Origin of the sequence: Micromonospora sp. NBRC 101691, from assembly GCF_030269285.1 — a bacterium.
Classification (GTDB): domain Bacteria; phylum Actinomycetota; class Actinomycetes; order Mycobacteriales; family Micromonosporaceae; genus Micromonospora; species Micromonospora echinospora.
The window spans coordinates 57,672-173,014 of record NZ_BSTB01000006.1 but is presented as its reverse complement, the minus strand read 5'-3'; the positions used below and the strand labels follow the sequence as shown (position 1 = coordinate 173,014).

The following is a 115,343-nucleotide window of genomic DNA, read 5'->3' as shown; positions in this document are numbered from 1 at the left end:
TAGGTGAACTCGCTCCAGTCGAACAGGATGTTCCGGTTCGGGTCGCCGGCCGCCCAGGGCGCGGGTTGCACCAGGCCGTCCGGGGTGAGGAAGAACTTGAGCTTCTCCCCGAAGGAGAAGTAGACCCGCCCGGAGAAGCCCCGGGGGAACTGGATGGTGGTGCGGCCTCCGTTGCCGGGGCCCGGGATGGAGGCGTCGGGCGCGGGCGACGGCGGGATCTGGCCGCCGGTCCACGGCACGAACGAGCCGCCGGCCGTCACGTAGCCGAGCCGGCCGCTGGAGAGCTGCGTGCCGATGACGTACAGGTGCGTGGCCTCGGCCCGGCCGGTGTTGTTGGTGATCGTGACGGGTAGCAGGGCTGGCCCGACCGCACGCGCGGGCGTCGCGTGGACGGTCGCCGCGATGGTGACGAGGAGGGCGGAGACGATGGCGAACAGGTGTCGTCGAACGCTCATAGGACCACCTCAGGCGTGGGGAAACGGTTGAGAGAGCGCTCTCACAGGCTGCAACTGGAAACAAAGTTTGTCAATACTTAACAGGGGCCGACCAGGTGCCGCAGAACGCCCCGGGTCGGCGATACGCAGTGGTCCGGCCCGATTCCGCGCGGCGCGGTGGGTAGTTCGTCGGCACGCTGTGGAGCTGCCCCGTCCATGCGCCCACCGGTCGTCCTCCGCGCTGAGCATGGCCTCCCCGGAGTCCAGTCCCGGCACGTGCCCGAAGAGTCGCGCAGCGCGACCACGAGGACGGCCCCACGCTCGATGCGAACTGGCGGCGAGCCGGTCGGACAGGCTGCCGTCCGAGGTCATCCGGCCTACTGACGGCCCTTCGGGTCGGGTTCGGTCGGCTCGGTCGTGACACTCCGCTGTGGTACTTCCTCAGCAGCACGGAGGACGTTGCGGGCGGCGGCCGAGACCGGGCAGTCTGCGATCTGGCAGATCGGACAGCGTCCGTCGGGTCCGGGTCGATGGTCGCGGAGGACCGCCCGGGCGGCGAGGATCAGCCGGTTGCGGATCTGCGCCAGGGACAGGAACGGCGCGGTCACCGTTCAGCCCGCCCCGAGCGTCGCGGCGAGGTGGCTGAGCGTCGTCGGGGCGGCAGGATCGCGGGCGACCTGGGCAAGGATTTTTCGGCTGGCTGGTCGGTGGCGAATCTCGGCCGGCGCGATCCGGTCGGCCTCGACCAGGACCCTGCCGGCGCTGACCGGGTCGCCGGCGTGCAGGTAGGCGCGGGCAACGTCGACCAGGTACGCGGCGCGGTGTTCGGCGGCCAGCCACCGCCAGCCGTCCCGCCTGGTCACCCTCTCGTGCCGGGCCATGGCCTCCTCCGCGTCACCCGACTCCACGGCCACGGCGATCCGGGCCAACTCCACCGCCGTCGCCCCGAACCCGGTCCGGTAGAAGTCGTGCCCGTCGCCCACTTGCGCCGCCATCTCGGCGGCTTCGTCGATCAGCTCGACGGCGGTGCCGTCGTCCCCGTCACGGGCGGCGGCCAGGGCCGCCTGCACCAGTAGTGTTCCGCACAGGGACAGCTCCGACGGGTCGCCGAACTCGATCATTGGCGGGGCGATGCGGTACGCCGCCGTCAGCGTCACCGACTTCGCCACTCGCGCCCGCCCTGAAGCGCGCAACACCTGACCGAGCTGCACGGCAGCGGCAGCCACCGACACCCGGTCACCGGTGGCGACGGCCATCGCCCGGTCAACGGCCAACCACGCCACGTCGGGGGCACCGAGCTTCACCAACAGCGCGGCCGTCACGCGGTACGCCTCCACCAGCGGCACCCGGCCCCTGTCGGGATCGTGGGTGTGGGTGCGCTGCGCGCTGGCCACCAACTGCGGCAGCAGATCGACGACCTGCGGGTAGCGGGCGTGCTGGAAGGTCGTCCACACATGTGCGACCTCCCGCGCCAGCCGATCGCCCGGCAGCACCCGGCGGGCCGATGGGCGCTCCAACGCGATCTCGTACGTCGACAGCGCCACCCGGATCCGCTCCACACCCTCGACACGCTCGATCAGCCCGGCCGGCTGAGCGTCCCGACCGAGCAGCACCGCCGTGTCGATCCGCAGCACAGCGGCGATGTTCTGAAGCGTCGACACCTTGTCGAGCGACCGGACACCCCGCTCGACCTTGTCGACCCAGCTCTTGGACTTTCCCAGCCGATCCGCGAGTACCTGCTGCGACAGCTTCCGCCGTCCTCGCCAGTACGCCACCCGACGACCGACCGGCAGCAGGTCAGTGCGGTCCACGACGCCACCGCCGGTCCGGCACCACGCGGGTCGTCTCCTCGACCGGTACCCGATCCGCCTCGGCCTGCGCAAGAATTCGCCGCTTCGCCGCCTCCCGCTCGCCGTCCTCCGCCTGTTCACCCCGGCTTGATCCTGGACCGCGCTGCGTATCGCCCACCTGCACCCCTCCGGAAAGGACGCGGCGGTGAGCTCTTGGAAGGACCGCCACCGCCGCGCCGGCTCAGGGGCGCGGCGGCAGTCCTACCAGCACGGATCCATACAGCCACGCCCGTGATCGGGACGCTACGGAAAGCAAACATGACCCCTGGAACGCTTACGCACCACTATCGGCCGATTACTGTGCCGTCATGCTCATTCGCTCGCAGAGCCCCCGCAGCTCTGGTGAGGTTGCGCCCCGCCGCAGCAACGACCGCACCGTCTCCCGGGCCGACGTCGACGAACGGGCGTGCTGTGGGCCGACTCGTTCCGCGGCGAGCAGCATCCGCACCGCGTCCCGGTCCCGGCCGACAGCCTCAGCGGCCCGCCCCATGTCGAGCCAGAAGTACACCTGCCGTACCGGCGGCAGGCCGGTCAGGTCCATGCCGGCGGCCGTCTGCATCGCCCCCTCCGGACGGCCTGTGTCGAGCTGAAAGGCCATCCGCCACAACGCCACGTTCCGTGGGCCCCAGGCGAGATCCCAGCTCTCGGTCTCCCCGGTATGCGCGGCAATCCGCGCCGCTTCGGCAAGATGATCCTCGGCGCTCGCCTGGTCGCGCAGGCCGGCAAGGTGATGCGCCCGTGCCAGGTGCAGGAAGCCGAGCACGTCCAGAGCACCGACCGCCCCGCTACCCGCGAGGTCGGCACCCGCCGCGTCACACAGCGCCCGTGCCGGCCCGTACGCGCCGGAGTAGGCGGACACCCGCCCCCGGTTGGCCGCCGCCACCCCCGCCGCCACCGGATCATCGAGCAGGCCCGCCGCCTCGGCACAGCGCTCTGCGGCAAGCCACGCGTGAGCCGGATAGCTGACGTTGAGCAGGGAACCCATCGCCACGCCGTACACCGGCACCATCTCGGCCAACGCCGCGCGCCGGTCAGTCAGACCGTGCATCGCCGGCACCAGGTCGACGAGCCGACGCAGGGCACCCGCGTAGTCACACCGGCCGTACAGGACACGCACGAGCCCGGCCTCCCGACGCACCTGCTCGACGGTGGCCGGCACATCACGCCGGACGGCCATGGGCGTGTCCATCATGATCCGCCACACCCGCTCCGCGTCGATTCGAGCAGCGTCAAGCTGCCGATCGGCGGGCGTATACGGCTGCCCAGTCAAGTCAACCACCGAGCACTCAAGGGCAGCGGCCAGATCCACCACCATGTACCGGTCGGTACGCTGCTGGCCGCGCTCGATCCGTAACCAGGACGTGTGGGAGATGCCGGCACGACTGGCGGCATGGCGAATGCTCCAGCCACGCATCTCGCGACGGGCCCGAATGCGATCACCGATCGACGGATCGGCAGGTATGGGGCGACGAGACATCAGCGCGCTCCCCGGTAGAAGACCGACTTGGCGTCCTCGCCGGCCGCTGTCCAGCAAGCCGCCACAACGGAAGGTACACCCGAACCCTACTCACAGCATCTGCCGCCATGCATAAGGTATCTCCACCATGAACGCTGATCCGTAGCGCGTTGTCGCGTGAGATTGGCATGCGATGCTCGACGACAAGGAGCTACGTCTGGTCGTCGCCCAGGACGACAGGCGGTACAGCGTGGTCAGCTATGCCCTTGACGACGGAGACGGGCGCATCCGCCTGTCGGTAGCTGTGGACGACGGCGGCTGGTCAGCTCTCGCGCCGCTGGTGCGAGACGAGATCATGAATCCGGACGGCACGTTCGTCGTGTGACGTCACCCGACGACCGCCCGGGCCGAGACGGTTCATGCCGTCACCCGGGCGACGAACGCGGCGAGGTTCGCCACCGTCCGTTCGATCTTCTCCTCCAGGGTGAGCGACTCGTGGAGCCGGGCACCGGCACCGGCGTCCTTCTTCCCCCGCACGTACAGCGAGCAGGCGAGGTCGGCGCACAGGTAGGTGCCGACCGAGTTGCCCTGCTGCCCGGCCTTGCCTGCCTTCGGCGCAACCATGAGGGAGACGCCGCTGTGGATGGTCAGACAGATCGAGCACATGCCGCGTCGCGTCTGCCCGGCGACGAGGCTGGGACGGCGCAACGCGAGGGCGCTCGGGTGGAAGTCCAGTTCGGCGACGAGGTAGGCACGGTCGGGGGCCTGGGGGTCGTGCCAGCCGAGGAAGTCCAGGTCGTCCCAGGGGCGGTCGGCGAGGTCGCGCGGAACGTACAGCCGCTTCGCCTGGCCCTTGGTGCAGTTCACGAAGGCGGTACGGATCTCGTGTTCGGTCAACGGCTTCACGACAGGCAACGCTAATTTGCCTAAAGGCATTAGGCAAATACATAATCTCGCAAGGCAGACGGGAGGAGTGGCATGGCACGTGTGGGGCTGAACGCGGAACGCCTGACCCGGGCGGGAGCGGAGCTGGCCGACGAGGTCGGCTTCGAGCAGGTGACCGTGTCGGCGCTCGCCCGGCGGTTCGACGTCAAGGTCGCGAGCCTGTACTCACACGTGCGCAGCTCCCAGGACCTCCGGACCAGGATCGCCCTGCTCTCCCTGGCGGAGATGGCCGACCGGGCCGCCGACGCGCTGGCCGGTCGGGCCGGTCGGGACGCGCTCACCGCCCTCGCGAACGTCTACCGCGACTATGCCCGGGAGCACCCCGGCCGCTACGCGGCGGCCCAGCTCCGACTCGACCCCGAGACGGCGGCGGCCAGCGCCGGTGGCAGACACGCCCAGCTGACCCGGGCGATCCTGCGTGGGTACGACCTGACCGAGCCGGCCCAGACGCACGCGGTCCGCTTGTTGGGCAGCGTCTTCCACGGGTACGTCAGCCTGGAGATGGGCGGCGCGTTCAGCCACAGCGCCCCGGACACCCAGGAGACCTGGGCACGCGTCCTGGACGCCCTCGACGCCCTGTTGCGGAACTGGCCCGCGCTCTGACCGGGACACCGCACCGGGTCGGCCGCCCACCGGGACCGCCAGGCTGCCGCTGGGGACCGACCGGCCGGCCAGCGCCCGTGGTCGACGCCGAGGTGACGGGTCACGGTCAGCGGCCGGCGGGGCAAGTGGGTCAGTTTTCGGTGACCGCCACCAGCGCCCCCACAGCATCGACCTCCATGGATTACGCGGTTAGCGTCGTCGGTACCGTCCCGACCGCCATCGTGCGGCCCGCCCGCCGGTGGCGGCCACCGTGAGGAGGACCGCCAGCGATGATCACCCCTGAGCTCCGTCGTCACTGGTCGACCGTGGCCGGCGTGCTCGCCGTATCGGCGCTGGTCGCCGCCACGGCCGGCGGACCGGCGACCGCGGCACCGGCCGTCGGCGGGATCCTGAACGCCGGCGGCGCCACCGCGGTCGCCGGAAGCTACCTCGTCGTCCTCGACGACGCCGCCGTCGGCGGACCGGCCGGCACCCGCCACGCCGCCGTGTCGCGGCGGGCCGACACCCTCGCCGACCGCTACGGCGGGACGGTCGGCCACCGCTACGGCCACGCCCTCAACGGCTTCGAGGTGCGACTGCCCGAGGCGGCGGCCCGCCGGCTCGCCGCCGATCCCGCCGTCGCCTTCGTCGAGCAGAACCACACCATGCGGGCGACCGCCACCCAGCCCAACCCGCCCTGGAACCTGGACCGGATCGACCAGCGGCCGACGCTTCCGAACGGCGGGTACAGCTACACCAATTCGGGCCACGGGATCCCCGTCTACGTCGTCGACAGCGGTATCCGGATCACCCACACGGAGTTCAGCGGCCGGGCCAGCCACGGCTACGACGTGGTCGACATGGATCCGGTCGCCGACGACTGCACCGGCCACGGAACCCACACCGCCGGCACGGTCGCGGGCAGCCTGAACGGCGTGGCCAAGGCGGCCCGGCCGATCGCGGTACGGGTGCTCGACTGCGCCGACACCACCACGTTGTCCACGGTCGTCCACGGCCTGGAGTGGCTGACCGACCACCACGTCACCGGCCAGCCGGCGGTGGCCCTGATGGGCGTCGTCGGCGTTTACAGCGCCGCGTTGAACAGCGCGGTGCAGTTCTCCGTCTCCACCGGGATCAGCTACGTGGTCGCCGCCGGCAACCACAACGCCGATGCGTGCGCCTACTCGCCCGCGGCGGTCACCACCGCGATCCGGGTCGGGGCCACCCAGCCCGACGACACCCGGGCGAGCTTCTCCAACTACGGCACCTGCGTGGACCTGCACGCGCCGGGCGTGAACATCCCCGCGGCCTGGCACACCACCAACAACGCCACCGCGCTCTCCAGTGGCACCTCCACGGCAGCGCCGCACGTCGCCGGGGCCGCCGCCCGCGTGCTCCAGCGGTACCCGACGTGGACGCCGAGCCAGGTGAAGGCGTACCTGACGGCCCAGGCGACCCCGGTCAACAACCTGCGCCTGCTGTACGTGGACCCGCTGCTCTGACCCGGGCGGCACCCGCCGGAACCCGTCGGCGTCGGGAGGCCGCGCCCCGACGCCACGCTCCGCCGGGTTCCTCACGCCGTTCCGCGACGCGCCACCGGTCCGCCGTCCGACACTGAGGGGGCGAACGAGGAGGGCTGGCCGGGGCGGCGGCCGGACGGGGGCGAGGGGCGGCGTGGAAGGTCTCGTGCTGATCGCGGTGCTGGCCACCACCGTGCTGGTCGGGACCACGCTCGGTGGGCGGTACCGGGTCGCGCCGCCGGTCCTGCTCATCGGCATGGGTGCGCTGCTGGCGCTCGCCCCGCCGCTGTCCGACGTGGTGCTGGAGCCGGAGGTGGTGCTGCTGCTGTTCCTTCCGGCGATCCTCTACCGGGAGAGCCTCAGCGTCAGCCTGCGGGAGATCCGCACCAACCTGCCGGTCATCGCGTTGCTCGCCGTCGGGCTGGTGGGGATCACCATGGTCACGGTGTGGTGGGCCGCACAGGCGCTCGGCGTCGACCCGGCGGTGGCCTGGGTGCTCGGCGCCGTGCTCGCCCCCACCGACGCCGCAGCCGTCGCCGGCCTGGCCAAACGGATGCCCCGCCGGTTCCTCACCATCCTGCGCGCGGAGAGTCTGATCAACGACGGCACGGCGCTGGTCCTGTTCGCCGTCGCGCTCGGCCTGCTCGAAGGGGACGGCGCCCCGGGGGCGCCGAGGCTCCTCGGGCAGATCGTCGGGTCGTTCGCCGGCGGGGTCGCGGCCGGCGTGCTGGTCGGCGGTGTGGTGATCCTGATCCGGCGACGCCTCGACGACCCGCTCCGGGAGGGTGCGCTGAGCGTGCTCACCCCGTTCGTCGCGTTCCTGCTCGCGGAGAAGATCCACGCCAGCGGGGTGCTGGCGGTGGTCGTCGCGGGACTCCTGCTCTCGTACGCCGCGCCCCGGATCATCCGGGCCCCCTCCCGGCTGATGGCCTTCGCCTTCTGGGACCTCACCACGTTCCTGATCAACGGTGGGCTCTTCGTCCTGCTCGGCATGCAGATCCCCCGCATCGTGGAGGGTGAGACCAGCACGTCGCTCGGGCGGGCGATGCTCATCGGGCTGGTGGTGGCCGGCACGGTCACCACGACCCGGATGGCGTGGGTGCACCTGTCGACGTACGTCCTCCAGGTGGTCGACCGCCGACGGTCGCAGCGTGAGCTCCGGGTGGGCTGGCGGGTCCGTACGGCGGCCGGGTGGGCCGGTTTCCGGGGCGCGGTGTCGCTGGCCGCGGCGCTCGCGGTGCCGCTGGTCACCGCCAACGGCGAGCCGGTCGGCCAGCGCGACCTGATCATCTTCTGCACGGCGCTCGTGATCGTGCTGATCATGCTGATCCAGGGCACCACGTTGCCGCTGGTCGTCCGCTGGGCGGGTCTCGTCGGCGACGAGCCGCGCGGCGAGGAGACCCGCCAGGCCTGGGTGAGCGCCACCAGGGCCGGCCTGGCGGCGCTACCCGACGTGGCGCGGGACCTGGAGGCGACGGCCGACGTCGTCGACCGGGTACGCGCCGACTACGAGGACCACCTGGAGAGCATCCAGACCCCCGAGGACGAGGAGTCCGGACGGAACCGGGACGTGGAGCGGCAACTACGGCTGGAGGTGCTCGCCCGCAAGCGCCGCGAGATCACCCGCCTGCGCGACACGAACGAGATCGACGACACCGTGCTGCGGGAACTCCAGGCCGTGCTGGACATCGAGGAGATCCGTCTCCTGGGCCCGGAGGCCCCGGACTAGACGCCGGAGCCGGCCGGCACTTCGGCGCCGGCCGGCACGCCGGTCAGGAGAACTGCGCGAAGAACCGCCAGATCTCGCCCTTGGTCCAGGTCGTGACGCCGCTCTCGGCGTACGTCCCGTCGACCGGGCCGGGCATGTGCCCGTTGTCGAACGCCGCCCACTGCACCGGGTATCCGGCGCGGCAGCCGGCGTAGCCGGTGGTGATGTGCGTACGGCTGCCCGCCGCCGGCTCGGGCGGGTTCTGCTGGGCACACCCGTTGTTCCGGACGAACGTGTCGCGCAACGCCCGTCCCTGGGCGATGGTGAGCACGTTGTCCGTGATCCCGTGCAGGCCGAAGTACGCGACGGGCTGCGTGCCGCCGCTGCAACCGCTGATCAGCCCGCCGGCGATGACCGCGACCGCCCGGAAGACGGTCGGTCGGGCGCAGGCGAGCGCGTAGCTCATGCCGCCGCCCCAGCTGAAGCCGGTGGCGAAACGCTGCGCCGGGTTGACGCAGAGGTCAGCCTCGATCCGTCGGAGCATGTCGTCGACGAAGGTGACGTCCTCGCCGCCGGAGTTGGCCCAGCCGTTGCCGAGCCCCTGCGGCGCGACCAGGATCGCGTTGTGGCCCGACTGCTCCCACTGGCCGTAGTAGGACCAGGCCTGCCCGCTCGTCCCGCCGGAGTCGATCTCGTTGGCGGTGCCGCCCCGCCAGTGGAACGCGAAGATCAGCCGGTAGCGGTGGTTGTTGTCGTAGGTGGCGGGCATCCGCAGGATGAACGACCGGCTCTTGCCGTTGCTCTGGATCTGGTGGGTGCCGTTGCGCAGCGTCGGGGCCTTGCCGCAGCCGTCCCCGCCCGGAGGCGGGGTGGTGGGCGGTGGCGTGCCGCCGTCGACGCGGACGAGCTGCCACTGCTGGTTGGCCCCGTTCCAGTCGTCGTACTGCACGATGTTCCCGCCGTCGGCGGTCGAGGCGCCCTGCACCTCCAGCGCCCGGTTGCTGTTCCGGTTGATCATCCGGACATGGCCACCGTCGGAGTCGGCCAACCGCCACTGCTGGTTCGCCCCGTTGTGGTCGGTCCACTGCTGGACCGTCGCCCCGTTGGCCGTCGACCAGTTCGCCACGTCCAGGACCTTGCCGGAGTGCCGGGACGCGAGCCGGTAGTAGCCGCCCCCGGAGTCCACGAACTTCCACTGCTGGTGGTCACCGTCGTTGCGGGACCACTGGGTGATCCGCGCGCCGTCGCCGGTCGCCCGGTCGTAGACGTCCAGCGCCTTGCCGCTGTTGCGGTTGACCAGCACGTACCAGGCTCCGGTGTCCACCGACGCCGCGTCGGCGGGGACGGCGTTCACCGCGACCAGCGTGCCGGTCGCGACGACGGCCGCCGCGACGACGGCCAGTGCGGGCCGCCAGCGGTGGCCCGGAGGGGCGGTGGGACGGCTCTCGTCGGTCGTTCTCATGATCGGCTCCTTCGCATCGCCCGACGGGAGACGGGCGGGTTCGGCCGGGTGCCGGCGTCGGCACGCGGCGAGGTTCTCTGTGCGGACAACCCGGCCGCCGGCGTGCGCGTCGCCGGCCCGGTCGCCGGGGTCGCGGACGGCCGGGTCGGTCCACGGGTCGGTCCAAGGTCGCGAACGGCCAGGGTCAGGCGACCAGGCAGGGCGCGCCGTTGAGGGTGAAGGCGACGGGCGGGGCGGCGTTGCCGGTGTGCGTCGCCTGGAAACCGATGGTGGTCGAGCCGCCGACGCCGATGACGGCGTTGTGGCTCACGTTCCGCGCGGTCACCTGTCCCGAGGTCGGCGTGTAGGACGCGTTCCACCCGGAGGTGATGCGCTGACCTGCGGGCAGGGTGAAGACCAGGGACCAGCCGTCGACGGCGCTGGTACCGGTGTTGGCGATGGTGAGGTTCCCGGTCAGCCCGTTGTTCCAGGCGTTGACGCTGACCGCCACCCGGCAGGCGCCAGCAGCGGGCGGCGGTGTGGTCGGCGCGGGCGTGGTCGGTGCCGGACTGGTCGGTGCGGGCGTGGTCGGGGACGGCGTGGTCAGGCCGAAGAACTGGACGGCGGCCGCCGCCATACCGCCGGAGGGCAGGCTGTGCCCGGCGCCCTGGACCGCGTACGCCTCCACCTGGACCGTGCCGAACGGGTCGGCGTACCGACGGCGGTTCCAGCCGGGCTGGGGGGTGTCGGTGGAGGTGGGGGTCTGGCCGAGACCGAACACGTCGGTCCACTGCTCGATCGTCTCCTGGAGCAACGAGTACGGCACCAGCGTGTCGTTGGTGCCGTGCCAGAGCTGCACCCGGGGGCGCGGCCCGGAATAGCCGGGATACGCCTGCCGGACCGCGTCACCCCACTGCTGCGGGGTCCGGTTCATGGCCCCGCCGGTGCACTGACTGGCGCCCGGCGGATAGTCGGCCGCGTTGGCGAAGCAGTTGAACGGAACCCCCATGAAGGCGGCTCCGGCCCGGAACACCTCGGGGTAGACGGCCAGCATGTGGTTGGTCATCATGCCGCCCGACGAACTGCCGGTGGCGTAGACCCGGCCGAGGTCACCGCCGTACTGACGCCCCACATAGCTGATCATGGACAGGAGCGAACCGGGGTCACTGCCGCCGCCGCGCCGCTTGGCCGCCGCCGACCAGGTGTCGAAGCAGTTGCCGAAACCGGCCTGCTGGGTCGCCGTCGGGTAGACGACGATAAATCCGTGCCGGTCGGCCAGGGCGGCGAACTCGCTGCCGGCGTGGAAGCCGGGGCCCGAACCGCCACAGCCGTGCATGGCCACCACGATCGCCGGGCTGGCCGGGCGCACGTCCGGCACGTACAGGTGCATCCGCATCCCGCCCGGGTTGTCGCCGAAGGCGGTCACCTCGACCAGCGACGCCGCGTGGGCGGGCTGGAGGGCGGGAATCGTCAGGCCGGCCACCGCCAGGGACGCGGCCAGGGCGAAGAGCAGGCTCCGCTTGGTTCTCGTACGCACGTTGTCCCACCTCTACGGGTTGAGATCGGCCGCACGCCCGACGCGGGTCCGCCCGGTTTCCCGCACCGACGCGCCGGCCATCCGACCATCGGGGTTGCCCTGCCCGGCCCACTCACGTCGCGTGACAGATAGTCTCCCCCTCGGTCAAACAAGTGTCAATCGAGTTGGCTCGATGGATCAACGAACCTCTCCCCGCTGGTCGGCGACGCGTCTACAGTCGACGTACCGTCCCCGAGGAGCCCCCGGAGCGTCCCGTGCACAGCCCGTTCGCCATCGAGGAGATCTTTCCGGACGACGGGGACCACCCGGTGCGGCTGCCCCGGCGGCAGGCCGGAAGCTCCCCGCAGGGACTCGCGGTGACGCTGCTGGCCGACTACACGCTGCGGAACCTGGCCTGGATCCCGTCCGCGGCTCTCGTGGCCCTGCTCGCCGAGTCCCGGGTGACCCCGACCGGCGCCCGCGCCGCGATCAGTCGGCTGGTCCGCCGTGGCGTGCTCGAGGGCAGCCGACAGGGACGGCACAGCTCCTACCGGCTCAGCCGGGCCGCCGCCGTCGACCTGGCCACCGGTGGCCGGTGGATCCTCACCGCCACCGCCGAGGCGACGCCGTGGGACGGATGCTGGACCCTCGTCGCCTTCTCCCTGCCGAAGGAGCGGGGCACCCAGCGCCGGGCCCTGCGTGGGCAGCTCCGCTGGCTGGGCTTCGCGCCGCTGTACGACGGCCTGTGGATCTCGCCGCACGCTCTGACCCCGCAGGACCAGGGTCGGCTCGGCCAGCTCACCGGCACCGTCACGGTGTTCCGGGGACGACCGGCCGACCTCGACACCCTCACCAACCGGCAGCCCCTCGACGCCTGGGACGTCCCGGCGATCGCCCGGCACTACGAGACCTTCCTGCGGCGGTGGAATCCACTCCTGCCACAGGTGCGGGCGGGTCAGGTCGACGGCGCGGAGGCGGTACGGGCCCGCACGGAGGTGATGGACACCTTCCGGCGCTTTCCCACACTCGATCCCCGGTTACCGATCGAACTGCTTCCCCCCGGGTGGCTCCGGGAGCCCGCCCGGGAGGTGTTCGTCGCCGTCTACGACGGCCTCGCCGCCACCGCCGAACAGCACGTCCGGACCACCGTCGCGCGCGTCGGCGGCCACGCCCACCCCGGCATCCGGTCCCACCTCACCACCGACATCCTCGCCGGCACGGTCCGACCCACCACTGCCGCGTCGACGCCCCTGCCCGGGTAGGGAACGGCATCCGCGCACGCGGCCCTCCTGCCACGGCGCGGTCGGGGTGGCGCGCCGTGGCCCCGAGGTCGTCGGGCCGCACGGCGGGTGGGGCCCGCGCCGCGCTGTGACAAGATGTCGCGACGGCCGGCCCGCCGTCAGGACGATGCGACGTACGGACGGTGAGAGGTAATGCTCCACTCTGGGCTGCGACTCGGTGACCGGTACCGGCTCGACGCGCGGATCGGCGCCGGTGGCATGGGCGAGGTGTGGCGGGCGGTCGACGTGCTGCTCGGCCGGACGGTCGCGGTGAAGGCCATGCTGCCGGACGTGGCGGACGATCCCGACTTCGCCCGCCGGTTCCTCGTCGAGGCGAAGGCCATGGCCAGCGTGAACCATCCCGCCGTAGCGTCGATCCACGACTACGGGCACAGCGACGGGCTGACCTTCCTGGTGATGGAGTTCGTCGACGGGCAGTCGCTGTCCCAGACCCTGGCCCGACACGGGCGGCTCTCCCCCGCCGACACCATGCACCTGGTCGCCCAGGCGGCGGACGGACTCCAGGCGGTCCACGAGTGCGGCATCGTGCACCGCGACATCAAACCGGCCAACCTCCTGGTCCGGCCGAACGGCACGCTGCTGATCACCGACTTCGGCATCTCCCGCCGGCACGACGCCTCACTGCTCACCGCGTCCGGCGCGGTCCTCGGCACCCCCACCTACCTCTCGCCGGAACAGGTGCTCGGTCGGCCGGCCACCGCGCTCAGTGACGTCTACTCGCTCGGGCTCGCCGCCTACGAGTGTCTGACCGGGCAGCGTCCGTTCACCGGTGACAACCCGTACGCGATCGCCCTGCAACGGGTGCAGGCGGCCCCCCGGGCGCTCGGTGACGACGTACCGCAGCCGGTGCGGGCCGTCGTCGAGCGGGCCCTGGCCACCGAGCCGGCGGACCGCTGGCCGTCCGCCGCCGCACTGGCCGCTGCCGCCCGCTGGTCGTCCGCCACGATCCCCCACCTGGCCGCGCCCGTCCCGGTCGCGGGCCCAGGGGTGCCGGCTCCACCGGTCCCAGGCCCACCGCTGTCGGTCCCGCCGGTCGCGGGCCCGCCGGTCCCCGTTCCACCACCGGGATCGGTGACACCGGTCCGGGGCCGGTCGACGCGGCGGCGGTGGGCGGTACTGACCGGAGCGGTCGTCCTCGTCCTGGTCGCCGGCCTCACGGCCTGGCAGGCGCTCGGCGACGGCACCGGGTCACCGGCCGACGCCGACCCGACCCGGCCGAACGCCACCCCGTCGGCGGGGCCCACGGTGCCGGACGGGTTCGCCGCCTGCGGCGCGGAACTCTGCCCCACCACGCCGCTGTGCTGGGGTGGCCTGGTCGCCATCAGCGGCACCGCCATGCCGCCCCGGAAGGCGAACTGCGCCGGCGAACACTCCTGGGAGACGTTCGTCGCGATCCGGCGGCCCGCCGACGCGGCCGACCTGCCGCAGGACGAACTGCTGGCCCACCCCACCATCGCGGCGGCCTGTTCGTCGTCGGTCCTGGCGGCCCGCAGCGCCGAGCCGGCCGGCACCCGCGCCTGGGTCCGGGACGCCTGGCCTATCGAGCTGCCCGCCGACCAGGGCTGGCTGGTGCACTGCCTGGCCCGCCCGGAGTCCGGCGGCGCGAAGGGTCCGGCCTTCCGTCCCGCCTGAGCGCGCCCACCCAAGCCGGTCAGGACGCGGGGGTCAGGAACGGGCTGGGCTTGCCGCTCCTTCACCCGCCTTCACCCTCACCCTGGCCGAACGCAGCACGGCCAGGAAGTCGCCCAGATCGACGCCGGGATCCTCAAGCCCGGCGACAAGCTGCCCACCACCAAGCAGCTCGCCGAGCACTACGACGCCTCCGGCGTCACCGTCCGCAAGGCGATCGAGGTGCTGATCGAGTCCGGCGTCCTGGAGGGCCGGCAAGACATCGGCGTCTTCGTCACCGACAGCCCACCTTCGAGCCGGTAACGACCAGGCAGTCGCGCCCGAGCTACAGGCTCCCAGCATCTGGCCGGACCCCCCGCAGGGCGACGCAAAGCCCCGCAGCAGCGATCCGGCCTGCTTCTCGACGTGCCCAGGTCCTACTTCTTCGGGACGAAGGTCGTCCCGAGTTGTGCGTCCGCGCGGTGTGCGAGGTAGTCGAGCTGGGAACTCAACTTCGACTTCAGCACGTCCTCGGCCGGAACCTTCTCCCCGAGCGCCTGCACGGTGTCGGAGACGGTCATGTAGATCAACGCGCCGGTGACCGGGTCGAACAGCGTCGCACTGAAGAACGGCGTCCAGCCGTCGCTGTTCGGAAGGTAGACGAGGTTCCGGTGGAAGACCACGAACCCGTTCAGGTCCGGCTTGCTGTCGTAGCTGCGCCATTCCTGGTGGTAGGTGGCGTACTCGTCCGTGAACTTGCCCTCGCACTCCCCGTTGCCCGTCAGGTGGACGAAGTAGTCCTTGACGGCGCTGCGGAACTGCGGCTTGACGTACGTGACGTACGCGGCGGAGTTGGTCTTTTCCTCCGGGTACCACCTACCCGCGAACTGGGACGGGCTGTACAGCCAGGTGTTCCAGTCGTTGCCGGCGATCCTGTCGACACACTGGGTGCCGATCGTCGGGAAGGTCCGTACCGATCCGTGCGGGCTGCTCGGTTTGCCGAACGCCCCACCGGCTGCCGGCATGACCTCGTCGAGCCGGCCGAATGGTGGGTCCTGGTAGGTGACCTGGGCGGTGTACGTGCGGAAGCCGTTCCGCGCCAGTTCGTCGACGACACCGATCATCTGCGGGATGACGTGCGAGTTCTGCCAGATCAGGACGACGGCCTTGATCTGTGCGCCGAGCAGGGCCTTGGCCGCGGCCGAGGCGTACTGCGTGGGGTTCCAACCCTCGACCATCTTCTGAGCCAGGATCATGCCGAAGGTCTGCATGACCTCGGCGCAGTCCAGGAACGCGGCGCCGACGGCGTCCCCGAGCGCCTCGGTGGTCGTCGGCTTGAGCTGGGCGATGCGCTCGGCGTGCTTGTAGACGCAGGAACCCACCCGGGCGGCCTGGTCGGTCGCGGCGACGGCCCTGACGACAGCGTCGGTCGGCTTGGCCGGCATGACCACCTGGAGCGAGGCCGACATCAGGTCGAGGATGGGGCGCGTGAGGTCGAGCGAGCCGCTGATGACCAGAGGTTTGTTCCCGTCGAACTGCGCGGCGTCCACCGTCAGGGTGATCATGCTGCCGCCCGCCATGACGACCGACTGGCTGTTCATCCGTCGACCGAGCAGGTCGATCAGCAGGCTGTACGGGTTGGTCGGTTCGGGGGTGACCGCCTGGTACGTAACCCCTCTGGGCAGGCGCAGCAGGTACGGCTCGGTGTGCCGGTTACTGAGGTGCAGCGTGAACGTCTTCCGGGCCGCATCCTCCCGGACGAACGTGACGCACCCGATCGTCTTCGGCACGAACGCATCCAGCTTGATCGTGAGCGGTAGGGCCTGGTACTTGCAGTCCTTGGCCACCGGCGGATTGCCGGCCGCTCGGCCGATCCCACCGAGCAGGAGGTTGTCGCTGCTGAGCAGGTTCCTGGCCGTGGTCTTGGCCCGCTCGGTCGCCTGCTCGACGTCCCACCAGCCGATGTCCCAGATCGAGAACCGGTCGGTGCGGACCGTCGCGGTGTGCTTCTCCCTGTCGACGGAGTCCGGTGGAAGCGCCACCCACCCGTCATCCGCCAGGCGCAGGATCGCCAGGTTGTCCACCTGTTGCGGCGTCGCGTCCTCGGGGTACGAGATGGTGATGGTGGCGTCGGCGTCGGGCCTGAGCTTGCCGCCCTGGACTTCGACCCTGGTCGCCGAGCCACCGAACAGCCGGTAGCCGCCGGTCTCCACCGTCGGCGGCTCGACCGTCGTGAGTTTGAGGTTCCCGCCGTCGAGCGCGGACTTGCCGACCGTCACCGTCGTGTCGGTGGCGTCGTCCCGGGCGGTTGCCTCGCCGCTGTCCGTACAGGCCGAGGTGATGCCGACCAGGAGCGCGAAGCTCACCAGCGAGGCGACCTGTCGTCGCATGATTCCACCCTTCGCGCTTCTACGGCGGGAGCGACGGTCTCGGGCGGGCGTGACGCCCCCACCGCAGTCCCGTTGACAGGACCCGCACCACCACTCCGACACGAAGGCCCTGCCGTTTCCCGTCCGTGGAGTATGTCCCATCGTCCACAGTGCCGCGTGGGCCGGTCCGGCATGCCTGGTGGACCGATCAGCGCGAACGGCCTCGGGTGACCCGCTACCGTCGGGCGTGTTCCCGGTGGATCGCGTGACCGCCGCCGACGGGCGGTCCGGCCGGGAGTCAGGTCACCACGGTGAAGCCGGCCCGCAGCAGATGCTCGTCCCGGGAGGACGCGCCGACGAGCAGGTCGAACGCGCCCGGCTCGACGACCCGTGCGCCGTGGGCGTCGACGAGCGTGCAGTCCGCCACGTGCAGGGTCAGCTCGACCGTACGGGCCTCGCCGGGGGCCAGCCCGACCTGCCGGTACGCCTTCAGCTCCTTCTCCGCCCAGGTGACCGAGGTGACCGTGTCGCTGACGTACACCTGCACGGTCTCCCGGACCGGGCGGCGACCGGTGTTGCGGACCTCGACCCGGGCGCGCAGGGTGTCCCGTGCGGTGACCGTCGGGGTCAGCACGCGCAGGTCGGTGTACTCGACGGTGGTGTAGCTCAGGCCCTCGCCGAAGGCGAACGCCGGGCTCTGGGTGAGGTCGGCGTACCGGGTGCCGTGCTGGCCCCGGATCTGGTTGTAGTAGGTGGGCTGCTGGCCGGCGTGGCGGGCGAAGGAGATCGGCAGTCGGCCCTCCGGTTCGGTGAGCCCGAGCAGCAGTTCGGCGATCGCCCGGCCCCCGCGCATGCCCGGGTTGGCGGCGAAGACAACGGCGGCGGCGGAGAGCGCGGCGGGCGGCAGCACCAGAGGCTTGGAGGCGATCAGGACGACGATCAGGGGCCGGCCGGTGGCGGCGAGCGCGTCGAGCAGGGCGACCTGGGCGCCGACCAGTTCCAGGGTGGCGGTCGACTTGCCCTCGCCGACCAGTTCGATGCGGTCCCCGACGACCGCGACCACGTAGTCGGCGTTCCGGGCCGCCTCGACGGCCTCGGCGATGAGTCGCTCGTCGGGCGCGGCGGGGACGACCACGGGGGGTCGGGGTTGCCCGTCGGGGAAGAACGCGCCAGCGGGGTCGGGGCCGAGGGTCAGGATGTCGGCCCCGCGGGCGTGGGTGACCGTCCAGTCCGCCGGCACGTGCGCGCGCAGCCCGTCCAGGACCGTCTGGGTCAGGTCGCGGGGGTGCCCGTCGGGCAGCCAGTCGGCCTGTCCGGAGGCGCCGGCCCAGTCGCCGAGCTGGGTGTGCGGGTCGTCGGCGTTCGGGCCGACGACCGCGATCCGGCGGGGCGTCGGGTCGTCCCCGGCGACGGCGCGGCCGGTGTCGTCGGCGGTGAGTCCGCCGGCCAGCGGGAGGGTGCCGTCGTTGCGGAGCAGCACCAGGCTGCGGCGGGCGACCTCCAGGTTGAGCGCGGCGTGCGGGGCGCTGCCGATGACCTGCGCCTGGCGCTGCGGGTCCGGCCGGCGGGGGTCCTCGAAGAGTCCCAGCTCGAACTTGAGGGTGAGGATGCGGGTGACCGCCCGGTCCAGGTCGGTCTCGTCGAGCAGCCCGCGGGCGATCGCGTCCTGGGCTCCCTGGAAGAAGGCCGGTGTGGTCATCACCATGTCGTTGCCGGCCCGCACCGCCGCCGCCGAGGCCTCGGCGTGGTCGGCGTGGATGTGCTGTTCCCAGACCATCCGGCCGACGTTGTCCCAGTCGGTGACCAGGGTGCCGGTGTAGCCCCACTCGCCGCGCAGGACCTCGTCGAGCAGCCAGCCGTTCACCGTGACCGGCACGCCGTCGATGGACTGGTATCCGAGCATGAACGTGCGGCAGCCCTCGCGGGCGACCCGCTCGAACGGCGGCAGGAACCAGGAGCGCAGCTTCCGCCGGGAGATGTCGGCCTCGCTGGCGTCCCGGCCGCCCTGGGTCTCGGAGTACCCGGCGAAGTGCTTCGCGCAGGCCAGCACCGCCGTCGGGTCGGCCAGGCCGGTGCCCTGGTAGCCGCGCACCATCGCCGAGGCGAACTCGCCGATCAGGAAGGGGTCCTCGCCGAACGTCTCGTCGACCCGACCCCAGCGCAGGTCCCGGGCGATGCACAGGACCGGGGAGAAGGTCCAGTGGACCCCGGTGGCGGCGGCCTCGACGGCGGTGGCGCGGGCGACCCGTTCCGCGAGCGACGGGTCCCAGGTGGCGGCCATACCGAGCTGGGTGGGATAGATCGTCGCGCCGGCCCAGAACGAGTGGCCGTGGATGCAGTCCTCGGCGACGAGCAACGGGATGCCCAGCCGGGTCCGGGCGGCCCGGTCGACCGCCTCGACGACATGCTCGGGTGAGGCGTGCAGGATCGATCCCACGTGCATCCGCTCGACCAGGTCGCGCACCCCGTCCTGGGCCGAGAGCTGGAGCATCTGGCCGACCTTCTCCGGCACGGTCATGCGGGCGAGCAGGTCGGTGACACGGTCGGCGACCGGCAGGGCGGGGTCGCGGTACGGCGCTGTGGGCACGCGGATGTTCCTTCCCGGACGCCGGGGGCGTCGCGATCGCGGTGGTCCGGGAGCGACTGGTCGCCGTGACTCCCGTTCGGCACCTCCGACTGTGGACCGGGGACGCCGTCCGGGGCAACCGCCGTCGTCCGTGCTCGTCGGTGACACCGTCCGCCGGCTCACCTGCCCATTCGGCGCTGATCCACTTTGCACAAAGATCGCCGTCAATCACATTTCCCCTGGTCACGTGCGGAACACCCACCACGGCGGATTCGAAAAGGAGACCGACCACCCGGGAAAAGCCGATGACCAGGCACCTTGTCCATTACGGAACTTCCAGTACCAAAAAGCCGCTCGGGAGCGTTAAGGTATCGATGTACGCCGGTGCGTTGTCGCGCGGCATTCGTGATCACGTGGGGTTCGGCACCACCCGTCGAGCCGTGGAGAAGATCACGGAAGTCGGATGACGGCTGGTCATGTGAGGCAGCGCGGCAGACGGCGCGTGACCTCACACGGCGATATCGGACCGTCCGCCACGACGGTCGGCACGGAAGGGTCGAGTTGCTTCGGATCTGGCGAACGGAATAGCAAGGCTAGCCTTCGGCGACCCCACTCGAACGGCGAGGTTCACGTGAAGACAGAGACGTCTCTCCCCCCGGTCACGGGCATGCCTCCCAGCATGCCTTCCCACCCGGAGGGAATCGTGATCGACTGGTCGGCACCGCGCGCCTGCCCGGTCGAGAGCAGGCGAATGACCAGCACAAAGGCTGACGTTCCGGCGGGACAGGTCTTCTGGTTCGGACGCTCGACCCGGACCGTGGCGGTGGAGCCGTACGCCCCGCACGCCATCGGCGCGGTCCGCGCGCTGCCGCACTGCTGGTCGCTGTCTAATCTGACGAGCAACACGACGTTCGTGGTGGAAAACCTCGAGGGTGGGACCGAGTTAATCAAGGTGGCACCCCGACGACTCGACGCGGTGGTGCCGTTCGAGATGTCGAGAGTGCTCGTTCCCTCGGCCGGTGGACTGCTCGAAGTCAGGGTGTTCGCGTCGCCGCCGACATTTCTCGACTCACGGATGTCCGACATCGCTTCGCATATTTCGCTACCCGTACTGGATGAACAGACCAAGTACTTCCTGGTGCTCGTCGCACTCTGCGAACCACGACTGCGCGGCTCCTCCACGGCGGCCGTACCGTCGGTGCAGCAGATCATCGAGCGGCTGCGACCGGCGCCCGGGTTCGCCAATGTGAACCGCAGCAGCATCAACTACCACATCGACTATCTGCGGCAGTACAAGTTGCCCATCGACGAAGAGTCGATGTCGTCCTACGGCGGCCGGATGCACTCCAAGCGCGAGGCACTGGTCGCCTTCGCGCTCCGCTACGACCTCGTCCGGGAGGAACACCTCAACCTCCTGCCCGGCCGACGGGAGTGGTCGGGTCAGCCCGGCGGGCGCTGGGCGCACGTGGGCTGACCCCGCGCTCACCCGTCGACCACCGCCCGGGAGGTCGCCACCGGCGCCCCGTCGAGCAGGGCGGCGATGCCCGCCAGGTCGGGTTGCCGCAGCAGCGCGGAGGCCCGCAGCCGGGCGCCGGTGGCGTTCTCCAGGGCGGCCAGCAGCCGCGCGACCATCAGGGAGTTGCCGCCGATGTCGACGAACCGGTCACCCAGGGTGGCCTCCGGCCGGTCCAGCAGGTCCCGGCACACGCGCAGGACCAGTCGCTGCTGGTCGGTGAGATCCTCGGCGTCCCCGGGCGTCGTGGCCGACGTCGGTACCAGGTCGCGCAGGGCCGCCCGGTCGGTCTTGCCGTTCGCGGTCACCGGCATCGACGGGACGACCCGCAGGACGCCGGGCACCGCCTGCTCGGGCAGCCAGCCCCGGACCCGGGCGAGCACCTCGTCGGCGTCGATCCGGACGCCCGGCCGGGGCTGTACGAAGGCCGTCAGGCGGGTACCGGCCGGGGACGAGGTCGCCACCACGGCGGCCCGGACCACGTCGGGATCACGTTCGAGCGCCGCCTCCACCTCCGCCGGTTCGATCCGGACCCCGCTCACCTTCACCTGGTCGTCGACCCGGCCGAGGAACTCCAACACCCCGTCGGCGCCCATCCGGACCCGGTCGCCGGTCGGGTAGACCCGGTCGAGGCCGGACAGTTCCGGTGGCGGGGACACGAAGGGCGGGCCGCCCCGGTCACCGAAGCAGGCCAGCGCCAGCCCGGTGCCGCCGATGCGCAGCTCGCCGGGTTCTCCCCGGGCGACCGTGCGCCCCGCCGGGTCGGTGACGCAGACCACCGCGCCCGGCACCGGACCGCCGACCGGTGGCGGCCCCTCCCGGTCCGGGCGGCCGGTCAGCCGGTGCACCGTGGTCGTCACGGTGGCCTCGGCCGGGCCGTACATGTTGTGCACGGTCGCGGTCACGTCCGGACCCGGCCAGCGGCGCAGCCGCTCGCCGCCGATCCCCAGGTGCCGCAGGCGCAGGTCCGCCGGCCACGGCCGGGCCAGCACCAGATCGGCGATCGGGGTGGGAACGTTGCTCACCGTCACCCCGTCCCGGGCCCACCACCTGGTCAGCAGGTACGGGTCCTGACCGGCCCCGGCAGGCGGGACGGCTAGGGTCGCCCCGGCGCACAGCGTGGCGAACAGTTCCATCACGTGCGGGTCGAACGCCGGGTTGATCAGGAGGCTGTGCCGCTCCCCCGGTCCCAGGCCCGCGTGGTCGTGGTACCACCGCACGAGCGCCGCCAACGAGTCCTGTCCGACGGCGACGGCCCGTGGGGCGCCGGAGGTGCCCGAGGTGAGGACGACGTAACCGGTGCCGGCGGGCACCGGCGCGGCCTCCGGCGGCACCGGCGGGAACACCGCCACCGTGATCCCCGCCGTCGAACCGGGGATGCCGGGAAGCGGAGTCCCGTCCCCGGGCGTCGCGTCGGCCCGGTCCACCACGCACGGCACCCGGACGGTCCGCCGCACCAGGTCGAGGCGCTGCCGGGCGCACCCCGGCCCGAGGGGCAGGTACACCGCTCCGAGGCGGACGACCGCGAGGGCGGTCGCCACCAGCTCGACCGAGCGGTCCAGCCGTACGCCGACCACGTCCCCCGGTCGCACCCGGTCCCGCAACGCGTCCGCCGTACGGTCGGCGAGCGCGCCCAGCTCCGCGTACGTCAACCGTCGGTCGCCGTCGTCGACGGCCACGCCCGTACCCCGGTCGGTCCGGTGCCGCAGCCAGTCGCGGACCTCCGCCCCCTCGGCGGGTGGCGGCGGCAGCGGACCGCCGTGCGCGATGCTCCACGCCACGTCGTCACCGACCACAGTGTCGTCCCGCACGCCGTACCCCTTCCCTGCCTCAGCCGAGGCCCATCGCCCCGGCGATGATGACCTTCTGGATCTCGGTGGTGCCCTCGATGATGGTCATGGTCCGGACCTGCCGGTACAGGAACTCCAACGGATGTCCCCGGACCCAGCCGGTCGCCCCGTGGACCTGCAACGCCCGGTCCACCACCCGGACCGCCATGGTGGAGGCGGTGAGCTTCGCCAGCGCGGCGTTCTCCGGCGGCTCCACGCCCGCGTCGACGAGCCGGGCGCAGGCGAGGGTGAGCACCTTGGACGCCTCGAGTTCCGCGCGACTGGTCACCAGGTGCTCCTGCACGTGCTGGTAGTCGCCGATCGGCCGGCCGAAGGCCCGGCGGTGCCGGGCGTACTCCACGCCGAGGGAGAGCGCGTACTCGGCGATCCCGTTGCACTGCGCGGCGACCATCAGCCGGCCCCGGGAGAGGCTGCCGATGCTGGCCCCGAGCGCGTCCGGTGCGGTGGGGTCGCCGAGCAGCGCGTCGTCGGGCACCTCGGCGGCGTCCAGCACCAGTTCGTGCAGCACCTCGCCGGACATGCCCTCGTAGCGCTGCCCCAGCCGCATCCCCGGGTGCCCCTGCTCCAGCACGAAGACCGCGGGTCGCCGGTGTCCCGCCGGCGTGTCGACCGCGGCGACGACGAGCACCAGGTCGGCCCGGGCCGCGTTGCTGACGAACGTCTTCCGGCCGGTGATCACCCAACCGCCGTCGACCCGCCGGGCGGTGGTGGTCAGGCGGAAGGCGTCCGATCCGGCGTCCGGCTCGGTCAGCGCCAGGCACCGGGTGCGCTGTCCCCGCACGAGGGGTTCGAGGTACCGCTTGACCTGCGCGTCGGTTCCACCCAACAACAGCGGGCTCGGCCCCTCCGATCCGGCCAGGGCGTAGGGCGCCAGCCGGCAGCCGGTGCGGCCGGCGGCGTGGTTGAGGGCCACCACGGCGCTGAACGGCATTCCGCTGCCGCCCAGCGACTCGGGGTAGTCGCCGGCGTAGAAGCCGAGCTGGGCCGAGCGCTGCCGGACGTAGGAGCAGAGGTCGTACGAGGGGTGGCCCGCCTCGCCGAGTTCGGCGGCCAGCGGCTCCAGTTCCCGGCGGACGAAGGCGCCGAAGGAGTCGAGCAACTCCCGGTGCTCGTCCTCGAACACCGCTGCCGGCTCGGTCACGGTCGCACCACCCCGATCGTCGTGTCCCGGTTCACGGCGTCCTCACCGGTCGGCCAGGACGGTCTGCAGGAGGCGGCGTTCCCGGAACTCCCCCATGCCGACGGGCGGCAGGCCCGGCATGGGTGCCGGCCGCCCGCCGGACGCCATCCACCGCCAGGTGTCCGTCACGGTCTCGCCGACCGGCCGGCAGGTGAGACCGGCAGCGGCCGCCGCCGCGCCGGAGGTGTCCCAGGCGGCCCGGTTCCCCGGGACGTCGGGCAGCCACAGCGGCATCTCCCACCACGGGAGCACCTCCCGGGCGAGCAGCAGCTCCTCGGGAGCCCAGACCAGCTCGGCGTCACTGCCGGTGGCGGTCACCGCGTGGTCCAGCCACGCGCCCATGGTGGTGTTCGGTCCGTCCGGGACGGTGTTGAGGACGCCGCTGGCCCAGCTCTCGACCCGTTCGACGACGAACCGGGCGAGGTCGCGGACGTCCAGCAGCTGGAGTGGGCGGGACGGGTCCCCGGGGGCGAGGACGGGTCCGCCCCGGGCGATCCGGTCGAGCCACCACAGCGCCTGGCCGATGTTGTCGTGCGGTCCGACGATCGTGCCCGGCCGGACGACCAGCGTCCGGTCCGCCGGGTAGACCAGGCGCACGGCCTGCTCGCAGCCGACCTTGCGCGGCCCGTACCGGCGGTGGTCGGCCGGGTCGCCCTCCTCGTCCGGTTCGCCCACGTGGCACGGCGAGTCCTCGCGCACCGGCACCGACTTCCAGTCGGGGTAGACGGAGACGCTGGAGACGAAGGCGTAGAAGCCGGTGCCGGGGGCGAGGACCCGGGCGGTCCGCAGGACGTCCGCCGGGACCAGCCCGGACGGGTCGACGGCCGCGTCGAAGGACCGTCCGTGCAGCGCGCCCAGCCCACCGTCGTGACTCCGGTCGCCCCGTACGGCCTCGACGCCGGGGGTGTCCGGGCCGGTCCGGCCCCGGTTGAGGGTCGTCACCGCGTGGCCCCGGGCGAGGGCGTCGGCGACGATCGCGCGGCCGACGAAGGAGGTGCCGCCCAGGACGAGGATCCGCATGCCCGCCATCAGCCGCCGTCGCCCGTGCGTCCCTCGGCGGCCAGGGCCGCCCGCACCGACCCCGCCAGCTCCGCCACCACGGGGGCGGCGTACACGCTGCGCAACGGCAGGTCCAGCTCGTAGGTCTCGTTGATCCGGGCGGCCAGTTCGATCGCCAGCAGGGAGTCGCCGCCCAGGTCGAAGAAGTTGTCGTCCGGGCCGACCTCCGGCACCCCGAAGAGTTCGACGAAGAGCGCCCGCACGGTGGTGAGGATCGCCCCGTCGGACTCCGCCCCGGCGGCGTCGGTGACCGCCGGGCCGTCCTCGACCGCCACGGCCGCGCTGGCGGCCACCGGGGCGGCGGGACCGTTGTCCGCCGGGGCGGCGGGAGCGTCGTCGCCCGGCGCGGTGCGGACGACGTCGGCAGGGACGACGTCGGTGGGGGCGGGGCCGGTCGGCGCGGACACCGGGGTCGGCGCGGTTCCGGCGTCCGGGGCCGGCGCGGTCGCGGGTTCCGGCAGGTAGGAGCGCCGTTCGAAGGGGTACGTCGGCAGCGGCACCCGGCTGCGCCGCTCCCCCTCGTACAGACACCAGTGCGGCTCCAGACCTGCGGCCCAGAGCCGCCCGAGGGCGGTGAGGAGGGCCGCGTACGTCGACCCGTGCTCCGCCGGCAGGGAGGCCAGGACCGTGTGGCGGCGCAGCGCGTCGGGGCGGGCGGCGAGCGAGTCCGTCAGGGTGGTGCCGCGCCCCACCGCCAGCAGCGTCAGCGCACGCCAGCCGAGCAGCGTGTCGAGCGCGGCGTGGAAGGAGCCGGCGGAACCGGCGTGCGCCACCCAGTGACCGACCGGGTCGACGGCCTGCCGGGTGTCCATCCAGCCGCCGGTCAGGTCCGACACCCACGGCAGCGCGGGCCGGCGGGCGGGCACCCGGCGGGCGAGGTCCGCCAGGTCGGCCCGGGCGGTGCCGGCGTCCCCGTCCCGCCGGACCCGGGCCCGCTGGGCCACCAGCGGCAGGGCCTCATCGGGGCGGAGCACCCCGGCCACGCAGGCGGCGGTGTACGCCCCGGTGCCGTGCCCGGCCACCGCGACCGGCTCCACACCCCAGCGCCGCCAGAGCACGGCCAGCGCGTACTGCACGACGAAGGTCACGCAGGCCTCGACCACCGGGTCGGTCCCGACGGACTCCCGGCGGAGGACCGCCTCGCGCAGGTCCACGCCGAGACCGGCGGGAGCCGCGTGGACGCACTCGTCGACGGCGGTCCGGAACACCGGCTCGTGCGCGTACAGCTCGGCCACCGGCGGGTGCGCCGGTTCCCGGTCGGCGAAGAGGTGCACCACGTCGCCGGCGACCGTGCCGGTCCGGCCGGCGCTCGGGCCCGGAACGGTCAGGGCCGTGGCGTCCGCGCCCGAGGCGCACACCGCGAACCGGCGGTACGGATGCCCGGCGCGGCTGTGCTGGAGGGTCCACGCGACGTCGGCGAGGCCGGCGTCGGTCCGGTCGGCCGCCGCCCGGGCCACCCGCGCGGCGGCCGTGTCGAGCGCCCCGGCGCTGCGGGCCGATACGGTCAGCAGGTGCCACGGACGGTCGGTCGGGGTCACCGCGGGCGTCGGGGCCTCCTCGACCACGACGTGCGCGTTCGTCCCGCCGATGCCCATGCCGCTGATCCCGGCCCGCCGGACCCCGGCGGAAGGCGTCCAGTCGCAGAGCGTGGTGTTGACGACGAACGGGCTCGCGGCAAAGTCGATCTTGCGGTTCGGCTCCCGGAAGTGCAGGCTCGGCGGGATCCGCCGGTGCCGCAGGGCGAGCACGGTCTTGATGAACCCGGCGACGCCGGCCGCCGTGTCGGCGTGCCCGATGTTCGTCTTGACCGAGCCGATCCGGCAGAACCCCCGCGCGTCGGTGGTGCCCCGGAAGGCGTTGGTCAGCGCCTCCACCTCGATCGGGTCCCCGAGCGGGGTGCCGGTGCCGTGTGCCTCGACGTAGCTGACGGTGTTCGCGTCCACCCCGGCCACCGCCTGGGCGGCCCGCACCACTTCGGTCTGCCCGTCCACCCCGGGCGCGGTGAAGCCCACCTTCGCGGCGCCGTCGTTGTTGACCGCCGAACCCCGGATGACGGCGTGGACGTGGTCGCCGTCGCGCAGCGCGTCGTCCAGCCGCCGGAGCACGACCACCCCGACCCCCTCGCCGCTGACGAAGCCGCTGCCCGCCTCGTCGAAGGCGCGCACGTGCCCGTCCCGGGACACCGGACCGCCCTTGCTCCACGGCACGAGGGCGTTCGGCACGACCGCCGAGACCCCACCGGCCAGCGCGGCCTCGCAGTCCCCGGCGAGCAGCGCCTGGGCCGCCAGGTGGATCGCCACCAGCGACGTGGAGCATCCGGTCTGGACGGTCACGGCCGGGCCGGTCAGGCCCAGCTTGTAGGCGACCCGGGCGGTCAGCAGGTCCATCGAGTTGGCCAGCCGCACCGCCCAGTCGTCGACGGTCAGGTGCTCCCGCACGTGACGCTCGTACGACGACTGCGAACTGCCGGCGTACACGCCGACCGGCCAGGGGCAGCGGGCCGGGTCGTAGCCGGCGTCCTCCAGCGCCTCCCAGGCGCACTCCAGGAGCAGCCGGTGCTGGGGATCCAGCATCGTCGCCTCACGCGGGGTGAAGCCGAAGAACGCCGCGTCGAACCGGTCCGCCCCGTCGAGGATCCCCCGACCCGGGGTGTACGTGTGCCCGCCGGACTGACGGGCCGGAAACCGGGTGATGGACTCCACGCCGCCGCTGAGGTTGCGCCAGAACTCGTCGAGGTCCGCGGCCCCCGGGAACCGCCCGGCCATGCCGACCACTGCGATCAGGTTGCTGTCAGGGTTCACGGCTGCGTCCGTTCGTCCAGCGGTACGGCTTCGTGGGGTTGGTCGTCGGCGCCGCCACGGCGGGCCCGGGCGCGCGCGAGACGGTCCCGCCCGGCCAACCGGGCCGGCCCGAGGTCGGGCCGCCTCGACGGCTCCCCCTCCCCGCCGGCCAGGTGGGCGGCGATCGCCTCGACGGTGGGATAGCGGAACAGCGTCACCACCGGCAGGTCCAGCCGCAGTTCGCGGACGAGCCGCGCGTGGACCCGGAGCAGCAGCAGGGAGTGCCCGCCGAGGTCGAAGAAGTTGTCGGTCCGGCCGACCCGGTCGACGCCGAGGACCTCCCGCCAGATCCGGGCGATCTGTTCCTCCCGGTCGGAGGCGAGCGGGACGTCCGACCGGGTCGCGGTGGCCACCACCGGCGGGAGGTCGTCCCGGCGGACCTTGCCGACCGGGGTGCGCGGCAGCTTCGGCACCGGCACGAAGACCGAGGGGACCAGGTGCTCGGGCAGGCGGGCGGCGAGGAAGGACCGCAGCGCTGCGTGCTCCGGCGCGTCGCCGTCCGGCCCGGGTTCGACGTAGGCGACGAGCTGCGCCTCCCCGGTGTCCACCCCGGCGGCGAGCAGCACGTACGCGTCGCGGACCCCCGGGTGCTCGACCAGCACCGACCGGATCTCGCCCGGTTCGATCCGGTACCCCCGGAACTTGACCTGGTCGTCGAGGCGACCGGCGAACCGCAGCCGGCCCGAGGTGTCGCGGTAGCCGCGGTCGCCGGTGCGGTACACCCGCTGCCCGCCGAGGGCGTCCACGTCGCCGAAGGACCGGGCGGTGGCCGCCTCGTCGTGCAGGTAGCCCCGGGCCAGGCCGGCGCCGCCGATGGCGATCTCGCCGACCGCGCCGTCGGGCAGCGGCCGTCCGGACCGGTCCACCACGTACGTGCGGGTGCCCGGCAGGTCGACGCCGAGCGGCACGGTCGCCGTACTGGCCAGGTCGTCCCCGGTCACCTCGTGCACCGTGGAGGTCACCGTCGCCTCGGTGACGCCGTAGGCGTTGAGGACGGTGGTCGGGCCCGCCCCGACCAGCTCCCGCAGCGACTCGCCGGTGACCGCCTCGCCACCCACGACCAGCAGCCGGGGCCGCCAACGCCCGTCCCGCCACGCCGAGGCGAGTTCCGGCGCGACGGTGAGGACGTAGCTCGTCGGCAGGTTCGCCACGGTCACCCGCCGCGCGGCCGACACCGCGACCAGCTCCGGTGCACCCAGGACCTCGCTCTGCGGGACCACCAGGCGGGCGCCGACCGCCAGGGTCGGCAGGATCTCCTCCAGGGCGACGTCGAAGTGCGGCTGGGTGAACGTCAGCACCCGGTCGTCCGGCGTCAGGGCGTAGCGCCCGACGATCGCGTCGACCAGGTGGGACAGCGCGGCCCGGCCCACCGCGACCGGTTTCGGCACGCCGGTGGAGCCGGAGGTGTGGATGACGTAGGCGACGTCGTCGAGGGGGACCGCCGGCCGGGCCGCCGGCCACCGGTCGCCGTCGAGCACGGCGAGGGGGGCGGGGAGGGCGGGCAGCCGGCCGGCGGTGGTCGCGTCGGTGAGCACCAGCGCCGGTCGTAGCCCCTCCAGCAGCAGGTGGAGCCGGTCGGCCGGGTCGGCGGCGGACATCGGGCAGTACACCGCGCCGACCCGCGCGCAGGCCAGCAGCGCGACCACCACGTCCAGGCCCCGGGGCAGCAGCACGGCCACCGGCTGCCCGGGGCCGACACCGGCGGCGGTCAACGCGGTGGCGGTGCGCCGCACCAGGGCGTCGAGGTCCCGGTAGGTGAGGGTGCGGGCTCCGCTCACCACGGCGACCGCCTCGGGGTCGCGGTCCGGGGCGAGCAGCTCGCCGGAGACGACCGGGTGGGCGGGCTGCTCGGCGACGTCGGCGGCGGGCGGGGCGGGGGTCGCCGCGAGCGACGCGACCGGGGCCGTGGGCGGCGCGTCCAGGTACGCCTCGACGAGCGCGGCGAGCCGGTCGGCGAGCAGGCGGACCGTCTCGGCGGAGAACAGGTCGGCGTCGTAGTCCCAGTGCAGGTCCAGCGCGGCCGGGCCGACCCGGGGCCCGACGACGCGCCGGGCGTCCGGGATGAACACCAGGTCGAGGTCGAAGCGGGTGGTCCCGAAGTTGTGACCCTCGGAGAGCACCACGTCCAGGCCGGGCACCCGGACGTCGGGCACGCTGTCGTCGACACCGCTGAAGGCGATGTTGAACAGTGGGTTCTCCACGCCGCTGGTGTGCCGGCCGATCTCCCGGGTGAGCTGCTGGATCGGCACGTCCTGGTGCGGGATGGCCCGGATCAGGGTCTCGGTGACGTCCGAGAGCATGTCGTCCACCGGGGTCTGTCCGGACAGGCGCAGCCGCAGCGGGATGGTGTTGACGAACATCCCGACCGACGTGTCGACGGCGTCGTAGCGGTTGCCGACGGCGGTGCCGACGATCAGGTCGTCCTGGCCGCAGTGCCGGCGGACGAGTTCGGCGAAGAGCCCGAGCATCGTGGTGTAGACGGTGTGTCCGCTGGCGACGCTGCGCGCCCGGATCCGGTTGGCCACCTCCGGGGCGAACCGCTGCCGGTGCTGCGCGCCACGGTTGCGGCGGACCGCGCCGGGCCGGGCGAGGCCGGGCAGGGTCGCCTCGAACGTGGCGTCGGCCAGTTCCCGGTGCCAGAACGCGAGACTCTCCGCGCGGTCGCCGGGCGGGACGGCGGCCACCCGGCGCAGGTGCTCGGTGTAGGAGACGGTCGCCGGCAGCTCGACCGGCGCACCCGCGACGAGGGCCCGGTAGGCGCGGAACAGGTCACCGACCAGGATCAGGAAGGACCGGCCGTCGTGGATCAGGTGGTGCTCGACGTGGATCAGCCGGTGCTCCCGCGCACCGGTCCGCACCAGGCACCAGCGGACCAGCGGGGCCTCGTACGTGTCGAAGCTCGTCGTGGCCTCGGCGCGGACGACCTCGTCGAACGCCGCGTCGACGTCGGGCTCGCCGGAGATGTCCACGCTGCGGAAGCGGGGTCGGCAACGGTCGCGCACCCGCTGCGCGGGCCGGGCGTCCGGGGTGTCGGCCAGCTCCAGTCGCAGCCCGTCGTGGTGGTCGAGCACGTGACCCAGCGCCGCGTGCACCGCGTCCACGTCGAGATCGCCGCGCACGACGACGAACGCGGTGAAGTTGTAGGCACGGCTACCCGGGGAGAGTCTCTCGTGGACCCAGACGATCTCCTGGGACGGTGAGAGGTCGAACAGACCTTCCTGGCCCATGTCACACCTTCGTCTTCTCGGTTCGGCGCAGGCACTGCGGTGCGCAGCGGACACGGCGACCACGGCGGGCGGGACCGCGAACCGACCGTAGCCAGCGGCGTACGGCAGCGGTCCCTGACAGGTGACAGGCTCCTGCCGCCGCCGGGCTCGGTTACGTTTCCGACGCACCAGCGCCGAGGGAGGTCGACCGACGTGACGACGGTCTGGGACGAGCTGGCGGACCGGCTCCACGGCCTCGCGGAGGAGGCCGGCGGGTGGCTGGTGGCCGCGCCCCGGGACGCGGTCTTCGTGCCGCCGGGCGGATCGCTGGACCCGACCTTCGTCGAAACCGCGCTGGCGGTGCCGGAGACCTCCTTCGTGCTGTGGGACGCCGCGAACGTGCGCCGCCACGTGGGGTTCGTCCAACAGGCGCTGGCCGAACACGGCATCGGGCTCGCCGTCGGGCTCAAGGCCTGCGCCAACCGGACCGTCCTGTCGATCCTGGCCGGGATGGGCCTGCTCGCCGACGCGCAGTCCCCGGGTGAGGTGAGGCTCGCCCGGTCGGTGGGCTTCGACACGGTCACCGCGACCGGCCCGGCGTTCCGCCCGCCGGACCTGGACCGACTGCTCCGCGACGGGGTGCTGCTGGACGTCCAGTCGCCCCTCCAGTTCAGCCAGCTGGAGGAACGCGGCACCGTCGAGCCGGTCGGTTTCCGGGCCCGGGTACGCCTGCCCGAACGGCTGCGGCACCCGTCGACGTTCGACGTGGTGAGCAGGTTCGGCATCGAACTCGACCGGAACGGGCTGGAGCGGGTCGCGCGCTCGCCGTTGACGGTGGAACGGATCCGGGTGCACACCGGCGAGGCGCTCTCGGCCGACGTGGCCCGCAGCCTGGAGTACCGGGCCCGGTTGGGCGTGCTGCTGGCCTCCGCGTTCCCCGACGTCCGCGAGATCAACCTGGGCGGCGGTTTCCTGGCGCTGTCCCGGAACCCGTCCGCGCTGCCGGAGGCGTTCAAGCGGGTCGGCGAGGTGTTCGACGCGGCGGCCGGACCGCTCGGCAGACGGTTGCGGTGCTGGACGGAGCCGGGCTCCGCGCTGCTGCTGGACAGCGCGTACCTGGTCACCGAGGTGCTGGACGTCGACCCGGCCCGGCACGCGGTCACCGTCGCCGCGTCCCCGTGGAACGTCGCCCCGTGGACCTTCGCCACCGTGCACGTGCTCGACGGGGGCGAGCCCTGGGAGTTCGTCGGCGACGTCCACGGCCCGGCGCTGTACGAGAACGACCGGCTGCGGCGCACCGAGCGGCACCGCCCGACCGGCCGGCTGCCCCGGGTGGGCGACCGCCTGGCGGTCAGCTCCTTCGGGTCGTACACGCTGGTCCACGGCCGGACGTTCGGGCAGATCCCGCTGCCGCAGCAGTACATCTTCGACGCCAACGGATGGCAGGAGGCGCCATGAGCCACATGAACTGGATCGTCTCGGCCGACGAGGAGGACGGCGGCACCGGTCTGGTCGGTCGGATCGACCTCGATCTCGACGTCGACGAACTCGCCAAGGCCGCCGACGAGCTGCTGACCCACCGTCCGCTGATCTTCGACCAGACCCAGCAGCTCGCCGTCCAGATGCGCGCGGGCTCGTCGGACCCCTGGTACGAGTCCTGCTACCAGGAGAAGGACATCGCCCCGGAGACCGAGTACGACCAGCTGGTCCCCGAGCTGCGGGGCACCTACTTCGAGGAGGTCGTGGCGCGGTTCCCGTTCCCGGTGTTCCGGACCCGGCTGATGGCGTTGACCGCGCGGACCTGCTACTCGGTGCACCGCGACGACACCGCCCGGCTGCACGTGGCGATCCGGAGCAGCGAGCACGCGGCGTTCGTCTTCGTCGAGCGCAACGAGGTCTTCCGGGTGCCCACCGACGGCAACGCCTACCTGCTGAACACCACCGAGGTGCACACCGCGCTCAACGGTGCCCGGGACCTGCGGCTGCACCTGGTGGCCGGCGCGGCGCTGGACACCTCCCGGTGACCGACACGCACCGGCGCGGACCACGGGCATGAGCGGGAACGCGGTCGAGATCTGCGATCTCACCCGGGTGTACCGGGGCGCGCGGGGCGAGCCCCGTACCGCCCTGGACCGGCTCACCCTGAGCATCGGCCGGGGTGAGATCCACGGGCTGCTCGGACCGAACGGCGCGGGCAAGACGACCCTGTGCAAGATCCTGTCGACGGTGCTGCTGCCCACGTCCGGCACGGCCCGGGTGGACGGTCACGACGTGGTGACCGACACCGCCGCCGCCCGGCGGCGCATCGGCATCGCCTTCGGCGGGGAACGCGGCCTGTACGGGCGGCTCACCGCCCGCCAGAACCTGATGTACTGGTCGGCGCTGTACCGCCAGCCCACCGCCTCCGCCAGGGTGCGGGTGGCCGCCCTGCTGGAGCGGGTGGGGCTGGCCGACCGGGCCGGCGAGCGGGTGGAGACGTTCTCGCGCGGGATGAAGCAGCGGCTGCACCTGGCGCGGGGCCTGGTCGGGAACCCGCAGGTGGTCATCCTGGACGAGCCGACCGTCGGCATGGATCCGGTGGCCGCCCGCGAGTTCCGGGTGCTGGTCGGCGAGGTCCGGGCCGAGGGGCGCACCGTCCTGCTCACCACGCACGACATGGCCGAGGCGGAGGCGGTCTGTGACCGGGTGTCGCTCGTCGACGGCGGACGGCTGGTCACCACCGAGGACCCGCGCACCATCGGCGGCTGGCTCTCCACGTACGAGCGGGTCACCGCCGAGGGCGTGCCGGCCCGCACGGTGGAGCTGCTGCGGACCGTGTCCGGGGTGGTGAGCGTCAGCGTGCTGCCCAGCGGGGTGGTGCGGGTGGAGACCGACGCGCCCGGCGCGGCCGGCGAGGTGCTACGGATCCTGGTCGACGCCGGGGTCACCCGGCTCTCCACCGGCCGGCCGTCGCTGGAGGAGGTCTACCTGCACGTGGTCGGGGACCGGGGGCTGGGGATCCGTTGATCGCGTTGTTCTGGGCGGCGGTCCGGTTCCAGGTGAACCACGTGTGGCGGTCCGTCAACGACCTGATGGTGCTGGTGACGTTGCCGCTGTTCACCATCGCCTTCCTGGCGGTGATGGTCGAGTCCGGCCGCCGCGACCTGGCCCCGTACGCGATCGTCGGGTCGGGCGCGATGTCGCTGTGGTCGATGGCGGTGAACATCTCGGGCGGCACCATCGAGGGCGACCGGCGCAACGGCATCCTGGAGGCCGCGGTCGCCACCCCCGCGCCGCTGGTGGTCGTGCTGCTCGGTCGGATCACCGCGGTCACCGTGATCAGCCAGATCGGGTTGGTCGAGTCGGCCATGGTGGGCTGGGCGGTGTTCGGGGTGACCGTCGAGATCCACCATCCGCTGGTCTTCCTGCTCACCGTGGTCTGCACCACCGCCGCCGTGGTGGGCACCGCGACGGCGCTGGCCGGGGTCTTCGTGCTGGGCCGGTGGGCGCTGACCCTGAAGAGTTCGCTGACGTACCCCTTCTACGTGCTCGGCGGTGCGCTCGTCCCGGTCACCTTCCTGCCGGAGTGGTTGCAGCCGCTGACCAGGGTGGTCTTCCTCTCCTGGTCCGCCGAGCTGCTGCGGGACTGTCTCGCCCCGGCGGCCGTGCGGGACGTGCCGGCCCGGCTGGCGGTCCTGCTCGTCCTGGGCGCGGCCGCGTTCGCGGTCGGCTACTGGACGATCGAGTGGATCATGAGACGGCTCCGGAGCACGGGAACGGTGGGGTACGCGTGAGCGGCATCCTCCGTGACCATCTCCGGGTCCTGCGGTACGCGGTGCTCAGCGCCCTGGCCGACCTGCGGGCCATCTACACCTGGCGGTCCTGGACCTTCATCTGGCTGGTCCGCATCCTGTGCCAGGTGAGCCTCTTCGCACTGCTGGGCCGGCTGCTCGACGCCCCGGACAAGGTGGGCTACCTGATCGTCGGCAACTCGGTCTTCATGGTGGCGAACACCGCGATCCAGGTGGTCAACTCGACCTCCTGGGAACGGCTGCTCGGCACGCTGCCGCTGCTGGTGGCGTCCCCGACCGGCCCGTTCACGGTGTTCGCCGGCCGCAGCATGCTGTGGCTGCTGGACGGCATCGGCGTCGGCGCGCTCTCGCTGTTCCTGCTCTCCCCCGCCTTCGGAGTGCCGCTGCCGATGCCGACCGCCCTGCTCGCCGTCCCGCTGATCGTGCTCGTCGGGGTGTCGACGTACTGCTTCGGGCTGCTCCTGGGTGCGTTGGCGCTGCGGACCGTGTCGCTGCGTGCCCTGATCGCGAGCCTGGGCGGGCTCTGCCTGATGGTGCTCACCGGCGTGCAGGTGCCGACCACCTTCTGGCCCGCGCCGGTCTCCTGGCTGGCGGAGGTGCTGCCGCTCACCCACGGCCTGGCGGCCGTACGCGACCTGCTGGCGCAGGGGCCGACCGCCGGGGTGGCCCGGCTCGCGGTGACCGAGTCGGTCATCGCCGCCGGGTGGCTGGTCGTGGCGGCGCTGGCCTTCCGGCACTACGACCGCAGCGGACGCCGGGAGGCGTCCGTCGACTTCACCGACTGACACGGAGAACAAGTGATCATCTGGCTCAACGGACCGTTCGGGGCGGGGAAGACCACGCTCAGCGAGAAGCTGGCCGCGCTGCTGCCGGGCAGCCTGGTGGTGGACCCCGAGGAGGTCGGCTTCGCGTTGCGCCGGCTCGTGCCGGCCCCGCCCACCGGTGACTTCCAGGACCTGCCGATCTGGCGGAGCCTGACCCGGTTCACCCTGACGGAGATCCGCCGGCTCTACGGCAGCACGCTGATCGTGCCGATGACCCTGGTCGTCCCCGCCTACCTGACGGAGATCGTCGGCGGGCTGGTCGACGGCGGCGAGGACGTCCGGCACGTCTGGCTGGACGTCGACGAGCGGATCCTGCGGTCCCGGATCACCGCCCAGGTCATCGACCCGACCGACCCGGTGCACGACGCGGAGGTCCGCCGGTGGCGGCTGGACCAGGTCGACCGGTGCCGGGCGGCTCGGACGCACCTGCCGGACGGCACCCGGTTCCTGGACTCGGGCGTCACCGACCCCGACACCCTGGCGGCGGAGATCACCGACTGGGTGACGGCCGGCAGACACCACTAGCGAAGGAGCGGACCTGATGGTCGACGTTCTCGACGACGGCGGGCCGGAGGCGGTCACCGCGCCCGGTGCCCGGGACACCCTCGTCCCGATCGGTCGGAACTGGGGCCTGTGGCCGGTCGTCCTCCTGCGCTCCGCCGGTCACGCGGCGGAGCAGCTGCGGGACTTCCTCGCCGCGGCCGAGGAGCAGCAGCACACCGGGAGCGGGCTGCGCGAGGTGGTCGAACGGTTCGCCACCGACCCGTGGCTGCTGGAGGCGATGTGCTGGCAGAACCCGACCATCGTCAACTCCTGGCTCGGCCGGTACGCCACCGAGGGGGTCGGCGGCACCAAGCGCCCCACCTACTACCGGGGCAAGCTGCTCACCCTCGGCGTCTACCTCCAGCGCTACGCGACGCGGAACGAGACCATCGGATTCTTCGGCCCGATCGCCTGGGCCCACCTCGATCCCGGCCGGGACCTGCTCGTCGAGGTCGGCGGGAAGGGGGAACGGGTCCGGCACACCACGTACTTCGAACCGTGGGCGCTGACCGCGCTCGCCCGCGCCTGGGAGGCCGACCCGGAGGTGCGGTGGCACCTGCCGGTCGTCGTCAACCAGGCCGGGGCGCTCCGGGACGACACGTTCGTCCGCCCCCGGCGGGGACCGCACCCGCTCACCGGCGACCAGCGCCTGGTGCTGCGCCACCTGGGTGGTTCGGGGTACGCCGACGAGCTGCTCGACGCGGTACGCGCCGCCGACGGGCCGGAGTGGGACCGGGCCCGGCTGACCGGCGTGCTCGACGCGCTCCAGCGCGCCGAGTGTCTGCACTGGGGCTTCGACGTCACGGTGGTGGGCGGGTCCGAGGAGGTCCTCGACGCCCAACTGGCGCGCGTGCCGGAGGGGCCGCGTGGCCGCCTGCGGGACGACCTGCACCGGCTGAGCCGGCTGCGGCGGGACGTCTGCGACGCCGCCGGTGACGCCACCGCGGTCTGGCGGGCCACCAACGCCCTGGCCGAGTCGTTCGAGACGATCTCGGGGGTGGACCGCTCGGTCCAGAAGCGGGTCAACCCCGACTGCCGGGAGCTGCTCTACCACGACGTCACCGTCGACTGGGACGCGACTCTCGGCGCGCGGGCGGTCGCGGGGCTGGCGGGTCCGCTGGAACTGCTCATGGAGACCTGCCGGTACGCCAGCTGGCGGTTCGCCACCGGGATCGAGGAACGGGCCCGGGTGGCGCTGCGCCGGGACCCGTCCCTGGAGGCGGTCTTCGACGAGTTGCTGCCGGAGCTGAACGACCGCCGCCCCGGCCGGGTGGTCCGGGACGTCATGGCCGAGGTACGGCAGATCGTCGCCGACCTGCTGGCGGCGGAGCCGGGCGTCGAGGCGCCGGACGGGTCGCTGGTGTACCGCAGCGCCGCGCTGCGCGAGCGCTGGCGGACGGCCTTCGCGGCGCCCCGGGCGGGCTGGTCGGCGGCCGAGCTGCACAGCACGGACATCATGCTCGCCCAGCGGGGTGACGAGCACCTGTGGGTGCTGGGCGAGCTGCACACCACGATCAACCCGCTGGACTACCGGTTCTGCCTGGAGAACCAGCCCGAGCCGGGCCGGTTGGAGGCGCTGATCGACGCGGCCACCCCGCCGGACCGGTTCATCGCGGCCGTGCCGCCCACCCCGCGCCTCTCCCCCCGGACCGCCCCGCCACCGGCGGCGTACCTGCCGGAGAAGCACCGCTACTGGACGTTGTGGCCACGGACGTCGATGCCGGCGGCGGTGCCGAAACTGTCCTGCGTGGACCTTCGGGTGGCCGAGCGGGACGGCACGGTGGTGGTGCTCGACGCCACCGGGCAGGTGGTGACCCGGCTGACCGAGTTCCTCGGCGAGTTCCTGTCGTTGGCGCTCTACAACACGCTGTCGCTCTTTCCCGACGCCGACCGGTCGCCCCGGGTCCGCATCGACGACCTGGTGGTGCAGCGCGCGTACCGGCGGATCCCGGTGCGGGAGTTCGCGCCGCTGCTCTCCGCGCCGCCCAGCCGGGTGGAGATGGCCGGCTTCCTCCGCGCGCGGGGGCTGCCCCGCTACTCGTTCGTCCGGGTGCCGGGCGAACCGAAACCGGTCTTCTGCGACGCCCGGAGCTGGGTCACCACGCACAACGTGGTCCGTCTGGTCCGTAAGGTCGCCGACCGGCCGGAGGCGATGGTCAAGGTGCAGGAGATGCTGCCCGACTTCGACGACCTCTGGCTCACCGGTCCGGACGACCGGACCCGGACCAGCGAGTTCCGGTTCGTCCTCCAGGACCTCCAGCGGGCGGGAGGCGACGGTGTCCGCTGAGACCGTCCCGGTACGGGAGCAGCCGGGGGCGGGAGCCCGGGGTTCCCTCGTCCCGGTCGGCCGGAACTGGGGCATGTGGCCGATCGTCCAACTGCGTTCCGCCGGCTGCCCCGCCGAGCGGCTCCGGGAGTTCCTCTCCTCGGCCGAACAGGCGCGGCACGACGGGGGCGGGCTGCGCGAGCTGCTCGCCCGGTCCGCCGGTGACCCCTGGCTGCTGGAGGCGTTGTGCTGGCAGAACCCGGACATGGTCAACCGGTGGCTGGGCCGGTACGCCACCGAGGGCGTGCCCGACTCCCGGACGCCCTACTACTACCGGGACAAGCTGCTGATCCTCGGGTCCTACCTCCAGCGCTACACGACGAAGAACGAGACCATCGGATTCTTCGGCCCGATCGGCTGGGCCCACGTCGACCGGGACCGCGACCTGGTCGTGGAGGTCGCCGGGCGGGGCGAGCGGGTCCGGCACACCGCCGACTTCGAACCGTGGGCGCTGACCGCCCTGGCCCGGGCGTGGGAGGCCGACCCGGAGGTCCGGTGGCACCTGCCGGTCACCGTCGACCAGGCCGGGCTGCTCCGGGACGACACGTTCGTCCGCCCCCGACGGGGACCGCACCCGCTCACCGCCGACGAGCACCTGGTGATGACGTGCCTGGGCGAGGTCGGGCACGCCGACGAGCTGCTCGGGACCGTCCGCGCGGCCGGCGGCCCGCACTGGGACCGGCGACGGCTGACCGACGTGCTCGACACGCTCCAGCGCGCCGGGTGCCTGCACTGGGGCTTCGACGTGCCGATGGTCGGCGGCTCCGAGGCGCTGCTCGACGCGCAGCTGGCCCGCCTGCCGGTGGAGCCGGGCCACCGCCTGCGGGAGCAGCTGCGCGATCTGACCCGGCTACGTCGCGACGTCCGCGCCGCCGCCGGTGACGCCACCGGGGTCTGGCGGGCCGGCAACGCGCTGGCCGAGTCCTTCGAGGCGGTGGCCGGCGTCGACCGCTCGATCCGCAAGCGCATCAACCCGAACAGCCGGGAGCTGCTCTACCACGACGTCACCGTGGACTGGGACGCGACCGTCGGCGCGCGGGCCGTGGCGGAGCTGGACGGCCCGCTGGAGATGCTGATGGAGACCTGCCGGTACGCCAGCTGGCGGCTGGCCGCCGGGATCGAGGACCGGGCGCGCGCGCTCCTGCGGCGGGACCCGTCGCTGGAGGCGGTCTTCGACGACCTGCTGCCCGAGCTGGACGACCGTCGGCCGGGTCGAATCCACCGCGGCGTCACGGCCGAGATCCACGGGATGGTCGCCGACCTGCTGGCGGCCGAACCGGGCGCCGAGGCGTCGGACGGCTCCCGGGTCCACCACAGTGCCGCGCTCCGCGAGCGCTGGCGGGCGGCCTTCCGGGCGCCCCGCGCCGGCTGGTCGGCGGCGCGCACGCACAGCGCGGACGTGATGCTCGCCCGTCGGGGCGACGAGCACCTGTGGGTGCTGGGCGAGGTGCACGCGACGGTCAACCCGCTGGACTACCGCTTCTGCCTGGACAACCAACCCGAGCCGGGCCGCTTGGAGGCCCTGGTCGACGCGGCCACCCCGGCGGAACGCTTCGTGCCCGCCCTCCCGCCGACGCCCCGGCGCTCGCCCCGGACCGCGCCGCCGCCGGCGGCGTACCTGCCCGGGAAGCACCGGTACTGGACGTTGTGGTCACGCACGATGCTGCCCGCGTCGGTACCGAAGCTGTCCTGCGTCGACCTGCGCGTCGCCGAGCGGGACGACACGGTGGTGGTGGTCGACCGGACCGGACGGGCGGTGGCCCCGCTGACCGAGTTCCTCGGCGAGTTCCTGTCCCTGGCGTTCTACAACGTCCTGTCGCTCTTCCCCGACGCCGACCACTCGCCCCGCGTCCGCATCGACCGGCTGGTGGTGCGCCGCGAGGGCTGGCGCCTGCCGGTGCGGGAGTTCGCGCCGCTGCTGAAGACGTCGCCCACCAAGATCGACCTGGCCGGCTTCTTCCGTGCGCGGGGGCTGCCCCGCTACTCGTTCGTCCGGGTGCCGGGCGAGCCGAAGCCGGTCTTCTGCGACGCGACGAGCTGGGTCACCGGGTACAACGTCGTCCGGCAGCTGCGCAGGGTCGCCGACCGGCCGGAGGCGATGGTCGGGGTGCAGGAGATGCTGCCCGACTTCGACGGTCTCTGGCTCACCGGGCCGGACGGCCGGACCCGGACCAGCGAGTTCCGATTCGTCCTACAGGACCTGAGCGATACGGAGGACGCCGATGTCCGGTGAGGTCGTGTCCCTTCAGGAGGAGTCGTGGCTGGGCTCCCTGGCCGGGCAGCCGTACGGCTCGCCGACCGTGGTCTCCTCGGCCTGGGAGGTGACCGGGCCGCTCGACCGCCGGGCGCTGGAGGCGGCGCTGCACGGGGCGGCCGAACGCCACGACGTGCTGCGTCGCGGCTATCCGTCGACCGGCGCCCGGACCGTCGACGAGGCCCGCGTGCGGTGGGAGGTCGTACCGGAGGGGCCGGAGGAGGACGTCCGCCGGGAGATGCTGGCGGCGCTGCGGCAGCGCTTCGTGCGGGACGACCCGCCGCTGTGGCGGGTGGTGCTGACCCGGCTCGGACCGGACCGGCACCTGTTGGGGATCGCGCTCGACCACCTGGTCATGGACGGACTCTCCATCGGGCTGGTGCTGCGCACCGTCACCGACCTGTACGCCGCCGCCGTCGCCACCCCGGACCGGCGACTCGCGCCGCAGGCGCCCGCCCGGCCGTACGCCGACTTCGCGGCCGGGCAGCGGGCCGCACTGGCCGGCGCCTGGGGCGAGCGGCGGGCCGCGTACTGGCGGGGTGTCCGGGAGGAGTCGGGGCCGTACCCGCCACGCTGCCCGTTCGGCGACCCGGACGCCGGCAACGGGCCCGCCGTGGAGCTGCGTCGGCACATTCCCCCCGAGGTCGCCGGGCCGATGACGGCCACCTGGGCGGCGCACGGCGTGACCGAGTTCGCCCTGGCCGCCGAGGCGCTGCTCCAGGCGTTCAGCGAGGTGTCCGGGGTGGCGCACACCGGCCTGGTCACCAACTCGCACGGCCGCTGCCTGCCGGGCTACCTGCGCACGCCCGGCCTGTTCTCGCACGGCATCCCGGTGCACCGCGCCCCGGCCGGGGACGGGACGCTGGCGGCGCGGGTCGGTGCGCTCCAGGACCGGCTGTTGGAGACCGTCGACCACGCGTTGCCGCTGCGTCCGGTCGACCGGATCTGGCAGGAGGGTCTGGTCGACAACGGGCCGGTGGCCCAGTGCGTGCTCGGCGTCTACACCGCCCGCCCGGAACGTGACCTGCACCTGGCCGGGCTGGGCATGCGCTGGATCGACCTGTACGCCGCCGTCGGCGAGCCCATCTACCCGACGCTCGGCACGACCTGCTTCGTCGACTGGGTGCGCAACGCGCGCGGGGTGCACCTGACCGCACAGGTCAACCCGGCGGCCTTCGACGCCGACGGGATGGACCGGGTGCTGGGGCGGACGGTCGACCTGGTCCTCACCGGCGGCTGAGGCGGCCGGACGCTCGGGCGCCGGGACCGGCCCGGGCACGCGGTGATCGCGTACCCGGGCCGGTGAACACCACCCCGGCTGGCCCTCAGGGCACAGCTACGGGCGTCTGTCGGGTCAGGACCTGCCGGCCGCGTCGCGGCGGTCGTCGTGCATGCCGGCCGCGGACAGCGCGCCGCCCTGGATCATGTAGAAGCACCCGCTGAGTCCGGTGAAGGTGGTCTGGATGCCGGTGACCGACCGGCTGGCGACGACACCGGAATATGTCGTCTCCGAATTGTTGAACGTGAAGGTCAGCATTCCGGCGACGGAGACCCACGGCCCCGAGTAACCGGAGCCGTCACTCCACGTTCCATTGGCGTTGAAAACGATCGGGCTGGTGCTGTAGCTGCCGTCGCAGTACCAGTCGAAAGCGAGGGTCCAGTTGCCCGGAACCGCCTGGACACCGACCCCCTGCGCGAAGACACCAGCAGGCACCGCCGCCGCGTTCTTGCTGGTGACCGCAGATGGCTTGGCGGTGGCCACGGCGGTGAACGCTCCCACGCCGACGACCGCCAGCAGCAGGCTCAACGCGCCCGCGAGAATCGCCCGACGACGCCGAGGTGAATGCGAGAATTGCTCAGTCACGGTTGCTCCCTTCATTGTTCGTGCGACCTGACCAGTGGCGTCGATGCTACGAACAGGGCGAGATCAGCAATTCCGGAATGTCAATAACCTGTCCTCTCCCGGCTGTCGACTGGCTTCCTCAGCAGGTAGGGACTCGGCCCTTCGAAGCGCGCAAGCCAGTACATAGAACCCAAAAGGGAGACAGGTGGGGCGGCTCAACGGGGCGGACGGAGCACGCTGCGCACGGTCGGCGTGGACGGCACCCGCTCCGGCACGATGGTGAACGCGGCCCGCGCCCGGTCCACCGGCACCGGCCCGGCACCCCGGTGGTGCACCTGCGCCAGGGGCTCACCGGCGACGACCCGGTCACCGACCCGCTTGTGCAGGGTCACCCCGACGGCGTGGTCGATCGGCGCGCTCTTGACCTGCCGGCCGGCCCCCAACCGCAGCGCCAGCGTGCCGATCGCGCGGGCGTCGACCGCCCGCACCCAGCCGCTGCGCTCCGCGGTCACCAGGTCGGCGTGCGGGGTGGCGGGCAGCCGTCGCGGATCGTCCACCACGGCGGGATCCCCGCCCTGGGCGGCCACCCAGCGCCGGAACGCCGCGCGGGCCCGGCCGTCGGCCAGCACCGCGCGGACCTGCTCGCGGGCCCGGTCCTGGTCGGTCTCGGCACCGGAGAGCAGCACCGCCTCGGTGGCCAGGGTGACGCACAGCTCGGTGAGCCCCGGCACCTCCGATCCCCGGAGCACGTCCACCGCCTCCCGGATCTCCAGGGCGTTCCCCGCCGACCAGCCCAGCGGCTGGTCCATGTCGCTGATCACGGCATGGCAGCGCAGCCCGAACGCGGCCCCGATCTCGATCATCAGGGTGGCCAGTTCGGTGGCGCTGGCCAGGTCGCCGGTGAGCGCGCCACCGCCGAACTTGACGTCGAGCACGACGCCGTTCGTCCCGGCCGCGATCTTCTTGCTCATGATGCTCGCGGCGATCAGCGGCAGGCTCTCGACGGTCCCGGTGACGTCGCGCAACGCGTAGGTGGCCCCGTCGGCGGGGACGAGACGCGCCGACTGCTCGACCACGACCATGCCGACCTCGGCGAGCACCGTCCGGATCCGGTCGGAGTCGAGGCCGACCCGCAGACCCGGGATGGCCTCCAGCTTGTCGAGGGTGCCACCGGCGAAGTCCAGCCCCCGGCCGCTCATCTTGGCCACCGGGACACCCAGCGCCGCCAGCGCCGGCGCGACGACCACTGTGGTCTTGTCGCCCACGCCGCCGGTACTGTGCTTGTCGACGACCCGGTCGAACCCGCGCAGGTCCAACCGTTCGCCGCTGTCGACGTACACCCGGGTGAGCGCGACGACCTCGTCGAAGTCCATGCCCCGACAGGCCACCGCCATCAGCCACGCCGCCATCTGGTAGTCCGGCACGTCGCCCCGGACGTAGCCGTCGACCACCAGGGCGATCGCCTCCGCCGGGAGCCGCTCGCCGCGCCGTTTCGCGGCGATCACGTCCAGCACGCCGAGTGTCATCGGACTGCCTCCTGTTCTCGTGCGTCCAGTGCCCGGCGCAGGAACCGCAGGTTGTCCCGCAGTTCGGTGGCCGGCACGGAGATGTTGAGCCGGATGCCGTACCGGTCCGGGTAGAGCCGCTGCCAGTGCGCGGGATCCGCCCCGAAGAGGTAGTTCGGGTTGACCTTCAGTCCGGCGCGCCCGAGCTGGTTGACCCAGCGGGTCCACGCGTCGGGTGAGGTGAACGGCCGGGTCAGCCAGCGGAACGTGGAGTAACCCGCCACCGGCCGGGCCGCCCCGGTCAGCGGCGCGAACAGTCCGGACCCGTCGAGCAGGTCGATGTTGCGGGCGAAGTGCGCGGTCGCCGTCTGCATCTCCGCGAGGAACGCCGTCTCCTCCTCGTGGTCGAGGAACGGAACCCCGTGCCGGTCGAACATCTCCCGCAGCCGGGCGGCCGTCCGCTCCCGGTCGACGGGCGCGGCGAGGGCGAGCAGGAGCAGCCCGAGGTGCACCGCCGCCACCAGCGCGACCGCGGCGTTCACCGAGTAGCCCCGCTCGAACCGGACCGCGGTGGCGAACTCGACGAACCCCGGTTCGGTGCCGGCGACGAAGCCGACCCGGAGGCCGGGGACCGACAGGTCCTTGGACGGCGTCATGCAGAGCAGCCACCGGGGGTACGCGGTCATCTTGCGGTGCAGCACCGCGCGGAAGTCGTCGACGCGGCCGAACTGCGGCAGCGAGAAGGGCACGTCGATCAGGGCGAGGTCGTCGGCACCGACCGGCGGCGGGGGCCACAGCCAGGACCCGAGCACGCCGTTGGGCGCGACGTCGACCAGCAGACGCCGCCGCCCCGCCGGGATCGGTCGGTCGAGTTGCCCGTCGGTGCCGTAGTAGACCGGCTCGACCGCGCCGTAGCGGGACAGCGAGTGCTCGAAGGAGTAGTAGTTGGGGATCGGCAGCACCGGCTGCACGCCCCGGTGCGCGGCGTACTCGCAGGCGACGCTGATCGCCTCGGTGCTGCCGTGGAAGAGCACGACCTGCTCGGCGGGGAGCGGTTCGATGTCCAGGTACCAGCCGAGGAGCTCACCGACGAGGGTCCGGGCGGGAACCAGTCCGGCGTCGTCGTACTCGACCACCCGGTGGGCGACGACGTCGGCGTAGAGCCGGCTCAGGCACCGGGTGACCGAGGCCGGCACCGGTCGGCGGTTCACCCCGTAGCCGAGCTGGCGGCACGGGCCGGTGACGCCCGCCCGGATGGTGCGGTAGTACCGGACGCACGGCACGTCCGGGAAGCCCGCGGCGTTGAGGTGCGACGTGGACAGTGTCGCCTACCTCGGGTCGTCGACCCGGCCGGCGGCGACCGGTGCCGGCAGCACGGCGGCCGGACCGCACACCTGGTCGAAGGCGGTCAGGAGCGTGTCGGCGAGCTGTTCGGTCTCGGCCGCGGTGAGGGTCAGCGGCGGAATGACCATCACGCAGGGACCCTGCTGGCGGACCAGCAGACCACCGGCGCGGGCGCCGAGCAGGACCGCCGAGGCCGTCTCGGGGCTCGCGGTCTCCACCGTGACCACCAGGCCGAGACCCCGCACGTCCACCACGTCCGGGTACGCCAGCAGCGGGTCGAGCCGGTCGAGCAGCCGCGCTCCCCGGGTCGCCGCGTTGGCGACCAGGCCCTCCTCCGCCACCACGTCGAGGACGGCCAGCGCGACGGCGGCGGCGACCGCGTGCCCGCCGGTGGTGTGCCCGTAGCGCAGTCCCCGCAGCAGCGGCTCGGCGTGGAACGACTGCTTGATCGCGTCGGTGGTGGTGACCGCGCCGAGCGGGACGTAGCCGCCGCTGATGCCCTTGCTCGTCGTGACGATGTCGGGGGTGGTCCCGTCGTGGTCGAAGCCGAACATGCGTCCGGTGCGGCCGAAGCCGCAGAACACCTCGTCGACGACGAGGAGCGTGCCGTACTGGTCGCACAGCGCCCGGATCCGGGCCAGCAGTCCGGGCGGCAGGACGATGCCGCCGCCGACGTTGAGCAGCGGTTCCACCAGCACCGCGGCGGGTGGCGGGCCCGCCGCGAACGCCTCGGCGAAGCGGGCGGCCAGCGTTGCGCCGTCGGCGGCGGTCCGCGCCGAGCGCGCGGTGCCGGGCAGCGCCACCCGGTGGACCGGGAACGGGTCGGCCCAACCGCTGTGGGTGTAGGGCAGGCCGGAGAGCGCGAGCGCCAGCGCGGTCGAACCGTGGTAGCCGGTGGCGAAGGTGACCACGCGGTCGCGGGGCTCACCGACGTTGCGCCAGTAGTCCAGGGCGATCCGGACGGCGGCCTCGGTGGCCTCCGAGCCGCTGTTGACCAGCAGGGTCTGCCCGAGGCCGCCGGGCAGCAGCGCGGCCAGCCGTTCGGTGAGCCGTTCGGCGGGCGGATGGGCGGCGTTGACCAGGTCGTAGTGCGCCAGGCGGGCCATCTGCCGTCGGGCGGCCTCGATCAGCCGGGGATGGCCGTGGCCGCAGGAGGCGTTCAGCGCACCGGCGATCCCGTCCAGGTACCACACGCCCTCGGTGTCGCGCACCCGGTTGCCCTCCCCCTGCACCAGGGTCAACGGGTGGGCCGGGCTGGCGACGGGCGACCAGGGCCGCCACATGTGACTCGCGAACATTGCGTGCACCCCTGTTCCTGTCCTACCGGCCGAGGAGGTCGTGCAGACGTGGCACCAACCCCCACAGGTCGTTCCGGTACTCGAAGGCGTTCACCGCGCCACCCGGTGGCCGGGCCGCGAGGGTCTCGGTCAGCGCGTCGGCGAGCGTCTCCGGGGAGGGCTCGTCGAGCACCCGCCCCGGGCCGTCGCGGCGGACCTCGTCCGCCGTCGCGCCGAAGCCGTCGACGATCATGGGTACCCCGTACAGCCTGCTGTCGCGGATGCGCAGGCGGACACAGGTGTCGTTCTCCACGCCCGGCCGGGCCACGCACACGAAGGCCCGCGCGGCGGTGAGGTACGCGTCGCGGTCCCGGTGCGTCACGGGTCGGCGCACCACCGTCACCAGGTCGGTCACGGCACGGTCGGCGATCCGCTTCTCCAGCGCCTCGACGATCTCCCGGGTGTCCGGGTGCGGTTGGCCGTAGAGGAAGGCGGCGGTGATCCGCAGTCCCCGACGGGCACAGAGGCTCACCGCGTCCACCAGCACGTACGGGTCGTAGAACGACCAGATGCCGCCGGTCCACAGGACGTCGGCGAGCGGCTCGGGCGTGGACCGCTCGGCGACCAGCCGGCTGTGCCGGCTGAAGCCGATCGGCACGGAGGTCACCAGGTGGTCGAGGGTCGCCGACCCGGTCAGGTCCCGCACGCCGACCCGGCCGGCGGTGACCAGGCTGGCCAGAACGGTGGCGCGTTCCACCCGGGAGCGGCAGATGAAGTGGTGGGAGGCCCGCACCTGCCGCTGGTACGCCTCGACGACCTCCCGGTACCGGTCCTCCGGGGCGTCCTGGCGCAGCAGCGACGGATAGGTGCCGTGCTCGATCGGCGGCGCGGTCTCCGAGACGATCAGCGGGCCGGCCTCGACCGCCTGGGCGAGCCGGTCGGCGTCGGCGACGTCGAAGAAGAAGACGGCGTCGGTGGCGTCCAGCAGGTCGCGCCACCGGTCGGCCCGTCGTTCGAGCCGGGCCCCGCCGAGGTGCATCGGGTCGGGCACGTCCGGGGAGTAGACGGTGACCGCGAACCCGTCGCTGAGGGTCTCGGCCAGTTCGGCGATCCGGACGGCGAGCCCGGACGCGGCGGCCTGGGACACCGGGTAGTCCCCGGCGTCGAAGAGCAGTCGCCTGCGTGCCCCGGTCACAGGTCGTCCACCCGGTTGACGTTGTGGAACCCGTCGACCAGCACGGCCGGCGAGTCGACCAGGGCGGCGGCGCCCGCGCCGACCACGATCCGGGGCAGCCCGTCCCGGTGGCGCGCCGCCGCGAAGACCGTCGCCCAGGCGGCGTTGAAGCCGGCGGGGTCCGGTGGCTTGTCCGCCGCGTGCTCGACGACCCGTACCGGGCCGTCGCCGCGCAGTCGCAGGGCGCCGTCGTTGGCGAGCCGGACCGGGTCGTCGATCATCGCCGCGAGCACCGCGTACGGGTGCCGGTCCAGCAGGTCGTACGCCTCGGCGAAGCGCTGGGCGACCGTGTCGCCGGTGACGACCTGGTCCGGCAGCACGACGGCCGTGGGGCCGGCGCACAGGGGCAGGGCCGCGGTGACCGCGCCCGCCAGGTCGGGGCCGTGCCGGTCGGTCTGGTGGACGAAGACGGTCTCGAAGACGTCCGCGTAGCGGGCCAGGTAGGCCACGGTGTCCGCCTTGTGGGGACGGATCACCACCACGAGCCGTACCCGGGCCCCGCGCCGCGTGGCGAAGTCCCGGACCGGAGCGAGGGCGTGGTCGATGATCGACTGGTCGTGGTCGATGCGGTGCAGTTCCTTGGGGTAGGGCGCGTCGAACCGGCGTTGCGCCCCGGCACAGGGGACGATCACCGTCAGCGTGGGCCGGGTCCGGCCCGCTCCGTCAGCGACCATGGCCGTCGGGCCGGTCGTGGCGGAGGAAGAACGGCTCGCCGAGGTTCTCGCGCAGCGCCGCCCGGCACGCGCCGGCCTCGTCCACCCGGCCCCGGCGGACCAGGTCGAAGACCTGCGCCAGCTCGGACATCGAGTCGGCGCGGGCGCCCTCGAAGGTCAGCTCGGCCGACCCGAGCCGGAGCGCCGGACGGCCGTCGAATCCGGGCAGGTCGGGGATGACGTTGACCCGCACCCCGGCCGTGGCCAGCCCCGCCGCGAAGCGCATGGGATCGAGCTCCGGGCCGGTGTCCACCCAGACCTGGTGGCAGTCGGTGATGTCGTCGGTGCCGACGACCACCTCGAAGCCGAAGGTGAGCAGTTCCGCGCCGAGCACCCGGGCGTTCTCCACCACCTGGGCGGCGTAGCCCGCGCCGAACAGCTCGAACTCGGCGGCGGCGAGGCAGAGCGAGAGGGTCTCGGCGAAGTGGTGACTGCTGATCGTCTCGAACTGGGTCCGGGCGATCAGGTCGGCGAGGTCGGCGTCCCGGGTGAAGAGCACACCCTTCTGCGGCCCGGGGAACGTCTTGTGGGTGGAGCCGCCCATGGTGTCCGCGCCGACGTCCAGCGGGTTGCGGTGCACGCCGCCGAGGACGAGCCCGAGGGTGTGGCTGACGTCGGCGTGGACGCGGGTGCGCGGGCTGACCTCCCGGACGGTCCGCACCACCCCGGCGACGTCGATCTCGGCCAGGCTGTTCTGGAGGTCCAGGTAGACCAGCGCCGGCCGGTGCTCCCGCAGGACGGCCCGCAGGCGCTCGTCGTCGACCGTCCCGCCGCGCTGGCCGACGGTCACCGGCCGGCGGCCGAGCCGCCCGATCACCGACGTGGTGGCGTAGTGCCCGCCGGCCGCCGGGTCGACGCTCACCACCACGTCGCCCGGTTCGCCACCGAACGCCATCAGGACGAGGAACATCGCGCTCATGCCGGAGACCGGCCGGACGTTGACCAGGGCCCCGCCGGCCAGCCTGGCGAGCGTGGGGATGCCGACGGCGACCTCGACGTCGGCCACGCCCTGCCCGCCCCGGAAGTTCCACTCCTCCTCGGCGAGTCGGGCGTTGAAGAAGTACCGGTTGTAGAAGTCGTACCGCAACGGAAGGCTCGCCAGCGGGGAGAGCCGGTTCTCGCTCGGCACCAGGTTGACGACCCGCCGGTTGACGTCGTCCTCGGCCCGCAACCGGTCGGCGATGCCGCCCAGCAGCCGGTGGCCGTCGGCCACCGCCGCGGCCTGCTGTCCCTGCATCGTGGACCCGGTCATCGAGGGCTGGTCCCGAACGTCGCGCGGAGCAGCTGACGGGGATGCGCGGCGCTGTCCTCGTAGCCCTGGCGCGCGTGCGAGACCCGGTCGTTGCGGACGATGAGGCACTCACCGGCGGCCAGCCGGGCGGAGAGCCGGAACCGGCCGTCGCCGCCGGCCTCCTGCCGGAGGAAGGCCAGCGCCCGGGCGAGGGCGTCCTCCTCACCGGCGGGCGCGATCCAGGTGGTGGTGCTGGGGACGTCGGAGTACCGGTTGACGATACCGCCGTCCGCGCGGACCACGAAGGCCGGGCCGTCGGTGTGCGCCCGCACCCCGCGCAGGGTGGACGAGCGTCGCAGCACCGTGGGCCGGGTCAGCACGGCCGCCGCCGCCGGATCGGTCTCCCGCAGCGCGTGGAACACCCCGATCGAGTTGAGCAGCAGCGACTCGCCACCCCGCACGGCGGGCCGTACGCAGTACATGAGCACCATCGGGACCTCCCCGGGACCGTCCAGGGTGCCGTCGACGTGGAACTCCTGGGCCGACCGGACCGCGAAGCCCGGATGGTCACCGGCGTCGTCCGCGCGGATGTCGGCGTACGGGCGGTTGAACTGCTCCGCCCCGGGCAGCCGGTACAGCGCGGGCACGTACGGGGCGCCGAGCGACCACGCTTCGGCGAGGAAGTCGATCGCCTCCTGGGGCGGCAGTTCCCCGGGCATCTCCGCGATGACGAACCCGTAGGTGTCGAGCCGGTCGCCGAGCTCGTCCACCCCTCGCCCGCTGCGGGCCACAGCCACCGGGCACGCGGCTGTGGCGTCTCGGTAGTCGACGAACAGCTGCTTCAACTCGCAGGGCCCTTTCTCGTTCCCGGCCGGGCCCACCCGGTCGGCGTCTCGGCGTCCGTCACGACAACGGCGGAGGTTGTCGACGGTCGGGCCGGATCGCGTGGACGCCAGCGGTCCGCGTCCGCCGTCACGGGACGTCGCGCACCTCGCCGCCACATGGGTCCGTGACGTCGCGGACCGGTTGTGCCTGTGCCACCACCGACCCCTCGTCGACCCAGCTCGGCTACATGGTGCCCGCGCCCCGGGTCGGTCGGTCCTGTCGTTTGTTAGTAGTGCGGCACCAGGCGACCGAGGGGTCGGGGAGCGAGGATCATGGCAGGTCCGGGCCGGGTACCGGCCGGGACGTCGTCGTCGGGGTGCCGCTCCTCCGCCGGGTCCCCCGTACCCTTGTCGGGGTGAGTATCGCCCCGACACCGACCGGTGCCCTCGACGGCCGCTTCGCCCGCGAACTCGCGGAGATGGCCGTCCCCTGGCAGGCCGAGGAGGCTCCCGATCCGCGGCTGCTCGTGCTCGACGAGCCGCTCGCCGTGCAACTGGGCCTCGACCCCGGGTGGCTGCGCAGCCCCGACGGCGTGCGGCTGCTGGTCGGCACCGCCGTCCCCGCCGGCGCGACCCCGGTGGCACAGGCCTACGCCGGGCACCAGTTCGGCGGATACTCGCCACGGCTCGGCGACGGACGCGCGCTGCTGCTCGGCGAACTCGTCGACGCGGACGGCCGCCTCCGCGACCTGCACCTCAAGGGCTCCGGTCGCACGCCGTTCGCGCGCGGCGGTGACGGCCTGGCCGCGGTCGGCCCGATGCTGCGCGAGTACGTCGTCAGCCGGGCCATGCACGCCCTGGGCATCCCCACGACCCGGTCCCTCGCCGTGGTGGCCACCGGTCGTACGGTGCACCGCGAGGCCCCGCTGCCGGGGGCGGTGCTCGCCCGCGTCGCCGACAGTCACCTGCGCGTCGGGAGTTTCCAGTACGCGCGGGCCACCGGCGACGTCGACCTCCTGCGCCGCCTCGCCGACCACGCGATCGCCCGGCACCACGCCGCTGCCGCCGGGGCCGAGCGCCCGTACCTCGCCCTCTTCGAGGCGGTGGTCGCCGCCCAGGCGTCGCTGGTGGCCCGGTGGATGCTCGTGGGGTTCGTCCACGGGGTCATGAACACCGACAACATGACGATCTCGGGCGAGACCATCGACTACGGCCCGTGCGCCTTCATGGAGGCCTTCGACCCGGCCACGGTCTACAGTTCGATCGACCACGGCGGGCGCTACGCCTACGGCAACCAGCCGACGGTCGCCGAGTGGAACCTCGCCCGGCTCGCCGAGGCCCTCCTCCCCCTCCTGCACGACGACGAGGATCGGGCGGTCGCCCTGGCGACGGAGTCACTGGGTGGTTTCCGTCCGCGGTACGACGCGGCCTGGTCCGCCGGGATGCGGGCCAAGCTCGGCCTGCCCGGCGACCTCGACCCGGCGGTCGTCGCGCCGCTGGTCGAGGAGCTGCTCGTCCTGCTGCGGGCGGGGCGGGTCGATTTCACGTCGTTCTTCCGCGCGCTCGCCGTCGCCGCCCGGGGCGAGGCCGGGTCCGCGCGCCGCCTGTTCCCCGACCCCGACCCGTTCGACGACTGGTCGACGCGCTGGCGTGCCCTGGGTCCGGACGCCGACGCGATGGACCGGGTCAACCCGCTCTACATCCCCCGCAACCACCTGGTCGAGGAGGCCCTCGCCGCCGCGACCGACGGCGACCTCGCGCCGCTCGAACGGTTGCTGGACGTCGTGGCCGCCCCCTACGACGAGCGCGCCGGCCTCGACCGCTACGCCGCTCCCGCCCCACCGGATTTCGGCGCCTACCGGACGTTCTGCGGCACCTGAGTCCCCGCACCGTACCGCTGGTCGGACATCGCCGAAGGGGACGGCCGGTTCACCCACCGGCCGGGGCCCTCGACGCCCATTCCTCGGCCAGGATCGCGAAGAGCAGTTCGTCGTGCCAGGTGCCGGCAAAGTGGACGCACTGGCGGAGGTGGCCCTCCTGGCGCATGCCGAGCCGGTGCAGCGCTCGGATCGACGCCGCGTTGCGTGCATTGGTCTGCGCGGTGACGCGGTTCAGCCCCAGCCGGGTGAAGGCGAGATCGAGCAGGGCCGACACCGTCTCGGTGGCGAAGCCGCGTCCCTGCGCCCGCGGGTGCAGGATCGCGCCCACCTCGCCCTGGCGATGCTCGACGCTCAGCCACCGCAGGTCCACCTCGCCGATCATGCGTCCGGTGGCCCGCTCTTCCACTGCCAGCACCAGCGAATCGTTCTCGCCGGACAGGGTGTTCATGCTGAGTCGTTGCGCGATGACGTGACGGGTCTGCTCGATGGTCGCTGGCGGCCAGTAGAGATAGCGGAGCACGTCCTCACAGGTCCGCAGGTCGTGGAGCGCGTCCACGTCGTCGGTCCGGAACGGACGCAGCAGCAGGCGGTCGGTCTCCAGGGGCTCGTCGATGCGGAGCATGGCCCCATGGTGTCCCGTCGCCGTCGACAGGGCAGGTGATTTTCCGTGCCCGCGTCCGCCCCGTCCCGACCCCGTCCGGTTTCGGCCCCACCGGCGTGGCACCGAGCCTGGTCGTCGGGCTCGCCGCCGGTGACGCTGACCCGCGCGGAGCCGCCGGAGCAGGCGGCGCCGCAGGTCGGGGTCGGCCAGAGGAGCACGTGGGGCAGGGGCATTCCACCGGCACGGGTTGGTCAACCGGGTTGCTGCGTCCCCTGTTGCTTCTCGTTCCGCCGAAGGGCTTCCTCGAGTTGGTCTTCCAGGAGGATGATCCGGCAGGCGGCCTCGAGAGCGGTGCCCTGGTCCACCATCTCTCGGGCTCGGGCGGCCAGACGCAGCTGGTGACGGGAGTAGCGGCGGTGTCCACCGGTGGAGCGGTGCGGGTCGATCAGTTTCGCCTCGTCCAACCGACGCAGGAAGTCCTGGGAGGTGTCGAGCATCTCCGCGGCCTGGCCGATGGTGTAGGCGGGGTAGTCCTCGTCGCCGAACATGTCATCGGGGTTTTGCCCCATGTCACCTCCATGTCGAGGGCCCCGGCGCTTGTGCGCCGGGGCCCAGGGTTACGGGTCAGAACACCATCTGCCGACAGGAATGTCAGCTAGTCGTATCCGCACCGGCCACATGTGAGGGCTTCGGGTGCGGGGATCGCATAAGCGTGACCGGAGACCACCTTTCGTTCGATGGAAACTACGGTGTCCGCCCAGCCGGCTTCACGGCTGACGGCGGGCGATCCAACGGTGTAAGGCCCTCCCTTTCCTCTTCTTTCCCTTGCTGAACGGTCCACCGCGTCGGTGTACCGCTGGTGCGTGCGATGCGATGGAAGACGGCTGAACGTGCTTCCGTCCCCCGCGCCCGTCGTGACCTCACGGCCGGGCGGTGCGTCTGCGTCGTGGTAGTTCTCTGTTCTCGACTTGAAGAAGGCTACCCCATCCCACCGATAAAATCTAGCCAGCAATGCCTAGGTTTCCTCGGCCGGCGGCCTGCGGTATCCCGAGGGGTCGGTGGCGCGTGGGGCGTACACGACCGTCCAGGGGTCCGGCGCCGTGGGTGCCCGCAGGGCTTTCGGCTCGGGAGCCGCCTCGGCCAGCGTCTCGGCGGCGACGTCGGCGAACCGCTCCGCCGCCGGGTGCGGTGCCTGCGCCGGCCACGCGGCGGACGTGGTCCGGACCAGCGGGTGACCGGCGATGGGCCGCCAGACCACGCGCGGCTCCCGCCGGGCGGTGCTCTCCGGTCCGAACGCCACGCCCCGTCCGGCGAGCACCAGACCGACGAGGAAGTCGGGGTTGTGGGCGTGCCGGATCCGGGCCGGCGCGAAGCCGTGCTGCCGGCACACGTCCAGGACGTGGTCGTGCCAGCCCGGGGCGGTGACGCGGGGCGGCAGCACGAGGTCGTGGCCGGCGAGGTCGGCGAGGGTCGGTTCGGGCAGGCGGGCCAACGGCGACACCCGGGGCAGCACCACCCCGAGCCGGACCCGCACGGCGGGGCCGAACCGCAGGTCCGGGACGTCGACCGGATGGTGGAGCAGCCCGACGTCGAGGCGGGCGTCGGCGAGCAGCCGCACCTGCTCGCCGGTGGTCAGTTCCTGGAGGTCGACGTCGAGACCCGGCACCCGGTCGGCCAGGCGGCACAGGAGGGCCTGGAGGGTGACCGCGGGCGTCTCCGGCGGCACTCCCGCGCGGAGCGTGCCCAGCGTGCCCTCGCGCACCATCCGCATGAGCGCGCGCATCCGTTCCTCACCGGCGAGCAGCCCGCGCGCCTGGTCCAGGAGCAACCGGCCGGCGGGGGTGGGCTCGACCCGACGTCGGGAGCGGTCGAACAGCTCGACGCCCAACTCCCGCTCCAGCCGCTGGATCGCCTGGCTCAGCGGCGGTTGGGCTATGCCGAGCCGTTCGGCGGCGCGGCCGAAGTGCAGTTCCTCCGCCACCACGACGAAGTAACGCAGATGCCGGAAGAGATCCACCGGACCGACGATAACTAGGGTGACGGCATGTCACCGGAGGACGTCTTCGCACGGGTGGGGCTCGACGCGCGCCTGCACGCGGTCGACATCGACACCGGCCACGAGGTCGGTGTCGACGCGGACGAGCAGGTCGTGATCGCGTCCGTGTTCAAGATCCTGCTGGTGCTGGAGTTCGCCCGGCAGGCCGCGAACGGACAGCTGGACCCCACCGAGCGGGTGGTCGTACGCGCCGGGGACCGGCTGGGCGGCTGGGGCACCGCCGGCTGTGCGGACGACGTGGAGCTGTCCCTGCGCGACCTGGCGTACTTCGCCATGTCGGTCAGCGACAACACCGCCGCCGACCTGCTCATGCGCCGGGTCGGCCCGGACCTGCTGCCGCTGCTCGCCGCCGAGTTGGGACTCACCCGGACCCGGGTGGTCGGCGGACCCCGACAGCTCCTGGAGAGCATGTTCGCCGACGTCGGGGCGCGCGACGCCGCCGAGTTCGCCCGCACCTTCGCCACGCTCCCCGAGGAGCGGATGCGCGCGCTGCGGGTGTTCGACCCCGAGCAGACCACGTCCAGCACCGCGCGGGAGATCACCCGGCTGTTGACCCTGATCTGGCGGGACGAGGCCGGACCGCCCGCCGCCTGCGCAATGGTCCGCGACCTGATGTCGCGACAGCTGTTCTGGACGCGGCTACCGTCCGGGTTCCCACCGGACGTGCCGGTGGCCGCCAAGACCGGCACCCTGCCGGGACTGCACATCGAGGCCGGCGTGGCGCAGTACCCCGACGGCGGCCGGTACGCCATCGCCGTGTTCGCCCGGACCCAGCGGTTGGCCACCCGCCGCATCGACGTCGACCTCGCCATGGGCGAAGCCGCCCGGGTGGCGGTGGAGACGCTGCGCGCGATGTGATCGTCACCTCGACCGGCACCGCCCGGGACCCTGCCACGCAGGGCCGATACGCGATCGGATATCGCGGCTGCGCCCCGAGCGTCTTGGACGCGTCACGGCAGGTGGTGGTTGGCTGCCCGCCATGACCGACTCACCACTCGGCCGCCGCCGGTTCCTGGGTACCGCCGCCGGAGCGGCCCTGGCCACGGTGGCCACCACCTCCGCGATGCCGTCCGCCGGCTCCGCCGCGCCCCGTCGACGAAGCTCGTCCGGTCCCGGTGCCACCTTCCGCTGGCTCGGGACCTCCGGCTGGCGCGTCGACATCGGCGCGACGACGGTGCTGGTCGACCCGTACCTGAGCCGCTACCACACCGGGCTTTTCGACGGGGCGTTCGATCCGACCACCGAGCTGACCGTCGATACCGTCCGCATCGCCGACCACCCGGGCAACCCGAAGACGATCCTGGTGACGCACACACACTGGGACCACTTCAACGACGTGCCGCACATCGCGGCCCGCTCGGGCGCCCGGGTGTTCGGCACGCTCACGGCGTACCACCTCGGGCTGGCCTACGGCCTGCCCACCTCCCAGCTGAGCCCAGTGAAGGGCGGCGAGGTGCTGGACTTCGGCGACCACACCGTCGAGGTGGTGGCGGCGCTACACAGCCGCAACAAGGGGTACTCGATGGCCTTTCCCGGCGTCCGCGTCGCCGTGCCGGCCCGACCGGCGAAGGTCGAGGACCTGCCGGAGGGGGACACCCTCGCGTTCCAGCTGACGCCGAGGGGCGGACCATCGGTGTTCTTCATGGGCGCGAGCGACTTCGTCGAGCGGAACCTCGCCGGTCTCGCCCCCGACGTCGCGATGATCGCGGTGCCGAACACCGACGTCACCCCCGAGTACGTGCCGCGTCTGCTGGCCGCGCTCGACTGGCCGGCCACGGTGGTACCGGTGCACTGGGACCATTTCGAGGTGGCGCTGCGGAACCCGCCGACGGTCACGCCGGGTGACCGGGACCGGCTCGACTCGTTCCTCGCCGCCGTGCGCCGGGCCGCGCCGCGTACCCGGATCGTGGTGCCGGAGTACCTGACGCCGTACACGTTCGCCTAGTTTCGCCGCACGGCGCGTGACGGGGCGCCGGGCCGTGCGCCCGGTGCCCCGCCGCCCTGGCAGGACGCGGCCGGTGCGGGCGGCTCCACCTCGGCGGTGTCGGTGGCGCCTGGTTCAATGCCGCGAACGATCGGGCACGCGGGAACGAGGACCAATGGGCACCTGGGGTAGCGGCAACTTCGACGACGACACGGCGGCCGACCATCTGGTGGCCCTGACCGACCGGCTGATCGCCGAGGTCACCGAGGCGATGTCCGACGACCCGACCGCCATCGAGCCCGACGAGTACTGGGGTGTCGCGGTGCCCTGCAACCTGGAGTTGCTCCACCTGCTCGGGCAGCAGAGGTACGTGGGGGTCCGCCTGCCGGCCCCGGAGACGATCGCCGACTGGAAGAGCAGGTACCTCGCCGTCTGGGACCGGACGATCGACGGGCTGGAGCCCGGCCCGGAATACCGGGAGCAGCGACGGGCGGTCCTCGTGCGCACCTTCGACCAGTTGACCGAGCTGGCGGCAGGCTAGGGCGGGCGCAGCCGTCCGCCGGGGCGGGGTGGCCCTCGACAAATCGTTTGGCGCAGGACGCCTGTCGGGTGACGATGCCCGGGTGTCCGACGTCGAGGCCGCCCCGGACGGCATCACCACCGAGCGCCTGGTCCTGCGCACCCCCACCCGGGGGGACCTGCGGAACCTGTTCGCGCTCTACGCCGACCCGCAGGTGTGGGGTCCTGACCCGCTCAGCCGCCACGACGACACCGGACAGACCGCTGGAATGATCGACAACTGGCGCGCCGCGTGGCACCGGGACGGTGTCGGCATCTGGACCGCCTGGCGTACGGAGCGGGACGCGGACGACACCTTCGTCGGTATCGGAGGCTGTTTCGTCCGCTACGGCGTCGCGTGGAACCTCGGCTTCCGGCTGCTCCCCCGGTTCTGGGGACGGGGCTACGCGCAGGAGATCAACGCGGCGGCCGTCACCACGGCGCGTCGCCTGCGCCCGGAACTGCCGCTGACCGCCTACCTGGTGGAGGGGAACGACCGCTCCCGGCGGACGGTGGAGCGCGCCGGGCTCGAACTGGTCTGGCGGGGCCCCGACGCGGGCAACCCCGACGCCTCGGCCGTCCGGCTGCTCTACAGTGACCGACCGCTGGCGGCCGACACGGTGGAGATCCTGGTCGCGCGGTGAACGGCTTCGCCGCCGTGAAATCCTCGCCATCGACTGTCCTGGATTGAACGGATAGCGTCGTCGGTACCGTCCACACCACCGCCCGGCCCCGTGCGCGCCGTGGCGGCCAGAGCAGGGAGGACCGAACCGATGACATTCCTCAATCCCCGTCGACGCCGATCGGGCGTCGTCGGCGTGCTCGCGCTATCGGCCATGGTCGCCGCCACGGTCGGCGGTCCGGCGAGCGCGGCACCCGCCATCGGTGAGATCCTGCGGGCCGGCGGCGCCACCGCCGTCCCGGGGAGCTACCTCGTCGTCCTCCGGGACAGTGCCGTCGGTGGTCCGGCCGGCACCCGGCCCGCCGCCGTCGCGCAGCGGGCCGACCACCTCGCCGACCGCTACGGCGGAACGGTCGGTCACCGCTACGGCCACGCGCTCAACGGCTTCGAGGTACGGCTGCCGGAACCGGCCGCCCGCCGCCTCGCCGCCGACCCGGCGGTCGCCTTCGTCGAACAGAACCACACCGTACGGACGACCACCACGCAGGTCAACGCGCCGTGGAACCTCGACCGCATCGACCAGCGGACGACGCCGCTGCCCGGATACAGCTACACCAGCACGGGTCGCGGGGTCACCGCGTACATCATCGACAGCGGCATCCGCCTCACCCACGTCGAGTTCGGTGGGCGGACCGGTCAGGGCTACGACGCGGTCGACGGCGCGCTTCCCGCCGACGACTGCAACGGCCACGGCACCCAGGTCGCCGGCATCGTCGGCGGCAAGACGTACGGGGTGGCCAAGGAGGTGCGACTGGTTCCGGTACGGGTGATCAACTGCTCCGGAAGTGGCACGTTGGCCGGGCTCGTCGCCGGCATCAACTGGGTGACCTCCGACCATGACCCCGGCGAGCCCGCATCGGCGAACATCAGCCTCGGTGTCGGCATGAGCACGTCGCTGAACGCGGCGGTGGTCAACTCGATCGCCGACGGGGTCACCTACTCGATCGCCGCCGGCAACAGCAACACCGACGCGTGCAACTTCTCGCCCCAGTCGGTCCGTGAGGCGCTCGTCGTCGGGGCCACCCAGAGCAACGACGCCCGGGGCAGTTTCTCCAACTGGGGTAGCTGTGTGGACATCTACGCCCCCGGGGTGAGCATCCTCTCGTCCTCGTACGGCAGCGACACCGGAACGGCCGTCGTGAGCGGCACGTCCTTCGCGGCCCCCCACGTCACCGGCTCGGCCGCCCGGGTGCTGCAGAACAACCCGACCTGGACGCCGGCCCAGGTGGCGGCCTACCTGGTCGCCCAGGCGACGGTGGTGAACAACCTGCGTCTGCTCTACATGGATCCGCTGACCTGACCCGACCGATCGCCTCCGGTGGACCCCGGCGAGGGTGGAGCATGTCCGCCGCCCTCGTCGGCGCGGTCGCTCCCGGCGCGGTCGCTCCCGGCACCGTCGGTGGCCGTGCGGCGGCCTCAGGATCCGCGGACGCGGAGGTACGCGTCCAGCTCGGCGGCGCCCCTGAGCATGGCGCGGCCCCGGGCGGACAGGCGGGCCTGCCAGTCGCGCAGGGTCGACTCCAGCGGGGCGACGCCTCCGGCGGAGCGGACCTCGGCGATCAGCGGGGCGATCTGCTCCAGCAGGTAGCCGCCCCGCCTCAGCTGGTGGGCCAGCCGGACGTCCCGGACGTCGGCCGCGTCGTAGACCCGGTAGCCCGTCTGCGGATCGCGGCGTGGCCGGACCAGCCCGGCGTTCTCCCACTTACGAAGGGTCGCGGGGCGGAGGCCGAGCCGTCGGGCCAGGGGGCCGACGAACGTGTCGCCGCGTTCCTGCTTCACGGGTGCCAGATCGCGGAGCGCGGCCTCGACGGCCTGGACGGTACGGCGGTCGTCGAGCAGTTGGCCGTGGCTCTCGTCGACGAGCCGCAGCGCGTCCTCGGTGGCGCCCCGGTTGACCGCCTGCATGATCGACGTGGCCGTCCGGTGGCCGTGCCCACGCGCGAGGGCGAGGAACGCGCGCAGCGCCTGCGCGTGCAGCGGCGTGTAGGTGCGGTGACCGTGCCCGGTGCGGTCGGCGGCGGGCAGGATGCCGGCGTCCTCGTAGTTCCTGACCGCCTGGGTGGACAGGCCGTGTTCGCGCGCCAGGTCCACCGGTCTCATGGAAGCACCACCGTTTGAAGGTCTACCGCGCCTAGATGGGGCATTTCCGGCAGAAGTTTACACCGAGAGTTCAACGATAGCGTTCAAGGAATGGATATCAAGGACACGGCCCGGCCGCTCGACGGCACGTCCGTCTCGGCGTTCCTCCGGTCGCTTCCCGCCCGGCCCGTGCTGCTCGGCCTCGGTGAGGCCCGGCACTTCGTGGAAGAACTCGGCGAGCTGCGCAACGAGGTCTTCCGGCATCTGGTCGAACATGAGGGCTACCGGTCGTTCGCCATCGAGAACGACTGTCTGATGGGCCTCGTGGTGGACGACCACCTCACGACGGGCGCGGGCACGCTCGACGACGTCATGGAACGCGGCTTCAGCCACGGCTTCGGTGCGTCACCGGCCAACCGCGAGCTGGTGCGCTGGATGCGGGCGTACAACGAGAGGCACGACGAGAAGCTCCGGTTCTTCGGGTTCGACGGCCCGCTGGAGTACTGGGCGGCGAGCCCGCGTCAGGCGCTCACCGCCCTCCACGCGCTCCTCGACGGCCCGCTCCCCCGTACCGTGGTGACCAGCGAAACCCTCGACGCGCTGCTCGGCCCGGACGACCGGTGGTCGAGCGAGGCTGCGGCCTGGGATCCGTCCCGGTCGATCGGCCGGTCCGCCGACGCCCAGCGGCTGCGGCTGATCGCCGACGACCTGGTGGCGCTGCTCGACACGCAGGCGCCGCAGCTGGGCGCGGAGGACCGGGAACGGGCGGCGCTGTACGGGCGCACCGCCGTCGGCCTGCTCCGCTACCACTACTGGATGGCCGACGCGTCCCCGGCGCGGTGGAGCCGACTGTCGGCCCTGCGGGACGGAATGATGGCGGCCAACCTGCGCGCCGTCGCCGCGCACGGCCCGGCCCTGGTTTACGCCTCCAATCTCCACCTCCAGCGGAACAGGAGTTTCATGTCGCTCGGCGACCAGCAGCTGGAGTGGTGGAGCGCGGGCGCGATCGTCGCGACGCACCTGGGCGACCGGTACGCCTTCCTGGCCTCCGCCCTCGGCACGGCCGGCGGGAACGTCCCGCCCCCGGACACCGTCGAGGGCCTCCTGTCCACGCTCCCGTGGGACCGCTCCCTCGTCGACGCCCGCCGCCTGGCCCGGGCCGTCACCGAACCCACCCCGCGCGTCTCCCCCGACTTCGCCTACTTCCCGCTGGACCCGACCCAGCTCGACATGATCGACGGCGTCGTCTTCGTCAAACACGCCGTCCGGCTCGGCCCGCCGGCTTGACCGGAGGGCCGACGTCCCCGCCCCGTCGATCATGGAGTTCGGGCACCAGCCAAACCGCCACGAAGGGCAGGACTCGGGCACCACAACTCCTTGATCGACGGGGTGGACGGGGCGGGTGGCGCCCCACCAGCCGCACTGTCAGTCGAGCAGCCAGGTGCGCAGTTGCGCGCCGTACGGGGTCAGCGTGACCACGGTGACCGCCGCGCAGAGCAGGGTGCCGACCAGCAGCGCCAGCCAGCGGCCCCGTCCCACTCCCCGGCCGGCGAGTCGGGCCACCCCGACGACGACGCCGGCGAGCCCCAGCACGGTGATCCCGGAGACCATGACGGTCACCCTGCTGAACGCGAAGATCCACAGGAACGGGTTCCAGGGCGTCTCGGGGCCGGGCGGCAGGGCCCAGTCCTTGGGGTCGCCGTAACGTTCGAGGCTGGGGTCGGCCAGTCCGGCCCAGTCACCGGTGCCGATCGCGGCGGCCAGCAGCGGGTGGACCGCGCCGAGCAGGAACACCGCCACCGTGGCGTACTGGAAGAGCAGGGTGCCGCGTCCCGGGCGGCGGGGCGGCACCGTTCCGGCTACCGGTTCGTCCATCCGGGACACCGTACGGCACCGCGCGGGACGGCGGTGGTGGTCCGGCGCGACCGGGCGGGCGCATTGCGTCGCCGACCGCCCTTGCGTACCGTTCTGCACGAGCCGGGTCGTCCTGTGACGTCCACACACCGGGCCGACCGACGACCGTCTGGGCAACGGGTCGTCGGGCCCGCACGCCTGTGACCCGGCACCCGCCCGGTCTCGGGCCTCCCCATCCTGAGGTAGGCATGAAGAGACGACTCACCCTTCTCGGTACCGCGCTGCTGACCCTGGTCAGCGCCGTCCTGATGGTCGTACCCCCGGCTCACGCGGCGGTCGGCCTGCACGTCGAGGGCACCGACATCGTCGAGGCCAACGGCCAACCGTTCGTCATGCGCGGGGTGAACCACCCGCACGTCTGGTTCACCGGCCGGACCGACTCCTTCGCCGACGTGAAGGCGCTCGGGGCCAACACGGTCCGGGTGGTACTCGGCACCGGCAAGCGCTGGGGCCCGTCGAACGACGTGGCCGAGGTGATCTCACTGTGCAAGGCCAACCGGCTGATCTGCGTCCTGGAGGTGCACGACACCACCGGCTACGGCGAGGAGGGCGCCGCCGCCTCGCTCGACGAGGCGGTCGACTACTGGATCAGCCAGAAGAGCGCGCTGGTCGGCGAGGAAGACTACGTTGTGATCAACATCGGCAACGAGCCGATCGGCAACGTGAACGCCGCCCAGTGGACCGACGCCACGGTCGCCGCGATCCGGAAGATGCGGACCAACGGCTTCGCGCACCTGCTCATGGTCGACGGCCCGAACTGGGGCCAGGACTGGCAGAACGTGATGCGGGACAACGCGCAGACGGTGCTCGACGCCGACAGCCAGCGCAACACGGTGCTGTCGATCCACATGTACGCGGTGTACAGCACCGCCGCCAGCATCGTGAGCTACCTCGACCGGTTCGAGGACAACGGCTGGCCGCTGGTGATCGGGGAGTTCGGCTGGCGGTTCCGGGACGGTGAGGTCGACCACGAGACCCTGCTGGCCGAGGCGGACGCCCGGGGGCTGGGCTACCTCGGGTGGTCCTGGAGCGGCAACACCGACCCGATCCTGGACATGGCGGTGAACTTCGACCCCGACCAGCTCACCACCTGGGGCGAGCGGATCTTCAACGGGGCGCACGGCATCCGGGCCACCGCCCGGGAGGCCACCGTCTTCGGCAGCACCCCGCCCACCACTCCCCCGCCGACCACCGTCCCGCCGACCACTCCGCCCCCCACCACGCCGCCGCCGACCCTGCCGCCGCCGAACCGGTGCGCCGCCACCTACTCGGTCGTCGGGCAGTGGCAGGGCGGTTTCCAGGGTGAGGTGACGGTGACCGCGGGCACCTCGGCGATCCGGGACTGGACGGTGGTCTGGACCTTCGCCGACGGGCAGACCGTCTCGCAGGCCTGGAACGCGACGGTCACCAGCAGCGGGGCGACGGTGGCCGCCCGCAACATGAGCTACAACGGCTCGCTCGGTGCCGGCGTCAGCACCACCTTCGGTTTCATCGGCACGTGGAACGGCACCAACAGCAGGCCGACGCTGTCCTGCACGGCGACCTGACGCCGGCCGCACCAGGACCGGGAGCCGCCACCGTAACCGGCGGCTCCCGGCCACCGGCCGGCACGATGTGGCACGATTTCGCAGGTGACCAGCACATCCGCCGCGGCGCAGCGGCTACGCGACCTCGCGCGGCTGCGCCGCGTCCGCGACCGGATCGACCGGGAGTACGCACAGCCGCTGAACGTCGAGGCCCTCGCGCGCAGCGAGCACATGTCGGCCGGGCACCTCAGCCGCGAGTTCCGGCTCGCCTACGGTGAGTCGCCGTACGCCTATCTGATGACCCGGCGCATCGAGCGCGCCATGGCGTTGCTGCGGCGTGGCGACCTCAGCGTCACCGACGTCTGTTTCGCGGTCGGCTGCTCCTCGTTGGGCACCTTCAGCACCCGCTTCACCGAGTTGGTCGGCGTGCCGCCCAGCGTCTACCGGCAGCGGGCGGCCCGCGCGACGGCGGGGATGCCGTCCTGCGTGGCGAAGAAGGTGACCAGACCGATCAGGAATCGAGAAGCCCCGGCCCCGAGCCTCACCTAGCGTGACTGCCATGAACGTCACCATCAACGCGAGCTTCCTCCCGCACACCGACCCGGCGGCCTCCCTGGCCTTCTACCGCGACGCCCTCGGCTTCGAGGTCCGCAACGACGTCGGATACGACGGCATGCGCTGGATCACGGTCGGTCCCGTCGGCCAGCCCGACACGTCCATCGTCCTGCACCCGCCGGTCGCCGACCCCGGCGTCACCGACGACGAGCGCCGTACCATCACCGAGATGATGGCCAAGGGCACCTACGCCATGATCCTGCTGGCCACCCCCGATCTCGACGGTGTCTTCGCGCGCCTTCAGGCCGGCGACGCCGAGGTCGTCCAGGAGCCGACCGAGCAGCCGTACGGCGTTCGCGACTGCGCCTTCCGCGATCCCGCCGGCAACATGGTCCGCATCCAGGAACAGCGCTGAGCCGTCCGGCGGCCAGCGGTCAGGACGCCGACGGGGGCCGCGCAGGCGGCCCCCGCGCAACACGATTGGACACGATGAGCATGGCCACGAGCACGGGCACGTCCTCGCCCGCGCCGCATTCCGCCGACAGTCACGACCTGATCCGCGTGCGGGGCGCGCGGGAGAACAACCTCAGGGACGTCAGCATCGAGATCCCGAAGCGGCGGCTGACGGTGTTCACCGGGGTCTCCGGCTCGGGCAAGAGCTCGCTGGTGTTCGGCACGATCGCGGCGGAGTCGCAGCGGCTGATCAACGAGACCTACAGCGCCTTCCTCCAGGGCTTCATGCCGACCCTGGCCCGGCCGGACGTCGACCTGCTGGAGGGGCTGACCACGGCGATCATCGTCGACCAGGAGCGGATGGGCGCCAACGTGCGCTCCACCGTCGGCACCGCCACCGACGCCAACGCGATGTTGCGGATCCTCTTCAGCCGGCTCGGGCAGCCGCACATCGGCTCGCCCAACGCCTTCTCGTTCAACACCCCCTCGGTGAAGGCCAGCGGTGCGATCACCGTCGAGCGCGGCGCCGGGAGGACGAAGACCGAACGGGCGACCTTCACCCGGCTGGGCGGCATGTGCCCCCGCTGCGAGGGCATGGGCTCGGTCACCGACTTCGACCTCTCCGCGCTCTACGACGACACCAAGTCGCTCAACGACGGCGCGCTCACGATCCCCGGTTACAGCGTCGAGGGCTGGTACGGCCGCATCTTCAGCGGCTGCGGCTTCTTCGACCCGGACAAGCCGATCCGGAAGTTCACCAAGAAGGAACTCCACGACCTCCTCTACAAGGAGCCGACCAAGATCAAGGTCGACAACGTCAACCTGACGTACGAGGGGCTGATCCCGAGGATCCAGAAGTCTTTCCTGGCCAAGGACCGGGAGGCGATGCAACCGCACATCCGGGCGTTCGTGGACCGGGCGGTCACCTTCACCACCTGTCCGGAGTGCGACGGCACCCGGCTGGCCGAGGCGGCCCGGTCGTCGCGGATCCGGGGCGTCAACATCGCCGACGCCTGCGCGATGCAGATCAGCGACCTGGCCGAATGGGTCGGGGGCCTCGACGAGCCGTCGGTGGCACCGCTGCTCGCGAAGCTCAAGCACACCCTCGACTCGTTCGTCGAGATCGGGCTGGGATACCTCTCACTCGACCGGCCGGCGGGCACGCTCTCCGGCGGCGAGGCGCAGCGCACCAAGATGATCCGCCACCTCGGTTCCTCGCTCACCGACGTCACCTACGTCTTCGACGAGCCCACCATCGGCCTGCACCCGCACGACATCCAGCGGATGAACGACCTGCTGCTGCGGCTGCGGAACAAGGGCAACACGGTGCTCGTCGTGGAGCACAAGCCGGAGACGATCGCGATCGCCGACCACGTGGTCGATCTCGGCCCCGGCGCCGGCACGGCGGGCGGCACCGTCTGCTTCGAGGGCACCGTCGAGGGACTGCGGGCCAGCGGCACCCGCACCGGTCGCCACCTCGACGACCGGGCCACCCTCAAGGAGAAGGTGCGGACGCCCACCGGCACCCTGGAGATCCGTGGCGCGGCCACGCACAACCTGCGCGACGTCGACGTCGACATCCCGCTCGGCGTGCTGGTCGTCGTCACCGGCGTCGCCGGGTCCGGCAAGAGCTCCCTGATCCACGGCTCGGTGGCCGGGCGGGACGGGGTCGTCTCGATCGACCAGGGCGCGATCCGTGGCTCACGGCGGAGCAACCCGGCGACGTACACCGGGCTGCTCGACCCGATCCGCAAGGCGTTCGCGAAGGCCAACGGGGTGAAGCCGGCCCTGTTCAGCGCCAACTCCGAGGGCGCCTGCCCCACCTGCAACGGCGCCGGCGTCATCTACACCGACCTGGCGACGATGGCCAGCGTCGCCACCACCTGCGAGGACTGCGAGGGGAAGCGGTTCCAGCCCGCGGTGCTGGAATACCACCTCGGCGGCCGGGACATCAGTGAGGTGCTCGCGATGTCGGTGACCGAGGCCGAGGAGTTCTTCGGCGCCGGCGAGGCGCGCACGCCGGCCGCGCACGCCATCCTCGACCGGCTCGCCGACGTCGGGCTCGGCTACCTCAGCCTCGGCCAGCCGCTCACCACGCTCTCCGGCGGCGAACGGCAACGGCTGAAGCTGGCCACCCACATGGCCGAGAAGGGCGGGGTCTACGTCCTCGACGAACCGACCACCGGCCTGCACCTCGCCGACGTCGAGCAACTGCTCGGCCTGCTCGACCGGCTGGTCGACTCCGGCAAGTCGGTCATCGTCATCGAGCACCACCAGGCGGTCATGGCGCACGCCGACTGGATCGTCGACCTCGGGCCCGGCGCCGGCCACGACGGCGGCCGGATCGTCTTCGAGGGCACCCCCGCCGACCTCGTCGCCAAACGTTCCACCCTCACCGGGGAACACCTCGCGGCCTACGTCGGCACCTGACCGGGGTCGACGAGTGGGCTGGGGGTGACGTCAGCAACGGTGGAACGGCCGAGTCGTCCGACCGGCCCGCCTGTCACGTCGGTGACGCGGGCCGGTCGGCGGGCAGCGGGGCGGCGATGAGGCGCAGCTCCGCGCTGTACCGGCGGCCGTCGGCGTCGGTGAGCCAGAGCTGCTCCGGGTCCGGCAGCATCTCGGTGACGGTCACCTCGGCGGCGTCCCCGCCGGTGCGTCGCGCCCGGCGCACCGCCCGGCAGAGCACCTCCACCGACGCCAGGCCGGCCAGGTCGACGTGCACCGGCTTGCGCTCACCGGTGCAGCGGAGGAAGACGTGCCGGGGCAGGCCGAGCCGCTTCGCCCAGGACCGCGCCCGCACGAAGCGCCGGGCCTCGTCCGGGTCGCCCGCGAAGTCCACACCGCCGGCCGGGACCGTCCACGACTCGCGGCTGAACACAAGGCGGTCGATGGTCACCCGGGGCCGGTGCGGCGCCGGCGAGAGCAGCCGGAAGTGCGGCATCAGGTTCGCGGCCACCAGGTCCGCGAAGACCTCCACCAGGTCGTGGCCCTCGCCGCCGGAGCGGCGGCGGACCTGCAACCGACCGTCGGTGTCGATCACGTCGCAGTCGCCCACCACCAGGTCGTGGTCGGGGTCGTGGCCACAGGTGTCCGGGGCGAAGACCAGCCGCCGGTGACCGGGGGCCAGCAGTCGGGGCGAGAAACGGGTGGCGCTGCCGCCCTGGCTGCCGGTGGCGCCGATCCGGACCACCGCACCGGGCAGGTCGGCGGCCATCGCCCCGACCAGCGCGGCCGGATCCGGATGGCAGTCGACCCAGCTGGCGTAGCGCATGGTGTGGTAACCCGGGTGCAGCTCGCCGAGGACCCAGTCGACGTCACCGGCGGTGATCGCGGCCAGGTCGGGGGCGGCGACCATCAGGTCCGGGCTGTGCTGGACGGCCGTGGCCCAGCCGGGCGGGCCGGCGGGGAACGCGGCGGCAGCGGCGGCGCGCAGGTCGGCGGCGCAGCGGCGCACCCGCCGGTCGCCGGCCCCGACCGCGAGCAGCCGTTCCCACCGGTGGTGCAGGGCGCGGGTCAACGGGCGGACCACCGGGCCCGGGTCGTCGATCAGCACGTCCCGGGCGGCGAGCCACAGGTCGGCCAGCGGCACGGGTGTGTCCGGTCGCCGGGCCGCGAGCTGGTCGTACCGGGCGCGCAGCGCCCGCCGGTAGAGCGCCGCGCCGGCCGCCGTGTACCAGCGGGCGCTCTCCAGCAGCAGGGTCAGTGGCGCAGCGAGGGTGTCCAGCGCCGCCCGGCCGAGGCGGATCGAGTCCGGCCGCCGGCACTCCTCGAAGACCAGGGTGCGGCCGGCGTAGAGCTGACCGGCCGCGCGGACCGGGGCCGCGCCGGTGAGGTCGGTGAAGGTCGCGCCGAGCCCGGCGAGGGCGTCGCGCACCGCCGTCGCGTCCCCCCGGGCCGCCGTCACGGTCGCCGCCGCCGAGGTCAGCCGGTCCAGCGCGGCCAGCGCGGGTGCGCGTACCGCCGGGTCGTCGACGGTGGCCACGACGGACCGCAGGGTGGCGGCGGGGTGCAGGTCGTCGGGGGCCGCCTCCAGGGTCCACTCGATGCGACGGTCGGCGTGCAGCCGGTCCAGCGCCGCCCACGCCCGGTCCGGGTGGTGTCCGGCGTCGGCGCGGACCGCCGCGACGACCTGCCGGGCGGTACGCCCTGGGCGCAGCGCCCGCAGGACGGCCGCCTGTACCGGGTCCAGGGGCACCGGGTCGGCCGACGGCACCCGCAGGGTGTTCCCGTCGACGCCGAGCAGCGGCAGCAGCCGGGGCACCAGCCAGGGCCGCAGCGGCGGCGCGAGGGTCCGGCCCAGCTCCGCGAGAGCCCATCCCTCCAGGTAGAGGGTGCGGTCCCCGGCGGTACCGTCGTGCACGGCGCGGACCGGTTCCGGCTGCTCCGGGTCGATCCGCGCCCAGCGCAGCGGCCCGAAGAACCCGATCGTGTCGTTCTTCGCGGCGTACCGGTGCAGGTAGCTGGTGACCAGAGCCTCGGTCTTGCGGTGCCGGCCGGTGCGCGACACGGTCTCCGGGTCCCGGCGCAGCAGGGTGTCGAAGCCGGTCTCCAGGGCCCCCGGGTTCTGCCAGGCCACCGCCTCCCGGATCCGGGGGTCGGCGGCGGCGGCGTGCAACGCCCGGGCGAGGGCCCGTTCGGCGTGCCGGAACCGGGCCCGGTACGCGCCGTCGTCGGCCCCGGCGTCGACCGCGTCGGCGAGGACGGCCAGTTCCGGATCGGCCAGGGGTTCGAGCAGGTCGACGGGGAAGCCGGCGGCCCGGACGCAGAACGAGCGCCACAGCCCCCACCCACCGCCGAGCGGGACCAGGTGCGACATCAGCCGGCCAGTACCGCGGTCACCAGGTGGTCGGTGTCGGAGCCGGTCAGCATGTGCTGGCGGACGTCGGCGAAGCCCGCCTCGTCCAGCAGCGCGACGAGTTCGGCGTAGGAGTACGCCCGGCCGCCCTGGGTGTGGAAGAGGTTCAGGCTGAACATCCGGACGAACGCCTCCCCCGGTCCGGCCGGACGCTCGGGCACCTCGGCGAGCGGTTCGAGCAGGACGATCCGCCCGCCGGGGCGCAGCGCGGCGGCGGCCCGGCGCAGCAGGGTCGCCACCGCCTCCCGCTGGTAGCCGTGCACGATGTTGAAGAGCAGCACCAGGTCGTGGCCGGTGCCGAGGTCGGCGGTGAACAGGTCACCCGGACGCAGGGTGACCCGGTCGGTCAGGCCGGCGTCGGCCACGGTCCGCGCGCCCTGGGCCAGCGCCCCGTCCAGGTCCACCACGGTCGCGCGCAGCTGCGGGTGGGCGGTGAGGAGGGCGACCGGGTACGCGGCGTGCCCGCCGCCGACGTCGAGCACGCTGCGCGCCTCGGCGGGGACCGGCACCAGGTCGACGATCTCCGGGCCGAGCGCGTCGGCGAGGCCGCGCAGCATGGTGTGGAAGTCGGCCAGGGCGTCCGGGTGCTTCTCCAGCCAGGCGTAGAAGTCGCCGGTCGGGCCGCCGGAGCGGATCGACGACTCCAGGTCCTGCCACCAGCCGGTGAGCACGGTCGACCAGAAGGAGAGCGCCGGGGCGAAGCTGCCCGGGGCGTCGCGCAGCAGCCAGCGGGTCGTGTTGGCGCTGTTGGCGTACTGCCCGTCGGCGCGGGTGAGGTAGCCGTAGCCGGCCAGCGCGTCGAGCAGGATCCGCAGCCCCAGCGGGTCGGTGCCGGTGCGCTCGGCGAGCCGGTCGACCGGCAGCGGCCCGTCGGCCAGCGCCTCGAACACCCCCAGCCGCAGGCCGGCGGCGGCGCTGCGGAAGGAGACCGCGTCGAGCAGGTCGAGGTACGCGGCGGGGGCGGCGTCGGAGGCGAGGAACAGGTGGGCCTCGTCCGGGCTCAGCGGCACCGGCATGGGGCGCTCCTTAGGGTCGGTTGCAGGGTTCGGGGACGGGGTCAGCGGTTCGCGGGGACGGTCTCGGGGCCGGCGGCCCCGTCGGCGGATCCGGCCCGGTCAGCGGGGCCGGTGCCGGGGGCGACCGGTTCGGCGGGAACGGTGTCGGGGCCGACCGGTTCGGTCGGGTCGTCGGGGAGGGCGTCGGGCAGGTCGTCGACTCCGCGCAGCGCCGGCCACGCCCACGCGGCGACGGCGAGCAGCACCATCAACGCGCCGGTGACCGCGAAGACCAGGGCGACGCCCCGGCCGTCGCCGGTGCCGATCACCTGACCGACCGAGTCGGCGAGCGCGCCGTCGGAGCGCAGCAGCGGCTCGACCCCGTCGGCGATCGGCCCGGCCAGCACGTACGCGACCGGGATGCTGGCGTCGCCGATCACCCGGGCGGTGGCGAGCACCCGGCCCAGCACGGCCGGCTCGGTCTTGGTCTGGATCAGGGTCATGGTGGAGCTGTTCACGATCGGCAGGGTGAACAGGAACAGCGGGGCGACCACGCCGATCAACCACACGGACGGGGCCGCCGCGTGCAGCACCAGCGCCACCCCACCGATCGCGAGCCCGCCGCACACGGCGGTCATCCGCCGCTTCGGCCCGCCCCAGGCGCCCATCAGCAGGCTGCCGGCGAAGAGTCCGGCCCCACCGGCGAACATCAGCACGCCGAGGGTGTCCGCCGAGGCGAACGAGAGGATCAGCGGCTGGACCAGCACCCCGGCGATGCCGAAGAGGAAGTTGAACGCCCCGAAGACCAGCATGAGCCGGAGCAGGCCGGGACGCTGCCGCAGGTGGTGCCAGCCGGCAGCGGCCCCGCGCAGCACCGGCTCGTCGTCGGCGCCCTTCCCGGCCGGGCGGGTCACCTCGGCGGGCAGCCGGACCAGCAGCAGCGTGCCGGCCGCGACGACGAAGGTGCCCAGGTCGACGACCATCACCCCGCCGACCCCGATGGTCACCACCAGCACCCCGGCGACCAGCGGCGCGGCGATCTGCACCGCCCGGGAGACCTGCATCAGCCCGTTGAACCGGCCGAGGTTCCGCTTGCCGACCAGCGCCGGCGTCATCGCCTGGTAGGCGACCTGGTGCACGGTGGACGCCCCGGCGCTGAGCACCGTGGCCAGGTAGATGTGCCACACCTGGAGCGCGTCGGCGGCGACCAGCGCGGCGAGCGCGGCGGTGCCCACCGCGGCGAGGGTGTCGCTGGCCAGCATCAGCCGGCGGCGGTCCCGGCGGTCGGCGAGGGCGCCGGCGAACGGCGCGACCAGCACCGCCGGCAGAGTGGCGGCCAGGAAGATCATCGAGAACTGGGTGACCGACCCGGTGCGCTGGTAGACCCAGACGCCGAGGACGAACGCGGTCAGGCTCGACCCGATCAGGGAGACGAGCTGGCCGAGCCAGATGGCCACCCAGCGGTGGGTGGGCAGCGTACGGTCAGTCACGGGTCCTCCCCGGCGGGTCGAGGAACCCGGCGGCGACGAACGCCGCCAGGTAGGTGTGCAGCAGGTGCGCGTCCGCGGCCGGGCAGGTGACGCCGGCCGCCGCGAGGGCGTTCTCGGTGGCGGTGCAGTCGAAGTCCGGTTGGGTACGGACCGGGGTGGCCGCGCCGAACAGCGGGGTGAACCGGGCCAGGGCGACGTCCGGCCGGGCCAGCAGCGCCGCCCGCCAGCGCGGGTACGGCACCAGCTCGACCGGGTACCCGAAGTCGGTCACCGCCCCGGCGAGCTGGGCGTAGCTGACCGTGCGGTTGTTGTAGTAGTGGTGGTCGCCGGTGGAACCGGTCCGGGTCAGGTGGCCGATGCCGGCCCCGACGTAGTCCACCGGGGCGAGGTCGGCGGGGTCGTCGATGTCCGGTACGGCGCCGAGCTGCACGCAGGTCTTCAGCAGCCGGCTGAAGAAGTCGTCGACGTTTCCCACCCCGGTTCGGGCGTCGCCGGTGATCCGGGCTGGCCGGTGCACGCTGACCGGCAGGCCCCGGTCCCGGGCGGCGCGGACCAGCGCGTCGGCCACCCACTTGCTGGCGTTGTAGCCGTCGTACAGGCCGTCGCAGTCGTCCGGGACGTCCCCCTCGCGGACCAGGGTGCCGGTGCGGGACGGGGTGACGAAGACCCCGAGGGTGGAGACGAAGTGCACCGCGCTGGGGCGGGCGGTGGTGGCCAGCCGGAGCACCTCGTACGTGCCGTCGACGTTGGCCGGGCGCAGCACCGGGTACGGCTGCACGAAGTTGACCACGCCACCGTTGTGGACCACCGCGTCGAGCCGTTCGCCGAGGTCGACGAAGGTCGCCCCGGTCAGCCCGAGCCGGGGCGCGCCGAGGTCTCCGGGGACGCCGACGAGGCGGTCGGCGTACTCCGGTCGCCAGAGGCCGTACCGGTGCAGGTTGGCGCGGACCCGGTCGACGGCGGCGGCCGGCGTGTCGGCGCGGACCAGGCAGTGCGCGGTGGCCCGGGTGTGGGTGAGCCAGTCGGCGAGCAGGTACGCGCCGAGGAACCCGGTGGCCCCGGTGAACAGCACGTGCTCCGGCACCGCCGCCACGGTGCCGGCCGGCACGGGCAGGTCGTCGGCGCGGCGGGCCTCGGCGCGCAGCAGGTCGCCGTGGTCGGCCGGGGTCGGCCCGTCGCCGTCGAGGACGGCGGCGAGTCCGGCGAGGTCGGCGGCCTCGAAGAGCGCCCGCAGCGGCAGGTCCGCCCCGAGGGCGGCCCGGATCCGGGTGACCACGGTGGCCGCGAGCAGCGAGTGTCCACCCAGGTCGAAGAAGTTGTCCCGCCGGCCGACCGGTCCGGTGCCGAGCAGGTCGGCCCAGATCTCCGCGAGGGTCTTCTCGGTGGGGGTGGCCGGTGGCTCGTGCGCGGGCCGGTCGGTGGCGTCGGCGGGGGCCGGCAGGGCGGCCAGGTCCAGTTTGCCGTGCCGGTTGGTGGGCAGCTCCGGTACCCGGACGAAGGCCGCCGGGATCAGGTGCTCCGGCATCCGCCGCCGCAGCGCCGCGCGAGCCGCCGCGCCGTCCGGGGCGTCCGCGTCCCCGACGAGGTAGGCGACCAGGCGGGTACCGGTGGCGGCGTGGTCGACCACCACGGCGGCCCGGCGTACCCCGGGCAGGGCCGCGCAGGCCGCCTCCACCTCGCCGATCTCGATCCGGTGCCCCCGGATCTTGACCTGCCGGTCGGTGCGGCCGAGGAACTCCAGCGTCCCGTCGGCCCGGTGCCGGGCCAGGTCGCCGGTGCGGTAGAGCCGGGTCCCGGGCGGGCCGTACGGGTCGGGCACGAAGCGGACGGCGGTCTCGGCGGGTCGGCCGAGGTAGCCCCGGGCCGGCGCGGTGCCGCCGACGTACACCTCGCCGGGCAGGCCGACCGGCACCGGTCGCAGGTCGGCGTCGAGGACGTGGACCCGCACGTTCGGCACCGGACGCCCGATCGGCAGCCGGGTCAGGCCGGGCAGTTCCGCCCCGTCGACGGTGGCGTGGGTGGTGGCGCAGACGGTCGCCTCGGTCGGGCCGTAGTGGTTGTACACGGTCACCCGGCCGTCGGTCAGGCGTGCCCACCGCCGGACGGTGTCCAGGTCGACGGCCTCCCCGCCGACCATCGTGGCGCGCAGCGGGCCGACGTCGACCGGCCCGGACCGGCCGGCCAGGTCGTCCACCCAGCGCGCCCAGAGCGGCGCGGCGGTGTCGACCAGGGTGATCCCGTGGGTGCGGCACAGCTCGGCCAGGCCGGGACCGGTGATCGCCGCCGGCTGCCGGTGCACCACCAGCGCCGCCCCACTGGCCAGCGCCGGGAAGAGGTCGCCGACGGAGGCGTCGAAACTGAGCGGGGGCAGCATGAGCAGCCGGTCGCCGGGACCGATGCCGTGCAGGTCGGCGAAGCCCAGCGCCAGGTTCACGGCGGTGCGGTGGCCGACCATCACGCCCTTCGGCGTGCCGGTGGAGCCGGACGTGTGGATGACGTACGCGAGCTGGTCGGGGTGGATCGCCGGTGCGGTCACCTCGCCCGCCGTCACGCCGGGGTCGGCCCCGAGCCGTCCCGACCACGCGGGGTCGCACCCCTCGGTCGGGCGGCCGTCGGCGTCGACGACCAGCAGCGTGCCGGCGTACGGCCGGTCGTCGGGGTCGTCGGCCTCTGGCGGGGCGGCCACCGTCCGGGCGAGGTCGGCGTCGGTGAGGCAGACCGTGGTGCCGGCGGCGGTGAGCAGCGCCCGCAACCGGGCCGGCGGGTGGCCCGGGTCCAGCGGCAGGTAACCGCCACCGGCGGTGAGGATCGCCAGGATGCCGGTCAGCGCGGCGGCTCCCGCCGGCAGGGCCAGTCCCACCGGCTCGTCCGGCCGGACGCCGAGGTCACGCAGCCGGGCGGCGAGCCGGTCGGCGTCCGCGACCAGCCGGCCGTAGGTCAGCGGCGGCCGGTCGGGCGCGTCCGGGCTGACGTCCAGCAGCGCGGGCGCGTCCGGGTCGAGCGCCGCGCGGGCCCGGACCAGGTCGTGCAGGCCGCCACCCGTCGGGTACGCCCGGTCGGTGTCGTTCCACCGGGCCAGGTCCCGCCGCTCGGCGGGGCCGGTCAGGTCGAGGTCGGCGAGCCGACGCTGCGGGTCGGTGGCGAGCGCCCACAGCACGACGGTGAGGCGGTCGACGAACCGCGCGACGGTCACCTCGTCGAACAGGTCGGTGTTGTAGTCGACCAGTCCGGCGAGGCCGGAGCCGTCGGCCCGCACCGCCACGGTCAGGTCCAGACGGGAGGTCTCCCGCACCACCGGGACCGGTCGGACGGTGAGATCACCGCGCGGGCCCTCCGGACCGTCCTGGTTGACCACCAGCATCACCTGGTACAGCGGGTTGCGGCTCGGGTCGCGGGGCAGCCGGGCGGTCTCCACGATCCGCTCGAACGGCAGCTCGGCGTGGGCCAGCGACGCCACGCAGGTGGCCCGGACCCGGGTCACCACCTCGGCCAGTGTCGGGTCGCCGGACAGGTCGGTCCGCAGCGGCAGCGTGTTGACCAGCAGGCCGACGATGTCCTGCTGGGCCGCGTCGGCGCGCAGCGTCACCGGCGAGCCGACGCAGACGTCGTCGGTGCCGCCGATCCGGGCCAGCAGCACCTGGAGCCCGGCGAGCAGCACCATGAACCGGGTACAGCCGGTGCGCCGGCCCAGCGCGTCGAGGGCGGCGGTCAGGTCGGCGGCGACGGTGAAGCCGTGGGTGCGTCCGGCGAAGGTCTGGGTGGCCGGTCGGGGCCGGTCGGTGGGCAGGTCGAGCAGACCGGGGAAACCCGCCAGCCGGGTGGCCCAGAACTCCCGGGCCCGGTCGGCGGCACCACCGGCCAGCCGCTCGCGCTGCCACAGGACGTGGTCGGGGAACTGGGCGACCGGGGCGGGAGCCGCGCCGCTGCCGGTCCGGTGCCGGTGGTGCCCGTCGAGCAGTCCGGTCAGGACGATGTCGACGGACCGCTCGTCGGCGACGATGTGGTGCAGGCTGACCACCAGCAGGTGCTCGTCGTGGTCCAGCCGACCCAACCGGACCCGCAGCAGGGGCGTCCGGCCGAGGTCGAAGGGGGTCTCGGTCTCTTGACGGACCACGTCGGCGACCGCCGCCCCGCGTTCCGCGACGGACCCGCCGGTCAGGTCCTCGACGGCCACCACGCACCGGACCGCCGGATCGTCGGCGGCGAGCACCTCCTGCTCGACCTGCCCGTCCCGGTCCACGAACCGGGTCCGCAACGCCTCGTGCGCGGCGACCAGGTCGTCCAGCGCGGCCTGCACCGCGGCCGGCTCCAGTGGGCCGGTGAGCCGGACGGCGTGGCTCATCACGTACGCCGGACTGCCCGGTTGGAGCCGGTCGAGGAACCACATCCCCTCCTGCGTCGGGGACAGCGGCACCGGGGTGCCCGGGGCCCGGCGGGGAATCCCCGGCGGCGCGGTCGCGGTGCCCAGGCCCCGGCGGGCCATCAGCTCCCGGATCAGCCGTTCCCGGTCGGTCATTCAGTTCCCTCCACCAGTGCCCGCAGTTCCTCGTCGGAGAGGCCGGCCATCTCCTGCCGGAACGCGGCGACGGCGTCGACGTGACCGGGCGCCGGCTCGGCGGCGCGCAGCGCGTCGGCCATCGCGGCGACCGTGGGGGCGGCGAAGAGCAGCGGGACCGGCACCTCCATCTCCACCGCCGCGCCGATCCGGCCCAGCGCCCGTACCCCGAGCAGCGAGTGCCCGCCGAGACGGAAGAAGTCGTCGTGCACGCCGACGGTGTCGACCCGCAGCACCTCCTGCCAGATCTCGGCGACCAGCCGCTCCACCGGGTCGCGGGGTGGGACCGGGGCGGTGGTCGGGTCGGTCCACCGGGGGGCGGGCAGCGCCTTCCGGTCGACCTTGCCGCTGTCGGTGAGCGGCAGGGCGGCCAGCGGCACCAGGGTAGCCGGGACCATGTACTCGGGCAGCCGGCGGGCCAGCGCGGGCCGGACCCGGTCCCAGAGGGTGTCCGGGTCGGTCCCGGCGACGGGCACCGCGTAGGCGACCAGCCGGACGTCGCCGTCCCCGCCGGTCCAGGCGGTGACCACGGCGTCGGCGACCTCGTCGCGGGCCCGCAGCAGCGTCTCGATCTCGCCGGGCTCGATCCGGAAGCCACGCACCTTGACCTGGTGGTCGGCGCGACCGAGGTACTCCACCGTGCCGTCGGGGCGACGGCGGGCCAGGTCGCCGGTGGCGTAGAGACGGGTGCCGGGCCGGTCGGCGAACGGGTCCGGCACGAACCGGTCGGCGGTGAGGCCGGCGCGGCCGTGGTAGCCCCGGGCCACCCCGGTCCCGCCCACGTACAGTTCGCCGACCACGCCCACCGGCACCGGCTGGAACGCCTCGTCGAGCAGGTGGAGTCGGGTGTTGGCGATCGGCCCGCCGATGGTGACGGCGGCCGGGGCGGGCGGCACCGGTCCGGCGGAGGAGTAGACCGTCGTCTCGGTCGGCCCGTAGCAGTTCCACAGCGACGCCCCGTCGCCGAGGAGCGCGTCGGCGAGGTCCCGGGGCAGCGCCTCGCCGCCGGTGAGCCGCAGCCGCACCGACGCCGGCACCCCACCGGCGGCCAGCAGGAGCCGCCAGGTGGCCGGGGTGGCCTGGAGCACCGTCGTCCCGCTCTCGGCCAGCCGGCGGCGCAGGGCCGGCCCGTCCGCCGTCTCGTCGGCGCCGACCACCAGCAGCGGGACGTCGCACATCAGCGGCAGGATCAACTCCACCACGGAGATGTCGAACGAGAGGGTGGTGACCGCCGCGAGCAGGTCACCCGGTCCGAGGTCGAGGTCGGCCCGGAAGGAGACGAGCAGGTTGAGCACGGCCCGGTGCGGGACGGCCACGCCCTTCGGGCGGCCGGTCGAGCCGGAGGTGTAGAGCAGGTACGCCAGCGCGTCCGGGTGCGGGGTGACCGTCGGCACCGGCTGGTCCGCGCCGGTGCCGGCCGTCCCGTCGGCGTCGGCGTCGGCGTCGGCGTCGGCGTCGGCGTCGGCGTCGGCGTCGGCGCAATCGACGACGTCGGTGGCGGTGTCGTCGAGGAGCAGTACGGTCGGGGTCTCGGCCAGCACCCCGGCCAGCCGGTCGGCGACCGCGCGGCTGGTCAGCACCACGCGGGTGCCGGAGTCGGCGAGCATGAACCGCAACCGTTCCGCCGGCAGGGCGGGGTCGAGCGGAAGGTAGCCGGCTCCGGCGCGCCACACCCCGAGCACCGCGGCGACCATCCCGACGCCCCGGTCCAGGCAGATGCCCACCGGCGTGTCCGGGCCGACCCCGGCGGCGCGCAGCCGACCGGCGATCCGGGCGGCCCGACGGTGCAGTTCGGCCCGGTCGAGCTGGCCGTCCGGACCGGTGACCGCCGGTGGGGAGCCGGGCGCGGCCGGGCCGGTGGGCAGCAGTTCCAGCACCGAGGACACCGCGGGCAGCGGCCGGTCGGTGGCGTTCCACTCCACCAGGGCCTGCCGCAGTTCCGCGCCGTCCAGCAGCGGAATCCGGTCCAGGGGACGGTCCGGGTCGGCGACCGCCGTCGCCAGCAGGATGCACAGGTGCCGACCGAGCCGGTCCACGGTGGCGACGTCGAACAGCGCGGTGTCGTACTCGAACGCCAGCCGCAACGCGCCGTCGCCGGTCCGCTCCCCGACCAGGGTCAGGTCGAACTTCGCCGAGCCGCTGTCCACCTCCAGCGTGGTGGCCGTGCAGCCGGTGAGCCGGAACCCGTCGTACGGCGCGTTCTGGAGGACGAGTTGGGCCTGGAAGACCGGCGCGTGGGCCAGGCTGCGGTCCGGCTGCAACTCCTCCACGAGCTTCTCGAAGGGCAGCTCGGCGTTGCCGAGGCCGGTGAGCACGACCTCGCGTACCCGGCCGACCAGTTCCCGCAGCGACGGCGATCCGGCCGTCGACACCCGCAGGGCGACGGTGTTGACGAAGAACCCGATCAGCCCCTCCAGGTCGGGATGGTCCCGGCCGGCGACCGGGGTGCCGACGACGATGTCGTCCTGGCCGCTGTGTCGGGACAGGACCGCCTGGAAGCCGGCGAGCAGGGTCATGAAGAGGGTGACCCCGGCCGTCCGGTTGAACTCCTCGACCCGGCTGGTGACCTCCGCCGGGAGGGTGAGGTAGTGGGCCGCGCCCCGCTGGGAACGGCTCGTCGGGCGGGGCCGGTCGGTGGGCAGGGAGAGCAGGGCCGGAGCGCCACGCAGATGGGCCAGCCAGTGGTCGAGCTGCCCGCGCAGGGTGCCCCCGGCCAGCCGGTCCCGTTGCCAGACGGCGAAGTCGGCGTACTGGGTGGGCAGCGCGGGCAGGCGGGCCGGCTCGCCGGCCAGCGCGGCGGCGTACGCGGTGTCCAGCTCCCGGAACAGCACCCCCAGCGACCACGCGTCGGAGACGATGTGGTGCAGGCAGAACGACAGGTGGTGCCGGTCGGTGTCGGTCCGGACCACCACCACCCGCAGCAGCGGACCGACGGTCAGGTCGAACGGCGTCCGGGCCTGCTCCCACACCAGCCGGGTGGCCTCGGCGTCCCGGTCGGCCGCCGGCAGCCCGGTCAGGTCGACCACGGTCAGGTCCGGTACGCCGGTCGGGTGGACCACCTGCACCGGCTCCCCACCGGACTCGGCGAAGGTGGTCCGCAGCGCACCGTGCCGGGCCACGATCGCGGCCAGGGCGGTGCGCAGCGCGTCGACGTCCAGCGGGCCGCGTACCCGGAACGCCACCGGGATGTTGTAGACCGGGTCGGCGCCGGTGAGACGGTCCAGGAACCACAGCCGACGCTGGCCGAAGGAGGCCGGGTGCCGGCGGGGAGCGCGGGCCCGTTCGGCGAGCAGCCGGGCGAGCAGTGCCCGCTTGTCCCCGGCGGCTCCGGCGGCGGAGTCGGCCGTGCTCATCCCACCTCCTGACCGAGAAGCTGGCGCAGCGCCGGCGCGCCGGTGGGGGCCTCGGGCACGGTGAGGCCGTGCCGGGCGGCCGCCGCGGCGATCTGTCGGCGCAGCGCGCCGGGCGCGCTGTGCGCGAAGAACCGCAGGTACGCCGCGCAGGTCACCGGGTCGTCGACGAGGAACGGCAGGTCGCTGGCGACCATGTGCCGGACCACCAGCATCGGCACCGGGCTGTGCAGGGGCCGGAACTCGGTGTTCCACAGGCCGCCCTTGTCCGGCGGACCGTCGTGGAACTCGCCGAGCATCAGACCCTGTTCGGTGTACGCCGGCTTGAGTCGCGCCTGGGTGCGGTCCACCGCTTCCCGGGCCACGTCGGCGGGCAGGTCGGGCAGGGTGAGCAGGATCGTCTTGAACTGGGCGGCCGGTCCGGCGAGCGGCTCCAGGCCGGCGAACCAGTCCCGGTACCCGGCCAGCACGGTGTCCAGCTCGACCGGGTCGACACTGCTTCCCCGGTGGACGGCCAGGTAGAAGGTGTCCCGGTCCAGCGAGCCCTGCGCGAAGGGACAGACCGGTCCCCGGCGGCCCAGCTCCGGGTGCGGCTCGCAGAGGTACTCCCGGGCCCAGGCGACGACCGCCCGCAGCTGGTCGACCGCGCCGTCGAGCAGCGGGTGCGGCGGCTCGGCGGACAGGTCGGCCGCGGTGAACAGGATCTGTCCGGGAAGGAGCGAATGGGTCAGCACGATGTCCGCCGCCCCCCGGCCCGGCGTCCGGCGCGCAGCCCGGCGGCGAGGGCGGCCACGGCGCCCAGGGCGAGACCGGCGCCGGCCACACGCAGGACACGCTCCTGGCGACGGGCCTGGGCCAACGCGTCGGCGTACGGGGTGGTGGTGTGGGCGACCATCGTGTACAGCGGCACCCAGCGCCCCGGCAGCAGCCGGGTCAGCACCCGGTCGGCGGCGGCGGAGAGGGTGTACCCGGTTCGGTGCACCCGGTCCCGCAGGTCGACGAAGTTGGCGGTCGACAGGTCGGCGAGCACGTCGGTGTGCGGCTTGCGGGCCGCCTCGTACGCGGCCAGCGCCGCCGCCCGGTCCGTCGGATGGTCGGCGAGGCAGCCGTCGAGCACCAGGCAGTCCTCGAAGGCGGAGTTCATGCCCTGCCCGTAGAACGGGTAGACCGCGTGCGCGGCGTCCCCGATCAGCACCACCTTGTCGGCGTGCCGCCAGGGGGCGGTGCGCACGGTGACCAGGTGCCCGGTCGGGTGTCCGGCGATCTCGTCGACCAGGTTCGGCATCAGGTCCTCGGCGTCCGGGAAGTGCCGGCGGAAGAAGTCCCGTACCGCCGCCGGGGTGTCCAGCGCGGCGAAGCTCACCGGCCCCTCGTGGGCCATGAACAGCGAGCAGGTCAGCGAGCCGTCCCGGTTGGGGTGCGCCACCATCAGCGCCTCGTGGCCGGGCCAGACGTGCAACGCCTCCAGCCGGACCCGGGGAGAGCCGTCCGGGCCGATCGGGATGGTCAGCTCCTTGTACCCCCAGGGCAGGAACTCCTGGGCGTAGTCGCTGCGCAGTCCGTGCTGCATCTGCTGCCGGACGGTGGAGAACACGCCGTCGGCGCCGACCACCCAGTCGGCGGTGATCCGGGTCGGTTCCCCGCCGCCGGTCGGGGCGACCTCGACGGTCGCGGTGTCCCGGTCCAGCCGGGTCAGCCGGCTGCCGAAGTGGAACCGGACCTCCGGTTCCGCCTCGGCGGCCTCCACGACCAGTGAGATCAGCTCGTCGCGGAGCACCGAGTGGAGGATCTCGTGTTCCCGCACCCCGTACGGCTGGAAGCGCACCGAGCCGTCCGGGGCGTGCACCACCCGGCCGCGCATCGGCACGCTGCGCTTGAGCACGTCGTCGAGGAGACCCACCCCGTCGAGGGCACGCATGCCCCGGGCGGAGAGGCCGAGGTTGATCGACCGGCCGCCCGCGCCGGCCGGGGCGGTGCGGGGGTCGGGCCGTCGCTCGTGGACGTCGACCGTGTAGCCGCGGCGGGCGAGGTAGAGCGCGGCGAGCGAGCCGGCCAGGCCGGCTCCGATGACGACCACCCGTTCCCGGTGCGGGGTCACATGTCCTCCTCGGCGATCAGGGTGTCCAGGAGCGCGTCGACCTCGCTGTCGGAGAGGTCGTCGAGTGAGGCGAGCAGGTCCTGCGGGGTTGGCCCGGCGGGACCGATGCGGTCGGTGCCGGCGGGGGCCTCGACCCCGGCGGCGACGATGACGGCGAGTTCGGCGATCGTGGGCGCGGCGAAGAGGCTGCGCAGCGCCAACTCGGTGCCGAAGGTGGTGCGGACGCGGGCGATCAACCTAGTCGCGGTCAGCGAGTGCCCGCCGAGGGCGAAGAAGTTGTCGTGCACGCCCACCTCGTCCCGGCCGAGCACGTCCCGCCAGAGCGCGGCGAGCTGCTCCTCGACCGGGTCGCGCGGCGCGGTGGGCCCGTCGCCGCTGGTCTCCCGCCAGGTCGGCTCGGGCAGCGCCCGCCGGTCCCGTTTGCCGCTGGCGGTACGGGGCAGCGCGTCGAGGACGACCAGGGTCGCCGGCACCATGTACTCGGGCAGGCGGCGGGCCAGCGCGGCGCGCACCTGCGGCCAGAGCGAGACGGCGTCGACACCGGCCGGCTCGGTGACCGCGTACGCGGCGAGCCGGACGTCCGCCCCCGTCCCCCAGGTGGTCACCACGGCGTCCCGGACGCCGGGCTGGTCGCGCAGCGCGGCCTCGATCTCGCCCAGCTCGATCCGGAACCCGCGCACCTTGACCTGTTGGTCGGCCCGGCCGAGGTATTCCAGCCGTCCGTCGGGCAGCCGCCGGGCCAGGTCGCCGGTGGCGTAGAGCCGCCCGCCGGGGCGGTCGCCGAACGGGTCGGGCCGGAACCGGTCGGCGGTGAGGGCTGGCTGGCTGTGGTAGCCCCGCGCGACCCCGGCTCCCCCGATGTGGATCTCACCGACCACCCCGTCGGGCACCGGCTCGCCGGCCGCGTCGAGCAGGTGGACGCGGGTGTTCGCGCAGGGCCGCCCGAGGTCGACCGGGCCGGTGGCGTCGACCGGACCGGCCGAGGAGTAGATCGTGGTCTCCGACGGGCCGTACCCGTTGAGCACCCGCGCCCCGTCGGCGCGCAGCCGGTCGGCCAGGTCACGGGTGAGCGCCTCGCCGCCGCTGATCCGCAGCCGCACGCCGGCCGGTACGCCCCGCGCGGCGACCAGCATCCGCCAGGTGGCCGGGGTGCCCTGGAGCACGGTGACGCCCCGGTCGGTCAGGGCGGTGTGCAGGGCGGTGGCGTCGAGCGCGGTGTCCGCGTCGAGCATCTCGATCCGGGCGCCAGCCAGCAGCGGCAGCACCAGCTCCACCACGGAGATGTCGAACGCCGGGGTGGTGATGGCGGCGACCCGGTCGGCGGGGGTCAGGTCGAGCAGCCGGTGGAACCCGACGAGCAGGTTGACCACCGCGCCGTGGGTGACCGCGACGCCCTTGGGACGGCCGGTGGAGCCGGAGGTGTAGAGCAGATAGGCCAGCCCGTCCGGGTGACCGGCGACCGGCGGCGGGTCGGTGGGGAGCCCGGTCGGGTCGAGCTGGTCGAGGCGGAGCACGACCGGCACGGTGGTGCCGGCGGCGGCCACCGCCCCGGCGGCGTGGGCCGCGCCGGTGGCGTCGGTGAGCACCACCGGCGGGGCGGCGTCGGCCAGCATGGTGGCGAGGCGGTCGGTCGGCAGCCCCGGGTCGAGGGGCAGGTAGCCGGCGCCGGCCCGCCAGACGCCGAGGACCGCCGCGACCAGGTCGGTGCCCCGGCCGAGGCAGAGCCCGACCGGGGTGTCCGGGCCGACGCCGTGGCGGCGCAGCAGGTGGGCGATCCGGTTGGCGCGTACGGCGAGGTCCCGGTGGCGCAGCGCGCCGTCCGGTGCGGCGACCGCCACGGCGTCGACGTCGACGGGCGGGTGAAGGTCGAGCAGTTCACCGACCGTGGCCACCGGGGGCAGCGGCAGGTCGGTGTCGTTGCCGGCGCGCAGCAGCCGCTCCCGCTCCCCCGCGTCCAGCATCGGCAGCTCGTCGACGGGGGTGCCGGGCCGGTCCAGGGCGGCGGCGAGGAGCGTGAGGTACCGGTCGGCGAGGCCGGCGACGCGGGCGGGGTCGTAGAGGTCGGTGCGGTAGGTGATCCGCCCGGTCAGGCCGTCCGGCCGGTCCTCGACGGTGAGCGTCAGGTCGAACTTGACCGTGCCGTTCTCCCACAGGCGCGGGGTGAACCGCAGGCCGGCCGAGGTGTCCGGGGCCGGCGGTTCGTCCAGCGCGAACATCACCTGAACCACCGGGGCGTGCGCGAGGCTGCGGCTGGGGGCCAGCCGGTCCACGATCCGGTCGAAGGGGACGTCCTGCCGGGACTGGACGGCGGTGGCGGTGGACCGGGCCTGGGCGAGCACGCCGGTGAAGTCCGGCCGGTCGGTGAACCGGGCCCGCAGCGCGAGGGTGTTGGCGAAGAAGCCCACCACGTCCCGGGTCTCCGGTCGGGTCCGACCGGCCACCGGCACCGCCACCAGCAGGTCGTCGGCGCCGGTGAGCCGGTGCAGCAGCACCTGGAAGCCGGCCAGCAGCCGGGTGAACAGGGTGCCGTCCCGGCCGGCGCGCAGTCGGGCGGTCAGCGCGTCGGGGAAAACGAACCGGACCTCGCCGCCGGCGTCGGACTGCTCGGCCGGGCGGGGCCGGTCGGCGGGCAGGTCCAGCAGGGTCGGCGCGCCGGACAGCTCGGCGTGCCAGAAGTCCAGGTCGGCGTCGAAGGCGCCCTGCTCGTCCTGCTCGCGCTGCCAGACGGCGAAGTCGGCGTACTGCACCGGCGGTGGGGGCAGGTCGGGGTGGGCGCCGGCGGCCAGGGCGGCGTAACCGGCGGCGAGTTCCCGGAAGACGACCCCGAACGACCAGCCGTCGGCCACCGCGTGGTGCACCACGACGGTGAGCACGTGCGCGTCGGCGGACCGGCGGATCAACCCGAACCGGGCCAGCGGACCGGTGTCCAGGTCGAAGGGCTCCCGGGCGGCGGCGTCCACCAGGTCGGGCCAGTGGTCGCCGCCGTCGACGACCGGCAGCCGGACCGGCGCGGCCGGGGCGACCACCTGGGCGGGTTCCCCGTCGACGGCGGTGAAGTGGGTGCGCAGCGCCTCGTGCCGGTCCACCAGCCAACTCAGGGTGGACTCCAGCGCGGCCACGTCGAGCGGGCCGTCCAGTTCGACCGCCCAGGCGATGTGGTAGGTCACCGCGCCCGGGGTCATCTGGTCGATCATCCACAGTCGACGTTGGGTGAACGACGACGGCAGGACATAGGTTTCGGTGTTCATACTCCCGCCTGGGTGCGGTGGGGACGGTCCGACCGCCGGTCGGCGGCCGGAGTGCCGGGCACGGTCTTCTCGACCGCACCGGGGGTACGCGTGTCGACGGCGACCAGGCGCAGTTCCGCCGTCCGGTGCCGGCCCTGCGCGTCGGTGAGCCAGGTCTGGTCCGGACCGGGCAGCATCTCGGTGAGCCGTACGGTGGACTCGGGGTCGTGGCCGACGGTGCGGCGCACCGCGCGGGCGAAGACGTCCACCGCGGCGAGGCTGGCGAAGTCCAGGTGGAAGGGCTTCTCCTCGGCCGGTGTCTTGACGAAGACGTGCCGGGGCAGGGCGTGCTCCCGCTGCCAGCGCCGGACCTGGTGGAACCGCTCGCCCTCGTCGGGCAGCCCGGCGAAGTCCAGCCCGGCGGCGGGGAACCGCCAGCTCTCCCGGGCCAGCACCACCCGGTCGACGGTGATCCGGGGCTGGTGGTCGGCCGGCCGCCGGATGTCGAACCGCTGCACCAGCTGCACCATCAGCGCCTCCCCCAGCACCTCGGTCAACGGCAGCCGGTGCCGGCCGTCCCGGCTGTGCACGGTCAGCACGCCGTCGACCGGCCCGAGGAGGCAGTCGGCCACCGGCAGCGACGTGACCGGGTCGAGCCCGCAGCTGTCGTGGCCGAAGACCAGGTGCAGGTCCCGGTCGGTGACCAGCTTGTCGGTCAGCCGGGACGACGCGCCGCCCTCCTCCCCCGTGGCGGCCAGGGTGATCCGGCCGTACGGCAGGTCGGCGGCCATCGCGGCGCGCAGCTCCTCCGGCGCGGGGTGCTGGGCGACGAACAGCGCCGACCGCAGCGTGTTCACCCCCGGGTGCACCTCGCCGACCACCCAGTGGAAGTCCCCGCGCGCCACCGCGTCCGGCCCGTCCGCGGCGAGCAGCACGTCCGGGCTGTGCTGGTACGCGCCGACCCAGCCGGGGCGGGGTGCGGCGAACGCCTCCGCCACTCGGTCGGCCAGGTCGGCGGAGACAGCGGTGATCCGGTGGTCGACGGCGTCGGGCAGGATCTTCGCCCACCGGTCCTGGAGCGCGCGCACCACCGGCGCGATCAGCTTCTCCGGCGGGTCGAAGAGCAGGTCGTTGGCCCAGAGCCAGAAGTCGGCGAAGGACACCGTGTCGCTGCCGGTGCGGGCCACCAGTTCCCGGTACCGCTCGGTGAAGGCCCGCCGGAACAGCGCCGCCCCGGCGGAGGTGAACCAGCGGGCACTCTCCAGCAGCAGGGTCAGCGCCGGCCAGCAGGTGGCGACGAGGTCGGTGGAGAGGGTGACCTCGGTGCCGGACCGGCAGTCCTCGTAGACCAGGGTCCGCCCGGCGTAGGTCCGGCCGGCGCGACGGGTCGGCGCGGTGCCGGTGAGCGAGGTGAACCGCTCCTCCAGCGCCTCGATCGCCGCACCGAGCCGGTCGGCGTCCCCGGCCGCCGCGGTCACCTCGTCGCGGGCCCGTTCGAGGTCGTCGAGGGCGGCCAGGGCCGGCTCCCGTACGGTCGGGTCGCCGATCGCGGCCAGTCGGGCCCACAGCGCGCGTTCCGGGAAGAGGTCCTCCTTGGGTACCTCCAGCGACCACGAGATCCGGCGTTCCCGGCGCAGCTCGTCGAGCATCCGGTAGACCTGTTCGCTGGTGGCGATCCCGGTGTCCGGGTCGGCGACCAGCGCGGCGGCGATCTCGCCGGCCGGCCGCGTGCCGTCGCAGGCGCGCAGCAGCCGGGCCGTCGCCGGCGGCAGGTCGACCGGTGAGGTCAGCGGCATGCGCAGCTCGTCGCCGAGGACGGCCAGGAAGGGCATCCGGCGCGGCACCAGCCACGGCCGCAACCCCGGTTCGCGGGCGGCGAGTGCCTCGGCCACCTCCACCACCGCCCAGTTCTCCAGGTAGACGGTGCGACGGGCGAGCGGCGCGGCACCGTGGTGGACGGCGAGCGCGGACGGGGCGTCGGTGATCCGGGCCCAGCCGACCGGGCCGAAGAAACCGATGGTGTCGTTCTTGACGCAGTAGCGCTGGAGGTAGGTGGCGACCAGCGCCTCGTGCTGGCGGTGCCGGGAGTCGCGCCGGTCCCCGGCGGCCCGGACCGGGTCCACGCCGGTCCGCAGCGCGTGCCGGTTCTGCCAGGTCACCGCCTCGCGGAACGACGGGTCGGCGGCGGTGGCCCGCAACGCCTCGGCGCGGGCCGCGCCGGCCCGGTCGTACGCGGCCCGGTACGCCACGAGCGCGGCGTCCCGTGCGTCGTGGGCGGCGCGGAGCGCCGCGTGGGCGTGGACCAGCGCCCCGCCGTCGACCGACGCGGCACCGGCGGGCAGCGGCTCGGGTGGGGTGTCCCGGCGGAGCTGGCGGACCGCCCGGTTCCAGCCGGTCCGCTCCCCCGCCGGGCTGGCCGCCCGCGCACGGCGCAGCCGTTCGGCCAGGTCCCGTCGGGCCCCGGTGAGTCGCTCCCCGGCCGTGAGCAGCGCGTCGGCGGCCCGCACCAGGTCCGGGTCCCCCAGGGCGGTCAGCGTCTCGACCGGGAAGCCGGCGGCCCGCAACCCGACCCAGCGCCACAGGGCCCACGGCCCGGGGACCGGACGGACCAGGTGAGCCGATCCTTCGGCCGGGCTCTGCGCCGACCGGTACCCGCGCCGGTCCCGGCGGACCACCCCGGTGGACGCGCGTACGCCGGAGGCGTGGTGGGCGACGGCGTCGGCCAGCGCGGCGAGTGTCGGCCGCTCGTAGACCACGCGGACCGGCAGGTCGACGCCGAACCGGTCGGCCACGACGAAGGTGAGCCGGGTGGCCAGCAGCGAGTTCCCGCCGAGGAGGAAGAAGTCGTCGTCGGCCCGGGCCGGTGCGGCGCCGAGCAGCTCGGCCCAGACCTCGGCCAGCCGGAGGTGGGCCGGGTCGGTCAGGTCGGCGGGCGGCCGGTCGGACGGTGGTTCCGGCAGGGGCAGGGCCCGGCGGTCGACCTTGCCGTTACGGGTCAGCGGCAGGGCGGGCAGGACCAGGTGGGCGGCCGGGCGCAGGTGGACGGGAAGACGCTCGGCGGCGTACCGGGCCAGGTCCTCGGGGCGCGGCGCGGCCTGGCCGGGTCGGGGGGTCAGGTAGGCGAGCAGGCGGCGTCGTTCCCCCTCCCCGTCGACGACCACGACCGCGTCCCCGACGTCCGGGTGGGTACGCAGCACCGCGGCCACCTCGCCCGGCTCGACCCGGAAGCCCCGGATCTTGACCTGTCCGTCGATCCGACCGAGGAAGTCGAGGGTGCCGTCCGGTCGCCAGCGGACCAGGTCGCCGGTGCGGTACATCCGGGCGCCCGGACGCGGGTCGAACGGGTCCGGCAGGAACGCCGCCGCGGTCGCCCCCGGACGGCCGAGGTAGCCCCGGGCCAGCCCGACGCCACCGGTGTACAGCTCGCCGGGCACCCCGACCGGCACCTCGCGTCCCTGCGGGTCGAGGACGTACACCGTGGACCGGGGCACCGGACGGCCGATCGGCACCGGATCCGGCACCGCCTGCGGGTCGGTCATCGGGTGCACGCAGGTGAAGGTGGTGTTCTCGGTCGGACCGTACCCGTTGACCAGGGGCGCGCCGCCGCGCACCCGGAGCGCCCGGCGGACCGCCTCCGGGGCGAGCACGTCCCCACCGGCGAGCAGTTGACCGACCCCGGCGAGGCACGCCGGGTCGAACTCGACCAGTTGGTGGAAGAGTCCGGCGGTCAGCCAGAGCACCGAGATCCGTTCCCGGCGCAGCAGCCGGGCCAGTTCGGCGAGATCGGGCGCACCGGCCGGGGCCACCACCAGCCGGGCCCCGTTGGTCAGGGCGCCCCAGATCTCCAGGGTGGCCGCGTCGAACGCCACCGGGGCCAGGTGCAGCACGGTCTCGTCCGGGCCCAGGCGCAGGTAGCCGGGCAGGTGGACGAGGCGGACCACGGCGGCGTGCGGGACCGCGACCCCCTTGGGGGTGCCGGTGGACCCGGAGGTGAAGCTGACGTAGGCCAGTCCGGACGGGTGCAGCCGCCGGGCCGGCACCGCACGGTCGCCGGGGACCGGGGCTCCGGACGGCTGACCGGCGGCGGGCGTGTCCGGGGCCGGGCGGCCGGCGGTGGGCTCGTCCAGGCGGAGCAGTCGGGTCGCGCCCGGCACGTCGCCGGTGGCCAGCACCAGCGGGTCACCGGCGACGGCGAGCAGCTGCCGGGTCCGGGCGGGCGGGTCGTCCGGATCCAGCGGCAGGTACGCGCCGCCGGCCTTGAGGACGGCGAGGAGCGTGACGACCAGGTCCACCGAGCGGGGCAGGGCCACCGCCACCGGCTCGTCCGGTCGCACCCCGGCGGCCACGAGCCGGTCGGCGAGACGGTCGGCGCGTTCCTCCAGCTCCCGGTAGCGCAGGACGGTGCCGTCGGTGCCGACCAGGGCGACCGCGTCGGGCTGCCGGTGGGCCACGGCGGCGACCAGGTCCGGCACGGTGGCGTCGGCCGGGTACGGCCCGGCGGGTTCGGTGGCGGCGCGGAAGCCGGCCAGCAGGGCTTGGTCGGTCGGGTCGGTCAGGGGCAGCGCGGACACCGGCCGGTCGGTTCCGGCAGCCAGCCCGGTGAGGACGAGCAGGAACTGGCGCAGCATCGCGTCCGCACCGGCCGCGGAGAGCCGGCGGCGGTCGTGGTAGAGGAGCGCGGTCAGCGTCGGCTCGCCGTAGACGCAGACGGTGACGGGCGGACCGGGGTGCCGGTGGACACGGGCGACCCGCTCGCCCCAGCCGGGCACCGATCGGCTCAGCGCGGTCTGGAGGTCCTGGTGCTCGTACATCAGGAGGCTGTCGAAGAGCGGGGTGCTGGCCGGCACGCCGCTCCAGCGCTGGATCTCGGCCAGCGGGGCGAGCTGGTGCGGACGGACCTCGTCGATCTGCCGCCGGACGTCGAGCAGCCAGTCGCGTACCGGCCGGTCCGGCTCGACCCGGATCCGCGTCGGCACCGTGTTGATCAGAAGGCCCAGCATCCGGTCGGCGCCGTCCACGGTGTCCCGGCGGCAGGTGCGGGTGGAGCCGAACACCACGTCGTCTGTTCCGGCGTAGCGGTGCAGCAGCACCGACCAGGCCGCGGTGACCAGGGTGCCGAGGGACACCCCGACGCTCCGGGCCGTGGCGACGAGCGCGGCGGTGGTCCCGGCGTCGAGGGACCGGGTGGTCTCGCGGACCGACGACGCGTCACGGGGCGGGGCGTCCGGACGGTCGGTCAGCGGCAACGGGGTCGGCATCCGCGCCCCGGCCAGCCGGGTGCTCCAGAACCGCTGGTCGGCGTGCAGGGGCCGGCCGGCCGCCCACTCCGCGTAGTCGCGGAACGGCGGCCGGTGCGGGGCCACGTACGGGCGACCGGCGACGAGCGCGTCGTGCTCGGCGCAGACCTCGTCGAGCAGCATGTGCACCGAGCGCCCGTCGAGGATGGCGTGGTGCAGGGTGACCGCCAGGGTGTGCCGGTCCGCCCCGTGCGTGATCAGGGTGACGCGGGCCAGCGGCGCGGTCGAGGAGTCGAAGCCGGCGGCCCGGTCGTCGGCGAGATAGCGGGCCAGCCGCTCGGCACGGCCGGCGGGCGACCGGACGGACCAGTCGTGGTGCACCACCGGCAGGCTCGCCCGCGCGCGGACCTCCTGCGCCGGGTGGCCGTCACCGGGCCAGACGAAGGCCGTGCGCAGCACCGGATGCCGGGCGGTGGCGTGCTGCCAGGCGGTCCGCATGGCGGTCGGATCCAACGGCGCCGGCCAGTCGACGACCACCTGGAGGATGTCGATACCCGACCCGGGCTGGTGCGCCTGGCTGAAGAGCATGCCCGGTTGCAACGTGACCGTGCCGTACCGGCCGTCGGTGTCTGCGTCGGAGGACATTGCCGGCACCTGTACTCCTTCACATCCGGCGAACCGGACAAGAAACACCCTAGAAACCAGAGATGACCTTGGGGAATGCGGAATTCTGACGTCCGTTATCCGCCTTGCCCAGCAGGCTTTCCGGCGGTGGCCACGGCAGACAAGAAGCTACGAGGGCGATTCAGGTCTGTCAACAGTCACGATCCAGGTTCGCCGGCTCCCGGTCAACATCGGACGGACCGTCACCGGTCCGTCCGACAGGAGGGAAACCGACACGATTCCCGGAAGGACCGGAAGTGTTTATTCCACAATGGATTTAGGTGGACGAGGCTCGCCGGCCGCGTCGCGGGCGGCGGGGATCCGCGGTCGGCCACTGGCGACCCGGGGCGTGCCGGAGCTCCGGCACGCCCCGTCCGGCGACCGGACCGTCAGCCGACCCGCTCCTGGTCGGCCAGCCAGTTCCGCAGGCTGCGTGGACGCATGTCGGTCCAGACCTCGTCGATGTGGGCCAGGCAGCTGGCCCGGTCGCCGCTGACCCCGACCGGCCGCCAGCCGACCGGAATGTCCGACCCGTCCGGCCAGATCGAGTACTGCTCCTCGTCGTTGACGACGACCTGGTACGAGCGCCGGTCCTCGGATTCTTCCATCGCCACTCTCCCGGTGCGGTGATGCCCACGAATTAGAGCGCGACTCTACCGTCCAATACGACCGGTCACAGTTGACCGATCGGTGACGCCGACCCATCCGATCGATTGTCTAATATTGACTGATCGCGCATCGACGTCGGACCGGTAATGCGAACGGCCAGTCGACGGAAAAGCACCACGGCAGTGACGTCCGCACCTCGTACGGTAACCGTTCCCGCCATTGCCCGGGTCGGACCCGCGCCGGGCGGTCCGTGGCCGGGGTGACCGGAACGCGCGACGCCGCCGGGGCGGACCACCACGGTCTCCGCCGGTCACGCCCCCCGAAGGTGCCCGCCGGCGGCACACCCGGCACCGGCGCCCGCCACGACGTCGAGGACGCCGAGCAGGCGGGCCAGGGCGATCGCCTCGGCGCGGGTCAGGGCCAGGCTGCACGTGCTGTCCGGGTCGGCGCCGTCGTCGTGTACGAGGTCCCGACGGCCACCGACGTGGTGGACCACCACGCCGATCCGACGGCCCTCCTCGGTGACGAACGAGTGCCGGAGCCCGATGCCGGGCAGCGGGGTCGACTCCAGGTCCATGACAACCTCACAGCGGTGACGACGACAGGGGTGTGCCAGGGCGGACGGCCCGCCCACGTCAGTCGCGCCGGTCGGCGTCGACCCGGCCGCCGGGTGATCCGGACGGGGCGGGCGGATGCGGCGGCACGCCACGCACCCGACCGGCCCGCACGCGATCCACCGGACGGGCACGCGGCCCCGTCCGCCCGCGCCGGTGACCGGGGTTCCGGCGGGGAGGCTCGACACGCGGCGCGATCCGGTCGGGTGGACGACGTCTCAGACGCGGGCCGGCAGGACGGGCGGGGCCCGGTCCGCGGACCAGGCCGGCACACAGCCGGGAACGGCCCGCCGGGTCAGCCGGAACACGATGCACAGGCCGACCGCCCGGGTGGCGCAGAGCACCATCACCAGCACGGCCAGCACGGCCAACGTCGACAGCGGCTTGCGCTGGGCGACGTCGGAACGGGCTGGCCGGGTCCACATGGGGCCACCATAGCCGGGCCGGCCGGGCGACAACCATGACAAACCAATGTCAAACCCGTGGCCGGGGCGACGCCGAGACGGCGCGGCGACCAGCGCCGCCGGATGTTCCCGGTCACCTCGACACCGGGGCGGACGGCAGCGGTCCGGACGGCAGCGGTCCGGACGGCAGCGGGTGGCGGGGCGTCGACGCCCCGCCACCGTCGGCGAACTGTGGTCAGTAGCCGTGCTTCTGCTGGCACGGCACGCAGAACCGGGCGTGCGGTAGTGCCTGCAGACGCTCGACGGGGATCGCCCCGCCACACTTTTCGCACACCTCGTAGCGCCCCTCGGCGATCCGCCGCAGCGCGCCGGTGATCTGCTCCAGGCTCTGCCGGGTGGCGGCCACCAGGGCCGCCTGGGTGTGGGCCTGCTGCGGGTCGCCGGTGTCCGCGGTCAGTTGGGTCAGTCTGGCGCTCTGCTCCTCGAACTGGGAGACCAGCGTGGCGTGCAGCGCGGTCAGCCACTGCGGTTGGGTGGTGCCGGAAGTCTGGATGCTCATGTCGATGCCCTCTTGTCCGGGAAAAAGAAAAAGGGCCGAAGCGGTATGCCGCTTCGCCCTGGGGAGATGACCATGTGGACTACTGGATCGTCATCTCCGGGAGGGCCACGACCGGCCGGCACCGGGCTCGGCAGCCCGCTGGGGCCCGCTGCGGGAGTGACCCCGGCGCTCCGCCCCACTCCTCCGCGCAGCACCGGACGCGCCACCGGGGTGGTTACGGTACGGGCCGGGCGGACGGGCGGACGCATCGGCCCACCATAGGCCGTCCGCGCGCACAAACCAACCGACATCGGCGGCTCTGGCCGGGCAGGCGCTCGGCAGATGCTTTATATCTTGGGTGAATTTGTCCCATTCGAGAAGATTCGCGGCCGAGGGTGTCGCGTCCGAGCCGAACCGCCCTGCCCCGCGCCCGGCGGAATACCGGCCGCCCACCGTACGACGGCTGGGCACACTCGCGGAGCTGACCAGGGGCGGCACCGCAGGACCCGACGACGGGCTCGGCGGCGCGGGCGACGATGGGTCGGTGTGACCGGCCCGCGTCGCCCCGCACGTCCGCACTGCTGCGGGTCCGCCACGCGACCCGGACGTTCGGCCGGCGCCCCGCCTTCACCGACGTCAGCTTCGAGGTCCCGGCCGGTGGGCGACTCCTGCTCGCCGGAGGCAACGGCGCGGGCAAGACGACGCTGCTCCGCTGCCTCGCGGGCACCCTCGCGCTCTCCGACGGCACCGCCGAGATCGCCGGCCGGGCGGTCGGCACGCTCGACGCCCGGCGCATGGTCGGCGTCTGCCTGGCACCGGAACGGAGTCTCTACGAACAGCTCAGCGCGCGGGACAACCTGCTGCTCGTGGCCCGTCTCCGGCTACCGGCCCGCGACGCGTCCCGGGCGGTCGACGGACTCGAGGACGAACTGGGCTTCGGTGACGTCGCGACGGTGCCGGTGAGTGTCTGCTCGGCGGGGATGCGCGCCCGGGTGGCCGTGGCCCGGGCGTTCCTCGACGATCCGGCGCTCGTCCTGCTCGACGAGCCCACCCGGGCGCTCGACGACGACGGCCGGGCCCGCGTGTGGGCGGCACTGGAACGCCGCCCGGGGCTCGCCTGTGTCCTGGCCTCCCACCACGCCACCGACGCGCGGAACTGCCACCAGGTCCTCACGCTTCCGGTCCAGCGGTGACCCTGTCCCGACCGATGGACGGGCCGCCACCGCCCCGGGGCCGCCACCGGCACTGCCGGGCGACCCGTCCCACCGGCCCGACCTCGGGGCGGCGCCGTCGACGCGGCCGTGCGCGTCGGCCCGTTGGCGTGCCGTCCGGGCACTGGTCGTCCGGGACCTCGCCGGCCGGCATCCGTTACGCCCGCCGCTCCTGCTCGATCTGGGCTTCGGGCTGGTCAACCTCGTGGTCTTCCTGGTCATCTCGCGGCTGCTCGCCCCCGACCCCGGCTTCGCCGGCTCACCGAGCTACTTCGACTTCGTCGCGGCCGGGCTCGTCTTCATGCTCGTCCTCCATGCGGCCAGCACCCAACTGACCGCCAGGATCAGCCGGGAGCAGCGTGCGGGAACCCTGGAGATGCTCGTCGCCCAACCGGTGCCGGCCTGGGCACTCGCGCTCGGCCTGACCGGATACCCGATGCTGTTCGCCCTGCTCCGCGTCGCCGTCTACCTGACGGTCCTCGCCCTGTTCCTGGACCTGGACACCGGTGGCGCCAGCTGGATCGGGGTGGCCGTGGTCCTCGTCGCCGCCTGCGCGGCGATGGCGGGCGTCGGCATCGCCCTGATGGCCGTCACGGTGCTGACCGGCCACGGCGACGCGGCCGCCCGACTGCTGGTCGTGGCCCTGTCCTTCGTCTCCGGCACGTACTTCCCGGTCACCGTGCTGCCGGCCGGCCTGGAGTGGGTGAGCGCCGCCCTGCCGACCCGGGTCGCGCCGGGTGGGACGTCTGCTCCGGGGTCGTCCTCGGCCACGTGTCCCCACCCGAGGGCCCGGCCCGGCCGGTCCACACCGGACCACGCGGTGGCGGCACGGAGGCCCGTCCCGCCTCTCCCCTGGCCGCGTTGGAAGAGGCGGTCCTGCCGGCGCTGCGACGTCCACCGTGCCTGGTCAGCTTCTCCGGAGGGCTCGACTCGTCCCTCGTCCTCGCCGTCGCGGTCCGGGTCGCCCGCCGGGCGGGACTGCCGGAGCCGATACCCGCCACCTGGCGGTTCACCGGCGCGCCCCGGGCGGACGAGTCCGACTGGCAGGACCGGGTGGTCGCCGCCCTCGGCTGCCCGTCCTGGCAGGTTCTGCGGGCCGACGACGACCTCGACCCGACCGGCCCGGTCGCGCGACGCATGCTGCTGCGACACGGGCTAATGCACCCGGCGAACGCCCACCTGCACCTGCCCGTCGTGGAGCTGGCGTCGGGCGGCTCCGTGCTCACCGGCGCCGGTGGGGACCAGATCCTCGCCGGCTGGCGACGGCGCCATCCGGGGCCCCCGTACCGCCGGCTCCGGGCCGCCGCCCACCGGTGGTGCCGCAACGCCCGTCGGCGGCCGTCGGCCCGGGACCTGTTCCCCTGGCTGCGCCCCGAGGTCGCCGCCGAGGTCCACCGGCAGCTGCGCGCGGAACGGCGTGCCGAACCGCGCCGGCTCGCCGAACGGATCGCCTGGCACACCGGTCGCCGGGACCTGCGGCTGACCCGCGCGGGTCTGGCCGGGATCGCCGCCGACCACCGGGTACGGCTGGTGCACCCGCTCCTCGACGACCACTTCCTGGCCGCCCTCGGCGACCGGGCCGGTCATCGCCCTCATGGACAGCCGGCCCCGCGTGGTCGACGGCAGCCGGCCGCACCCCCTGCCCGACGACCTGCTCACCGCCGTCCGCGACCACGACCGGATCGCCGACGCCTGGCTTCGGCTGCGCGAGGAGGGCCACGTCTTCGTCGGCGAGCTGCTCGTCGTCCCGGTGCCCGGCACCGACCGGCTGGTCGAACGGCTGGAGGACCTGGGCGCCTGGGTCCGCGACCTCGACTGGCGGATCCACGACCTGGTGGTCGCCCCGGTCACCCGTATCGAGGGCCCCGCCGACGACCACGACCGGTAGGACGTGGGCCGGAGGCGACCGCGTCCCCGGACGGAGGACCGGTCGTCCGCCCGGGAGTCGACCGACGTCCGCACCGGGTGACGCGTCCGGACGTCGTACGGACTCCGGTGGTCAGTGGGCCGGCGAGGGCTCCTCGGCGGGACGACCGGCGGCGTGCCGGGCGTCGGCGAGCGCGACGCCGAGCAGCACGACCGCCGCGACCACCGAGGCGGCCAACGGCGGGGCGAACGCGAGGGGCAGGGCCACCACCGCCAGGGCGACGATGGCGACGACCCGCCGCCGGGACAGCCGGTCGAACACGACGCGTTCCAGCCGGATGCGGCCGTAGAGGAAGAGGGCGGGCCCGCCGAGGATCACCCCCAGCCAGGACGGCTCGGGCCGACCCCCCGGATACTTGAGGGCGATCTCGAAGCCGACCGCGATGGCGACGATGCCCACCACCATCACCAGATGTGCCACCCCGGTCGCCCGACCGGCCGCGAGGCGGTCACCGGACGCGGTGACCGCCTCGGCGAGCACCTGCCCGGAGCGGTAGAAGTAGATCCGCCACAACAGCACCGTCGACAGGAAGGCCACCACCAGCGCCGTCCAGGTCGCGAGGTCGAGACGCTGGTCGGTGAAGGTGATACCGGCGGCCAGCACGCTCTCACCGAGGGCGATCAGCAGCAGCTGCTGGTAGCGCTCGGGAAGGTGGTGGCCGCTGTCCATCGCCCACGCGCTGACCGGCGGGCGCCGCATCCCGGGCAACGGCCAGCGCAGCTGTGCCGCGACCAGGTCCACCGTGATGGCGAGCCCCCAGGCGGCGGCCCGTGCCCCACCGCTGACGAACACACCGGCCAGCCAGATCGTCCCGGACATCCCGGACCACACCACCGAGCGCACGTAGAGGTCCCGCAGCGCGTGCCCGCGCAGGGCGGGAATCAGGACGAGCGGCCGTACGACACGCAGGAGCACGTACGGCAGGACGAACGCCCACGCCCGCCCGGTGAACGCGGCCGGCAGGGACGACGACATGACCAGCAGGCCGAAGGCGCTGGCCAGCACCATCCACTGGATCCTGCGGCGACGGGGGTCGAACCAGCTGGTGATGTGCGCGGTGGTGATCCACAGCCAGATCAACGGCAGGGCCAGGACGAGCAGGTAGCCCAGCGACCGGATCCGCACGAGCGCCTCGTCGGCGGTGATGTCCCGGACCACCCGGTTGACCACCCCGGAGAGGGCGAAGACCAGCACCAGGTCGACGAAGAGCTCCAGGAAGTTCGCCTGCCGCACGTCCTCCCGGCGGTGCAGCAGGTCCTGCCCCCACTTCCCGGTCCGGCGCAGCCCCATACCCGTCATGCTCGCCGGTGGCTCCCCGGCCCATCGGCAGGATGACCGCACCGCCATCCGACGGAGTTCGCACCCCGAGCAGGACCGGTGGGTTCCGCGAGCCCGACGGGCACCCCGGGGCGGTCCCGTTTGCCGGAACCCGGGAGAGGAGCGGGGCCGTCACCTTACGGTGGGGTCATCAGCACCGGCGTCACCAGCGGACGACGGAAGGAACCTGGAGATGACCGCACCGGAGGAAGACCAGGAGAAGACCCCGAAGACCGACCGGGTGCTGTACTCCCCGGACGGGGATCCCCACCACACCACGGCACAGGCGCCCCAGCCGGACGAGCACCTCCCGGCCACGGTCACCCACGACGAGCAGACCGACGTCGTCGACGACGACGAGCAGTGACGGGTGGTCGCCGGTACCGGCCTCGGCCGCCCCTGCCTCCGGGTGTTTGCCGGTCCCGACGCCGGGAAGCCAGCGGCATGGACGGCCCGAGTCACTCGGGCCGGAAACGGGACATGGGGAGGCCGACATGGCAGACCGGGAGCAGATCCACGACCTGCGCCGCCAGGCCCACCAGGCCGGCATCGAGGGGAACTCCAAGATGACCGAGAGCCAGCTGCGCGAGGCCCTGCGCAAGGTCAGCCGGGGTGCCGAACCGCAGATGGCCAAGCGGGAGGCCCGGGGCTGACCGACGTCCCCGCCGACACGACGCCAGCACCCGGGCGGAGTGCTGGCGTCGCCCCCGCTCGGCGGCCTCAGGCCGGTGCCGGATCGGGCTCACGGGACGCCGGTTCGCGGCACCAGCGGCAGCCCTCCCGCTCCGACCAGCTCCGCCGGTCCAGGTCCGCCGGTTCCAGCACGGCCTGGTCGAGGTCCGCCCGCGCCGCCATCCTGAGCTGCCAGACCGCCTCGGTGAACGCGTGGTAGGCCAGGTGGTACTCCCTCGACTGGAGGGTCGCGCCGGCGCGTACCGCGTTGCGGACGGCGATCAACCGGTCGTAGGCCAGTTCCCCGGCCTTGACCAGCTCCACCGTTCCGGCCACGAGCAACCGCTCCCGGGTGGCGAAGACGCCCGCCCGGTGGACCGCCCGGTTCGCGGGCCGGATCCGGTCCCGGGAGCCGTCGTGGTCCTGGGCGACCTCACGCAAGGCGCTGTGCGCCGAGTCGAGCGCCAGGGCGAACTCCAGGCAGTAGCGGACCCGCTCCGCCTCACGATGCTGGCGACGCTGGGCGCGACTGTGCTGCGCCTCCACCATCAACGCGCTGGCGAGAGCGATGACCGCCCCACAGACCACACCGACAACCGGGATCCATTCCACACGTCCAGTTTCCCGCCGGCGTGACGCGATCACCACGGACCGTCGTATCCAGTTCGGACCGGCGAGGAAACACCGGGGAAACCGCCTGGCACGGCGTCCGGCGGGTCACCGGCCGGCACCCACGCCGCACAGCCCGGCCCACTCGAACGGTCCGAGGTCGGGATGCTCGGTACGGATCTCCCGTTGCGCGTGCCGCAATGCCGTGATCACCGGAACGCCCCGGCCGACCTGTCGGACGAGGCTCGCGCCGACGTGCGCCGACGCCACGCTGCCGATCCGCCCGACGCCGGCGACCACCGTGTCGGCGCCGCCGAGCAACGCGCCCACGGCCAGGCTCAACGGGTCGTACCCGTACCGGCTGGACGCCGTACCGCTCCAACAGCCGTTCAGGACGACCAGCGGCGGCAGCCGCCGGGGGGCGAGGGCGTCCATCGTGACACCGTCCGGCCCCAGCCGGGTGTCGGCTCCGGCACGGTCGCCGTGCCCGGAGACATACAGCAGCGCGGGATCCACCACCTCGTCGACCTGCGGCAGCCGGGCGACCGTCCGGTGGTCGCCCGGCCAGTCGTCGAGGGCGGCCCGCTCCACCCGGTGACCGCCCAGGCCACGGTCGAGCAGGCTCACCGCCGGGCCGCCCGGCGTCCGGCCGGGACCGGTGGACACCGTACGGGCCAGCAGCAGTTCCAGCGTCCGCAGGCTCGGCGTCAGACTCACCTCGGCCACGTCGCAGAGGTACCTGCCGTCCCGGATCAGCGCCGCGTGCGGCAGGTGCCACAACCGGGGGTCCGGGGTGATCGCCACCGACCGGGGTCGCTCCGGTGTTCCGGCCCAGACGGCCGGATCGGGCAGCAGGAACGCGCCGAGTTCCGCCCACACCGCCCGGGACACGCCCCGGGGCGGCAGTTGGACGCCGGCGACCAGGATGTCGAGCCGGGCGGCCAACTCCGTGGAGGCGGTCCGCAACGCCGCCCGCCACGCGCCGTGCCGGGGCCGGGTCAGCACCGACGACCACCAGCCGTCGGGGCCCCGACCCAGGTTGACGACCACCACGACGTCGGCCATCGTGTCGAGGGCGGCCGGGGACGGCAGGCGACCCGGCAGCGGTGGCACCGCCAACCGGTCGGGGGCCCGTCCGGAGCGGATCGCCCCGGCGGCGAGCCGGGCCACCGCGAAGACCTCGTCGGCCAGGCCGGGATCGCCGGGTGGCGCGTCGATCCGGGACTCGGCGATGGTGCCGACGGCCCCACCGGAGCGGGTCACCAGCAGCTGGTTCAGCAGGTCGGCACGGCCCGTCTCGGCCACCCGCACGGTGCTCTCCGGATCGTCCAGGACGGTGTGGGCCAGCACCGCCGCCTGGTACACCTCCTCCCGGTGGGCGTGGTTGGCCCAGCGCACGCCCGGTTCGTGCAGCGAGTCGCGTTGCAGGTCGGCGGCGAGCAGCGCGCCCCGCCCCGCCGCGTGCCGCAGCGACGGTGACAGGACGTCGGTCTCCGGGATCCGGTGCAGGTCGTGGAGTGCGAGCATGGTCCGGTTGAGGTCCCGGCCGCCCGGGCGGCCGGCCCGGTCGAGCACCACGGCCAGATGCCGGGCGGCGGTCGCCCCGTCGCCACCCGAGACGATCAGGGCGCGGGCGACGTGCCGGTGCCAGCGCAGCGCCTCCAGCGTGTCGGCCCCCTCGTAGTACGACCTCGTCTCCTTCAGGGTGGCCGCGACGGCCGCCATGTCCCCCCGGCTCTGCAGGACCTCGGCCCGCTCCAGCAGGACCTGACCGAGCCGGTACGCGTCGCCCCGCGCCCGGAACCGGTCCGCCAGGTCGTCGGTGATCCGCAGTGCGTCGTCGAACCGCCCCAGCTCGCGCAACGCCGCGACCTCGCGTAGGCGGGTGTACAGGAAGTTGTTCTCGCTCACCCGCTCGAACGCCGTCGCGGCACGCCGGTACGCGGTGAGCGCCACCTCCGGCCGCCCGAGGACGATCTCCAGGCCACCCTCCCGGAGCGCGACCAGCCCCCGGGTGAACGCGTCGACGTCCCGGGCCTCGGCGAGCTCGCGGGCCTCGCGCAGGAGGTCCCGGGCGGTCACCAACTCGCCCCGGAGGCGTCGGATCGTCGCCGTCTGCATCAGGGCCCGCACGTGTCGCCCGGCGACCCCGGGCGCGTCGGGGTACCGGCGGCACACCGCCAGGGCCCGCTCGCAGCAGGACAGGCCCTCGTCGTAGCGGCGGGTCACCTCGCGCAGGGCCGCCAGCTCCCGCCACGCGTGGGCGTGGAACCGGGCCGTGTCGGCGCCGAGCGGTTCCCGCAGCAGGACGAGGTTCCACACCTCGGCCGCGGTAGGCCCCCCGTTCAGCCGGTGCCGCTGGCCGAGGATGAGGAGCGTCTCACCGAACCGCTGCCGGTCGCCCGTCCGCAGCGCCACCCGGCTCTCGGCCAGCAGGAGCCGGAGCGCCAGGGCCGGACGGTGTTCCCGCCAGGCCACCTCCGACTGCTGCTGGTAGAGGTCGGCCAGGAGTCGCCAGCTGCCCTGCGCGTGCAGACGCACCGCCTCGGGCCGGTGGGGATGGTCCGACGGCATCGCGGCCACGGGATCGGCGAGGTGGTCGAGGAACTCCGTCCGCCCGGGAAGGCTCACCAGGTCACCATCCACTCCCACCATCGACTGTGGACTGTCATCATGGTGCCCATGACACACTCAGCCCCCGGGCGGACGGTCGTCAAGTTCGCCGAGGACGTCGATGATTCCACCCGGGCGCAGCTCACGTCCCGGCTGGAGCACCTGGGGCTGTCGGCGCGGACCGGGTTCGACCTCGGCGACCGGGGTCCCCTCCGGGGGCGGTTCGACCCGGTGGCGGTGGTCACCCTCCTCGACGACCTCACCGCGACGGGCTCGGACCTCGTCGCCGGGGTCGCCCGGATCGCCCGGGGCTGGCTGGTCGCCACGGCCGATCCGGGTTTCGTCGAGGTGGAGGTACGCGCCACCGACCAGGTGTTCCGGGTCCGGGCACGCGACCCCGAGGCGGCGGCCCGACTGCTCGCCACCGTTCTGTCCACCGCCGCCACCGGCCCGGTGGGATGGACCGGGACCGGCTGGGGCCCGGAACCGACCGGGACGGCCGGACCCGCCGGTGGCCCGTCGCCACGGGTGCTGACGCTTGACACCCACTGGTTCTCCGCGAAGGGCGGGCTGAGCACGTTCAACCGCGCCCTGTGCGCCGCGCTCGCCCGCGCCGGCGCGGACGTCGTCTGCGTCGTGCTCCGGCCGTCACCGGAGGAGACCGCCCACGCCCGGGCGGCCGGGGTCACCCTGGTGGCCGCTCCCCCGGCCGCCGCCGACAGCGCCGAACGGGACGGGCTGCTCCGCCGTCCGCCCCTGCCCGACGGCTGGGAGCCGGACCTCGTCGTCGGACACGGCCGGATCACCGGCGCGCACGCCCGGATCCTGGTCGAGGACCATTTCCCCTCGGCTGCCCGCGCGCACGTCGTGCACACCTGGTCGGACCACATCGAGTGGCAACGCGGTGACCGTCCGGACGCCGGCGCCATCGCCGAGCGGCGCTGGAAGGAGGACATCGAGCTGGCCCGCACCGCGACGCGGGCCTTCGGGGTGGGCCCGCTGCTGCACGGTCTGCTCGACCGGGACCTGTCCGCCTGTCCGGACGCCAGCGCCCCGGGACGGATCGACCCGGGCTTCGACCTCGACGGCGACGCCGTGCGGACCCCGCCCCGCTGGCACCAACGCCAGGTCATGCTCTCCGGGCGACTCGACGACTGGCAGGTCAAGGGCCTCGATCTGGCGGCCGGCGCGGTGGGGGCCGCCGTGGAGCTGCTCAGTCCGGGCGGCACGGAACTCGAACTGCTGCTGCGCGGGGTGCCGCCGACCGAACACGGCCGGCTGCGGGAGACGGTCCTGCGCTGGGCGGGCCGGCCCGGGTTGCAGGTCACCCCCCGGACCTACTCCACCGACACCGCCGACGTCCGCGACGACCTGCGCCGGGCGAGCCTGGTGCTCATGCCCTCCCGGGTCGAGGGCTTCGGCCTGGTCGGGCTCGAAGCCGTCGTCGCCGGCACCCCGCTGCTGGTCAGCGCGAACAGCGGGCTGGGGATGCTGCTGTGCGAGGTCCTGCCGCCGGACGACGCGGCGCTGGCGGTGCTGCCGATCGACACCGACGACGCGGTCACCACCCGGCTCTGGGCCGCCCACACCGCCCGGGTCCTGCGCGATCCGTCGGCTGCCTTCGCCGCCGCCGAACGGATCCGCCGGACCATGGCCGAGCGGGTCACCGGGGCGAACGCGGCGGCCGCGGTGCTGGGGACGCTGTCCGGACGGGGAACGCGTCCGGCATGACCGCGTACGTGGCGTCCGCCCTGCGACCGCAGCCACGCCACCACGCCCGACGCGGCGGTGTCCAGTGATGGAGCCGAATTGCCGGACCCCTTCGGGGCCGATTTCCGAACCCCTAGAACAATCGCGAGGCCTTGCTTCTCCCGCAATTGTCAAGTTAATTTCTCCGGGTTTTGCGCAACCTGTGCGGAGGAGAGCGCCCGTGGACCTCACCCTGACCTTTGACGCCGCGTACGCGGCGCACGCCGCGGTCGTCGTGTCGACCGTCGCCGAGTCGAACCCGGGCCAGCCGCTCCGGTACTGGCTGATCGCCGCGGACGACGTGCCGGCCTCCTCCCGGGCCGCTCTCGCCCGGGCGGCGGGGCCGCACGCCTCGATCGAGTACCTGAAGGTGGACACCTCCCTGGTGGACCTGCCCAAGGGAAACGACCCGGTGATGGCGTACCTCTCCCCGGCGATGTACCTGCGTCTGCTGGTGCCCGCCGCGCTTCCACCGGAGGTGGAGCGGCTCCTCTACATCGACTGCGACACCCTGTGCACGAACAGCCTCCAACCCCTGTTCGAGCTGGACATGGGGGGCGTTCCGCTCGCGGCGGTCCGCGACCCGTTCAACCGCCGGCTCTACGACATGGGTGGTGTCCCGGGCCTGTCGACGTACGAGCACCTCGACCCCCGGGGCAACTACTTCAACTCCGGGGTGCTGCTGATCGACGTGCCCCGGTGGAAGGAGTGCGAGGTCTCCGAGCAGTCGTTGGCCTACCTCGTCCGTCACGCGCACGAGTCGCGCTACCCGGACCAGGACGCCCTGAACTTCGCCACCTACGACAACTGGCTGCGCCTGCCCCACCGCTGGAACGACCTGATGGCCTGGCGGCTGGAGCCGGAGTTCGGCGGCAAGCTCAGCGATTCGGCCATCCTGCACATGGCCGGACCGGTCAAGCCCTGGCAGCCCGGCTTTCCCAAGGGCGCCCGTCGGGACATGTACTGGCGGCACCGGCGCAGCGGCGGCCTGACCCGGACCTTCAGCCGGTGACCGCCGGTCGTACCGGGGGCGGCCGTCCGTGACCACCACCCGGGAGGACCACCGATGGACCAGGAGCCCCCAGGTGTGGTCCCCCTCCGGTTCGGCGTGGTGGTGGTTCCCGTGATCCGCGCGACGGTGGCCCGCGCCACCACGAAAGCGGGCTGAGACGCCGGAGCGGCGGTCCCGCTCCCCGTGAGTACCCGCGATCCGGTGCCCGGCACCGGCCCGCGCCCGGCACCGGATCACGACGGCTACTCGGCGATCCGGGTCCGACCGCTCCATCGGAAGACCAGTGGCACGCCGTCGGCGACGCCTGCGGCGTCCCGTTCGAAGTGCTCGTACCCGCCGTGGTGGGGAACCTTGATCTTGTGTTCCCGCAGGGCGACCCGGTGGCTGCGCTGTTCGGCCGGCAGGGTGGTCGGCCCACCCTCCAGAACCGCGTCGACGATACCGCCGGCCTCTCGGCCGATGTCGTTCCGTACCTGTGCTGCGAGGGCGGTCCGGTCGTCACCGTTGACGACGGGATCCACCGTCCGGACTGTCGGGGCGGGATCGAAAGAACCTGTCATCGCACGACCTCCGTCGCTCGTCGTTCCGCCTCGCCGTGCGCCGGGCCGGGCCGGGCCGCGTGTACCGGCGGGAGGGGCCGCGCGTTCCCGTGACCGGGGAACACGTACGGCGGGACCGATTGGTCCCGCCGCAGGTGAGACGGCCCCTCGTCCGTCACGAACGTAATCCAGGTCACACTTGGCAAGAACCCTTAGTCGCCCCCTAGCGTGGGTTCCACCACGGCGACGGGCTCGGCGCCGAACCGCCTCACTCCCAGCGGAAGAAGCGGACCGCCAGCAGGCAACCGAGCACGGCGGTCACCGCCAGGGCCACCAGCTGCGGTACGGCCGGAGCGTCTCCCGCCCACGCCGCGGCGACGGTGTCCACGGTGGCCCCCAGCGGCGAGTAGTCGCCGATCTTCGCCAGCACGGTCGGCATCTGGTCACGCGGCAGCCAGGCCCCGGCGAGGAAGAGCAACGGGAAGAAGAGCGTCGGGCCGATGGACTGGGCCGAGCGGGCCGACGGGGCGAGCGCGGCGATGAGCAGACCCAACCCGAACAGGCAGGCCACCCCGAGCAGGAAGGCGAGGACGAAGCCCGGCACGTTGGCCGGTGCCGGCTGGTCCAGCAGGAACCGGACGCCGATCGCGGTCACCACCGCACCGGCGACGCCCATCGCCAGGTTGACCACCACCTGCGCGACGAGCAGCAGGGCCGGGTTGACCGGCGTGGTGGCGAGCCGCCGCAGCACCCGTCGCTCCCGGTAGATACCCAGCGCCATCGGCAGGGTGAACAGGGCGAGCATCCCGATGGTCAGGGAGAGCGCGAGGGCCGGCAGGAAGGTCAGCTCGCCGTGCTGACCGGTGCCGCCCTCGGTCGAGCCGCGCGAGGGCAGCCCGAACACGAGCATCAAGCCCAGCGGCAGGGCGAAGACGAAGAACAACGACACCGGCTCGCGCAGGAACAGCTTGGCCTCGACCGCGACGAGCTTGGACAGGGCGTTCACGATGACCTCTCGTCGATCGTCCGGGGGGTACCGGTCTGGGCGGACCGACCGGTCAGGGAGACGAAGGCGTCGTCCAGGGTGGGCTGCTCCACGCGGAGGCCGCCGTACCGGACCTTCCGGTCGGCCAGCGCCGAGAGCACCGCCTGGGCCACGCCTTCGGGGCCGGTCACGGTCACCTCGTCGCCGTTGCGACGCACACCGGTCACCTCCGGCAACGCGTCGAGCACGGCCTCGTCGAGCGGGTCTAGGGGACGGAAGTGCACCTGGTGGGCCGAGCCGACGCGGGCGAGCAGACCGGACGGGGTGTCGATGGCGACGACCCGACCCGCGTCGATCACGGCGAGCCGGTCGCAGAGCCGCTCCGCCTCCTCCATGAAGTGCGTGACCAGCACGACCGTCACACCCCGGTCCCGGATCCGGTCGACCAGGTCCCAGGTGTCCCGCCGGCCCTGCGGGTCCAGCCCGGTGGTCAGCTCGTCCAGGATCGCGATCTCCGGCTGGCCGACCAGCGCGAGGGCCACCGACAGCCGCTGCTTCTGGCCGCCGGAGAGTTTGTGGAAGGCGGTGTCGCGCTGACTGGTCAGGCCCAGGTCCGCCAGGAGTTCGTCGATGTCGGCCTTGTTGCGGTAGAACGACCGGTACAGGTCCAGCGCCTCACGCACACGCAGCTTGTCGGGGAGCTGGCTCTCCTGCAACTGGGCACCGACCCGCTGGCGCACCTCCGTGCGGTCCCGCACCGGGTCGAGACCGAGCACGCGGACCTGCCCGCCGTCGGCGCGGCGCAGCCCCTGCACGCACTCGACGGTGGTGGTCTTCCCGGCGCCGTTCGGGCCGAGCACTCCGAAGATCTCGCCCTGCTCCACCGTGAAGGAGACGTCCTCGACCGCGACCTTGTCGCCGTATCGTTTGTGCAGGTGCTCGACTTCGATGACCGGCATGGGTCCTCCGTCACGTGCGGCTGCCGTCGTGAGGGCGGGACCCTCGGGATGTCGCGGCGTCGGTGAGTGGAAACGATCCGAAGTCGACCCCTCGGGGTCGACGCCGCCCATCATCCGGGTAACCCAGGCGTTGATCAACCCGTCAGGCGATGAATTGGGGGTGTAGACCCGTTAACCACCGGCCCGTCAGGGGTTCCACGGGTTCACGCAGAGTGTCCGTCCTCGCGGTCAGCCGCCGAGGCAGAGAGGCGCCAACTCCCCGATCCGGGTCAGCGTGACGTCCGGGGCGGCGGCCCGCAGGGTCTCCGCGTCCGACTCGCCCCACAGGGCGGCCACCGCCACCACCCCGGCGCTGCGCGCGCTGACCAGGTCGGCCGGCGCGTCGCCGACCATCAGCGCGCGTCCGGGTGGCACGTCCAGCAGTTCCAGGGCCCGGCGGACGATGTCCGGGGCGGGCTTGGGCCGGGGCACCTCGTCGGCGCCGACCACGTGGTCGAGCAGGGGCAGCAGTCCGACCCGGTCCAGGACGAGCCGGGCCCGTTCCCCGCTGCGGCCGGTCGCCACGGCCAGCCCGATGCCGCGAGCGCGCAGCTCGGCGAGGAGCTCCGGCCCGCCGGGCACCGGCGTGACCAGGTGCGCCAGGCGGTTGCTCTCGCGCACGAAGGGCTCCACCATCGCCGCCGGCAGACCCATCAGCCGCAGCACCTCCGGCAGGTAGCGACCCGGATGCCGGCAGTACTCGTCGACCGGGACGACACCCTCGCCGACCACCTCCCGGTAGGCGAGGGTGAACGCGGTGCGGGCCACCGCGAGACTGTCGACGAGCACACCGTCGAGGTCGAGCACGACCGCGCGCACCCCACCGGGAACGAGGGTGTCTCCCGCCACGCCGGCTCCCACCGGGTCTCCGGTTCCGGACACCGGTGCCACCTCCCTCACCACGGCCCCGCCACGACGCCCGGTAGGGGTGGCCGGCCCCGTGCGGGTCCGACTACGGTCGCAGACGTCCGGTCGGGCGCGCGTAGGGGCGTCCCGGCCGCCCACCGACCGTACCGGGGTCCGTTCCCCCGCCGACCGGCGGCACGCCGCCGGGTGGACCGCGCAGAAGGAGCGCCAACGTGCCGCTGCTGAGCTGGCTGTCCGAGTCCACCGACGAGCGGCCGGACGCGGTCCGCGTCGACGACCGCTCGGTGTCCTGGGTAGACCTGCGCCGACAGGCCGCGGCGGTCGCCGACGACCTGCGCGGCGTGCGGCGGGTGGCGGTGACGGCCACCCCGAGCCTGGAGACCGTGGTCGCCGTGGTGGGCGGGTTGCTGGCCGGCGCGGCGGTGGTGCCGGTGCCGCCGGACGCCGGGCCCCGGGAACGCGACCACATCCTGCGGGACTCGGCGGCCGAGGTCCTGCTCGGGCCGGTCGGCGCGGCTCCGGCGGACGCGTCCGGTCCCCCGGCCGTGCCGGTCGACCTCGGACGTCGTTCGGAGACCCGGCACCCGGAGCCGGCGCCGGAGGACACCGCGCTGATCCTCTACACCAGCGGCACCACGGGCGCGCCCAAGGGCGTGGTGCTCTCCCGGCAGGCCGTCGCCGCCTGCCTCGACGGGCTCGCCGCCGCCTGGGCCTGGACGCCGGACGACCGGGTTGTGCACGGCCTGCCGCTGTTCCACGTGCACGGTCTCGTGCTCGGTGTGCTGGGCCCGCTCCGGCTGGGCAGCCGGCTGCACCACGTCGGCCGTCCCCGCCCCGAGCGGTACGCGGCGGCGGCCGGCTCGCTCTACTTCGGCGTACCCACCATCTGGTCCCGGATCGCGGCGGAGCCGGCGGCGGCCCGGGCGTTGCGCCCGGCGCGGCTGCTGGTGTCGGGCAGCGCCGCGCTGCCGGAGAGCGTCTTCGGGGGCCTCGCCGCGCTGACCGGTCACCGGGTCGTCGAGCGGTACGGCATGACCGAGACCCTGATCACGGTCAGCGCCCGGGCGGACGGACCGCGCCGGGCCGGCACCGTGGGGCTGCCGTTGCCGGGTGTGCACACCCGCGTGGTGGACGAGTCGGGCGGCGCCGTGCCTACCGACGGGGTGGCGATGGGCGAACTCCAGGTCCGGGGGGCCACCCTCTTCGACGGGTACCTGCACCGGCCGGACGCCGACGCGGCGAGCCGTACGCCGGACGGCTGGTTCCGTACCGGCGACGTGGCCACGATCGGGCCGGACGGCTGGCACCGGATCGTCGGCCGGGCCGCCACCGACCTGATCAAGAGCGGCGGTTACCGGATCGGCGCCGGTGAGGTGGAGGACGCGCTCCTGGCCCACCCCGGTGTCCGGGAGGTCGCGGTGGTGGGCACCCCCCACCCGGACCTGGGGCAGCAGGTGACCGCCTTCGTGGTGGGCGACGGGGTGCGGGAGGACGAGCTGATCGAGTTCGTGGCCCGGGACCTGTCGGTGCACAAGCGGCCCCGGCAGGTGCGCCTGGTCGACGACCTCCCGCGCAACGCGATGGGCAAGGTGCAGAAGAACCTGCTGACCGAGCCCTGGCCCCCGCCGGACGGTCGTGGGGCGGGCGGCTGAGGTGGTAGCAGGGGTCCCCTGCTACCACCTGGTGATGAGGAAGGGCCCCCTGCAACCACCCCGGCCGAGCGGCGGACGGGTGTCGTCAGGCGGCCGGCGGGAGCGTGACGGCGGTGAGGACCAGTCCACCGTCGACGAGGAACCGGCCGGGGAAGGTGGTCACCTCCGTACCGCCCAGCACCGGGCCGGGCACGAGCAGCCGGGCGGCGAACGTCCCGTCCGGCTCGACCACGATGTCGGCCTCGGAGAAGTCCAGCCAGCGGCCGGTGAGCGGGAACCAGGCCTTGTAGACCGACTCCTTGGCGCTGAAGAGCAGCCGGTCCCAGCACACCGTCGGGTGGGTGGCGCGCAGGGCGGCCGTGCGGGTCCGCTCGGCGGGCAGCGCGATCGCGTCGAGCACCCCGTCGGGCAGCGCCGCGTGCGGTTCGGCGTCGACCCCCACGGAGGCGACCGACGTCGCGGGCGCGAGTGCCGCCCCCCGGTAGCCGTCGCAGTGGGTCATGCTGCCCACCACTCCGGTCGGCCAGACGGGAGCGCCCCGCGCGCCGGAGATGATCGCCACCGGCGGAAGACCCATCCGGGCCATCGCGCGGCGGGCACAGTCCCGCACCGTGGTGAACTCCCGGCGACGTTTCTCCACCGCGTTCGCGACCAGCGGCTCCTCGTCGGGGTGGAGGGTCAGGTCGGCGGGGTCGGTGAAGGACTCGACCACCACGACGGCCGGGGGAAGGATCCGCTCGATCACATCCGGCATGCTAGGCGCCGCGCCGTCCGGCGCCGACCCCGGAAGCGATGGGTACGTCAGGTGCCGTAGGGGTCGGCTACGGGTGGCGTGGGATCGCGCGCCGCACCGGCGGCCGGACGGCCGGGTCGGCGTGGGTGCGCCGGGAACTCATCCCGGGGCGATCAGCAGCGACTTCCTGACCCGGCCCTGGGCGCTGCGGGGCAGTTCGGCGACGAAGTGCACGCGGCGGGGCCGGTGCGCGGCCGACAGCATCCGTCCGACGTGGTCGATGAGCATCTGCGCGGTGAGTCCGTCCGCCGCCACGACGTACGCCACGATCATCTCACCGAGGGCACGGTGGGGCATGCCCACCACGGCGGCGTCGTGGACCCCGGGATGGGTGAGCAGGACCTCCTCGACCTGACGCGCGGGCACCGGCCGGTCGCGGCAGTGCACCACGTCGGCCCGGCGTCGACCGATGATCCGGTGGCAGCCGTCCGGCGTGACGGTGGCCAGGTCGCCGGTGTCGTGCCACCCCTCGCCGGGGGTCGTCTGGTCCGGTTGGCCGAGGTATCCGCTGAACAGCGTCGGCCCCCGGATGCTCAGTTCGCCGACGGACTCGCCGTCGGTGGGCACCGGCCGCCCGTCCCGGCCGAGCAGGCGGGTCTGCACGCCGGGCAGGGGGGTCCCGGCCGTGCCGGGGGTACCCCGCGCTCCCGCGCGGCCGGTCACCGCGATGAGCGTCTCGGTGGTGCCGTAGCCCTGGATCAGGTTGTGCGAGGTGAGCAGCCGGATCCGCTCGTTCACCGCCGGTGCCAGCGGCGCGTCGCCGGAGACGAGGATCCGCGCCCCGGCCAGGGCCCGGGCGGCCGGGAGGTCCCGGGCGATCCGGGCCCACTGGTGGGGTGCGGCGAGGTGGATGGTGCCGACCGGACCGGTGGCCGGGAACCGGTCAAGGTGGACGAAGCGGCCGCCCACCCGCAGTGCGCCGAGCAGGCCGGCGACGAGGCCGTAGGCCCGGAAGAGCGGCGCCCGCTGGACGAGGACGTCCTCGGCGTTCCACCGCCACGCGTCGGCGAGCAGGTCCAGTCCGGTCGCGATCGCCCGACGGGAGATCCGGACGCCGCGTGACGTTCCGCCGGCTCCGCCGGTGTACAGGATGACCGCGTCGGCGGTCGGGTCCGCCTCGGGCTGGGTGGTCCAGGAGCGTTGTCGCAGGTCGACGGGGATCACGGGTAGGGTCGTGCCGTCGACGGCGGCACCGAGGCACAGGCTCGCGCCCGACTCGCGCAGGATGCGTCGGCGCTCCTCGACCGGGGCCAGCGGCGGCACCGGCACCAGCGGCACCCCCGCCTGGAGGGCTCCCACCATGCCGACCAGCGCCTCGATGCTCGGCGTGGCCTCGACCGCCACCGCCCGGGCGCCCCGGATCCGGTCGGCGACGGCGTTGGCGCAGCCCTGGAGGTGCTCGCTGGAGAGGGTTCTGCCGGCGACCCGAAGCGCGTCCGCCCGGTCGACGCCGGACCCGTGGAGCGCCGGCAACAGAGTCATCCGGATTAACCCCTGTCGGCGGCGTCGACGAGTCTCGGCAGTGGCTGGAGCATCGCGCCAGGGAACCCTTCGTACTCCGGGTGTGCGGGGTCTCGTGGTGGCCGGTCGTCTCCCGATCGGAGCGGATGCCCCGAAATTAGGCTGCGTCCGGGTCGCCGACAACCCCTAGCCTCGTCAGCGGTCGCACCTCCGGTTCGGGGTGGGCGAGCGGTGCCCGGTCCGTCCGCGTCCGGCGCCGACGCGGTCCGTGACCAGGTCGGCCCGCTCCCCCGGCAGCGGCTGTCGTCCGACGGCATGCCGGCAGCGACCGGCGGGACGTGCGGGGAGGACGTTCCTGACCGGCGTCGGAACGCCTCCCGGCAGGCCGGACGCCCGGCCAGCGACACGGCGGCGCACCGGTCGACGACGGGGCGGTGGGCCGACGGTCCGGCGCTGGCCGGCGCCTCCCTTCGCAGGCGAGGGGGCAAGTCGCCGCGGGCGGATAATCATACGGATGTGCGCCTATTTCCACCAATAGGTTCCTGGTTTACCCGGAAGGGGAAGCGACGGTTCGGACAGTCCGGGCGGAAACAATGGCACGCCGCGGCCGTCGCCGCCGATCCGACAATCCGGTTGCCGGACCCGTGCGATCGGCATTGATTACGGTTTGGCAACCATAATGCCGATCCGGTTCGTGAACGGTTCGCCCGAGGATCGTGGAGGGCGGATATCGGAACGCGAATTCGGCTCGGAATCGACGCGCCGAAACAATACCGCACACCGGACCCCGGCAACAGCGGCGGGGCGGATCCGGAGCGACCCGGGCAGGGCGCACGGAGCGAGGATGGTCACCACCCTCCCGCGGTCGGACGACCCGGCAGGCCACCCGCCCCGCTCGGTGAGCGCCACGGGACCGTCGGTGACAACGGCGCACCGCAGCGACACCGGGAGGGCCGGGCAGCTTCCCACCCCTCCCCGCACCAGCCAACACCCTCACGTCCGGCAACCCCGGCCCCACGGAGCGCGCGTACCGGCACGCCCACCGACGCCCGCCGGTCCGGGACGCGCACCCCGACGGGGGCGGTTGCCGACCGGTAGCGCTCCCGGCGCTCCGAGGCATGGCATAGCCGTTCGCGAAACGCATTGCCGGTACCCTGAAAACACATTGGTGGACAGCCGCCAAACCGCCCCGACCAGGCAGACGAGGATGCTCGATGTCACGCTCCGAATCGCCACTATGACGTTACGCTGCCAACCGGGTGTCACCCCGCACGGCCAGTGGCGCGACAGACCAGGTTTGTCTATCCTTTACATCGTCCGACTTGCCGCTCAATTGCTGGACTGCCATACTCCACACCATGCACTGAGATCGATAGCCGGGGGCACTTGGAGCAGCTCCCGAATTAGGGAATGCTCCGGCGTGGGCCGCACGAACGTCATCGGCCTTCGCAGCAGAATTGGTCAAGGATTTGTGGGTCTCTGACTTCGTTGAGTGACATGGGAGACCACAGCGGATGGACAACCAGGCGACCTCGGTCACCGTGCCCGCCACGGGACCCGCCCGATGACGCTGACCGAGCGGGACCGGCAGCTCGACATCCTGACGCACCGGCTCAACGACCTCCTGCGCGCCGACAACCCGTCCGTCACGTCAGCTCCGGTGACGGTGGTGACCGGACCGGTCGGGACCGGTAAGACCAGCCTGTTGCAGGCGTTCGCCCGACGGTGCGCCGAGGCCGGTGTCAGTTTCCTGGGCGCGAGCGCCTCCCGCAGCGAGCGCACCGTACCCCTGGAGATCGTCCGCCAGCTCGTCCGCCGGGCCCCCCTTACCGACCCCACCCGCGACCGGCTCGGGCGCCTGCTCGACCGGGGCGCCCTCGACTGGTCGGAGACGCACGACGACGAGGCCCTCGCTCCGCTCACCGCCGCGATCGGCGGTGAGCTGGTGGCGATCGCCGCACAGGGTCCCCTGGTCGTCGCGGTCGACGACGTGCACCACGCCGACGCTCCGTCCCTGCGCTGCCTGGCCTACCTGGCGCGACGCGGGACCGGCCTGGCCGTGCTGATCGTCCTCACCGAGGCGCACCGCACCCGGCCGTGGCATCCCACCATCCACGCCGAACTGATGCAGCCGGCGCGGGCGCACCGGGTACGGCTGCCCCTGCTCTCCCCCGACGGGACCTACCGCCTCCTGGCCGACCGGCTCGGTGTTCCGGTGGCCCGCCGCATCACCGACGAGGCGCACCGGATCAGCGGGGGCAACCCCCTGCTGCTGCACGCCCTGGCCGACGACCACCTCACCGGCGCGCCCGGCGACCGGCCGGTGACCGGGGAGGCCTTCCGCGAGGCCGTGTTGAGCTGCCTCTACCGGTGCGAGCACCTCGTCCTGAAGGCCGCCCGGGTGCTCGCGGTGACCGGTGGGCCGGGGGACAGCCCGCTGGTTCCCCTGCTCCTCGACCTCCCCGGCGGCATGGACGTCCGTGCGGTCGACGCGTCGACCAGCGCGGGCCTGGTCACCGAGGAGGGACTCCGGCATCCGGCCGTCGTCCGGGCGGTGCTGGACAGCATGACCGTGGAGGAACACGGCCGGTTGCAGCGGGCCACCGCCTGCCTGTTGCACGACGACGGCGCGCCCCCCGCGCGGATCGCCCCGCACCTGCTCAAGACCGACGAACTCGACGAGACCTGGATGGTCCAGGTGCTGCTGGACGCCGGAGAACAGGCCCTGACCGACGGTGACGCCGACGCGGCGCGACAGTACCTGCGCCGGGCCAACCGGGACACCACCGACGACTGCCTGCGGGCGCGTGTCCGGTCCGCCCTCGCCCGCGCGGAGTGGCGGCTCGATCCGCAGGCCGCGGTCCCGCACCTGCTCGGCGTCGCGACCGCCGTCCGGGCCGGGCATCTCAGCAGCCGACAGGCCGCCGGGCCCATCCAGTACCTGCTCTGGCACGGGCAGACCGACCGGGCCCGCGAACTCGTCCGGCACCTCGAGGAACGCGCCGACCGGCACGACCCCCAGTCCGCCACCGACCTGATCGTGATGAGGAGCTGGCTGACCACCCTCTACCCGGGAACTCCGGTCGACGGTCCCCCGGCCCGCCCGGCGGGCCGGGATCCACTGACCCTCGCCCGGGTCAAGGGTCAGCTCCGGGGTGTCGCCCTGCTCGGCGCGGTGCTGGAACGTGGGGATGCCAGCGCGGCCGAGGATGCCGACCACGTCCTCGCCACGCTCCGACTGGACGACGAGACGAGCATCTGGAACGCCGTCTGCGCGGTGATCGCGCTGATCTACGCCGACCGGCTCGACCTCGCCGGTGAGTGGTGCGAACGGCTGGACCACGGGGCCACCGGCCGGCATCGCACCCCGCGTGCGCTGCTCGCCGCCCTCGCCGCCGCGGTGGCCGGTCGCCGCGGCG

General features: G+C 73.5%; 84 protein-coding genes and 4 pseudogenes (2 of these 88 cut by a window edge). 39 read left to right on the top strand and 49 right to left on the bottom strand.

The features are described 5' to 3' along the window. From QSK20_RS12620 to QSK20_RS12610, 3 genes are all read right to left on the bottom strand, one after another. On the bottom strand, positions 1–455 hold the start of the coding sequence (locus QSK20_RS12620; RefSeq protein WP_285788794.1) for a glycoside hydrolase family 64 protein. The gene continues 1,138 nt to the left of window position 1, outside the view; only the first 455 of its 1,593 coding nucleotides appear in the window; its start codon is at positions 453–455; the stop codon falls past the left edge of the window. Between the two features lie 590 nt (positions 456–1,045). Next, on the bottom strand, positions 1,046–2,245 hold the full coding sequence (locus tag QSK20_RS12615; protein ID WP_285788793.1) for a helix-turn-helix domain-containing protein: 1,200 nt from the start codon (positions 2,243–2,245) through the stop codon (positions 1,046–1,048). Between the two features lie 334 nt (positions 2,246–2,579). Then, complete coding sequence (locus QSK20_RS12610; RefSeq protein ID WP_285788917.1) at positions 2,580–3,728, bottom strand: helix-turn-helix domain-containing protein; 1,149 nt, start codon at positions 3,726–3,728, stop codon at positions 2,580–2,582. 193 nt (positions 3,729–3,921) lie between these two features. Between QSK20_RS12610 and QSK20_RS12605 the strand changes: the two are divergent. Continuing rightward, a pseudogene (locus QSK20_RS12605) lies at positions 3,922–4,125 on the top strand (hypothetical protein); the annotation flags it as partial. A gap of 32 nt (positions 4,126–4,157) precedes the next feature. Here QSK20_RS12605 and QSK20_RS12600 read toward each other — a convergent pair. Then, on the bottom strand, positions 4,158–4,646 hold the full coding sequence (locus tag QSK20_RS12600; RefSeq protein ID WP_285788791.1) for an FBP domain-containing protein: 489 nt from the start codon (positions 4,644–4,646) through the stop codon (positions 4,158–4,160). A 72-nt stretch (positions 4,647–4,718) separates the two neighbouring features. On the opposite strand from QSK20_RS12600, the gene QSK20_RS12595 reads away from it, so the two are divergent. The 3 genes from QSK20_RS12595 (at position 4,719) to QSK20_RS12585 (ending at position 8,516) form a co-directional block, all read left to right on the top strand. After that, positions 4,719–5,288: a TetR/AcrR family transcriptional regulator gene (locus QSK20_RS12595; protein WP_285788790.1), complete on the top strand. Its 570-nt coding sequence runs from the start codon at positions 4,719–4,721 to the stop codon at positions 5,286–5,288. A gap of 269 nt (positions 5,289–5,557) precedes the next feature. Further along, positions 5,558–6,769, top strand: a complete 1,212-nt coding sequence (locus QSK20_RS12590) for a S8 family peptidase (protein ID WP_285788789.1) — start codon at positions 5,558–5,560, stop codon at positions 6,767–6,769. Between the two features lie 172 nt (positions 6,770–6,941). Then, positions 6,942–8,516, top strand: a complete 1,575-nt coding sequence (locus QSK20_RS12585; RefSeq protein ID WP_285788788.1) for a Na+/H+ antiporter — start codon at positions 6,942–6,944, stop codon at positions 8,514–8,516. A 43-nt stretch (positions 8,517–8,559) separates the two neighbouring features. Here the strand turns inward: QSK20_RS12585 and QSK20_RS12580 are convergent, their stop codons facing one another. Both QSK20_RS12580 and QSK20_RS12575 read right to left on the bottom strand, forming a co-directional pair. Further along, positions 8,560–9,957 carry an RICIN domain-containing protein gene (locus QSK20_RS12580; RefSeq protein WP_285788787.1) on the bottom strand — a complete coding sequence of 466 codons (1,398 nt, stop codon included), beginning with the start codon at positions 9,955–9,957 and terminating at the stop codon, positions 8,560–8,562. A 184-nt stretch (positions 9,958–10,141) separates the two neighbouring features. Then, on the bottom strand, positions 10,142–11,473 hold the full coding sequence (locus tag QSK20_RS12575; RefSeq protein WP_285788786.1) for an extracellular catalytic domain type 1 short-chain-length polyhydroxyalkanoate depolymerase: 1,332 nt from the start codon (positions 11,471–11,473) through the stop codon (positions 10,142–10,144). 254 nt (positions 11,474–11,727) lie between these two features. Between QSK20_RS12575 and QSK20_RS12570 the strand changes: the two genes are divergently transcribed. The 3 genes from QSK20_RS12570 (at position 11,728) to QSK20_RS12560 (ending at position 14,685) form a co-directional block, all read left to right on the top strand. Beyond that, the gene (locus QSK20_RS12570; RefSeq protein WP_285788785.1) at positions 11,728–12,714 is read left to right on the top strand and encodes a PaaX family transcriptional regulator; all 987 of its coding nucleotides are present in this window, start codon (positions 11,728–11,730) and stop codon (positions 12,712–12,714) included. A gap of 171 nt (positions 12,715–12,885) precedes the next feature. Next, positions 12,886–14,385, top strand: a complete 1,500-nt coding sequence (locus QSK20_RS12565; protein ID WP_285788784.1) for a serine/threonine-protein kinase — start codon at positions 12,886–12,888, stop codon at positions 14,383–14,385. Between the two features lie 117 nt (positions 14,386–14,502). Further along, entirely contained in the window at positions 14,503–14,685 is a 183-nt protein-coding gene (locus QSK20_RS12560; protein ID WP_285788916.1) for a GntR family transcriptional regulator, read from the top strand. A gap of 113 nt (positions 14,686–14,798) precedes the next feature. Here the strand turns inward: QSK20_RS12560 and QSK20_RS12555 are convergent, their stop codons facing one another. After that, positions 14,799–16,751, bottom strand: coding sequence for a hypothetical protein (locus QSK20_RS12555; protein ID WP_285788783.1), 1,953 nt, complete (start codon positions 16,749–16,751; stop codon positions 14,799–14,801). Between the two features lie 277 nt (positions 16,752–17,028). Then, positions 17,029–19,317, bottom strand: a complete 2,289-nt coding sequence (locus tag QSK20_RS12550; RefSeq protein WP_285788782.1) for an exo-beta-d-1,3/1,6-glucosidase — start codon at positions 19,315–19,317, stop codon at positions 17,029–17,031. Between the two features lie 682 nt (positions 19,318–19,999). On the opposite strand from QSK20_RS12550, the gene QSK20_RS12545 reads away from it, so the two are divergent. Further along, the gene (locus QSK20_RS12545; RefSeq protein ID WP_285788781.1) at positions 20,000–20,770 is read left to right on the top strand and encodes a serine/threonine protein kinase; all 771 of its coding nucleotides are present in this window, start codon (positions 20,000–20,002) and stop codon (positions 20,768–20,770) included. 8 nt (positions 20,771–20,778) lie between these two features. Here QSK20_RS12545 and QSK20_RS12540 read toward each other — a convergent pair whose 3' ends face one another. From QSK20_RS12540 to QSK20_RS12520, 5 genes are read right to left on the bottom strand one after another with little or no spacing between them, the layout of a single operon-like run. After that, positions 20,779–22,620, bottom strand: a complete 1,842-nt coding sequence (locus QSK20_RS12540; RefSeq protein ID WP_285788780.1) for a non-ribosomal peptide synthetase — start codon at positions 22,618–22,620, stop codon at positions 20,779–20,781. Between the two features lie 19 nt (positions 22,621–22,639). Continuing rightward, positions 22,640–23,800 (bottom strand): acyl-CoA dehydrogenase family protein, encoded by a 1,161-nt coding sequence (locus QSK20_RS12535; RefSeq protein WP_285788779.1) that lies wholly within the window; start codon positions 23,798–23,800, stop codon positions 22,640–22,642. A gap of 42 nt (positions 23,801–23,842) precedes the next feature. Then, on the bottom strand, positions 23,843–24,859 hold the full coding sequence (locus QSK20_RS12530) for an NAD-dependent epimerase/dehydratase family protein (RefSeq protein ID WP_285788778.1): 1,017 nt from the start codon (positions 24,857–24,859) through the stop codon (positions 23,843–23,845). 8 nt (positions 24,860–24,867) lie between these two features. Next, the gene (locus QSK20_RS12525) at positions 24,868–27,699 is read right to left on the bottom strand and encodes a type I polyketide synthase (protein ID WP_285788777.1); all 2,832 of its coding nucleotides are present in this window, start codon (positions 27,697–27,699) and stop codon (positions 24,868–24,870) included. After that, the gene (locus QSK20_RS12520; RefSeq protein ID WP_285788776.1) at positions 27,696–30,965 is read right to left on the bottom strand and encodes a non-ribosomal peptide synthetase; all 3,270 of its coding nucleotides are present in this window, start codon (positions 30,963–30,965) and stop codon (positions 27,696–27,698) included. The genes QSK20_RS12525 and QSK20_RS12520 overlap by 4 nt, the downstream gene beginning before the upstream one ends. Positions 30,966–31,157: 192 nt before the next feature. On the opposite strand from QSK20_RS12520, the gene QSK20_RS12515 reads away from it, so the two are divergent. Genes QSK20_RS12515 through QSK20_RS12475 form a run of 9 tightly spaced genes read left to right on the top strand, consistent with a single transcriptional unit; the run spans position 31,158 to position 41,922 of the window. Further along, positions 31,158–32,402 carry a type III PLP-dependent enzyme domain-containing protein gene (locus QSK20_RS12515; RefSeq protein WP_285788775.1) on the top strand — a complete coding sequence of 415 codons (1,245 nt, stop codon included), beginning with the start codon at positions 31,158–31,160 and terminating at the stop codon, positions 32,400–32,402. Then, positions 32,399–32,968 carry a hypothetical protein gene (locus tag QSK20_RS12510; protein ID WP_285788774.1) on the top strand — a complete coding sequence of 190 codons (570 nt, stop codon included), beginning with the start codon at positions 32,399–32,401 and terminating at the stop codon, positions 32,966–32,968. Before QSK20_RS12515 ends, QSK20_RS12510 begins: the two co-directional genes overlap by 4 nt. Before the next feature lie 28 nt (positions 32,969–32,996). Further along, positions 32,997–33,950 carry an ABC transporter ATP-binding protein gene (locus QSK20_RS12505; RefSeq protein WP_285788773.1) on the top strand — a complete coding sequence of 318 codons (954 nt, stop codon included), beginning with the start codon at positions 32,997–32,999 and terminating at the stop codon, positions 33,948–33,950. After that, positions 33,947–34,717, top strand: a complete 771-nt coding sequence (locus QSK20_RS12500; RefSeq protein ID WP_285788772.1) for an ABC transporter permease — start codon at positions 33,947–33,949, stop codon at positions 34,715–34,717. The genes QSK20_RS12505 and QSK20_RS12500 overlap by 4 nt, the downstream gene beginning before the upstream one ends. After that, positions 34,714–35,520 (top strand): ABC transporter permease, encoded by an 807-nt coding sequence (locus tag QSK20_RS12495; protein WP_285788771.1) that lies wholly within the window; start codon positions 34,714–34,716, stop codon positions 35,518–35,520. Before QSK20_RS12500 ends, QSK20_RS12495 begins: the two co-directional genes overlap by 4 nt. A 12-nt stretch (positions 35,521–35,532) precedes the next feature. Continuing rightward, positions 35,533–36,084 carry an AAA family ATPase gene (locus QSK20_RS12490; RefSeq protein ID WP_285788770.1) on the top strand — a complete coding sequence of 184 codons (552 nt, stop codon included), beginning with the start codon at positions 35,533–35,535 and terminating at the stop codon, positions 36,082–36,084. Positions 36,085–36,100: 16 nt separating this feature from the next. Continuing rightward, positions 36,101–38,389, top strand: coding sequence for a lantibiotic dehydratase (locus QSK20_RS12485; protein ID WP_285788769.1), 2,289 nt, complete (start codon positions 36,101–36,103; stop codon positions 38,387–38,389). Then, on the top strand, positions 38,379–40,661 hold the full coding sequence (locus tag QSK20_RS12480) for a lantibiotic dehydratase (protein ID WP_285788768.1): 2,283 nt from the start codon (positions 38,379–38,381) through the stop codon (positions 40,659–40,661). Before QSK20_RS12485 ends, QSK20_RS12480 begins: the two co-directional genes overlap by 11 nt. Next, on the top strand, positions 40,651–41,922 hold the full coding sequence (locus QSK20_RS12475; protein WP_285788767.1) for a condensation domain-containing protein: 1,272 nt from the start codon (positions 40,651–40,653) through the stop codon (positions 41,920–41,922). The genes QSK20_RS12480 and QSK20_RS12475 overlap by 11 nt, the downstream gene beginning before the upstream one ends. Positions 41,923–42,036: 114 nt before the next feature. Here the strand turns inward: QSK20_RS12475 and QSK20_RS12470 are convergent, their stop codons facing one another. The 8 genes from QSK20_RS12470 to QSK20_RS12435 all read right to left on the bottom strand — a co-directional run bounded on the left by QSK20_RS12470 (position 42,037) and on the right by QSK20_RS12435 (position 50,599). Next, positions 42,037–42,489: a hypothetical protein gene (locus QSK20_RS12470; RefSeq protein ID WP_285788766.1), complete on the bottom strand. Its 453-nt coding sequence runs from the start codon at positions 42,487–42,489 to the stop codon at positions 42,037–42,039. Between the two features lie 251 nt (positions 42,490–42,740). Further along, the gene (locus tag QSK20_RS12465) at positions 42,741–44,051 is read right to left on the bottom strand and encodes a thymidine phosphorylase (RefSeq protein ID WP_285788765.1); all 1,311 of its coding nucleotides are present in this window, start codon (positions 44,049–44,051) and stop codon (positions 42,741–42,743) included. Continuing rightward, the gene (locus QSK20_RS12460) at positions 44,048–45,313 is read right to left on the bottom strand and encodes a PLP-dependent aminotransferase family protein (protein WP_285788764.1); all 1,266 of its coding nucleotides are present in this window, start codon (positions 45,311–45,313) and stop codon (positions 44,048–44,050) included. The genes QSK20_RS12465 and QSK20_RS12460 overlap by 4 nt, the downstream gene beginning before the upstream one ends. 45 nt (positions 45,314–45,358) lie before the next feature. Next, entirely contained in the window at positions 45,359–46,672 is a 1,314-nt protein-coding gene (locus tag QSK20_RS12455) for an aminotransferase family protein (protein ID WP_285788763.1), read from the bottom strand. A gap of 22 nt (positions 46,673–46,694) precedes the next feature. Then, complete coding sequence (locus tag QSK20_RS12450) at positions 46,695–47,846, bottom strand: hypothetical protein (protein WP_285788762.1); 1,152 nt, start codon at positions 47,844–47,846, stop codon at positions 46,695–46,697. Next, entirely contained in the window at positions 47,843–48,559 is a 717-nt protein-coding gene (locus QSK20_RS12445; RefSeq protein WP_285788761.1) for a glycosyltransferase family protein, read from the bottom strand. The genes QSK20_RS12450 and QSK20_RS12445 overlap by 4 nt, the downstream gene beginning before the upstream one ends. Next, the gene (locus tag QSK20_RS12440; RefSeq protein ID WP_285788760.1) at positions 48,549–49,850 is read right to left on the bottom strand and encodes a PLP-dependent aminotransferase family protein; all 1,302 of its coding nucleotides are present in this window, start codon (positions 49,848–49,850) and stop codon (positions 48,549–48,551) included. Before QSK20_RS12440 ends, QSK20_RS12445 begins: the two co-directional genes overlap by 11 nt. Further along, entirely contained in the window at positions 49,847–50,599 is a 753-nt protein-coding gene (locus QSK20_RS12435) for a TauD/TfdA family dioxygenase (RefSeq protein WP_285788759.1), read from the bottom strand. Before QSK20_RS12435 ends, QSK20_RS12440 begins: the two co-directional genes overlap by 4 nt. 470 nt (positions 50,600–51,069) lie before the next feature. Here QSK20_RS12435 and QSK20_RS12430 point away from each other — a divergent pair, with 470 nt between their 5' ends. Further along, positions 51,070–52,533 (top strand): protein adenylyltransferase SelO, encoded by a 1,464-nt coding sequence (locus QSK20_RS12430; RefSeq protein WP_285788758.1) that lies wholly within the window; start codon positions 51,070–51,072, stop codon positions 52,531–52,533. A gap of 49 nt (positions 52,534–52,582) precedes the next feature. Here the strand turns inward: QSK20_RS12430 and QSK20_RS12425 are convergent, their stop codons facing one another. The 3 genes from QSK20_RS12425 to QSK20_RS12415 form a co-directional block, all read right to left on the bottom strand. After that, the gene (locus QSK20_RS12425; protein ID WP_285788757.1) at positions 52,583–53,155 is read right to left on the bottom strand and encodes a GNAT family N-acetyltransferase; all 573 of its coding nucleotides are present in this window, start codon (positions 53,153–53,155) and stop codon (positions 52,583–52,585) included. 230 nt (positions 53,156–53,385) lie between these two features. Further along, positions 53,386–53,703 (bottom strand): MerR family transcriptional regulator, encoded by a 318-nt coding sequence (locus QSK20_RS12420; protein ID WP_285788756.1) that lies wholly within the window; start codon positions 53,701–53,703, stop codon positions 53,386–53,388. A gap of 446 nt (positions 53,704–54,149) precedes the next feature. Next, entirely contained in the window at positions 54,150–55,151 is a 1,002-nt protein-coding gene (locus QSK20_RS12415) for a LysR family transcriptional regulator (protein ID WP_285788755.1), read from the bottom strand. Between the two features lie 27 nt (positions 55,152–55,178). Here QSK20_RS12415 and QSK20_RS12410 point away from each other — a divergent pair, with 27 nt between their 5' ends. The 5 genes from QSK20_RS12410 to QSK20_RS12390 all read left to right on the top strand — a co-directional run bounded on the left by QSK20_RS12410 (position 55,179) and on the right by QSK20_RS12390 (position 59,654). Beyond that, a complete protein-coding gene (locus QSK20_RS12410) occupies positions 55,179–56,048 on the top strand; it encodes a serine hydrolase (RefSeq protein ID WP_285788754.1) in 870 nt (289 codons plus the stop codon). Positions 56,049–56,169: 121 nt separating this feature from the next. Continuing rightward, complete coding sequence (locus tag QSK20_RS12405) at positions 56,170–57,135, top strand: MBL fold metallo-hydrolase (protein WP_285788753.1); 966 nt, start codon at positions 56,170–56,172, stop codon at positions 57,133–57,135. 154 nt (positions 57,136–57,289) lie between these two features. Beyond that, positions 57,290–57,655, top strand: a complete 366-nt coding sequence (locus tag QSK20_RS12400; protein ID WP_285788752.1) for a DUF4259 domain-containing protein — start codon at positions 57,290–57,292, stop codon at positions 57,653–57,655. Between the two features lie 82 nt (positions 57,656–57,737). Continuing rightward, positions 57,738–58,316: a GNAT family N-acetyltransferase gene (locus QSK20_RS12395; RefSeq protein ID WP_285788751.1), complete on the top strand. Its 579-nt coding sequence runs from the start codon at positions 57,738–57,740 to the stop codon at positions 58,314–58,316. A 129-nt stretch (positions 58,317–58,445) separates the two neighbouring features. Continuing rightward, positions 58,446–59,654 (top strand): S8 family peptidase, encoded by a 1,209-nt coding sequence (locus tag QSK20_RS12390; RefSeq protein WP_285788750.1) that lies wholly within the window; start codon positions 58,446–58,448, stop codon positions 59,652–59,654. Between the two features lie 116 nt (positions 59,655–59,770). Here QSK20_RS12390 and QSK20_RS12385 read toward each other — a convergent pair whose 3' ends face one another. Then, positions 59,771–60,454 carry a TioE family transcriptional regulator gene (locus QSK20_RS12385; protein ID WP_285788749.1) on the bottom strand — a complete coding sequence of 228 codons (684 nt, stop codon included), beginning with the start codon at positions 60,452–60,454 and terminating at the stop codon, positions 59,771–59,773. 90 nt (positions 60,455–60,544) lie between these two features. Here QSK20_RS12385 and QSK20_RS12380 point away from each other — a divergent pair, with 90 nt between their 5' ends. Then, positions 60,545–61,720, top strand: coding sequence for an erythromycin esterase family protein (locus QSK20_RS12380; protein ID WP_285788748.1), 1,176 nt, complete (start codon positions 60,545–60,547; stop codon positions 61,718–61,720). A gap of 138 nt (positions 61,721–61,858) precedes the next feature. On the opposite strand, the gene QSK20_RS12375 is transcribed toward QSK20_RS12380, so the two are convergent. Continuing rightward, positions 61,859–62,308, bottom strand: coding sequence for a hypothetical protein (locus tag QSK20_RS12375; RefSeq protein WP_285788747.1), 450 nt, complete (start codon positions 62,306–62,308; stop codon positions 61,859–61,861). A 227-nt stretch (positions 62,309–62,535) separates the two neighbouring features. Between QSK20_RS12375 and QSK20_RS12370 the strand changes: the two genes are divergently transcribed. The 4 genes from QSK20_RS12370 (at position 62,536) to QSK20_RS12355 (ending at position 67,311) form a co-directional block, all read left to right on the top strand. Continuing rightward, a complete protein-coding gene (locus tag QSK20_RS12370; protein ID WP_285788746.1) occupies positions 62,536–63,894 on the top strand; it encodes a cellulase family glycosylhydrolase in 1,359 nt (452 codons plus the stop codon). A gap of 84 nt (positions 63,895–63,978) precedes the next feature. Continuing rightward, positions 63,979–64,422 (top strand): helix-turn-helix transcriptional regulator, encoded by a 444-nt coding sequence (locus QSK20_RS12365; RefSeq protein WP_285788745.1) that lies wholly within the window; start codon positions 63,979–63,981, stop codon positions 64,420–64,422. Between the two features lie 10 nt (positions 64,423–64,432). Next, positions 64,433–64,843, top strand: coding sequence for a VOC family protein (locus tag QSK20_RS12360; RefSeq protein WP_285788744.1), 411 nt, complete (start codon positions 64,433–64,435; stop codon positions 64,841–64,843). Between the two features lie 74 nt (positions 64,844–64,917). Beyond that, the gene (locus tag QSK20_RS12355; protein WP_285788743.1) at positions 64,918–67,311 is read left to right on the top strand and encodes an ATP-binding cassette domain-containing protein; all 2,394 of its coding nucleotides are present in this window, start codon (positions 64,918–64,920) and stop codon (positions 67,309–67,311) included. A 73-nt stretch (positions 67,312–67,384) separates the two neighbouring features. Here the strand turns inward: QSK20_RS12355 and QSK20_RS12350 are convergent, their stop codons facing one another. From QSK20_RS12350 to QSK20_RS12290, 14 genes and pseudogenes are all read right to left on the bottom strand, one after another. Then, positions 67,385–69,700, bottom strand: coding sequence for a lantibiotic dehydratase (locus QSK20_RS12350; RefSeq protein WP_285788742.1), 2,316 nt, complete (start codon positions 69,698–69,700; stop codon positions 67,385–67,387). Next, complete coding sequence (locus tag QSK20_RS12345) at positions 69,700–70,755, bottom strand: methyltransferase (protein ID WP_285788741.1); 1,056 nt, start codon at positions 70,753–70,755, stop codon at positions 69,700–69,702. Before QSK20_RS12345 ends, QSK20_RS12350 begins: the two co-directional genes overlap by 1 nt. Before the next feature lie 41 nt (positions 70,756–70,796). Next, a complete protein-coding gene (locus QSK20_RS12340; RefSeq protein WP_285788740.1) occupies positions 70,797–72,224 on the bottom strand; it encodes an MFS transporter in 1,428 nt (475 codons plus the stop codon). Further along, positions 72,217–76,740, bottom strand: coding sequence for a non-ribosomal peptide synthetase (locus QSK20_RS12335; RefSeq protein ID WP_285788739.1), 4,524 nt, complete (start codon positions 76,738–76,740; stop codon positions 72,217–72,219). Before QSK20_RS12335 ends, QSK20_RS12340 begins: the two co-directional genes overlap by 8 nt. Beyond that, complete coding sequence (locus tag QSK20_RS12330) at positions 76,737–80,132, bottom strand: non-ribosomal peptide synthetase (RefSeq protein WP_285788738.1); 3,396 nt, start codon at positions 80,130–80,132, stop codon at positions 76,737–76,739. Before QSK20_RS12330 ends, QSK20_RS12335 begins: the two co-directional genes overlap by 4 nt. Beyond that, positions 80,129–80,863, bottom strand: coding sequence for a DUF6875 domain-containing protein (locus tag QSK20_RS12325; protein ID WP_285788737.1), 735 nt, complete (start codon positions 80,861–80,863; stop codon positions 80,129–80,131). The genes QSK20_RS12330 and QSK20_RS12325 overlap by 4 nt, the downstream gene beginning before the upstream one ends. Further along, complete coding sequence (locus tag QSK20_RS12320) at positions 80,857–82,227, bottom strand: FAD-dependent oxidoreductase (RefSeq protein WP_285788736.1); 1,371 nt, start codon at positions 82,225–82,227, stop codon at positions 80,857–80,859. Before QSK20_RS12320 ends, QSK20_RS12325 begins: the two co-directional genes overlap by 7 nt. Further along, positions 82,224–85,475 (bottom strand): non-ribosomal peptide synthetase, encoded by a 3,252-nt coding sequence (locus QSK20_RS12315; protein WP_285788735.1) that lies wholly within the window; start codon positions 85,473–85,475, stop codon positions 82,224–82,226. Before QSK20_RS12315 ends, QSK20_RS12320 begins: the two co-directional genes overlap by 4 nt. Beyond that, entirely contained in the window at positions 85,472–89,986 is a 4,515-nt protein-coding gene (locus QSK20_RS12310) for an amino acid adenylation domain-containing protein (protein WP_502888891.1), read from the bottom strand. The genes QSK20_RS12315 and QSK20_RS12310 overlap by 4 nt, the downstream gene beginning before the upstream one ends. Positions 89,987–89,995: 9 nt before the next feature. Beyond that, positions 89,996–91,336, bottom strand: a pseudogene (locus QSK20_RS32120) (condensation domain-containing protein); the annotation flags it as partial. 407 nt (positions 91,337–91,743) lie between these two features. Continuing rightward, positions 91,744–91,962, bottom strand: a complete 219-nt coding sequence (locus QSK20_RS12305; protein ID WP_285788733.1) for an MbtH family protein — start codon at positions 91,960–91,962, stop codon at positions 91,744–91,746. A gap of 311 nt (positions 91,963–92,273) precedes the next feature. Beyond that, positions 92,274–92,540 carry a cation:proton antiporter regulatory subunit gene (locus QSK20_RS12300; protein WP_285788732.1) on the bottom strand — a complete coding sequence of 89 codons (267 nt, stop codon included), beginning with the start codon at positions 92,538–92,540 and terminating at the stop codon, positions 92,274–92,276. Positions 92,541–92,795: 255 nt separating this feature from the next. Continuing rightward, the gene (locus QSK20_RS12295) at positions 92,796–93,002 is read right to left on the bottom strand and encodes a hypothetical protein (protein ID WP_285788731.1); all 207 of its coding nucleotides are present in this window, start codon (positions 93,000–93,002) and stop codon (positions 92,796–92,798) included. A gap of 214 nt (positions 93,003–93,216) precedes the next feature. Further along, on the bottom strand, positions 93,217–93,540 hold the full coding sequence (locus QSK20_RS12290) for a TraR/DksA family transcriptional regulator (RefSeq protein ID WP_285788730.1): 324 nt from the start codon (positions 93,538–93,540) through the stop codon (positions 93,217–93,219). A gap of 337 nt (positions 93,541–93,877) precedes the next feature. Between QSK20_RS12290 and QSK20_RS32115 the strand changes: the two genes are divergently transcribed. The 5 genes and pseudogenes from QSK20_RS32115 (at position 93,878) to QSK20_RS12270 (ending at position 96,618) form a co-directional block, all read left to right on the top strand. Beyond that, positions 93,878–94,069 carry a lasso RiPP family leader peptide-containing protein gene (locus QSK20_RS32115; protein ID WP_352232290.1) on the top strand — a complete coding sequence of 64 codons (192 nt, stop codon included), beginning with the start codon at positions 93,878–93,880 and terminating at the stop codon, positions 94,067–94,069. After that, complete coding sequence (locus QSK20_RS12285) at positions 94,056–94,712, top strand: ABC transporter ATP-binding protein (protein WP_285788729.1); 657 nt, start codon at positions 94,056–94,058, stop codon at positions 94,710–94,712. Before QSK20_RS32115 ends, QSK20_RS12285 begins: the two co-directional genes overlap by 14 nt. Further along, positions 94,639–95,445, top strand: a pseudogene (locus QSK20_RS32110) (ABC transporter permease); the annotation flags it as partial. The gene QSK20_RS12285 and the pseudogene QSK20_RS32110, both read left to right, overlap by 74 nt. After that, positions 95,430–96,092: pseudogene (locus QSK20_RS32105) on the top strand (asparagine synthase-related protein); the annotation flags it as partial. The pseudogenes QSK20_RS32110 and QSK20_RS32105, both read left to right, overlap by 16 nt. 232 nt (positions 96,093–96,324) lie before the next feature. Beyond that, positions 96,325–96,618, top strand: coding sequence for a hypothetical protein (locus QSK20_RS12270; RefSeq protein WP_285788726.1), 294 nt, complete (start codon positions 96,325–96,327; stop codon positions 96,616–96,618). Positions 96,619–96,729: 111 nt separating this feature from the next. On the opposite strand, the gene QSK20_RS12265 is transcribed toward QSK20_RS12270, so the two are convergent. Then, positions 96,730–97,956, bottom strand: a complete 1,227-nt coding sequence (locus tag QSK20_RS12265; RefSeq protein ID WP_285788725.1) for a low temperature requirement protein A — start codon at positions 97,954–97,956, stop codon at positions 96,730–96,732. A gap of 211 nt (positions 97,957–98,167) precedes the next feature. Between QSK20_RS12265 and QSK20_RS12260 the strand changes: the two genes are divergently transcribed. Together QSK20_RS12260 and QSK20_RS12255 are read left to right on the top strand one after the other, a co-directional pair. Next, positions 98,168–98,341 carry a hypothetical protein gene (locus QSK20_RS12260; RefSeq protein WP_285788724.1) on the top strand — a complete coding sequence of 58 codons (174 nt, stop codon included), beginning with the start codon at positions 98,168–98,170 and terminating at the stop codon, positions 98,339–98,341. Positions 98,342–98,468: 127 nt separating this feature from the next. Then, positions 98,469–98,627 carry a hypothetical protein gene (locus QSK20_RS12255; protein ID WP_285788723.1) on the top strand — a complete coding sequence of 53 codons (159 nt, stop codon included), beginning with the start codon at positions 98,469–98,471 and terminating at the stop codon, positions 98,625–98,627. A 67-nt stretch (positions 98,628–98,694) separates the two neighbouring features. Here QSK20_RS12255 and QSK20_RS12250 read toward each other — a convergent pair whose 3' ends face one another. Further along, positions 98,695–99,258: a hypothetical protein gene (locus tag QSK20_RS12250; RefSeq protein ID WP_285788722.1), complete on the bottom strand. Its 564-nt coding sequence runs from the start codon at positions 99,256–99,258 to the stop codon at positions 98,695–98,697. Between the two features lie 105 nt (positions 99,259–99,363). Continuing rightward, positions 99,364–101,910 (bottom strand): CHAT domain-containing protein, encoded by a 2,547-nt coding sequence (locus tag QSK20_RS12245; protein ID WP_285788721.1) that lies wholly within the window; start codon positions 101,908–101,910, stop codon positions 99,364–99,366. Between the two features lie 27 nt (positions 101,911–101,937). Here QSK20_RS12245 and QSK20_RS12240 point away from each other — a divergent pair, with 27 nt between their 5' ends. Both QSK20_RS12240 and QSK20_RS12235 read left to right on the top strand, forming a co-directional pair. After that, positions 101,938–103,599, top strand: a complete 1,662-nt coding sequence (locus QSK20_RS12240) for a glycosyltransferase (protein WP_285788720.1) — start codon at positions 101,938–101,940, stop codon at positions 103,597–103,599. Between the two features lie 199 nt (positions 103,600–103,798). Continuing rightward, positions 103,799–104,629: a glycosyltransferase family 8 protein gene (locus QSK20_RS12235; protein ID WP_285788719.1), complete on the top strand. Its 831-nt coding sequence runs from the start codon at positions 103,799–103,801 to the stop codon at positions 104,627–104,629. Positions 104,630–104,871: 242 nt separating this feature from the next. Here QSK20_RS12235 and QSK20_RS12230 read toward each other — a convergent pair whose 3' ends face one another. From QSK20_RS12230 to QSK20_RS12215, 4 genes are all read right to left on the bottom strand, one after another. Next, positions 104,872–105,150, bottom strand: coding sequence for a DUF5988 family protein (locus tag QSK20_RS12230; RefSeq protein WP_285788718.1), 279 nt, complete (start codon positions 105,148–105,150; stop codon positions 104,872–104,874). Between the two features lie 286 nt (positions 105,151–105,436). Then, positions 105,437–106,174, bottom strand: coding sequence for an ABC transporter permease (locus tag QSK20_RS12225; RefSeq protein WP_285788717.1), 738 nt, complete (start codon positions 106,172–106,174; stop codon positions 105,437–105,439). Beyond that, positions 106,171–107,112 carry an ABC transporter ATP-binding protein gene (locus QSK20_RS12220; RefSeq protein WP_285788716.1) on the bottom strand — a complete coding sequence of 314 codons (942 nt, stop codon included), beginning with the start codon at positions 107,110–107,112 and terminating at the stop codon, positions 106,171–106,173. Before QSK20_RS12220 ends, QSK20_RS12225 begins: the two co-directional genes overlap by 4 nt. Positions 107,113–107,340: 228 nt before the next feature. Then, complete coding sequence (locus tag QSK20_RS12215; protein WP_502888890.1) at positions 107,341–108,012, bottom strand: HAD-IA family hydrolase; 672 nt, start codon at positions 108,010–108,012, stop codon at positions 107,341–107,343. Between the two features lie 218 nt (positions 108,013–108,230). Between QSK20_RS12215 and QSK20_RS12210 the strand changes: the two genes are divergently transcribed. Beyond that, on the top strand, positions 108,231–109,670 hold the full coding sequence (locus tag QSK20_RS12210) for an acyl-CoA synthetase (RefSeq protein ID WP_285788715.1): 1,440 nt from the start codon (positions 108,231–108,233) through the stop codon (positions 109,668–109,670). Positions 109,671–109,755: 85 nt separating this feature from the next. Here the strand turns inward: QSK20_RS12210 and QSK20_RS12205 are convergent, their stop codons facing one another. Both QSK20_RS12205 and QSK20_RS12200 read right to left on the bottom strand, forming a co-directional pair. Further along, positions 109,756–110,415 (bottom strand): 4'-phosphopantetheinyl transferase family protein, encoded by a 660-nt coding sequence (locus tag QSK20_RS12205; RefSeq protein WP_285788714.1) that lies wholly within the window; start codon positions 110,413–110,415, stop codon positions 109,756–109,758. A gap of 147 nt (positions 110,416–110,562) precedes the next feature. Continuing rightward, positions 110,563–111,945 carry an AMP-binding protein gene (locus QSK20_RS12200; RefSeq protein WP_285788713.1) on the bottom strand — a complete coding sequence of 461 codons (1,383 nt, stop codon included), beginning with the start codon at positions 111,943–111,945 and terminating at the stop codon, positions 110,563–110,565. A 1,543-nt stretch (positions 111,946–113,488) separates the two neighbouring features. Here QSK20_RS12200 and QSK20_RS12195 point away from each other — a divergent pair. Continuing rightward, a protein-coding gene (locus QSK20_RS12195; RefSeq protein ID WP_285788712.1) for a helix-turn-helix transcriptional regulator crosses the window boundary here: on the top strand, positions 113,489–115,343 show its 5' portion. 905 nt of this gene lie beyond the right edge of the window; the window shows 1,855 of its 2,760 coding nt (coding positions 1–1,855); it begins with the start codon at positions 113,489–113,491; its stop codon lies beyond the right edge, outside the window.

What these genes read in the sequence shown, in the direction of transcription:
- QSK20_RS12595 (WP_285788790.1), top strand. Translation starts at nt 4,719, where the DNA reads ATGGCACGTGTGGGGCTGAACGCGGAACGCCTGACCCGGGCGGGAGCG.
- QSK20_RS12590 (WP_285788789.1), top strand. Translation starts at nt 5,558, where the DNA reads ATGATCACCCCTGAGCTCCGTCGTCACTGGTCGACCGTGGCCGGCGTG.
- QSK20_RS12580 (WP_285788787.1), bottom strand. Translation starts at nt 9,957, where the DNA reads ATGAGAACGACCGACGAGAGCCGTCCCACCGCCCCTCCGGGCCACCGC.
- QSK20_RS12565 (WP_285788784.1), top strand. Translation starts at nt 12,886, where the DNA reads ATGCTCCACTCTGGGCTGCGACTCGGTGACCGGTACCGGCTCGACGCG.
- QSK20_RS12555 (WP_285788783.1), bottom strand. Translation starts at nt 16,751, where the DNA reads ATGCGACGACAGGTCGCCTCGCTGGTGAGCTTCGCGCTCCTGGTCGGC.
- QSK20_RS12530 (WP_285788778.1), bottom strand. Translation starts at nt 24,859, where the DNA reads ATGCGGATCCTCGTCCTGGGCGGCACCTCCTTCGTCGGCCGCGCGATC.
- QSK20_RS12520 (WP_285788776.1), bottom strand. Translation starts at nt 30,965, where the DNA reads ATGGGCCAGGAAGGTCTGTTCGACCTCTCACCGTCCCAGGAGATCGTC.
- QSK20_RS12510 (WP_285788774.1), top strand. Translation starts at nt 32,399, where the DNA reads ATGAGCCACATGAACTGGATCGTCTCGGCCGACGAGGAGGACGGCGGC.
- QSK20_RS12505 (WP_285788773.1), top strand. Translation starts at nt 32,997, where the DNA reads ATGAGCGGGAACGCGGTCGAGATCTGCGATCTCACCCGGGTGTACCGG.
- QSK20_RS12485 (WP_285788769.1), top strand. Translation starts at nt 36,101, where the DNA reads ATGGTCGACGTTCTCGACGACGGCGGGCCGGAGGCGGTCACCGCGCCC.
- QSK20_RS12475 (WP_285788767.1), top strand. Translation starts at nt 40,651, where the DNA reads ATGTCCGGTGAGGTCGTGTCCCTTCAGGAGGAGTCGTGGCTGGGCTCC.
- QSK20_RS12465 (WP_285788765.1), bottom strand. Translation starts at nt 44,051, where the DNA reads ATGACACTCGGCGTGCTGGACGTGATCGCCGCGAAACGGCGCGGCGAG.
- QSK20_RS12455 (WP_285788763.1), bottom strand. Translation starts at nt 46,672, where the DNA reads ATGTTCGCGAGTCACATGTGGCGGCCCTGGTCGCCCGTCGCCAGCCCG.
- QSK20_RS12445 (WP_285788761.1), bottom strand. Translation starts at nt 48,559, where the DNA reads ATGGTCGCTGACGGAGCGGGCCGGACCCGGCCCACGCTGACGGTGATC.
- QSK20_RS12440 (WP_285788760.1), bottom strand. Translation starts at nt 49,850, where the DNA reads ATGACCGGGTCCACGATGCAGGGACAGCAGGCCGCGGCGGTGGCCGAC.
- QSK20_RS12425 (WP_285788757.1), bottom strand. Translation starts at nt 53,155, where the DNA reads ATGCTCCGCATCGACGAGCCCCTGGAGACCGACCGCCTGCTGCTGCGT.
- QSK20_RS12420 (WP_285788756.1), bottom strand. Translation starts at nt 53,703, where the DNA reads ATGGGGCAAAACCCCGATGACATGTTCGGCGACGAGGACTACCCCGCC.
- QSK20_RS12410 (WP_285788754.1), top strand. Translation starts at nt 55,179, where the DNA reads ATGTCACCGGAGGACGTCTTCGCACGGGTGGGGCTCGACGCGCGCCTG.
- QSK20_RS12405 (WP_285788753.1), top strand. Translation starts at nt 56,170, where the DNA reads ATGACCGACTCACCACTCGGCCGCCGCCGGTTCCTGGGTACCGCCGCC.
- QSK20_RS12400 (WP_285788752.1), top strand. Translation starts at nt 57,290, where the DNA reads ATGGGCACCTGGGGTAGCGGCAACTTCGACGACGACACGGCGGCCGAC.
- QSK20_RS12390 (WP_285788750.1), top strand. Translation starts at nt 58,446, where the DNA reads ATGACATTCCTCAATCCCCGTCGACGCCGATCGGGCGTCGTCGGCGTG.
- QSK20_RS12385 (WP_285788749.1), bottom strand. Translation starts at nt 60,454, where the DNA reads ATGAGACCGGTGGACCTGGCGCGCGAACACGGCCTGTCCACCCAGGCG.
- QSK20_RS12380 (WP_285788748.1), top strand. Translation starts at nt 60,545, where the DNA reads ATGGATATCAAGGACACGGCCCGGCCGCTCGACGGCACGTCCGTCTCG.
- QSK20_RS12375 (WP_285788747.1), bottom strand. Translation starts at nt 62,308, where the DNA reads ATGGACGAACCGGTAGCCGGAACGGTGCCGCCCCGCCGCCCGGGACGC.
- QSK20_RS12370 (WP_285788746.1), top strand. Translation starts at nt 62,536, where the DNA reads ATGAAGAGACGACTCACCCTTCTCGGTACCGCGCTGCTGACCCTGGTC.
- QSK20_RS12360 (WP_285788744.1), top strand. Translation starts at nt 64,433, where the DNA reads ATGAACGTCACCATCAACGCGAGCTTCCTCCCGCACACCGACCCGGCG.
- QSK20_RS12355 (WP_285788743.1), top strand. Translation starts at nt 64,918, where the DNA reads ATGAGCATGGCCACGAGCACGGGCACGTCCTCGCCCGCGCCGCATTCC.
- QSK20_RS12350 (WP_285788742.1), bottom strand. Translation starts at nt 69,700, where the DNA reads ATGTCGCACCTGGTCCCGCTCGGCGGTGGGTGGGGGCTGTGGCGCTCG.
- QSK20_RS12345 (WP_285788741.1), bottom strand. Translation starts at nt 70,755, where the DNA reads ATGCCGGTGCCGCTGAGCCCGGACGAGGCCCACCTGTTCCTCGCCTCC.
- QSK20_RS12335 (WP_285788739.1), bottom strand. Translation starts at nt 76,740, where the DNA reads ATGACCGACCGGGAACGGCTGATCCGGGAGCTGATGGCCCGCCGGGGC.
- QSK20_RS12330 (WP_285788738.1), bottom strand. Translation starts at nt 80,132, where the DNA reads ATGAGCACGGCCGACTCCGCCGCCGGAGCCGCCGGGGACAAGCGGGCA.
- QSK20_RS12315 (WP_285788735.1), bottom strand. Translation starts at nt 85,475, where the DNA reads ATGAACACCGAAACCTATGTCCTGCCGTCGTCGTTCACCCAACGTCGA.
- QSK20_RS12305 (WP_285788733.1), bottom strand. Translation starts at nt 91,962, where the DNA reads ATGGAAGAATCCGAGGACCGGCGCTCGTACCAGGTCGTCGTCAACGAC.
- QSK20_RS12300 (WP_285788732.1), bottom strand. Translation starts at nt 92,540, where the DNA reads ATGGACCTGGAGTCGACCCCGCTGCCCGGCATCGGGCTCCGGCACTCG.
- QSK20_RS12295 (WP_285788731.1), bottom strand. Translation starts at nt 93,002, where the DNA reads ATGTGGACCCGGCCAGCCCGTTCCGACGTCGCCCAGCGCAAGCCGCTG.
- QSK20_RS12290 (WP_285788730.1), bottom strand. Translation starts at nt 93,540, where the DNA reads ATGAGCATCCAGACTTCCGGCACCACCCAACCGCAGTGGCTGACCGCG.
- QSK20_RS12285 (WP_285788729.1), top strand. Translation starts at nt 94,056, where the DNA reads ATGGGTCGGTGTGACCGGCCCGCGTCGCCCCGCACGTCCGCACTGCTG.
- QSK20_RS12270 (WP_285788726.1), top strand. Translation starts at nt 96,325, where the DNA reads ATGGACAGCCGGCCCCGCGTGGTCGACGGCAGCCGGCCGCACCCCCTG.
- QSK20_RS12265 (WP_285788725.1), bottom strand. Translation starts at nt 97,956, where the DNA reads ATGACGGGTATGGGGCTGCGCCGGACCGGGAAGTGGGGGCAGGACCTG.
- QSK20_RS12260 (WP_285788724.1), top strand. Translation starts at nt 98,168, where the DNA reads ATGACCGCACCGGAGGAAGACCAGGAGAAGACCCCGAAGACCGACCGG.
- QSK20_RS12255 (WP_285788723.1), top strand. Translation starts at nt 98,469, where the DNA reads ATGGCAGACCGGGAGCAGATCCACGACCTGCGCCGCCAGGCCCACCAG.
- QSK20_RS12245 (WP_285788721.1), bottom strand. Translation starts at nt 101,910, where the DNA reads ATGGTGGGAGTGGATGGTGACCTGGTGAGCCTTCCCGGGCGGACGGAG.
- QSK20_RS12240 (WP_285788720.1), top strand. Translation starts at nt 101,938, where the DNA reads ATGACACACTCAGCCCCCGGGCGGACGGTCGTCAAGTTCGCCGAGGAC.
- QSK20_RS12220 (WP_285788716.1), bottom strand. Translation starts at nt 107,112, where the DNA reads ATGCCGGTCATCGAAGTCGAGCACCTGCACAAACGATACGGCGACAAG.
- QSK20_RS12200 (WP_285788713.1), bottom strand. Translation starts at nt 111,945, where the DNA reads ATGACTCTGTTGCCGGCGCTCCACGGGTCCGGCGTCGACCGGGCGGAC.